Source organism: Victivallaceae bacterium (assembly GCA_036659455.1).
Classification (GTDB): domain Bacteria; phylum Chlamydiota; class Chlamydiia; order Chlamydiales; family Chlamydiaceae; genus JAVXCN01.
The window spans coordinates 57,672-173,014 of sequence record JAVXCN010000002.1 but is presented as its reverse complement, the minus strand read 5'-3'; the positions used below and the strand labels follow the sequence as shown (position 1 = coordinate 173,014).

The 115,343-nt window shown below is 36.9% G+C and carries 104 protein-coding genes, 7 tRNA genes and 1 pseudogene (2 of these 112 cut by a window edge); 51 read left to right on the top strand and 61 right to left on the bottom strand.

Going from position 1 to position 115,343, the window contains the following annotated elements:
• From nusG to infA, 6 genes are all read right to left on the bottom strand, one after another.
• On the bottom strand, positions 1-139 hold the 5' end (the start) of the coding sequence (nusG, locus tag RSA43_04825) for a transcription termination/antitermination protein NusG (protein ID MEG2496594.1). Its footprint begins 398 nt before the window's first position; the window shows 139 of its 537 coding nt (coding positions 1-139); it begins with the start codon at positions 137-139; the stop codon falls past the left edge of the window.
• Positions 140-143: 4 nt separating this feature from the next.
• Positions 144-401, bottom strand: a complete 258-nt coding sequence (gene secE, locus RSA43_04820) for a preprotein translocase subunit SecE (GenBank protein ID MEG2496593.1) — start codon at positions 399-401, stop codon at positions 144-146.
• Between the two features lie 26 nt (positions 402-427).
• Positions 428-501 (bottom strand) — tRNA-Trp (locus RSA43_04815).
• A gap of 42 nt (positions 502-543) precedes the next feature.
• Positions 544-1,725, bottom strand: a complete 1,182-nt coding sequence (gene tuf, locus RSA43_04810) for an elongation factor Tu (GenBank protein MEG2496592.1) — start codon at positions 1,723-1,725, stop codon at positions 544-546.
• A gap of 56 nt (positions 1,726-1,781) precedes the next feature.
• Positions 1,782-1,853: transfer RNA gene (locus tag RSA43_04805), tRNA-Thr, on the bottom strand.
• Between the two features lie 80 nt (positions 1,854-1,933).
• Positions 1,934-2,155 (bottom strand): translation initiation factor IF-1, encoded by a 222-nt coding sequence (gene infA, locus RSA43_04800; GenBank protein MEG2496591.1) that lies wholly within the window; start codon positions 2,153-2,155, stop codon positions 1,934-1,936.
• A gap of 302 nt (positions 2,156-2,457) precedes the next feature.
• Between infA and RSA43_04795 the strand changes: the two genes are divergently transcribed.
• The 13 genes from RSA43_04795 (at position 2,458) to RSA43_04735 (ending at position 17,340) form a co-directional block, all read left to right on the top strand.
• Positions 2,458-3,330 carry a hypothetical protein gene (locus RSA43_04795; protein MEG2496590.1) on the top strand — a complete coding sequence of 291 codons (873 nt, stop codon included), beginning with the start codon at positions 2,458-2,460 and terminating at the stop codon, positions 3,328-3,330.
• A 27-nt stretch (positions 3,331-3,357) separates the two neighbouring features.
• On the top strand, positions 3,358-3,798 hold the full coding sequence (locus tag RSA43_04790; GenBank protein MEG2496589.1) for a SufE family protein: 441 nt from the start codon (positions 3,358-3,360) through the stop codon (positions 3,796-3,798).
• Between the two features lie 112 nt (positions 3,799-3,910).
• Positions 3,911-3,983: transfer RNA gene (locus tag RSA43_04785), tRNA-Ile, on the top strand.
• A gap of 610 nt (positions 3,984-4,593) precedes the next feature.
• A complete protein-coding gene (locus RSA43_04780) occupies positions 4,594-6,663 on the top strand; it encodes an MAC/perforin domain-containing protein (GenBank protein MEG2496588.1) in 2,070 nt (689 codons plus the stop codon).
• Between the two features lie 78 nt (positions 6,664-6,741).
• A complete protein-coding gene (gene aroA / locus RSA43_04775; GenBank protein ID MEG2496587.1) occupies positions 6,742-8,046 on the top strand; it encodes a 3-phosphoshikimate 1-carboxyvinyltransferase in 1,305 nt (434 codons plus the stop codon).
• Entirely contained in the window at positions 8,030-8,593 is a 564-nt protein-coding gene (locus RSA43_04770; GenBank protein MEG2496586.1) for a shikimate kinase, read from the top strand. The genes aroA and RSA43_04770 overlap by 17 nt, the downstream gene beginning before the upstream one ends.
• A 5-nt stretch (positions 8,594-8,598) precedes the next feature.
• Positions 8,599-9,690: a chorismate synthase gene (gene aroC / locus RSA43_04765; GenBank protein ID MEG2496585.1), complete on the top strand. Its 1,092-nt coding sequence runs from the start codon at positions 8,599-8,601 to the stop codon at positions 9,688-9,690.
• Between the two features lie 2 nt (positions 9,691-9,692).
• Entirely contained in the window at positions 9,693-10,850 is a 1,158-nt protein-coding gene (locus RSA43_04760; protein ID MEG2496584.1) for a 3-dehydroquinate synthase family protein, read from the top strand.
• A complete protein-coding gene (locus RSA43_04755) occupies positions 10,795-12,240 on the top strand; it encodes a type I 3-dehydroquinate dehydratase (GenBank protein ID MEG2496583.1) in 1,446 nt (481 codons plus the stop codon). Before RSA43_04760 ends, RSA43_04755 begins: the two co-directional genes overlap by 56 nt.
• 283 nt (positions 12,241-12,523) lie before the next feature.
• The gene (locus RSA43_04750) at positions 12,524-13,969 is read left to right on the top strand and encodes a carbohydrate porin (protein MEG2496582.1); all 1,446 of its coding nucleotides are present in this window, start codon (positions 12,524-12,526) and stop codon (positions 13,967-13,969) included.
• A gap of 16 nt (positions 13,970-13,985) precedes the next feature.
• Entirely contained in the window at positions 13,986-14,570 is a 585-nt protein-coding gene (locus tag RSA43_04745; GenBank protein ID MEG2496581.1) for a pyruvoyl-dependent arginine decarboxylase, read from the top strand.
• A 22-nt stretch (positions 14,571-14,592) separates the two neighbouring features.
• Positions 14,593-16,167 (top strand): amino acid permease, encoded by a 1,575-nt coding sequence (locus RSA43_04740; protein ID MEG2496580.1) that lies wholly within the window; start codon positions 14,593-14,595, stop codon positions 16,165-16,167.
• A gap of 114 nt (positions 16,168-16,281) precedes the next feature.
• The gene (locus RSA43_04735; GenBank protein ID MEG2496579.1) at positions 16,282-17,340 is read left to right on the top strand and encodes an FAD-dependent oxidoreductase; all 1,059 of its coding nucleotides are present in this window, start codon (positions 16,282-16,284) and stop codon (positions 17,338-17,340) included.
• On the opposite strand, the gene RSA43_04730 is transcribed toward RSA43_04735, so the two are convergent.
• The 3 genes from RSA43_04730 to RSA43_04720 form a co-directional block, all read right to left on the bottom strand.
• A complete protein-coding gene (locus RSA43_04730) occupies positions 17,294-18,118 on the bottom strand; it encodes a hypothetical protein (protein ID MEG2496578.1) in 825 nt (274 codons plus the stop codon). The genes RSA43_04735 and RSA43_04730 overlap by 47 nt on opposite strands.
• Before the next feature lie 16 nt (positions 18,119-18,134).
• A complete protein-coding gene (locus RSA43_04725; protein ID MEG2496577.1) occupies positions 18,135-19,124 on the bottom strand; it encodes a malate dehydrogenase in 990 nt (329 codons plus the stop codon).
• Positions 19,125-19,490: 366 nt separating this feature from the next.
• Entirely contained in the window at positions 19,491-21,083 is a 1,593-nt protein-coding gene (locus RSA43_04720) for a glucose-6-phosphate isomerase (GenBank protein ID MEG2496576.1), read from the bottom strand.
• A gap of 70 nt (positions 21,084-21,153) precedes the next feature.
• Here RSA43_04720 and RSA43_04715 point away from each other — a divergent pair, with 70 nt between their 5' ends.
• Positions 21,154-22,029, top strand: a complete 876-nt coding sequence (locus RSA43_04715; protein MEG2496575.1) for a site-specific tyrosine recombinase — start codon at positions 21,154-21,156, stop codon at positions 22,027-22,029.
• Here RSA43_04715 and RSA43_04710 read toward each other — a convergent pair.
• Complete coding sequence (locus RSA43_04710; protein MEG2496574.1) at positions 22,026-22,310, bottom strand: hypothetical protein; 285 nt, start codon at positions 22,308-22,310, stop codon at positions 22,026-22,028. The two genes, RSA43_04715 and RSA43_04710, sit on opposite strands and share 4 nt — an antisense overlap.
• Before the next feature lie 230 nt (positions 22,311-22,540).
• A tRNA-Leu gene (locus RSA43_04705) sits at positions 22,541-22,622 on the bottom strand.
• Between the two features lie 204 nt (positions 22,623-22,826).
• Here RSA43_04705 and RSA43_04700 point away from each other — a divergent pair.
• The 4 genes from RSA43_04700 (at position 22,827) to RSA43_04685 (ending at position 27,921) form a co-directional block, all read left to right on the top strand.
• Positions 22,827-24,194 carry a hypothetical protein gene (locus RSA43_04700; protein ID MEG2496573.1) on the top strand — a complete coding sequence of 456 codons (1,368 nt, stop codon included), beginning with the start codon at positions 22,827-22,829 and terminating at the stop codon, positions 24,192-24,194.
• A gap of 10 nt (positions 24,195-24,204) precedes the next feature.
• Entirely contained in the window at positions 24,205-24,738 is a 534-nt protein-coding gene (locus RSA43_04695) for a SycD/LcrH family type III secretion system chaperone (GenBank protein ID MEG2496572.1), read from the top strand.
• 3 nt (positions 24,739-24,741) lie between these two features.
• Positions 24,742-26,340 carry a hypothetical protein gene (locus RSA43_04690; protein MEG2496571.1) on the top strand — a complete coding sequence of 533 codons (1,599 nt, stop codon included), beginning with the start codon at positions 24,742-24,744 and terminating at the stop codon, positions 26,338-26,340.
• Positions 26,341-26,442: 102 nt separating this feature from the next.
• Complete coding sequence (locus tag RSA43_04685; GenBank protein ID MEG2496570.1) at positions 26,443-27,921, top strand: hypothetical protein; 1,479 nt, start codon at positions 26,443-26,445, stop codon at positions 27,919-27,921.
• On the opposite strand, the gene RSA43_04680 is transcribed toward RSA43_04685, so the two are convergent.
• From RSA43_04680 to RSA43_04665, 4 genes are all read right to left on the bottom strand, one after another.
• Entirely contained in the window at positions 27,907-28,530 is a 624-nt protein-coding gene (locus RSA43_04680; GenBank protein ID MEG2496569.1) for a hypothetical protein, read from the bottom strand. The two genes, RSA43_04685 and RSA43_04680, sit on opposite strands and share 15 nt — an antisense overlap.
• 78 nt (positions 28,531-28,608) lie before the next feature.
• Positions 28,609-29,535 carry a 4-hydroxy-3-methylbut-2-enyl diphosphate reductase gene (gene ispH, locus RSA43_04675; protein ID MEG2496568.1) on the bottom strand — a complete coding sequence of 309 codons (927 nt, stop codon included), beginning with the start codon at positions 29,533-29,535 and terminating at the stop codon, positions 28,609-28,611.
• 110 nt (positions 29,536-29,645) lie between these two features.
• Positions 29,646-31,469: a protease-like activity factor CPAF gene (locus RSA43_04670; protein MEG2496567.1), complete on the bottom strand. Its 1,824-nt coding sequence runs from the start codon at positions 31,467-31,469 to the stop codon at positions 29,646-29,648.
• Between the two features lie 64 nt (positions 31,470-31,533).
• Positions 31,534-32,871, bottom strand: a complete 1,338-nt coding sequence (locus tag RSA43_04665) for an NhaD family Na+:H+ antiporter (GenBank protein ID MEG2496566.1) — start codon at positions 32,869-32,871, stop codon at positions 31,534-31,536.
• A gap of 195 nt (positions 32,872-33,066) precedes the next feature.
• Here RSA43_04665 and RSA43_04660 point away from each other — a divergent pair, with 195 nt between their 5' ends.
• Positions 33,067-34,770 carry a SulP family inorganic anion transporter gene (locus RSA43_04660; GenBank protein MEG2496565.1) on the top strand — a complete coding sequence of 568 codons (1,704 nt, stop codon included), beginning with the start codon at positions 33,067-33,069 and terminating at the stop codon, positions 34,768-34,770.
• On the opposite strand, the gene fumC is transcribed toward RSA43_04660, so the two are convergent.
• Complete coding sequence (gene fumC / locus RSA43_04655; GenBank protein ID MEG2496564.1) at positions 34,767-36,155, bottom strand: class II fumarate hydratase; 1,389 nt, start codon at positions 36,153-36,155, stop codon at positions 34,767-34,769. The genes RSA43_04660 and fumC overlap by 4 nt on opposite strands.
• An 89-nt stretch (positions 36,156-36,244) precedes the next feature.
• Here fumC and RSA43_04650 point away from each other — a divergent pair, with 89 nt between their 5' ends.
• On the top strand, positions 36,245-38,014 hold the full coding sequence (locus RSA43_04650; protein ID MEG2496563.1) for an ABC transporter substrate-binding protein: 1,770 nt from the start codon (positions 36,245-36,247) through the stop codon (positions 38,012-38,014).
• Here RSA43_04650 and RSA43_04645 read toward each other — a convergent pair whose 3' ends face one another.
• Entirely contained in the window at positions 38,015-38,665 is a 651-nt protein-coding gene (locus RSA43_04645) for a nucleoside monophosphate kinase (GenBank protein ID MEG2496562.1), read from the bottom strand.
• 88 nt (positions 38,666-38,753) lie between these two features.
• On the opposite strand from RSA43_04645, the gene RSA43_04640 reads away from it, so the two are divergent.
• From RSA43_04640 to RSA43_04630, 3 genes are read left to right on the top strand one after another with little or no spacing between them, the layout of a single operon-like run.
• The gene (locus RSA43_04640) at positions 38,754-39,362 is read left to right on the top strand and encodes a MarC family protein (GenBank protein ID MEG2496561.1); all 609 of its coding nucleotides are present in this window, start codon (positions 38,754-38,756) and stop codon (positions 39,360-39,362) included.
• Between the two features lie 2 nt (positions 39,363-39,364).
• Positions 39,365-40,000: a MarC family protein gene (locus RSA43_04635; GenBank protein MEG2496560.1), complete on the top strand. Its 636-nt coding sequence runs from the start codon at positions 39,365-39,367 to the stop codon at positions 39,998-40,000.
• A 13-nt stretch (positions 40,001-40,013) separates the two neighbouring features.
• Positions 40,014-40,895 (top strand): methionyl aminopeptidase, encoded by an 882-nt coding sequence (locus RSA43_04630; protein MEG2496559.1) that lies wholly within the window; start codon positions 40,014-40,016, stop codon positions 40,893-40,895.
• Here the strand turns inward: RSA43_04630 and RSA43_04625 are convergent.
• Together RSA43_04625 and RSA43_04620 are read right to left on the bottom strand one after the other, a co-directional pair.
• A complete protein-coding gene (locus tag RSA43_04625) occupies positions 40,852-42,060 on the bottom strand; it encodes a hypothetical protein (GenBank protein ID MEG2496558.1) in 1,209 nt (402 codons plus the stop codon). The genes RSA43_04630 and RSA43_04625 overlap by 44 nt on opposite strands.
• Before the next feature lie 82 nt (positions 42,061-42,142).
• Positions 42,143-42,376, bottom strand: coding sequence for a hypothetical protein (locus tag RSA43_04620; protein ID MEG2496557.1), 234 nt, complete (start codon positions 42,374-42,376; stop codon positions 42,143-42,145).
• A 310-nt stretch (positions 42,377-42,686) separates the two neighbouring features.
• Here RSA43_04620 and RSA43_04615 point away from each other — a divergent pair, with 310 nt between their 5' ends.
• From RSA43_04615 to RSA43_04600, 4 genes are all read left to right on the top strand, one after another.
• Positions 42,687-43,190 carry a DUF720 domain-containing protein gene (locus RSA43_04615; protein ID MEG2496556.1) on the top strand — a complete coding sequence of 168 codons (504 nt, stop codon included), beginning with the start codon at positions 42,687-42,689 and terminating at the stop codon, positions 43,188-43,190.
• An 8-nt stretch (positions 43,191-43,198) separates the two neighbouring features.
• A complete protein-coding gene (locus RSA43_04610) occupies positions 43,199-43,717 on the top strand; it encodes a DUF720 domain-containing protein (GenBank protein ID MEG2496555.1) in 519 nt (172 codons plus the stop codon).
• Between the two features lie 7 nt (positions 43,718-43,724).
• A complete protein-coding gene (locus tag RSA43_04605; GenBank protein ID MEG2496554.1) occupies positions 43,725-44,249 on the top strand; it encodes a DUF720 domain-containing protein in 525 nt (174 codons plus the stop codon).
• Between the two features lie 79 nt (positions 44,250-44,328).
• Positions 44,329-45,009 (top strand): hypothetical protein, encoded by a 681-nt coding sequence (locus RSA43_04600; GenBank protein MEG2496553.1) that lies wholly within the window; start codon positions 44,329-44,331, stop codon positions 45,007-45,009.
• Here RSA43_04600 and RSA43_04595 read toward each other — a convergent pair.
• Together RSA43_04595 and RSA43_04590 are read right to left on the bottom strand one after the other, a co-directional pair.
• Positions 44,985-45,260, bottom strand: a complete 276-nt coding sequence (locus tag RSA43_04595) for a hypothetical protein (protein MEG2496552.1) — start codon at positions 45,258-45,260, stop codon at positions 44,985-44,987. The two genes, RSA43_04600 and RSA43_04595, sit on opposite strands and share 25 nt — an antisense overlap.
• Positions 45,253-45,726 carry a nucleoside deaminase gene (locus RSA43_04590; protein MEG2496551.1) on the bottom strand — a complete coding sequence of 158 codons (474 nt, stop codon included), beginning with the start codon at positions 45,724-45,726 and terminating at the stop codon, positions 45,253-45,255. Before RSA43_04590 ends, RSA43_04595 begins: the two co-directional genes overlap by 8 nt.
• A 621-nt stretch (positions 45,727-46,347) precedes the next feature.
• Here RSA43_04590 and rpsO point away from each other — a divergent pair.
• Both rpsO and pnp read left to right on the top strand, forming a co-directional pair.
• Positions 46,348-46,617, top strand: coding sequence for a 30S ribosomal protein S15 (gene rpsO, locus RSA43_04585; protein ID MEG2496550.1), 270 nt, complete (start codon positions 46,348-46,350; stop codon positions 46,615-46,617).
• 110 nt (positions 46,618-46,727) lie between these two features.
• A complete protein-coding gene (pnp, locus tag RSA43_04580; protein ID MEG2496549.1) occupies positions 46,728-48,839 on the top strand; it encodes a polyribonucleotide nucleotidyltransferase in 2,112 nt (703 codons plus the stop codon).
• Between the two features lie 157 nt (positions 48,840-48,996).
• Here pnp and ftsH read toward each other — a convergent pair whose 3' ends face one another.
• Both ftsH and tilS read right to left on the bottom strand, forming a co-directional pair.
• On the bottom strand, positions 48,997-51,732 hold the full coding sequence (ftsH, locus tag RSA43_04575) for an ATP-dependent zinc metalloprotease FtsH (protein ID MEG2496548.1): 2,736 nt from the start codon (positions 51,730-51,732) through the stop codon (positions 48,997-48,999).
• 200 nt (positions 51,733-51,932) lie between these two features.
• On the bottom strand, positions 51,933-52,898 hold the full coding sequence (gene tilS / locus RSA43_04570; GenBank protein MEG2496547.1) for a tRNA lysidine(34) synthetase TilS: 966 nt from the start codon (positions 52,896-52,898) through the stop codon (positions 51,933-51,935).
• Between the two features lie 80 nt (positions 52,899-52,978).
• Between tilS and RSA43_04565 the strand changes: the two genes are divergently transcribed.
• Both RSA43_04565 and RSA43_04560 read left to right on the top strand, forming a co-directional pair.
• Complete coding sequence (locus RSA43_04565) at positions 52,979-54,067, top strand: LptF/LptG family permease (GenBank protein ID MEG2496546.1); 1,089 nt, start codon at positions 52,979-52,981, stop codon at positions 54,065-54,067.
• A complete protein-coding gene (locus RSA43_04560) occupies positions 54,064-55,152 on the top strand; it encodes an LptF/LptG family permease (GenBank protein MEG2496545.1) in 1,089 nt (362 codons plus the stop codon). Before RSA43_04565 ends, RSA43_04560 begins: the two co-directional genes overlap by 4 nt.
• Here RSA43_04560 and RSA43_04555 read toward each other — a convergent pair.
• The 6 genes from RSA43_04555 to infC form a co-directional block, all read right to left on the bottom strand.
• The gene (locus RSA43_04555; protein ID MEG2496544.1) at positions 55,142-57,133 is read right to left on the bottom strand and encodes a hypothetical protein; all 1,992 of its coding nucleotides are present in this window, start codon (positions 57,131-57,133) and stop codon (positions 55,142-55,144) included. The genes RSA43_04560 and RSA43_04555 overlap by 11 nt on opposite strands.
• 134 nt (positions 57,134-57,267) lie before the next feature.
• A complete protein-coding gene (gene vsr, locus RSA43_04550; GenBank protein MEG2496543.1) occupies positions 57,268-57,690 on the bottom strand; it encodes a DNA mismatch endonuclease Vsr in 423 nt (140 codons plus the stop codon).
• 29 nt (positions 57,691-57,719) lie between these two features.
• Positions 57,720-57,806, bottom strand: a tRNA-Ser gene (locus RSA43_04545).
• A 68-nt stretch (positions 57,807-57,874) separates the two neighbouring features.
• A complete protein-coding gene (pheS, locus tag RSA43_04540; protein MEG2496542.1) occupies positions 57,875-58,903 on the bottom strand; it encodes a phenylalanine--tRNA ligase subunit alpha in 1,029 nt (342 codons plus the stop codon).
• A 9-nt stretch (positions 58,904-58,912) separates the two neighbouring features.
• On the bottom strand, positions 58,913-59,284 hold the full coding sequence (gene rplT / locus RSA43_04535) for a 50S ribosomal protein L20 (protein MEG2496541.1): 372 nt from the start codon (positions 59,282-59,284) through the stop codon (positions 58,913-58,915).
• 188 nt (positions 59,285-59,472) lie between these two features.
• The gene (infC, locus tag RSA43_04530) at positions 59,473-60,036 is read right to left on the bottom strand and encodes a translation initiation factor IF-3 (protein MEG2496540.1); all 564 of its coding nucleotides are present in this window, start codon (positions 60,034-60,036) and stop codon (positions 59,473-59,475) included.
• 341 nt (positions 60,037-60,377) lie between these two features.
• Between infC and RSA43_04525 the strand changes: the two genes are divergently transcribed.
• Positions 60,378-60,836, top strand: coding sequence for a transcription antitermination protein NusB (locus tag RSA43_04525; protein ID MEG2496539.1), 459 nt, complete (start codon positions 60,378-60,380; stop codon positions 60,834-60,836).
• Positions 60,837-60,887: 51 nt separating this feature from the next.
• On the top strand, positions 60,888-61,820 hold the full coding sequence (gene murB, locus RSA43_04520; protein ID MEG2496538.1) for a UDP-N-acetylmuramate dehydrogenase: 933 nt from the start codon (positions 60,888-60,890) through the stop codon (positions 61,818-61,820).
• On the opposite strand, the gene RSA43_04515 is transcribed toward murB, so the two are convergent.
• Complete coding sequence (locus RSA43_04515) at positions 61,804-62,370, bottom strand: class I SAM-dependent methyltransferase (protein ID MEG2496537.1); 567 nt, start codon at positions 62,368-62,370, stop codon at positions 61,804-61,806. The two genes, murB and RSA43_04515, sit on opposite strands and share 17 nt — an antisense overlap.
• Before the next feature lie 90 nt (positions 62,371-62,460).
• Here RSA43_04515 and RSA43_04510 point away from each other — a divergent pair.
• Positions 62,461-62,534 (top strand) — tRNA-Val (locus RSA43_04510).
• Here RSA43_04510 and RSA43_04505 read toward each other — a convergent pair.
• From RSA43_04505 to RSA43_04495, 3 genes are all read right to left on the bottom strand, one after another.
• Complete coding sequence (locus tag RSA43_04505; protein MEG2496536.1) at positions 62,525-63,205, bottom strand: tRNA (guanine(46)-N(7))-methyltransferase TrmB; 681 nt, start codon at positions 63,203-63,205, stop codon at positions 62,525-62,527. The genes RSA43_04510 and RSA43_04505 overlap by 10 nt on opposite strands.
• Before the next feature lie 63 nt (positions 63,206-63,268).
• Positions 63,269-64,312, bottom strand: coding sequence for a ribonucleotide-diphosphate reductase subunit beta (locus RSA43_04500; GenBank protein MEG2496535.1), 1,044 nt, complete (start codon positions 64,310-64,312; stop codon positions 63,269-63,271).
• Positions 64,313-64,344: 32 nt separating this feature from the next.
• Entirely contained in the window at positions 64,345-67,485 is a 3,141-nt protein-coding gene (locus tag RSA43_04495; GenBank protein MEG2496534.1) for a ribonucleoside-diphosphate reductase subunit alpha, read from the bottom strand.
• A gap of 321 nt (positions 67,486-67,806) precedes the next feature.
• Between RSA43_04495 and RSA43_04490 the strand changes: the two genes are divergently transcribed.
• Positions 67,807-68,637 carry a phosphatidylcholine/phosphatidylserine synthase gene (locus RSA43_04490; GenBank protein ID MEG2496533.1) on the top strand — a complete coding sequence of 277 codons (831 nt, stop codon included), beginning with the start codon at positions 67,807-67,809 and terminating at the stop codon, positions 68,635-68,637.
• Position 68,638: 1 nt separating this feature from the next.
• Positions 68,639-69,856 (top strand): DNA recombination protein RmuC, encoded by a 1,218-nt coding sequence (locus RSA43_04485; protein ID MEG2496532.1) that lies wholly within the window; start codon positions 68,639-68,641, stop codon positions 69,854-69,856.
• Here RSA43_04485 and RSA43_04480 read toward each other — a convergent pair.
• The 5 genes from RSA43_04480 to RSA43_04460 form a co-directional block, all read right to left on the bottom strand.
• Positions 69,817-70,425 carry a hypothetical protein gene (locus tag RSA43_04480; protein MEG2496531.1) on the bottom strand — a complete coding sequence of 203 codons (609 nt, stop codon included), beginning with the start codon at positions 70,423-70,425 and terminating at the stop codon, positions 69,817-69,819. The genes RSA43_04485 and RSA43_04480 overlap by 40 nt on opposite strands.
• 416 nt (positions 70,426-70,841) lie before the next feature.
• Positions 70,842-71,168, bottom strand: a complete 327-nt coding sequence (locus RSA43_04475) for a hypothetical protein (protein ID MEG2496530.1) — start codon at positions 71,166-71,168, stop codon at positions 70,842-70,844.
• Positions 71,169-71,615: 447 nt separating this feature from the next.
• Entirely contained in the window at positions 71,616-72,779 is a 1,164-nt protein-coding gene (locus tag RSA43_04470; protein MEG2496529.1) for a hypothetical protein, read from the bottom strand.
• Between the two features lie 354 nt (positions 72,780-73,133).
• Entirely contained in the window at positions 73,134-73,307 is a 174-nt protein-coding gene (locus tag RSA43_04465; protein MEG2496528.1) for a hypothetical protein, read from the bottom strand.
• A 494-nt stretch (positions 73,308-73,801) separates the two neighbouring features.
• Positions 73,802-76,732, bottom strand: coding sequence for an insulinase family protein (locus tag RSA43_04460; protein MEG2496527.1), 2,931 nt, complete (start codon positions 76,730-76,732; stop codon positions 73,802-73,804).
• Between the two features lie 314 nt (positions 76,733-77,046).
• Between RSA43_04460 and RSA43_04455 the strand changes: the two genes are divergently transcribed.
• Entirely contained in the window at positions 77,047-78,414 is a 1,368-nt protein-coding gene (locus RSA43_04455) for a M20/M25/M40 family metallo-hydrolase (GenBank protein ID MEG2496526.1), read from the top strand.
• Here the strand turns inward: RSA43_04455 and RSA43_04450 are convergent.
• Positions 78,411-79,877, bottom strand: coding sequence for a DegQ family serine endoprotease (locus tag RSA43_04450; GenBank protein MEG2496525.1), 1,467 nt, complete (start codon positions 79,875-79,877; stop codon positions 78,411-78,413). The two genes, RSA43_04455 and RSA43_04450, sit on opposite strands and share 4 nt — an antisense overlap.
• 694 nt (positions 79,878-80,571) lie before the next feature.
• Between RSA43_04450 and ftsY the strand changes: the two genes are divergently transcribed.
• Complete coding sequence (gene ftsY / locus RSA43_04445) at positions 80,572-81,435, top strand: signal recognition particle-docking protein FtsY (GenBank protein ID MEG2496524.1); 864 nt, start codon at positions 80,572-80,574, stop codon at positions 81,433-81,435.
• Positions 81,436-81,446: 11 nt separating this feature from the next.
• Here ftsY and RSA43_04440 read toward each other — a convergent pair whose 3' ends face one another.
• The 4 genes from RSA43_04440 to glmM all read right to left on the bottom strand — a co-directional run bounded on the left by RSA43_04440 (position 81,447) and on the right by glmM (position 86,701).
• Positions 81,447-82,166: a Bax inhibitor-1/YccA family protein gene (locus RSA43_04440; GenBank protein ID MEG2496523.1), complete on the bottom strand. Its 720-nt coding sequence runs from the start codon at positions 82,164-82,166 to the stop codon at positions 81,447-81,449.
• A gap of 63 nt (positions 82,167-82,229) precedes the next feature.
• On the bottom strand, positions 82,230-83,429 hold the full coding sequence (locus RSA43_04435) for an aromatic amino acid transport family protein (protein ID MEG2496522.1): 1,200 nt from the start codon (positions 83,427-83,429) through the stop codon (positions 82,230-82,232).
• A 71-nt stretch (positions 83,430-83,500) separates the two neighbouring features.
• Positions 83,501-85,327, bottom strand: coding sequence for a glutamine--fructose-6-phosphate transaminase (isomerizing) (gene glmS, locus RSA43_04430; protein MEG2496521.1), 1,827 nt, complete (start codon positions 85,325-85,327; stop codon positions 83,501-83,503).
• 3 nt (positions 85,328-85,330) lie between these two features.
• A complete protein-coding gene (gene glmM / locus RSA43_04425; protein ID MEG2496520.1) occupies positions 85,331-86,701 on the bottom strand; it encodes a phosphoglucosamine mutase in 1,371 nt (456 codons plus the stop codon).
• Positions 86,702-86,762: 61 nt separating this feature from the next.
• Between glmM and RSA43_04420 the strand changes: the two genes are divergently transcribed.
• The 3 genes from RSA43_04420 (at position 86,763) to RSA43_04410 (ending at position 89,937) form a co-directional block, all read left to right on the top strand.
• Positions 86,763-86,942, top strand: coding sequence for a hypothetical protein (locus tag RSA43_04420; protein MEG2496519.1), 180 nt, complete (start codon positions 86,763-86,765; stop codon positions 86,940-86,942).
• Between the two features lie 68 nt (positions 86,943-87,010).
• Positions 87,011-88,222 (top strand): polynucleotide adenylyltransferase PcnB, encoded by a 1,212-nt coding sequence (gene pcnB, locus RSA43_04415; protein ID MEG2496518.1) that lies wholly within the window; start codon positions 87,011-87,013, stop codon positions 88,220-88,222.
• An 86-nt stretch (positions 88,223-88,308) separates the two neighbouring features.
• A complete protein-coding gene (locus RSA43_04410) occupies positions 88,309-89,937 on the top strand; it encodes a hypothetical protein (protein ID MEG2496517.1) in 1,629 nt (542 codons plus the stop codon).
• Here RSA43_04410 and RSA43_04405 read toward each other — a convergent pair.
• The gene (locus tag RSA43_04405) at positions 89,918-90,901 is read right to left on the bottom strand and encodes a hypothetical protein (GenBank protein ID MEG2496516.1); all 984 of its coding nucleotides are present in this window, start codon (positions 90,899-90,901) and stop codon (positions 89,918-89,920) included. The two genes, RSA43_04410 and RSA43_04405, sit on opposite strands and share 20 nt — an antisense overlap.
• 27 nt (positions 90,902-90,928) lie before the next feature.
• A complete protein-coding gene (rpmF, locus tag RSA43_04400) occupies positions 90,929-91,111 on the bottom strand; it encodes a 50S ribosomal protein L32 (GenBank protein ID MEG2496515.1) in 183 nt (60 codons plus the stop codon).
• Between the two features lie 376 nt (positions 91,112-91,487).
• On the opposite strand from rpmF, the gene RSA43_04395 reads away from it, so the two are divergent.
• Together RSA43_04395 and RSA43_04390 are read left to right on the top strand one after the other, a co-directional pair.
• Complete coding sequence (locus tag RSA43_04395; protein ID MEG2496514.1) at positions 91,488-93,026, top strand: Rne/Rng family ribonuclease; 1,539 nt, start codon at positions 91,488-91,490, stop codon at positions 93,024-93,026.
• 14 nt (positions 93,027-93,040) lie between these two features.
• On the top strand, positions 93,041-94,045 hold the full coding sequence (locus tag RSA43_04390; protein ID MEG2496513.1) for a 1-acyl-sn-glycerol-3-phosphate acyltransferase: 1,005 nt from the start codon (positions 93,041-93,043) through the stop codon (positions 94,043-94,045).
• Here the strand turns inward: RSA43_04390 and RSA43_04385 are convergent.
• Positions 94,031-95,377: a putative Na+/H+ antiporter gene (locus RSA43_04385; GenBank protein ID MEG2496512.1), complete on the bottom strand. Its 1,347-nt coding sequence runs from the start codon at positions 95,375-95,377 to the stop codon at positions 94,031-94,033. The two genes, RSA43_04390 and RSA43_04385, sit on opposite strands and share 15 nt — an antisense overlap.
• Positions 95,378-95,587: 210 nt before the next feature.
• Between RSA43_04385 and RSA43_04380 the strand changes: the two genes are divergently transcribed.
• Complete coding sequence (locus RSA43_04380; protein ID MEG2496511.1) at positions 95,588-95,857, top strand: hypothetical protein; 270 nt, start codon at positions 95,588-95,590, stop codon at positions 95,855-95,857.
• Here RSA43_04380 and ispE read toward each other — a convergent pair.
• From ispE to RSA43_04340, 8 genes are all read right to left on the bottom strand, one after another.
• Positions 95,844-96,707, bottom strand: coding sequence for a 4-(cytidine 5'-diphospho)-2-C-methyl-D-erythritol kinase (gene ispE / locus RSA43_04375; GenBank protein MEG2496510.1), 864 nt, complete (start codon positions 96,705-96,707; stop codon positions 95,844-95,846). The two genes, RSA43_04380 and ispE, sit on opposite strands and share 14 nt — an antisense overlap.
• Positions 96,708-96,723: 16 nt before the next feature.
• Positions 96,724-97,188: a 50S ribosomal protein L9 gene (gene rplI / locus RSA43_04370; GenBank protein MEG2496509.1), complete on the bottom strand. Its 465-nt coding sequence runs from the start codon at positions 97,186-97,188 to the stop codon at positions 96,724-96,726.
• A gap of 26 nt (positions 97,189-97,214) precedes the next feature.
• A complete protein-coding gene (gene rpsR / locus RSA43_04365) occupies positions 97,215-97,472 on the bottom strand; it encodes a 30S ribosomal protein S18 (GenBank protein MEG2496508.1) in 258 nt (85 codons plus the stop codon).
• A 30-nt stretch (positions 97,473-97,502) separates the two neighbouring features.
• On the bottom strand, positions 97,503-97,841 hold the full coding sequence (gene rpsF, locus RSA43_04360) for a 30S ribosomal protein S6 (protein MEG2496507.1): 339 nt from the start codon (positions 97,839-97,841) through the stop codon (positions 97,503-97,505).
• 84 nt (positions 97,842-97,925) lie between these two features.
• The gene (pth, locus tag RSA43_04355) at positions 97,926-98,480 is read right to left on the bottom strand and encodes an aminoacyl-tRNA hydrolase (protein MEG2496506.1); all 555 of its coding nucleotides are present in this window, start codon (positions 98,478-98,480) and stop codon (positions 97,926-97,928) included.
• Entirely contained in the window at positions 98,480-99,037 is a 558-nt protein-coding gene (locus tag RSA43_04350; GenBank protein MEG2496505.1) for a 50S ribosomal protein L25/general stress protein Ctc, read from the bottom strand. The genes pth and RSA43_04350 overlap by 1 nt, the downstream gene beginning before the upstream one ends.
• Before the next feature lie 515 nt (positions 99,038-99,552).
• Positions 99,553-99,705 (bottom strand): hypothetical protein, encoded by a 153-nt coding sequence (locus tag RSA43_04345; protein MEG2496504.1) that lies wholly within the window; start codon positions 99,703-99,705, stop codon positions 99,553-99,555.
• Positions 99,706-99,930: 225 nt separating this feature from the next.
• A tRNA-Gln gene (locus RSA43_04340) sits at positions 99,931-100,002 on the bottom strand.
• A 287-nt stretch (positions 100,003-100,289) separates the two neighbouring features.
• Between RSA43_04340 and RSA43_04335 the strand changes: the two genes are divergently transcribed.
• Positions 100,290-101,705, top strand: a complete 1,416-nt coding sequence (locus tag RSA43_04335) for a glycogen/starch synthase (protein MEG2496503.1) — start codon at positions 100,290-100,292, stop codon at positions 101,703-101,705.
• A 62-nt stretch (positions 101,706-101,767) separates the two neighbouring features.
• Here RSA43_04335 and RSA43_04330 read toward each other — a convergent pair whose 3' ends face one another.
• Positions 101,768-102,382, bottom strand: coding sequence for a CDP-alcohol phosphatidyltransferase family protein (locus RSA43_04330; protein MEG2496502.1), 615 nt, complete (start codon positions 102,380-102,382; stop codon positions 101,768-101,770).
• Between the two features lie 181 nt (positions 102,383-102,563).
• Here RSA43_04330 and RSA43_04325 point away from each other — a divergent pair.
• Positions 102,564-103,439, top strand: a pseudogene (locus tag RSA43_04325) (glycine--tRNA ligase subunit alpha).
• Positions 103,425-105,608: a glycine--tRNA ligase subunit beta gene (gene glyS / locus RSA43_04320; protein ID MEG2496501.1), complete on the top strand. Its 2,184-nt coding sequence runs from the start codon at positions 103,425-103,427 to the stop codon at positions 105,606-105,608. Before RSA43_04325 ends, glyS begins: the two are co-directional and overlap by 15 nt.
• A 587-nt stretch (positions 105,609-106,195) precedes the next feature.
• Here the strand turns inward: glyS and RSA43_04315 are convergent.
• The 3 genes from RSA43_04315 to dnaG form a co-directional block, all read right to left on the bottom strand.
• The gene (locus tag RSA43_04315; protein MEG2496500.1) at positions 106,196-106,786 is read right to left on the bottom strand and encodes a hypothetical protein; all 591 of its coding nucleotides are present in this window, start codon (positions 106,784-106,786) and stop codon (positions 106,196-106,198) included.
• Positions 106,787-106,869: 83 nt separating this feature from the next.
• A complete protein-coding gene (locus RSA43_04310; protein ID MEG2496499.1) occupies positions 106,870-107,220 on the bottom strand; it encodes a hypothetical protein in 351 nt (116 codons plus the stop codon).
• Positions 107,221-107,279: 59 nt separating this feature from the next.
• Positions 107,280-109,055 carry a DNA primase gene (gene dnaG / locus RSA43_04305; GenBank protein MEG2496498.1) on the bottom strand — a complete coding sequence of 592 codons (1,776 nt, stop codon included), beginning with the start codon at positions 109,053-109,055 and terminating at the stop codon, positions 107,280-107,282.
• Between the two features lie 216 nt (positions 109,056-109,271).
• On the opposite strand from dnaG, the gene mutS reads away from it, so the two are divergent.
• Together mutS and uvrC are read left to right on the top strand one after the other, a co-directional pair.
• Positions 109,272-111,764 (top strand): DNA mismatch repair protein MutS, encoded by a 2,493-nt coding sequence (gene mutS / locus RSA43_04300; GenBank protein ID MEG2496497.1) that lies wholly within the window; start codon positions 109,272-109,274, stop codon positions 111,762-111,764.
• A gap of 39 nt (positions 111,765-111,803) precedes the next feature.
• Positions 111,804-113,624, top strand: a complete 1,821-nt coding sequence (gene uvrC / locus RSA43_04295; protein ID MEG2496496.1) for an excinuclease ABC subunit UvrC — start codon at positions 111,804-111,806, stop codon at positions 113,622-113,624.
• On the opposite strand, the gene RSA43_04290 is transcribed toward uvrC, so the two are convergent.
• Positions 113,621-114,076, bottom strand: coding sequence for an Asp23/Gls24 family envelope stress response protein (locus RSA43_04290; GenBank protein MEG2496495.1), 456 nt, complete (start codon positions 114,074-114,076; stop codon positions 113,621-113,623). The genes uvrC and RSA43_04290 overlap by 4 nt on opposite strands.
• A 106-nt stretch (positions 114,077-114,182) precedes the next feature.
• Between RSA43_04290 and RSA43_04285 the strand changes: the two genes are divergently transcribed.
• Entirely contained in the window at positions 114,183-114,623 is a 441-nt protein-coding gene (locus RSA43_04285; protein MEG2496494.1) for a GYF domain-containing protein, read from the top strand.
• Positions 114,624-114,626: 3 nt separating this feature from the next.
• Here RSA43_04285 and rpsN read toward each other — a convergent pair whose 3' ends face one another.
• Positions 114,627-114,932, bottom strand: coding sequence for a 30S ribosomal protein S14 (gene rpsN, locus RSA43_04280; protein MEG2496493.1), 306 nt, complete (start codon positions 114,930-114,932; stop codon positions 114,627-114,629).
• 14 nt (positions 114,933-114,946) lie between these two features.
• Positions 114,947-115,084, bottom strand: coding sequence for a 50S ribosomal protein L36 (gene rpmJ, locus RSA43_04275; protein ID MEG2496492.1), 138 nt, complete (start codon positions 115,082-115,084; stop codon positions 114,947-114,949).
• A 210-nt stretch (positions 115,085-115,294) separates the two neighbouring features.
• Here rpmJ and rpmH point away from each other — a divergent pair, with 210 nt between their 5' ends.
• Positions 115,295-115,343, top strand: partial view of a 50S ribosomal protein L34 gene (rpmH, locus tag RSA43_04270; protein ID MEG2496491.1) — the 5' portion only. 89 nt of this gene lie beyond the right edge of the window; only the first 49 of its 138 coding nucleotides appear in the window; its start codon is at positions 115,295-115,297; its stop codon lies beyond the right edge, outside the window.

Below are 115,343 nucleotides of genomic sequence, written 5' to 3'. Positions count from 1 at the left end.
CCTCCATAACATTCTCTATAGGCAAAACGACTTCTTCTAGTAAATCGGACATTCCAGAAGATTCTTTAAAATCCTCCAAGACTTTCTTAACTTTTTTTTCTTGAGCCGTAAAAACCTGAACAACATACCATTTAAACATACAACTAACCAAAGATAAATCCCATTACGGCTTCCAATCCAACCAAAAGCTTACGAATAATTAAATCTATTGAATAAATCAACACACCGAAAGTCAAAACACTCAATAAAACCACCTTGACATAACTCTGCAAATCCTTTTTGCTCGTCCAATCTATTCTCTTAATCTCGTCCCAAAAACCACCGTAAAAATCGGAAAACTTTTTCCAACGATTTAACTTAGATTTTACACTCTCTTTTTCCCGCTTATGAACTTGAACCATAACACAAAAAACTAAAAATTATATATCGGGTGCGAAGGGAATCGAACCCCCGACCGGCGGCTTTGGAGGCCACTGCTCTACCAAACTAAGCTACACACCCTAAAACAGAAAAGTTTTGTTCTTTTCTGTTTTTAAGGAAATACTATAAAATCTGAGAAACGGTTCCAGCACCTATCGTCCTTCCGCCTTCTCGAATAGCGAATCTCATTCCCTCCTCAAGAGCAACAGGACAAATCAACTCGACAGACAACTCAACATTATCGCCAGGCATTACCATTTCATTTCCTTCAGGCAGAGTAACAACCCCAGTAACATCTGTCGTCCTAAAGAAAAATTGAGGCCTATATCCAGTAAAGAAAGGCTTATGACGACCTCCCTCTTCTTTTTTCAAAATATACACTGCAGACTTAAATTTAGAGTGCGGCTTAACACTGTTAGGAACACAAACAACCATTCCTCTTTCAACATCATTTTTACCGACACCTCTTAAGAGCAAACCGACATTTTCCCCCGCTTGCCCTTCAGACAACTCCTTGCGAAACATCTCAATACCCGTAACAATAGTATCTCGAGTATCTTTTAATCCAACAATCTGAACTTTATCAGAAACCTTAACGACCCCTCTTTCAATACGCCCTGTAACAACGGTACCTCTTCCGGAAATCGAAAATACGTCCTCAACAGGCATCAAGAAAGGCTTATCTATCTCCCTTTGCGGAGTGGGCACGTTGTCGTCAACGGCTTGCATCAATTCACGAATCTTAGCCACATAATCGACATCTCCTTCCAGAGCCTTCAAAGCCGAACCACGAATAATAGGACAACCTTTATAACCCTTTTCTTCTAAAAGCTCGTTCAGCTCCAACTCCACCAAATCAATCAATTCGGCATCTTCTTTGGAAATCATATCAACTTTATTTAAAAATACGACGATATAAGGAACACCCACTTGTCGCGCCAAAAGAATATGCTCTTTCGTTTGCGGCATAGCCCCATCAGTAGCCGACACGACTAAAATAGCCCCATCCATCTGCGCAGCACCAGTAATCATATTTTTAACGTAATCTGCGTGACCCGGACAGTCTACGTGAGCATAATGTCGACTGGATGTTTCATATTCAACGTGAGAAGCAGTGATGGTAATTCCGCGCGCCTTTTCCTCCGGTGTATTATCAATGGAATTATAATCACGAAAATCAGCCAAACCATCACCCGCAAGAGCTTTAGTAATAGCGGCCGTTAAAGTCGTTTTACCGTGGTCAACGTGTCCAATTGTTCCTATGTTGACATGCGGTTTATTTCGTTGAAAAGTTTCTTTTGACATTTCAAGAATCCTCTTTTATTAAGTGTACAATCTGCTATATTCGTGGCTTATCCGGTTGCCTAGAATAGGAGTTGAACCTACGACCTTTTGCTTACCATGCAAATGCTCTACCACTGAGCTATCCAGGCTAGTCAAACAATCCGGGGAGCTAAAAAAAACGCCTAGTCTATGCTACCCGTTCAAAATAAGCAACAGAGAAATAATAACTCTATCTGTGTCTATATACGACACGAGCTTTTGTTAAATCATAGGTAGACATTTCCACCGTGACCCGATCTCCAACCAAAAGCCTAATGTTACTCATTCTCATTTTACCGCAAAGATGAGCGGTTACGACCATACCGTTCTCCAAAATCACCCGAAAACTCATGTTCGGAAGAAGCTCTTCCACTTTTCCATCAAGAACGATAGTATCTTCTTTTTTTGCCATAATCTCCTGCATCCAATATATTCACCGAACATCTGCTTATTCGAAACGATTCGCTTACTTATTCATGTTCATAAAAAACTTGAAATAAAACTTTCGAAAATCCAATCCGGATTTCCACAACAGAATTACAAAGAATACTTAACTGGAATCTTTTTAGAAAGCAAAAAATTAATTTTATTAAAAAATAAAAAACAAAACACCATATTTATAAAAAATAAAAAAATAGATAAAATAGTTTGTTTTTTTTATATTAAATATAAATGTATAACATATCTCAATCCAATTCTTACTCCACTTTTTTTATGGCGTCCTCTCAAGAAGACGACGAGCCCCCTATCCAGAACGTTGAAACTCAAGTTACGACAATCGCACTCCCGCTTTCAAAAAGAATTTTAAATCAGACTAAATTAGTAGCCGTAAGAATCGGTTTGTTTTTAAGGGATAATTGGAAAAAAATCGTCCTTTATCTCCTAACTTGGCTGATAATCATCGGTTGTTACGGCGCTCTGTGCGGATTCGAATGCGTTGCTCTTCCTTTCACTATTTGGATGAGTATCGGTTTCGGATTAGGATTTATTTTCGGTATTATTACGGCTACATTGCTTGATCCTAAAAACAAATGGAACGGAAAAAATAGTCTTTGGGATCTCATGAACCTGGGGTTACTTCAACTGGATCCGAACGGAACCAGGCAGGTACTGTTAGCTGTGGTTATAACTGCAATTTCCACATCTTTAGTTGTTTTTCCTCAAGTTCTGGGTGCATTTTTAGGATTTTGTGCAGGTAACCAACTCGGCGTTAAAATGTGCTATGGCATAAAGCTTGGTACCAAAGATCAGCTTCTCTCCCCAAAAAAATCGAAAGAAATCAAGGAATATGAAGAAGCGCGCACTACACACTCTTTAATCAAAGAAAATTTAATTCTAAAAAAACACAACCTAGAACTCCAACATCGAATGGACCTTCTTGAAGCCCGTTTTTCAAATATGGAAAGAAATCAGACAACGGATTCGACCGAAGAAGAACCTAATGTAACAATAGAGACAAACTCAAGAACAACAGGACCCATTACCCATTATTCCGAAAGGATATTAGAATTGAATAACAGAATAAAACGATGCAATGTTATCATCAGTGGACTTAGCGCCTACTTAAATAATGTTTCCGATTCTTAAAATTACGGTTAAATTAGGTCTAATTTCATGGATTTCAGTAGTTGTATCGACAAACAAACGGATCTATGCCGTATATTTTCAAAATCTTCTTCTCAAGACGAGATTTATAAAACTCTGATTTCATTAAAAAATCGACTGCCCTCTTTCGAAAAAAATAAAGCCTGTGACAATAACTTGGTGCGGGGTTGTCAAAGTAATCTTTGGATATATTCAAAAATGGAAAATGGTAAAGTCTTTTTTTTCTCAAAAGCGGACGCTCTTATATCAGCCGGAATTTCCGCTCTATTCGTTTTGTCTTATTCCGATGAATTGCCTGAAACCATTTTAGGTTGTCCTCCGATGTTTTTTGATAAACTGAATTTGAATAATCTTTTATCACCCGGCCGATCTAACGGTGCCTTGTCCCTACATCTCAGAATGAAACAACTCGTTCTTCCTTATTTGTCTTCTTCCAAAAATATTTATTGATAACAAACGAAAAGAGAACAAAAAATTTATATTTTTGAGAAAGATTTATAGAAGAATTTCTTGAAGTATGGCTCTAATTTCCGGTAGAATCCATAGCCCTCGGTGTCTTTTAGGGGCAGTAGCTCAGAGGTTAGAGCTGCGGACTCATAATCCGTTGGTCGCGGGTTCAATTCCTGCCTGCCCCATTTTTAAGACTCTGATTTCATAAAACAGCTCGCAATGCCTGCCCGTTCCAATCAAAAAAAACCTAGGTTCAATTAAGATAATGAATGAAAATATTCTTTTTGAATATTCCGGTTGATATTCTCAAATACCTTAACACCAATAAATACTTTAGCTTTATAGTAAAAATTCTAAACTTAATCGAATTCCTAAATTTAAAAATAATAAAATGAAACAAAAAAGCCATATCAAATTAAGCGTTTCATTACTGAAGGCAAGGTATAACCTACACGATATTGTTCCGTTCCGAACAATTTAAACCGAAAAAAAACTATGTTCGGCATATTAATGTTTAAGTCTCTTTTCCACTAAAAAACCATTCCGTCTTGCTTTCCTGTGTATTTTGGTACAACAAGACCTATCAATTCAGATATAACTCACTAATCACTAGTTGGATAGAAAAAATCCGGAATCAAACTGCGAATAAAGTTAGACGATCAACAAAAATGATTTAATAATTTTTAACTATAACAATTGAAAAAAAAACATATTCTAAGATACCATCCAAACTCGAAATCCCGCTCATATCATTCTTCGGGTGCTTTTATTCAATCATTTTCTTAGGAGAATTACATGCACTTGTTATCTGAATCTTTCCAAGTAAACAAAATTAAGGTTTTTGATCAGACAATTTACGATTCTTTGGCGACAGAAAAAACCGCTTCTCATAAAGAAAATGAGAAGATATTCAGCAGCTTCATTTCAAATTTACAGGTAGAAGATTTTTCTATTCAGGTGAGTATACCTACATGTTCTAATATAGAAGCTTCAGATCAATTGCCAAACATTCTTTCTCCAGAAGATTATCAGCTGATATGTTCCTGCGAAGATGATCTGGGCTACCATTATCAGGTTCTTGAACCCGTTTTTCTTACTCCCGTAGCCTATTGTATCGTTCAGAAGAGCTTAATAAGCTCATCCTTAGATCTTGATTTAATCGATGAATTAAAAACGTGTTTAATAAACAGCAGTCAAGACGGTTGCGTTTATCAAATTACGACTCCTATGCTGATGTCAGGAGAAAATAATGCCTCTAATGCCTCTTATGAGCTTATCAAAAACGTAGGTTTCTTGGGTAAGGCTCTAAATATAGTGACGTTGGATCCCATTAATTTGGTGAGTTCACTTTCCTCTATTAATGCCTTGGATTATTCATTTACGGAAGAAACGGCTATCCTCAGCTCCGACGCAAGGTATGGCATTCCTCCGGGAACCAAATTAGAACCTCGATTTACTTCGAGCGTAAACATAGATTCTTCGATTTTTGAAGAAAAAACTTCTTTTTCCAATACGTTCTCCGCAACGGTTTCGATCAACATTCCTCTCCCTCTTATCTCTTCTGCTGTTAAGGGAACTGGGGCCGTTGCAGTTGCATGTAACTCAGCTCCTAATGGGGAGGAAGCGGCGACTGAAAAAGCTGCTACAGCCTCCGCATTTTCAGCTAGTTATAGTTACGAATTCATCCAAGAAAGGACTCGAGAATCCAAAAACGTCGTTACTCATACTACCGCTACTCGTTCTCTTTATGTTTTGAAACAGGATATTTCCTATGATCCGAAATTAATCCGGCTTGACAACGAGTTTCGTTACTGGATAGAGCAAAAATTAGATCCTTCGAATCCAGCAAACTTGGAACAATTTATCAAAATGGTAGGCACTCATTACATCACCTCTGTAATGTATGGAGGAATAGGGTTTCAAGTCCTAACAATCAGTGCTGAAACCGTGACGGAATTAAAAGAGAAAAAAATTTCCATATCAGCTGCTGCCGCTGATGCTTTGTTGAGTTCTACTGCAAGTTCCGATTCAACAAACACTTACTTTTCGTTTGAATCAAAAATGTCAGCTAAAACAGCGTTTCTCGGAGGAACCGTTCTTCCGGAAATAGGCCCAAATCACCAACTCTTGTTCAAAGATTGGGCTGAAAGCGTTCCTCAAGAACCTGTTCCATTACAAGTTAAAGTTGCCTTGTTAACCGATTTATTAACGCCAGCTGCATTCCCTAATATGGATGTTGATAAATTAAACAATTTAAAGTCAGCCCTATTAAATGCCATTAAGGAATATTTAAAAGCACATATTCCTGCAAAAATTCCTGAGAAAAAAATTTTCACTGCATCGTATTATTACGGTGCTGCTAATAATAGCTTCATTTTGGAGGCCGCTTATGCTCCGCTAAGAGTCAGTGCGCCTTATCAAGCAGATTGGTCGCTTATCTCCTATGACTTTCCTACTTTAAGAGAGATCTCAGGCTCTTCCCCGTTTACACTCTTTTTCTCTTTAAACGGTCGAGACGTCTCACAAAAAATTGTTCATAATGGTTCTTATTATTTGGGTTCCTATATTAGCCATCAACCAAGTTATGGTATTTACTCAGACCAGGACGATTGTTTGTCATTTTTTGGAGGTTGGCCTCAAGCTTATTTAGGTACTCTTAATGACAGTAGGTCACTTTGGACAGTTGAAAAATTAAATACGACTCAAGATTTGTTTGTCCGAGATGGAGATCAAATTCGTCTTAAACACGTTTATTCTGCAAAATATTTGGCAACAACAGCTATGAGAGACGGCTTACAGACTTTGACTAGAACTACTGATCCGAAAGATGCCGTCTTTACGATTAAAGATGCATCGGATGTATGATAGTAGGCTAAAGGCATTTGCCTATACTTTTTAAAAAAAACTTGAGTTTTTCCGAAATAAGGAGGAAACTCAAGTTTTTTGTTTACTATACACCTTATGAAATATAAGACTCGACAATCATCTCTAAAGGGCGTGATTGTTATTCCTCCGTCTAAATCTCAAACGATGCGCGCTATACTTCTCGGCTCTTTGTCTTCAGATATCACTTATATTCGTAATTATCTGATATCACCAGATACGCAGGTCATGATTGACACTTGTCGAGGTTGGGGTGCTGATATAACCCCAGACGGCTTGAATTTAAAAATTCAAGGTCGCATAATTCATGATTTTAATCCTTTAAAAATTATCAATGTCGGCAATTCCGGTCTGGTCTTAAGATTCTGTTCAACCATTGCTGCTTTTTCCAAAGAAAAAACTTTAGTAACAGGTGATCGTTCAATTAAAACAAATCGACCGATGGGCGCTGTCATATCCGGTTTAACGCAACTAGGAGTCAAAGTTAAATCTCTTGAAACGAAAGGTTTTGCTCCTATAGATATTACGGGACCCATTATTCCAAATGAAATTACCATTGATGGCTTGGATTCTCAACCGGTGTCATCATTTATCATTGCTTCCTGCTTCGCTCAAAGAGCCATAACCATTAATGTAAAAAAACCCGAAGAGAAACCTTGGATAGCCCTCACATTATCATGGCTTGATTTTCTAAAGTTATCCTATTACGCCAATGAGGAATTTACTCAATTCATAATTCCCGGAAATCAAAAACACAAAGGATTTGAATATTCGATTCCGGGAGATCTGAGTTCTCTTTCGTTTCCTCTGGCCGGTGCAATTATTACTCACTCCGAACTGACCATAAAAAACATCGACTTAACGGATTTACAACAAGATAAGAAAATCATTGATGTGTTTAGACTTATGGGAGCCATTATTCACTACGATGAAAAAAAACGCACTTTAACTATATTACCTTGTACATCCCTTAAAGGAGTAATCGTAGACATCAATGACTTGATTGATACTATTTCGATCCTTGCCGTAGTGGCATGTTTTGCGGAAACTCCTACTCATATAAAAAATGCCGCGAATGCTCGAAATAAAGAATGCGATCGTATTCATGCAACGGCTGTAGAACTAAAAAAAATGAATGCCGATATTGAAGAAACCGAAGACGGATTAATCATTAACCCGTCTCAACTTCAAGGGACTTTCGTAAATTCTCATGGCGATCATCGACTGGCAATGGCTTTAACCATTGCCGGATTAGGGACTTATAAAGAAACTGAAATCAATAACGTCGAATGTATAAATAAAAGCTTTCCCAATTTTTTTGAAAGTGTCATAAAAATAGGAGCGAATATTGAACAATCGTTCTAATACAAGTTTTATTCTCATTGGTCCCTCAAAATCAGGTAAAACAACTCTCGGAAAAATCTTGGCTCGTGCACTTCACCTGGAATGGATTGATACTGATCTTAACGTAAAAAAATTATACAACTGTCTTACAGACCGTTCTTTTCTTATAAAAAACATTTATTCTCGAGAGGGAGACGAAAAATTTCGATCTTTAGAAACTTTGGTTATACGTGAACTTAGAAAACAAAACAGCGTTATTTCTCTGGGAGGAGGTTCTTTAAATAATAAAGAAAACGTCAAACATCTAAAAAAACTAGGAAAATTTATTTATCTAAAACCTTCTTTTGAAGTTCTTTGGGAACGAGTACGTTTGGATTATATTCCAGGATATCTATCAAATACTGTTTCCAATTCCATTCGTATCGATTTCAAACGTCAATTTTTTAATATTCTCCGTCGACGAGTTCCCCTTTATGAGAAATTGGCGGATATAACAATCGCAACCGATTGTTTATCTCCCAAAGAGATTATTAAGGCCCTCAAACATCAAATCATGCATGGTGAGTGACAGCTATGACAAGTAATACTTTCGGCCGTCTTTTTCGAGTCACTACTTGGGGAGAATCTCATGGTAAAGCAATCGGTGTCGTTATTGACGGTTGTCCTTCGGGGATTAAAATTGACGAAAAAGATATTTATTCTGCGCTGCAAAAAAGAGCTCCCGGAAAAAATCGTTTAACATCCTCTAGACAAGAGTCGGATTATCCTGAAATCCTTTCAGGTGTTTTTGAAGGAAAAACCACCGGAACTCCTATTTCCATAATTATAAAAAATCAAGACGTCATTGAAGACCGTTACTCAGCCTTAAAAGATGTTTTAAGACCCGGACACGCTAATTACTCCTACTTAAAAAAATACGGTATCTTCGATCATAGAGGCGGAGGAAGAGCTTCCGGAAGAGAAACGGCATGTCGTGTGGCTGCAGGAGCCATTGCCGATAAAATATTAAAACGATATTCCATTAAGATAGTCGCTTATCTGCAACAAGTCGGGGACTGTATTTGCCCTCCGACAGAGGAAGATATAACCTCTTTAAAAACAAAAATCTCCGACAGTTCTATCTTCTGTCCGGATAACCATACGGCACGACAAATCACTGAAACCTTAGAAAACATAAAAACAAACGGAGATTCCATAGGAGGAATCGTTACATTTAAAACAAGTCCTCTCCCCTACGGATTGGGTTCCCCTATTTATGAAAAATTAGAAGCCGTTTTGGCAAGCGGTCTTATGAGCATACCCGGAAGCAAAGGATTTGAAATCGGTTCTGGGTTCTTATCTGCTCGTATGAAAGGCTCCGAACATAATGATCTTTTTTTATTAAATAACGGTCGTATCATTACCGCAACAAATCATGCCGGAGGTGTGCTCGGGGGTATATCTTTCGGAATGCCGCTTACGGGAAATGTTGTTTTCAAACCGACCTCAAGTATTGGGCTTGAACAAACCACTCTCACAACAGACAGTAAACCAACCGTATTGAAAATATCTTCCTTATCAAAACACGATCCCTGTATTGCCGTGCGAGCAGTACCTGTAGTGGAAGCTATGGTCTCGCTTGTATTGGTTGATGCTCTATTAATAAATAAGTCTATTCAAAGATAAAAATGAGTTATTCTCCTCTGAGAATGCATTACCATCCGAAGTTTGGACAAGATAAAGTCGAAGTTTTATCCGGAAGAGCTTCTCTTTATTCTCAAAAGGTACTGTCTGCAATCAAATCTTTAGGAAATCATTTTATCATTATAACGGATGATAATGTTAGGCGATTCATAGGTAACGATTTTCAGAAATACTTGCGCTCACATAATCTACAAGCGAAATTATTCTCTTTCATTCCAGGAGAAAAAAACAAAACCGAGAAAACCTTAAAACGAATTATCCATTTTATGCATCGAGAAAGTATGAACTCTGATTCTTGCGTTATTGCTCTAGGAGGAGGTATTACAACCGATTTAGGCGGATTTGCAGCTTCAATATTTTGTCGAGGAGTCACTTTAATTAATATCCCTACTTCATTGATAGGAATGACGGATGCCGCTATCGGAGGAAAAACAGGAATCAACGTATTAGGTACAAAAAATCTGATCGGACAAATTTACCATCCCCGATTGATAATTATAGATCCCATCCTACTGAACTCTTCATCGGAAAGACAATTTATTGAAGGTTATTCCGAAATATTGAAATATGCCATAACTCTAGATGCCTCTCTATTTCGTTACTTGGAATCCGAAAATCCACCTTTTGATATCGATCAGATTGAATTTCTTATTTATCGATCTTGCCTTAGGAAGATCGATATCCTGAAAGCCGCAAAAAAACAAGCCGTAAAAAGAGATATTTTGAATTTCGGTCATACTATAGCGCACGCCTTGGAAACCCTTACCAACCATGCCTTGTCTCATGGTCAAGCAGTTAAAATCGGATTAATTACGGAAAGTTTTATTTCTTTGAGATCAAATTATCTCTCAGAGGTGCATTTTCAAAGGATTCATCAATTAATTTTAAAATACGGAATAATGAAAATACCAAATGATTTTTCAAAATCAAACTTTTTAAAAACAATAAAAAAAGATAAAAAATCTCTAAAAAACATTCCTAGATTTGTTATCTTGAACAAAATAGGAAGTTGTTTTCAAGATTTAAATAATTGTTGTTTTGTTATAAAAGAGCCTATTATTGACGAAGCTTATTATTTCTTAAAACATGCTCTGTATCTCAACACGGAATATCGATTTCTCAAAAATTCTAAGAATCGCTAAACAAAATTTATCAAAAGCTCAACTGATAGAAGTCGGATATAAATCCGTTACGGAAGAGATTTTCCCTCAGTTAAAGCAATTCGTAAAACAATCACCTCTTCCTTTGATTTTAAAACCTTTATCAGAGACAACCAAAGATGATTACATCAAAACCCTTTTGTCAATGGCACAAGTCAATTCCGAATATATTGATTTAGAAGTAGGAAACTTTTTATCAAAACAAGAATCTTTAGAATTAGCTGTACAAATTAAGCGTTTGCATCCCCGACTCAAAATCATTTTCTCCTATCATGATTTCAATAACTTCTCGTCAAATTTAGATACTCTTTATAAAAGTCTTCTTCATCCGGCTATTCATTTCTATAAAATAGCCGTTCATGTATCTACTTCAATTGAAGCTCTTCGAATTTTAAATTACTCAAAAGACAAAAAAGATCTTATTACAATTGGCTTGGGAGAATCGGGACATATCACCAGAATATTGGGTCGTGTTATAAATAATCCCATTACTTATTGTTGCTTAGATGAAAGCTTGCCGATAGCGCCTGGACAATTATCCTTAAACCGTCTTCTTAAGACTTATCATTTCAATACAACATCGGATCAAACCTCGGTCTATTGTTTAATCGGAAATCCAGTGAATCGAAGCGTCAGTCACATCACTCATAATGAATTTTTCCGAAAAAAAAACATCGATGCCGTTTACGTAAAATTAAATATTTCAAAACAAGAACTACCCTTGTTCCTTCAGGAAGCGGTTAAACTCCCATTCAAAGGAATCAGCATAACTACACCCTTAAAAATAGAACTTATGCGCTTTATTCCTTCGGAAAACCATCATTCGTTAAATACTTTAAAGTTCGAAAACAACAGATTCTATGCAACTAATACGGACGGTATCGGAGTTCTAAAATCTTTGCAAAAAGCGATCTCAACTGAAAATAAAAGTGTTGCAGTGATCGGAGGTAGTGGAGGTTCCGGATTAGCCGTTATTAAAAAATTATTGGAAAATCAAGCAATCATTACCGTAATCGGTAGAAAGAAACCTCCGATCAATCATTTTTTATCATCATTCGATTTTCAATATTTCCAAAAGATACCGTTGTGCCGACCTTATGATATTTTAATTAACTGCACTCCCATTGATTTTTCAGTGCCCAATAATATGTTGAAACCGACATCAATAGTATTGGATTTAAAAACCATCCCTAAAACAACGTTATTTCTAAAAAATGCCGTTAAAGCAAATTGCAAGATCATTTACGGTACTTCCGTTTTCACTAACCAAGCTATCGAACAATTCAAGTTTTGGCAGTTACCAATCAGAAAGTTTGAAGCGCAATTCGAACAAATCGTTCAGAACGCAGTCTCATCAAGAAAAATGACATAACGATATTACCGTTTGTCAAAAAATCGGATATTTTCAATTTTTCAATAAAACATCCTTCCATTGGGAATATCTTCAAAAGATTGATACAAAAATAAAATAGCAGCCATGTCGGATTTTATGTTAAGAAAAATAAAATAAGATTTAGATCCAATTAGATAACAAACTTCAATCTACAAATATAGACATATATAAATAAACTTATTATAGACTCCCATTTTTTTTTTTTTGAAAAAAATTAAATTTTTTCTTAACTTGCGAATATCTTAATTGGAGTGACTTTTCTATGAGAGACCGACTCAAGTCGATTTGTAAATTGACTACGCGTACTATAAGTTTAGTTTCCGCAATCCCTATTATTATGGGAGCAATTCAACAAGAGGATTCGGCAGAATCTCAAAATATTCAAGAAACATCATACTCATCGATAGATACAAAAGTAACTCCCCATAAAGAATTACATCCGGAACACAAGCTGTATAAAAAGATCAAACATTCGAATAGAAGAATGAAGGATGGCGATGCATTGCCGGAAGCACCTTTGGAAACAAGAGTAGTAGATCCTATATCTCCTTATAACCCTCAATCCCATAACTGTTCTCCTCAAAAAAATTGCTGTAATTATTTCTCTTCAAGGAACCCGAAAAATTGTTCTTATTCATTATTTAAAAAGAAAATTCAAAATTGCACGAATACGGAATACTCTCTGGATATTTCCATCCTGCCTCAATACGCGCATTCCAACATCGGCCCTAAGAAAGTCGCTTGGCAGACTATGTACAATCCTTCCGTTAATTGGGAACTTTTTAATAACAAAGAACAAGGTGCGGGTTCTATCCAATTCAGCTATATTCTCGTTCGTTATTGGGGAAATGAGGCTCTCACTTTAGGAAATAGAATCGGCATAGCCGGAGGCATTAACGATTTTACTTCCAACACTTCCAACTTCAACCAATTAACTTATACTCAAGTGTTTCCTAATGACAAGTTCAGTGCCGTCGTAGGACAATATAGTCTATATGCCATTGACGGAACGACTTACGATAACGATCAACAGACAGGATTTATAAGTTATGCCCTTAGTCAAAACGGCAGTGCTACATATTCCTTAGGGAGTTTAGGAGCTTATGGTCAAATCAATTTAACGCCTCAATTGATGGTGCAAGCAGGATTTCAAGACGCTTTCAATATCAATGGTGTTAATATCGACTTCCTGAATCTTTCGAAAAATAAATACAACACGTTCTTCTACACTCAATGGAATCCGTCTAATAGGTGTGGACCAGGACAATATTCCTTCTTAGTTTATAACACCAGAGCTGTTCCTCAACAAAAAGCTAAAACGACCGGATGGTCATTTAACTTCAGTCAAAATGTCAGCAAGAAAGTTAGCTGGTTCGGACGAGCCAATGGTGCCAGCGGCAACGCGTTACCTATTAAACGGTCTTTCGTTTTAGGAGTAGCCGCAGACAATCCTTGTAACAGAAACAATCAAGATCTCATCGGACTTGCCATGGCAGTCAATGCCGTAAGTCCTAAAGGATCGGGAATTGTCAATCCAGCAACTACTCCGATCAGATCTCAGGAAACAGTGATAGAAACTTTTTGTACTATCGGATTCGGCCCCTATATTTCCTTATCCCCCGATTTTCAATTTTATATTCATCCTGCCAGAGAACCTAAGAGAAATACTGCCGTATGTTACGGCTTAAGAACGAATATAACCCTATAAAATGAGGAAATAATCCATGACACAAGGTACTAGATTTCCAACGTTAGCTTTTTTCACAGGGGGAGTAGGAGAAGCCGAAGACGGGATCCCCCCACAACCTTTTGAAACTTTTTGTTATGACAGCGCGCTTCTGCAAGCCAAAATAGAAAATTTCAATATCGTTCCTTATACTTCCGTGCTACCTAAAGAATTATTCGACAACATCGTCCCTATAGATAAATGCCTGAGTTCGTTCAAACACGGAGCCGTTTTGGAAACGATCATTGCGCAAACCGGAGCCAATCGATCCGAACATAAAGCCATTGCAACCGGAATAGGCATTTGTTGGGGAAAAGATAAGAACGAAAATTTAATCGGCGGTTGGGCGGCAGAATATATAGAATATTTTTCTACTCAAATCACTGATGATATTGCTCAAGCTCATGCTCATATGTGGCTAAAAAAATCTCTTCAACATGAATTGGACATTAGAGGGGTGAAGCAACATAGTGAATTTCAATTTTTCCATAACTATTTGAATATTAAACAAACGTTCGGATTTTGCCTAACCGCACTCGGATTTCTTAATTTTGAGTATGCCGAACCTGTCATAATTAAATAACTGTAAATAGCGGGACATAACAATGACGGAACAACAAACAAATAAAAATATTCCCGTTAAAAAACTGGGTGTTATCGGTTTGGCAGGTATTGTCATAAGCTCGATGGTAGGGGGAGGAATTTTTAGTCTTCCTCAAAACATGGCTTCAACGGCATATGCAGGCAGTGTTTTACTGGCCTGGTTATTAACGGGAATCGGATTTTATTTTATAGCCAATACGTTTCGTACCTTATCCGAATTAAGACCCGATTTAAAAACGGGAATCTATATGTATGCCCGGGAAGGATTCGGTCCCTTTGTCGGATTTTTAATCGGTTGGGGTTATTGGCTTTGCCAAATTTGCGGTAATGTAGGTTATGCCGTCATTACAATGGATGCATTAAATTATTTTTTCCCACCTTATTTTTCAGGTGGGAATACCATACCAGCAATTATCGGCGGTTCGATTTTGATTTGGTTTTTCAACTTTCTCGTATTGAGAGGCGTGAGACAAGCTTCTTTCGTTAACATAGTCGGTACCATTTGTAAATTACTTCCCCTGATTATTTTCATTGCAATTATGGGAGTAGTTTTTAGGTTCTCCCAATTCGGAACGGAATTTTGGGGACCGAAAATACCTTCTGCTTTGAAAGGAGTCGGCATACAAATTAAAAGTACGATGTTAGTAACGTTATGGTCATTTATAGGCATCGAAGGCGCAGTCGTTCTTTCGGGAAGAGCCAAATCTCAAAATGCTGTCGGTAAAGCCACTATCCTCGGTTTCTTAGGATGTTGGATTATGTATCTTCTTTTGTCCATCCTACCTTTCGGCAGCTTGAGTCAAGCCGATTTAAGTAAAATTCCTAATCCGTCAACTGCCGGAGTTTTGAGTCAAATAACGGGAAATTGGGGGGCCGATTTAATGAACGTCGGCTTATTAATTGCCATATTAACCAGTTGGTTGGCATGGACAATGGTTACGGCAGAAATTCCTTTTGCCGCGGCGCAAAACGGCACTTTCCCTAAAATATTTACGAAGCAAAACAAACACTTATCACCTAGTGTTTCTTTATATATAACTAGTGCTCTTATGCAATTGGGAATGCTTTTAGTCTATTTCGCTTCAAACGCTTGGAATACGATGTTGAGCATTACCGGTGTTATGGTTCTTCCCGCTTATTTTACCAGTGCCGCCTTTTTGTATAAATGCAGTAAACAAGACTCGGAAACAAACAAAAACAAAAAATTAAAATGGAGCCTCTTTACTGGGATTTTAGGATCGCTATATGCTTTATGGTTAATTTATGCGGCAGGCATACATTATCTTCTAATGGCATGTATTTTCCTTACAGTTGGCATACCGATATACGTATGGACCAGAAAAAATTCGAAAAACACCTCATCCATATCGACAGAATCGACAGATATGACAAATACTCAACCACCGGTTACTAAAGTGCCTTTATTCGGTGTTTGGGGAATTTTGGGAACCATTGTTTTGACTCTAACCAGCCTCGCTACGATAACATTAGTTGTGTTTCCGCATATCGAAACTAAACTATCTCATCTTTCACAAACCTTTATTAAAAATATTTCAAAAGATCTTAAGAAATTTTAAGTTGAATAATTCCGTGAATCCCTAAAAATAAGAATTCACGGAAGTTTTCACTCCTTGACTTATTTAAGTTTCTTTTATATTTTGCCTTAAATCTAAAATAACTTTTGTCCCCTCATGAAAATTGCTGTTCTCGGTTCAGGCTATTCCGGATTAGCCGTCTCTTGGTTTCTCCTTGCTTTGACTCAAGGTAAGGCCACTATCGATATCTTTGATCCGGTTCCTCTTGGAGGCGGTGCATCCGGTCTGTCTTCGGGTTTATTACACACTTTTCCGGGATATCGTGCCCTAAAACCCAAATTGGCCGATCGCTGTCTTGAAGCTACTCACAGTTTAATTACTGCGGCCAGCAAATCCATTAAACAACCTATCGTTATATCAAAGGGCATTTTAAGACCTGCATTTGAAACGGAACAAATCAACTTATTCCAAACCAGAGCTTCCGAATATCCCGGTGAGCTAGAATGGTGGGATCGTACTAAATGTGAGACTAAAGTCATAGGATTAACGCTACCTGAAGAAGGTGGAGGCCTGTTCATTCCCGGAGGGTTGACTCTAGATAATGATGCCTATTTAGACGGACTTTGGAATGCATGTGCTTCTATGGGCACGCAATTATACGATGAATTAATCGAAAATTTAGATGACATTAAGGATTTTTATGATCAGATAATCATTACGGCTGGAGCTAATTGTGATCTGATTCCGTCAATGAAAAATATTCCGACTACAAAAAACAAAGGTCAAATCCTTGAGGTCAAGTGGCCGGAAGAATTACCAAAATTGCCTTTCAGTATCAATTCAAGAAAATACATGGTTGCCGGAACCCGAGAAAACAACATCTGTATCTTAGGTTCGACATTCGAGCATAATCAAATCGAAAACGAACCCGATCCTGAAGTCGCGAAACAAGAAATTCTAGAAAAACTTTTACCTATTTTCCCTGCTTTATCGGAAGCGGAGATTTTGAATTGCTATTCCGGATTTCGCTGTTCAAGTCCAACCAAAAAACCTCTTATCGGGAAAACACCCGAAGGCTACTGGTTCTTATTAGGTTTGGGTTCTAAAGGTCTTCTCTATCACGCACTATGCGGAGAAATGCTGGCTCAATCCATCTTAGCCAATACTCTCAGTTATGTTGATCTTGAACTTCTCTATTCAGCTCCTCAGAATTAAATTCATAAGAAAAATTAAAAAAGAAGGAAATTGAGGGTGTCAATAAAAGAGACACAGGCGCTACAAGGATCAGTACTTGGATAAACCCTTCCCAAGAATCATTGGGAGCCAGAAAATACAGATCCGACATAAAGTTTAATGAGCTCCTAATAAATTTAAACGAAACAAATAAAGGCGCAAAGGCAATTAAGAAACCGATGGCCTTCATAAATAAATTCTTTTTTGTCATCTTCAATAAATCGAAATAATCAATACCGTTTTTTAAAGAAAAAATCGGAACAAAAAGAAATAAAGAAACGAAAGATCCCCAGAATAAACATTGTACGACGGCTGCACTTATAAACGGAAGAAATGTCAATGCGACATGAAAAACCCTACCTAAAACAGGAAGCATCGATAGGAAGACACTCATCATAACTAAAATGACCATAAACGCGAATATGAGAAAAAAAGGAACGGAGATCATCAAAGAATTCCAAAGCTTTTTCCATTGTTTCGATAATACTTTCAGCAAGGTTTCCTTTTCTAAAGAATCTTCCAAAGCCAATAAATTAGTCACTATAATACCGACGGCGAAAACAAAGCTAAATGATAAGAAAAAACTTCCGGTGCTCATCACTTGTATCGTAAAACCTACGTGCGATCGATTGAGAAAACTGAGAAGCGATAAAAATACGATACCGAATCCGCATAAACCGAAAAAAATTAAAAAAAATCTAGATTTATTAAAAACACGCTTCAACGCTCTATAAGACATTTCCGAAAGCGACATATCCATAATCTTCTCCTCTAAATTAAGATAATAACGATTGTATTGCGATTCTTTCTTCAAGTAACTCTTCTTGCGACAGCATGATCCCACTTTCAATAAAATCATCCCAAACTATATCTTTTAAAATCTCATATCCACCGTTTCCGGTAGCTCGACAAGGAAATCCGAAGATCAATCCTTGAGATATTCCATAAAAGTTACCGTCGGAACAAACGCCGGAAGTAAACCATTCGCCTGCTTGAGGCACAAATAATGATTTCGCCGCTGCGCCCAAAGCTCTGGAAGCAGAACCTGCCGAGGATTTACCTCTAGCCTCTATAACAGACGCTCCTCTTTTTTGAACGGTTGGAACCATGACATTTTCCATCCAATCGCGATCACCTATCAACTGACTAGCGGAGAGACAATCTTTCCCGATGACGACTTGAGTGAAATCCGGAACCTGTCTAGCAGAATGATTACCCCAAACGATACATTGTTTAACATCATCAACAGGCACACCGACTTTATGCGCCAACATCGACTGCATTCTATTCTGATCCAAACGCATCATAGAATGAAAATTAGCCCGCTTAAGGTCAGGCGCGTGTTCCATTGCAATTAAACAATTGGTATTAGCAGGATTGCCCACTACAAATATCTTTGCATCGGGATTGGCACAACGATTCAAAGCAGCTCCCTGCGCTTTGAAAATTTTTCCGTTTGCCAATAAAAGGTCCGATCTTTCCATACCGGGCCCTCTAGGAAGAGCTCCAATCAAAAAAGCCACATTGATCTCGTCAAAAGCATCTTCTAAAGAAGTATAGTAACTAATCTTGGAAAGCAAGGGAAAGGCACAATCATCCAACTCCATCTTAATACCTGAAAGCCCCTTCTCCGTCCCAGGAATATCATAGACTCTAAGATCGATTAAATAAGAGTCACCGAAAACCTCTCCAATACCCAAAGAAAACAAAAAATTATATGCAATCTGTCCGGTTCCACCCGTTACGACGACTTTCAATGTTTCCAAAACGACCTCCTATCCGCTATCCACGGAACAACGATTATACAAATATAAGGAAACCGGAAACGAAATAACAAAAGTACACACGTCCCCTCAATACCCTAAAACGATAGGGTTAAAGAATCTTAGCAAAGATGAAAAATTAAGACTATCAACAAATCTTAACTAAAAAGACAAAGAATAAAAAAGAATCGTCCGATTTATCCAGAGACGAGAATTAGGACCCTTAAACATATGATGTCCTTTCCTCTTCTCTAAAATTCCGTAAACATCGAGAAAGCAAGAACCCAAAAACATACCTAAGGGACTCCAAATCAAATATAAGGGACCCATTATATCGGAATCTTAAAATATTTTTCAATATGAACGATCTTAGAATTTTTTAAGATCGGATAACCGTTTGATCAAAGCATCCGCCTCAGGAAAAACACCTTTTTGAATTCTTCCTGACATAATGTCTAATACCCGGCTTGCCAATACCTTACCCAGCTGAACCCCTTCTTGGTCAAACGAGTTGATTCCCCAACAAAATCCCTGAAAAATTATTTTATTCTCATAGAGAGCCAATAGATATCCCATAACGTAAGGATCCAAACGATCGAATAAAAGTAACGAATTCGGCCTATTACCCGGAAAATTTTTATTGGGATCATCGTCGATCTGCCCTTTTGCAAGAGCGATTGACTGAGCAAATAAATTGGCTATTAATTTTTGGTGCGATGTCGTTCCTTCGATGACAATATCCATGTCGCTCTGTTTCCGTTTGAATCCGATAAATTCAATAGAAACAATATCTGTCCCCTGATGAAGGAATTGATAAAACGAATGCTGTCCGTTAGTTCCGGGTTCTCCCCAAACTACAGGTGCCGTCGAAAAACCGAGAATTTGTCCTTTTCGATTAACTCGTTTACCGTTAGATTCCATATCACATTGTTGTAAATGTGCCGGAAATTGAAAAAGAGGTTCTGCATAAGGTAAAACGGCTAAAGTCGGTAATCCCAAAAAATTACGATTCCAAATTCCGATCATAGCCATTAATAAAGGAATATTTTTCCTGAAATCTGTTATCAAAGCCATCTTATCTACATAGGCGGCTCCTTCTAAAAATTTCCTGAAATTTTCATAACCAAGAGCAAATGACAAAACAACACCTCCAACCATGGAAGTAACCGAATAACGACCTCCTACATAATCCCACATATAAAAAACTTCAAGATAGTTAGAGGAATCATCCATCGGACTCTTTTCTTGAGTAACCGCTACAAAATGTTCCTTCGGATCAAGACCTCGTTTCTTAAACTCCTCAGCTATCAATTTTTCATTAACAGCAGTTTCCTGAGTTATCCCGGATTTTGATACTACTATAACTAAAGTCGTTTTCAGGTTGACGGTTTTTAAAATTGAATCCGCCGCATCGGGATCTATGTTGGAAAGAAAGAAAGCCTTATATCCAGGAATCGCAAAGGCTTCCAAAGCACAGTACACCGCCTTAGGCCCTAATTCCGAGCCTCCTATACCGATTTGTAAAACGGTATTGAAACGCTTTTCCTTATGAATACGATTGATAAAAGATTCGAGCTTATGACATTCTTTCGCAAATCGCTTCTCTTCTTCGGATAGATTTTCGGAAACGGAAACGTTTACCCAACTCCTTGCCGCGGTATGTAAAACCTTTCTGTTTTCACCGGACAAACCTCCCTCCATAAAGTTCATCACGCTACCTTTTTGCATTAATTCCATTTTTTCAATAACTCGACTCTCAATAGATAAGTCGAATAAGGCATCCAAAACCAATTGATCTAAGCGCTCCATTGCATAAATGTATGAACAAACATTATCATTCGCAGAGAAAAATTCCATACGTTCCTCAGATAAAGCACCTTCTGCCGTCAGATCATAGGGATGCTCAGATAATTCTTTTAATTTCCTTACGGAATCATAATTCGAAAAAGATTCGACGGACATACTTAAAGCTCCTCAAAAACAAAAATTCAATTCCATGAGACATTGATCATTCTCAAAGAAAAATGATATTATGCGTTTTATGATAGATCATATTTTATCTCAATTCCTAAGCTATTTGACTATAGATCGAGGCGTTTCCGCAAATACGATCTCCGCTTATATGAGTGATGTGAAAAAATATCTAGGTTGGTACAACGAAATACCAAATTTTTCAAGTGCCCGAACGACTTTCTTATTGTATATCGAGTCTTTACATGCTGAAAAATTTGCTGACACTTCCGTCGCCAGACATCTTATTTCTCTCAAGATATTTTTCTTTTACCTTAAATCCAATCGTCTTATCTCCGAAAATGAAATACCGAACTTCGAGCATCCTAAAATTTGGATAAAATTACCTTCAATCCTGACTCGTACGGAAGTTGACCGACTCCTTAACTATCCTGAAGAAAATTCCTTTATCGAACTGAGAGATAAAACCGTTATTAATCTCCTATACTCAACCGGAATTAGGGTGTCTGAGCTTTGCAATCTAAAATTAGCAGATGTTAACGATTCTTTCATTCGTGTTACAGGAAAAGGAACCAAAACAAGAGTCGTTCCTATCGGAACAAAAGCCTTATTATTAATTGATAAATACTTAGTAACATATCGAGATCTTTTTCAAACAGATGTTCTGTTTTTATCTTCTCGAGGGAAACCGCTCGATCGAATCACGGTTTGGAAAAGAATTAAAGTATATGCTCGATCTTGCGGATTACTTAAAACGATATCCCCTCACACCCTAAGGCATGCTTTCGCTACTCACTTGCTTGATAACGGTGCCGATTTAAGAATTATTCAAGAATTGCTCGGTCATTCGAACATTGCCACTACAGACATATATACCCATGTCTCTAAAAATACTATGATCGAAAAATTTAACCGCTTTCATCCACGTAATCATTAATCACATTTATAAAAAACGGTTCCGTCCTCTATATAAGTATAACAACGTGTTTTCCCGTTATTTGCGGTCTGAGGATAATAATATTCATTACCGAACTCATAGAAACTATAAGGAGGTCGTTCCGTTTCTCTTTTATTTTGATCAAGCGTACACTCCTTCTCTTTCTCCGTAGAAGAATCGTCAACGGGAGAAACGACTGCAGAAAAAATCCCTTCCGATTCAGTCGAATTTACGGATAGGAGCTTAGTATTCGGAGTTTCCGATGAAATTTCTCTATTCAAACTAATATCATCCTTGTGATCCGAGATTTTTCTCTCTAAGCACATTTCTTTAGATTCGATAGAGAAACCCAAACCGATAACTAACATTGCTCCAAGAAAAAAAATTTTCATAAAAACAAAATAAAAAAAATAAAAAACCTATCTCCATTTTAAACCGAAAAACAAAAAATTGGCATGCTTATATCAGAAAAATTATTTAAAGAATTATTGATAAAAAACTTAAAAAGAAGTGCCCGAGATAGGAGTTGAACCTACATGCCGCAAAGCACTGGATCCTAAATCCAGCGTGTCTACCTATTCCACCACTCGGGCAAGGGAGTCGAGTATCCCAGATGATATTATATTTGTAAATCAATGAATCATTTAAAAACTAAACATAAATTTTGCTTTAGGTTGCATGAAAATAGTGTTTTAGATAAGTTTGCGTTGTTTTAACCCTTTTGCTCCCGACAACTTAGAACTATGACTAATGGCGACAACATCTCTTATAATTCTGCATCATCCACAGTTTCAGGTATGATCAAATCCGAAGGTGCAGTCTCTTTAGAAGGAAGTGTCACGAACACAGGCGTCATGAAAACAATTCTCGGAGAGGTGATGGTCTCCTTAGAACCTGAAATAGTAAATCTCGACATACAGAATGTAGTCATGGAATGCATTTATTCCGTTTCACAGGCTCCCCCCCCCTTTACTAGTTCTCAACAATTATTCTTTGAGTCAAAATCTCTCGTATTTCTCAGACCTGAAGACATTAGCCTGGAAATTGAATTACAAACATTGTCCAAAGAAATAGACATGCTTCCTTTACATTCGGAATCATCATCAACTGTTTCGGTAATGAAACCTAATGTCTCTCCTTCAGAAGTTCCGATTAACGATATGAGATTTTCAACCGATAATCGCAAGGATTACAACCAAACTTCTTCATCCCAAACGCCTTCGAAATTCCATTCAAGTTTGGATTCCTTGACACAACAAATATCTGCAGCTCCGATATCTCATGTCAATAAGACGGCTGGGCTACAAGAAAAGCCTGTGAGAGAACAGCAAAAATCGAATAACATGTCGCTCTCTTTAAAAGCGGACAATGAAGAAAAAACTTTCGAAAGTTCGAAATCGGATCTTAACAGAGACTGTTCAAAAGATGAGCACAATAATCGTGAAGGAAAAAATTCTCAGGATGACGATTCTCAAGATCAGGAATCTCAAAACCGAGATGAAATCAATAAGAAAGACTCTGCAAGAGTTACTTCCGAGAAAGAAAAAGTATCATCCCCAAACCATCATCTTACAATTAATGATTTTCAATATCTAAGAACCGTTAAACCCATGGAGACGAGTCAACAAACTCTTGTAAAGAAAATGTCTTCTCCTCTAAAACTTTTTTCCGATATGGAAAGGAATAAATTTCTTCCTACACAGCCAAAAAAAACTGAAGAGGACGAAAACGTATTTATCAAATATATGAGGCTTATGGCTAAAATTTTAGGTCAAGCCGAAGCCGAAGCTCATGAGTTATATCTAAAAATTAAAAAACGCACCGATAATGTTGATATCCTCACCTTATTAACTTCAAAAATTAACTCTGAAAAAGGAGATATTGATTGGAAAAATGATGAGGAAATGAAGCTGTTGATAGAAAAAGCTCGAGAGCTCGGTGTGGATATCCCTGCAAATAAGTATACCTGGAACGAAGACGAAAAAAAACTTCTTAAGGAAAATATTCAAATGCGCAAAGACAGTTTGGAGAAAATTACGCAATTGGAAAGGACCGATATGCAGCGTTATCTTCAAGAAGCCTCTCAATGCCATCAGGGTAGATCCAACATTTTGAAATTATTAAAAGAAGTCATAGATACTTTCATATATAATATCAGGCCATAGAGAATCATTTATGCAAGCTTTGAATCAACTCTTAGAAAAAATTGCGAAACAAAAAAAAACGAGCTACCCTTTCCCTGATGATCTTGAAAGATACATGCAAGATTTCGTTCCCTCTGAACTGATGAAAGAAGAAACTTTTCAAAAAGTTTTTAAAATAACTACTGAAGAACTTGAAAGAGTTTATAAAGAAGGTTATGGGTTCTATTTAAATGAAAATTACTCCCAAAGTATAACGATTTTTCGTTGGTTAGTCTTTTTCAATCCCTACGTTTCAAAATTTTGGATAGCTTTGGGATCTTCTCTTCACATGAGTAAGGAATATGAAAAGGCTTTGCATGCCTACGGGATTACGGCAATACTTCGTACTCAAGATCCCTCTCCTCATTATTATGCTTATGCCTGTTACAGCTTGTTAGAAGAAAGGGAAGAAGCAGAAAAAGCACTTGAGATTGCTTGGGAAAAATCTCAAAGCCCTATTTATGAAAAAATTCGAAGTCAAATTTTGAAAATAAAAAAACAGCAAGCTATCTGTTCAGAGGTCTGATTTATGACATCATGGCTATCTGAGCGTTATGAAACATTGAATTCGACATATTCTTTTTGCAATTATAGTGACGGTTTCATACCTAATTTACCTGAATCGCAGGCTAATGCGATAACTAAAACTAAATGTCAACAAATCACGGCAAAGTTATTTTCAAGATTCAATTCACAAAATGAATCTTACTATGAAAAACAATTTGCTGAGTCACGATCTTTTTATCATTGTTCCGATACAAGAGAAAAATACATATTATTCGGTTCGTCACAAAAAGCAATGCCTTATAATAAGACAGGAGAGCGATCACGTCCTATCCCTCTAAATCATCTCCTTTTTAAATCCGTCACGAAGACTCCAGAAAAAAATCTCGAACCTTCGCGTCCCATGTTTCCTATGACAGATGCTTCGAAAAATATTATTCAAAACACTAAAAACTCTCCTCAATCAAATATTCCGGAAACATTAATCCGCACTTCTTCGGAAAGAATGCATCTTTCTCAACTTCGGGAGGTCCGGCTCAAAACGGAACCCGCTAAATCCTATGGCTTGGGTAGCATTACAAAATTTCCGGAACTTTTAGAAAATCGTCTAAGCTCTTTTATTTTTGACAAACCTTCTTCTTCGGGAGAAGATCAGGGAGATCAAAGAGATCAGGGAGATCAAAGAGAAAGTTCCGAGCAGCGGGAAAAAGAAGATGAATTATCCCAAATAATGGGTATGAAGACAAAGAAAACACCGTTTTCTTTCATGTATGCAAAAACACAAGCACCGGATGCAACATCGACGGATATTATCATTTCACCTTCTGCAATCAGGCCGATTTTACCTCTACCGAACACAGGTATATTTGCTTTATATTATATATTAACAAAACAAGGTATCTTGTCCGATTTTTCGGCTTATTCGACTTATAAGAACGAGATGGATTTCAATCAAAAAGAAATCGATGCCACCTATAGTCAAAGAATTGAGCAAATGCGAGAAGCAATTGAAAAAGAAACGACGGTCAAACGATGGGGAGTATTAGGTAAGTTTTTGTCTTGGATGGCTTCATTTTTAGGTAGTATTTCCGGATTGATTTTAATTTTTTCGGGAGTCGGTGCAATTATGGGAGCGGGACTCTTAGCTGCAGGACTTTTTAGCTTAGTGAATTCCCTTATAGAATGGACTGGCGGATGGAATTATATAGCTAAACTTTTACCTGGTAATAATGTAGCTAAAAAGCGTGCCGTGATTTCTTGGATGAAAATCGGTATCAGCGCTATTTGTCTGGTTTTATCTTTGATTACTTGTTTTGCCACTGGAGGCATCTCTCAAGCTATCCGAGCGGCACAAGCCATTCCTCAAACCATCATAACAATCTTAATGAGCGGATTCGGGGCAGCTATCATCGGAGAAGCCGTTTCGTCATTCCGTTTGTTCAATTCCGTGAGTGAAATAAAAAAAACAGAAAGACATTTGGAACTACTCTATCATACAAGGGATGATCTAAGCGAAAAAGCCCAGTCCGACGTAGACTCTATTGAACAGCTTTTCGATAGTTTTTCGACAGCGCTTGATCTTGAAAGAGAAATAGCTCGAACCGATGATATTTTTTATCATTGATACCGAACTACTCATAATTCATAAAAAAAAGATTGCGTTTGAGATAAAAAAAATCTCGAGCCTATAATCTTCATCTCAATTTCTTAAAATATAGGTATTTATATGAGTATATCGTCAATAGCCCCCACATTACAGCCAAATGAAGCTTTCATACAAAATCAAGAAGGGGTAAATGAAGGAGAAAACTCTTCGGAGTCTGAAACAATAATTGCTTCGTCTTCCACAAACAACGGCATTTTATTAGCAAATTCCTCTAAAGCAAGTTCTATTTCATTACCTGCGATTGTGAGCTCGAATATCGATTCTGTGCGTTTGAATCAACTAACATTCAATCAACAAATGCTCAGCATTTCTAATGCTCGCGGTTTTTTAAGAAGTCAATCTTTTACTTTCGGAGAAAAGCATTCAACCCCTCAACATAAAAGTGCAATGAGTTCGTCTCAAAATGCTTCGGAGCAATCTTTAATAACAAGCTCAACGGCCAATCAGGCGTCGGTTTCTCAAAATAAATCACTACTCGAGTGTCATACATGCGTTTCAAGAAATCAAGTCGATGTTTCTAGAGACCTGACGTTTACGGTAAGCTTCCCCATCGTTCGCTCTCAATCCGAAAATTGCTTATCGGTAACCGGTCAATTACTACACGTTCCAGTATATCGCTCAACTTCTTTAAGAGATCTTAAACCACTACGATCTCAACAAGAAGTTGAATACAAAGAAGAAACCACGTCGACAACTAAAACTAAAGGAGTAAGAGGACCACTTATTACCAAATCTGAAATCGAGCAAGAAAAACTCCAATCGGATCATGAATCCCTAGAAACGCAACATGAAAGTTCCGGTGAGAAAGAAGGTCGTGAACAACATGAGGGTTCTTCTTCCGAAGAAGATGACTCACTTAACTGTGCCGATATCGACAAGACTTCAGAGACTGGCAAGACTCAAAAAAAACCGATTACTTTGGGAAAAGTCGTACGAGATTTTGTCATCTTTTCTTTCGCGGAATCTATTTTATCTCAGATTTTGAAGCTACGTGTGTCTCATCTGGATGTTTTACGAATATTCATAGAAGTTATGAAGATCTGTATCAAAAGCAGAGGTATTGAGCAAAATTCCAGATTAGAGCAACGGTTACTTCAACTCACACATATGGGAAAGGTAGTCGATAGCTTTAAAGCTCAGGGTCACACTCTCTTGATTTCCGGTATCGTAGCAGGAGTTATGGCTGTCGTTTCCGGAGCAGCTCCAATTATCGGAAATATAAAAGGAGAGTCAATTCTCAATAAGTTGGGAATGGTTTTTTCCGGTTTAAAAAATATGGAATCCGAAAAATTCTTTGAAAATACAAGTAAAATCACTTTAGCTATTTCAGATATGAGCAAAGCCACTGGACAAGTTCAAACCGCTTTTTCGGAAAGTCATCGTAGTTATGACGAGCACCTAAAAGAATCTTACAAAGTAGATGCGGATGAACGAACTCGTAATATCGAAGACATTAAAGACAATTGGAAAAATTTGGAACAATTTATCTATCAATCTCTACAGATGTACCACGATACTACGAGATCATTGTATCAATAACGGACATTCGTAATCGGATTCTTTTACATTCTTAAAAAAAACGGTTCTTCCCCAAGGGAGGCGTCCGTAAAGGATTTTCGTACATCGAAATCCTTCTTCTAAAAAGTCCGTAATAGGATAGGAGGCCGTAATAACTACGGCCCCCTTATTTAGAAATTTTAATTTTTCAGCGGTAGCTCTGATTATTTCAGATGAATACGAAGTGCCGTAAAAATAAATAAAGGTAGCTTCTTTAGGATAATCAATCGTAAAATCACTTCTGATAAATGAGAGTCGGGAAGCAAAAAACAGTCTTTGAACCTTAGAAGTGAAAAGTACAAAACGCTCCATACGTTCCATGCCTATGACTTTTTTACACTTTACGAAATAATAAACCCAGAAAGAAACACGACCTAATCCCGAACCGAGATCACAAAAAACATCCTCTGACGTCAGTCCGAATGTTTCGAATAACCGTTTCAATAAAATAAGAGGTGTTTCTCCATAAACATTTCCGGAATCCGGATTCGAAGATGATTCCCTAGCCCGTTTAACTTCCTTGTAAGGATTAAAAAAACAGCTACGTATAAAAATAATCAAATCAATAAGTGCAAAGACAGGATGTCTCAAATAAAAAAAAAACAATTGATACAGAAGTCAAAAAAGGAAAACCAACTTCTTACAAAAATTTTAACCAAAATAACATCCTTAACAAAGGCATAATTCCTTCGGCAGTTCAAAAACAACATCTTCTTCAACATAAGTGATGTACTCGATTTCAGAGATCCCTAAATCTTTTAATACGGTAATACAGGATTGAACCACATACTCAGGAGTTGAAGCTCCCGCAGTTAGTCCTATATTCGAATAATTTTGAATAAGATCCATAGAAATTTCGGAAGAATCGCCTATTAAGATCGCAGGAATTCCTCTACGAATAGCTACCTCACACAGTCTATTTGAATTAGAACTTTTTTTATCTCCAATAACCAATACCAAATCTACACGATCTAAAATAGCTCTTAAAGCTCTTTGTCTATTGACTGTAGCATAACAAACGGATGAAGTAGGAAGCGTTTGAAGAGTAGGATATTTTTTCAATAAAGCATCCGAAATAAGTTTTACGTCATCTAAACTTAAAGTCGTTTGTGTAACACAAAAAACTGGTTCATTAAAGTTAGGCAATGTCTCTACATCTTCAATATTTTCAACAACGATAACATTTTCCGGAGCTTCTCCTCTTATACCGATAATTTCCGTATGATTTCTATGTCCGATTAAGATAATTTGAAAACCTTTTTTAGAAAAACGTTTAACCGCCGAATGAATTTTAGTAACTAAACCACAAGTAGCATCAACTTCCTGTAGGCCTCTTTTTCGAGCTTGCTGACGAATTTCCGGCGACACTCCATGAGCTGAGTAAATTACTCGCTCACCACAAGGAACGATATCCAAATCTTCTATAAAAAGAACTCCTTTATCTTGTAAAGATTTTACAACATGCTCGTTATGAACGATCTCATGTTTAACATAAATGGGAGGCCCCCATTTAAGCAAAGCAGTCTCAACAATATTAATAGCCCGAACAACTCCGGCACAAAAGCCTCTGGGATTTGTTAGAAATAATTTCTTCATAAAAACAAACGCTGATTTTTAAAATTAATAACCAACCAAAAAGGATTATCCAACAATAGCAGATAATCCTTCTTTAGGGCTTCTATTATCAATTATTTATTCAATAAGCTTTATTGAATAACAAAGTGCGGATCTGGATCCGAAGCATTCATTCCTGAATTATGCTCTTGAATCCAAGATAAAGATAAATTTTCAACATTTTGCACATAATCTTTATAATCCCCGCTTTTCAGATCGAAATTCGTCAAATTCAAGATCACATCAGGTGTTACTCCCACATTCTCTATATAAGAGCCATCCTTTCTAAGAGCCATAGATCCCGTCAATGAACAAGAATTAATCCCGCTTCTGTTAGGGAATTCTACTTGATAGACAAATCCACCAGCCCCTGCCGTAACTTGTCCAATAAGAAGAGAACGATCGTTATCCTTCATAATTGCAGGCATAAGATCCCCGCAAGAATAGCACTCTTCATTAATTAACATAATAATCGGTTTAGTATACCTGTAGTAAGGATTCGGATAAACTTTATCAAATCCAAGCAAGGGCAAAGGATTAGTGAAAGAATATCTACCGAATTCCCATTCTCGAATAATTTTTTGAGAAAAATCTTTAATAGCGCGTGCCGAACGAATATCGGTGACAAGCCCCTCTATATGCTCTCCAAGCACTGCTTGCGCTTGATAATCCGTTGCCACATCTTTCAATGTTTCTAACCAATTAACACTCGATTCTACTTCTTCTTGAGTAATCGTCATATGATGTAACGGGAGCCTTACCGGTTGATCAATCAACATCGAAATTAATCCGTACATATAGAATACGCTGCCACCAGGATTATTTTGTTGATCGATAATTAACCCATCAGTATGCGCTTGCATGAAAGAAACTATCTTTCCGAATAATTCCCATGGCTCATCCACCGCATCTTGCATTTCTTCCCAACTATAGGTAGGTATTCGAATAAAACCGAGGTTCTTCGATATACCAGCTGAATCGACTACTTTGCAAATATAGGCACGGAAAGGTCCTGTCGCTTGTTCCCATAAAACGGAATGACCGAAATAAGGTAAAAAGCCTAACTTAGCTCCTAAGCCGTGTTCTCTAAAAGAAGATTCCCAATGTTTCCTGAATTGCCAAAAGAAGGGCATCATATCCGTTCTAAGCGATTGACTTACTGATTGAGTCTTTTTCTGATCATGTTTAAAAATAGAGCGAACTGCGTAAGGAGTAGGAATATGCGTATGAATATTGAGAAGATCTTTCACTTGTTCCGGAGTATAGTGCCAAGATACGACAACATTTTTTAAAGACCCATCCGATTTCCTTAACAATAAAGAGGAACAACCAGAAGGAACATATGAGGCCCCACCAGCTTTTGACACAAAAGTCAGACTTCGAACTGCATTAGAGAGATCGGTCAATCCTCCTTTTCCTTTCATCTTATAAGCAATAACACTTCTAATCGGAACTCCGTCAAATTCAATAATCTCATCTCCGATACTCAATCCATTGATATTGGATAAAGCATCAACAACAAATACGCTCCCATTTACGGTTCGCTTTAAAACCAGGGGTAAATAAGAACGCTCGGTAGCGAAAAAATGAATACCCGCATGATAATCTTGAAGGGATTCAAAATATTTGAACATGCCTTCTTGTATATGGGAAACTTTGAGATAATAATGCCAAGATAACCTGTCCCGAAAATTTTGCAATTCCTTTTCTGCACTCCACCCAAAAATTTTTTCTTTCCATGAGATAGGCGCATACTTTGTATTCACCAAATGATTGATGAAATCAAGATCTTGAAGCCCATTGAATAAAATACTTTGAGAGTTGTCGCAAACTCCATATTTTTTATTTTCTCCACAAATCCCATTAAAATTAGAGACAAGTAAACAAAAGGCTAAACTAACAAATAATTTTTTCATAACACTCCTTCAAAGCAAGCAAAACGGAGAGCATGTTAATAAATAATCGAAAAAAAAGTAAATACTATAAACCCAAAACACCGTTAAGAACGAAATAAGTGACTAAACCTCCGAAATATCCCAAGATAGCTACCAAGGAAATTTTTTTAAAATACCACAAAAAGTCAACTTTCTCTATCCCCATGTAAGCTACGCCAGCAGCTGAACCTATGACTAAAATACTTCCTCCGGTCCCCGCAGCATAAGCAATCAGTTTCCATAACGTATGATCCGTGGGTAAATCGTACATTCCTATAGTAGCGGCTACCAAAGGTACATTGTCTAAAATGCTCGAAACCAATCCTATGACAACGGCAACGTAATTCCTACTAGGAAGCAATCGATCCAAAAATTCCGAAAAAGAAAATAGTATTTTTCCGTATGTTAAAGCATTGACAGCCATTAAGATTCCGATAAAAAACGTAATCGAAGATATATCTATTTTCGTTAAAATATAAGGGACTCTTAAATGGGAACGACTTTCTCCATGAGGGTGATGTAACCAATCACTAGCTAACCACACAAGCCCCAATCCTAACAAACCTCCCATAAAAGGAGGCAAACCCACACAAGTTTTCCAAACCGGAACCATCAACAAGGAACCTATTCCTAAAATGAGTATTACGTAGGCTCCGGGTTGAGGATCCGATTTACTGACATTGTCATGCATTGCAATATGCCGTTTTTTCAGAAATAGTTGAGCCACTAATCCGGAAACTAGGGCACATATGGCACTTGGAAAAAAAAGAGATTTGATAATACCCCAAGAAGACACTTTGTTGTTAATCCAAAGCATCGTCGTCGTAACGTCACCTAAAGGAGTCCAAGCACCTCCGGCATTCACTGCAATCACACAAACCGCACCTAATATCCAACGATCTTCTCTATTTTTTACTAAGCGTTTGAGTATCGAAACGATAATAATAATCGAAGTCAAATTATCCAATGCGGCCGACATAAAGAAAGATATACCGATTAATAACCAAAGTAAACTATAACCCGAACTAAATCGAAAACAACGAACAAGAAGTTCAAATCCTTTGTGAGCGTCTATGAGCTCTATAATAGCCATAGCGGCAAAAAGAAAAAATATGACCTGAGCCGTATCTGCTAATTCCAAAGCCATTTCTCCGGAAGAACCGTGACCGAGATGGAAAAAACAAAACAACCACATCATTCCACCCATAATGAGAGCCACCGCCGACTTATTAATTTTTAAAAAGCCTTCGAAAACAATACCCATATAACCGATAAGAAACAAAGAAGCCAATTCCAACAACAACATACGCTCTACCACATCTTCATAAATTAAGATCACGCCACCAATATACTTCAATTGTTTAAAAGAATGGGAATGATACACCGTGACCCGGACAAGGAAATTATGCACCTAAGTTCTTTAATAAGTCAGAAAAAAATCTAAAAATTAAACAAAAAATCAAATATTTTGTTTCTGACATTCCATTAATCAAAATACTTTAAAAAACTATTCCGTATTAATTAATGACCGTGTAAAAATTTTACTCATTGAGACAACTCCGCCTCGAAAAAAAAAATTATGAAATATACCTGGTCGTTAAAACATTTCATTCCAAGAATTTTCTTTTGTTTAAAAGAAGGTTACTCTCTTAAATCTCTTAAAAAAGATTTAATAGCCGGCATTACTACCGGAGTAATAGCTTATCCTACAGCCATTGCCATAGCAATTGGTGTCGGACTTCCTCCGCAGCAGGGATTATATGCAGCTATTATCGGAGGTTTCATTGCTTCAGCGCTTGGAGGAAGCACATTATTGATATCCGGGCCCACCAGTACTTTTATTATCGCTCTTTATTCCGTTCTGGCTAAACACGGATTTGACGGCCTTATTCTGGTTACCGTGCTTTCCGGGTGTTTACTCATCGGATTTGCTCTAATCGGACTGGGTAATTTCATTAAGTATATGCCTTATCCGGTCGTGACCGGTCTCACTACAGGGATCGCCGTTATCATTTTTTCGGCGCAAATTAAAGATTTTTTGGGATTAAGAATGGGAGACAATCTTCCCGTAGAATTTTTGTCTAGATGGAAAGCTTATTGGGATTATTTATGGACCTGGGATCCCAAGACTTTAGCAGCCGGTTTGCTAACTCTCCTTATTATTATTTATTTCAAAAAATATAAGCCAGGCTATCCGGGCGTGATGATCGCTTTAGTAGTGGTTAGCGTCGGAGCTACTTTATTTAATATTGACATTCCTACTATCGGAAGTCGATACGGAGCACCACCTTCATCTTTTCCGCTGCCTTCGTTACCGCATTTCGGTTTAACAAAAATTCTTGCTCTTATGCCGGATGCTCTTACAATCGCAGTCTTGGCTGGTATAGAAACCTTATTATCTGCGGTTGTCGCAGACGGCATGACCGGAGAAAGACACCAATCCAATTGTCAATTAATGGCTCAAGGATTGGCTAATATAGGAAGCGCGTTCTTCCAAGGAATACCCGTCACCGGTTCCCTTTCCAGAACGGCAACAAACATCAAATCCGGAGGATTAACTCCTCTTGCAGGAATGATTCATTCTCTATTCCTTTTTGTAGTACTGTTTCTTTTATGTCCTTTAACGGTGAAAATTCCTCTGGCATGTTTGTCGGCGGTGCTAATCATGATTGCTTGGAGCATGAGCGAAATTCATCATTTCGTACATCTTTTCACTGCTCCGAAACAAGATGTCCTGGTTCTGATTGCCGTATTTACTCTTACGGTATTGACCAATATTACTTCGGCCGTACAAATAGGAATGATGCTGGCAGCCTTTTTATTTATGAAACAAATGAGTGATCTTTCAGACGTTGTTTCAACCGCAAATTATTTCGACGATACTAAAACCTCTTCAAAAGAAGATTCGGAAATTTTAATGAAACAAGATATTCCGGACGACACCGAAGTTTATGAAATTAACGGTCCTTTTTTCTTCGGAGTTGCCGACCGATTAAAAAATTTGCTCAATGACATAGAAAAACCTCCTAAAGTTTTTATTCTAAGAATGAGTCGAGTTCCAACTATAGACGCTTCAGCTATGCACGCACTTGAGGAATTCTATCTGGAATGCGAAAAACAAAACACCGTGCTTCTGCTTTCGGGAGTCAAAAAAACTCCTTTAAATGATTTAAAAGGATACCACCTGGACGAGCTTATCGGAGAAGACCATATCTTCTCTAATTTGAAAGATGCTCTCGATTTCGCTAAGGCTCTAGTAAGGCTGGAACAAAAATCTCTTTAAAGATTACCCACCATGCTTTTCGGATCCGTTAATGCATCGAAGTCTTCTTCGGAAAGAAAACCTAAAATCAAACAAGCTTCTTTTAAGGTCAGATCATCATGAAAAGCTTTTAAAGCAATTTTCGAACAATTGTCGTAACCTATCTTAGGAGACAAAGCCGTGACTAACATGAGAGAAGAGTTGACATATTCATTAAGCCGTTTTTCATTGGCTTTTAAACTGAAGACAAAATTTGCAGCAAAAGAAGTCATTGCATCCGATAACAGAGTAATCGATTGCAGACAGTTATGAGCTATCACGGGCTTAAACACATTAAGTTCAAAATTTCCTCTAGAACCGCCCATAATCACAGCTTGGTTATTCCCCATCACTTGAGCACATACCATATTCACTGCTTCACATTGTGTAGGATTGATTTTTCCAGGCATAATCGAAGATCCGGGCTCATTTTCCGGAAAAATGAGTTCATGAAATCCACAACGGGGTCCCGATCCCAAAAAAGCCAAATCCGTAGCTATTTTTGTTAACGAACAACTTAAAGTAACTAATGCACTATGAAAGAATACTAAGGCATCGTGACACGAAAGAGCGGAAAAATAATTGGACGCACGAACAAACGGTTCATTAGTTTCTTTAGATAAATAATATAGAATTTTTTCTATAAAACCTTTAGGCACATTTATTCCTGTTCCTACTGCAGTAGCTCCTATAGCCAACTCATATAAACCGGTTAAACAAAACCCTATACGTTCTAAATTCTTTTCTATTTGATCAACGTATCCTGAAAATTCCTGTCCCAAAGTCATGGGAACGGCATCCATCAAATGGGTACGTCCGATTTTGATTAAAAATTTGAAATCGAGACTTTTATTTTTCAAAGCATTTTTTAATTTCTCAATAGCAGGGATCAATAACTTTTTCGTCTCCAATACCACGGCAATGTGCATAGCAGTCGGATAAACATCATTCGATGATTGCGATAAATTAACGTGATCATTGGGGTGTACTGGGGTTTTGCTCCCTAAAATGCCTCCATGACGTTTAATGGCGAGATTAGAGATAACTTCATTCATATTCATGTTCGATTGAGTACCGCTTCCCGTCTGCCATACTTTTAAAGGAAAATGTTCTTTAAATTGGCCTGACAATACGTCATCCGTTGCCGATACAATCATATCAGTGATGCGTTCCGAAATTAATCCTAAATCTCGGTTAGCCAAAGCTGCACATTTTTTAATCAAAGCCAAAGCATGAATAATGGGCTCCGGCATAACTTCGTGTCCCCAAGAAAAAAAATTCATGGAACGAGCAGTTTGAGCTCCATAATAAGCTTCTTCGGGAACGAACACTTCTCCCAAACTATCTTTTTCTTTGCGCAGCCCCATAAAGCACCCCTCTAAGAACAAATCAAATTACTTTGTAATATTTATTACGTAAAGTTACAATCATTTCTCATTTTAAAGGTAGTTTTTTTGTGAATAGAAGATTATCTATTTTAGGTTTGTTTTTTTTAGTCGCTCTATTGTTTTTATGGGAATGGAGCTCTAGAACCAATCCTGCTTTAGCCCTAATGTTCCCGCCTCCTTCAAAAATCTGTGAATCCATTAAACAGTCTCATTCGATTTTTTTCCATGAGGCTCTCGTAACGATTAAGGGTATGATCGGAGGATTTTTGGTTGCTCTCGGATTGGCGTTTTCTTTTGCCATAGTCATGGACAGATTCAAAGAATCAAAATCTTTTTTTCAACCTATATTCGTAGCTTTTCAATGTTTGCCTTTATTTACGCTGGCGCCTTTAATCGTCCTTTGGTTCGGTTGGGGAGTTCAAGCAGTCATTATTCCTAATGCATTAATGATTTTTTTTCCTCTTACGTTAACCATATGTCAAGGATTGAAATCAGCTCCGAACGAGCTTGAGGAATTTTTTAACGTTCACAAAGCCACTTACAATCAAACTCTAATTAAATTGAGATTGCCTTTCGCCATACCTCATATTTTCTCGGGATTGAAAATTGCCGCCGCCGGCGCAGGTTTTGGAGCTATAGCCAGTGAATGGGTAGCCGGCACTTCCGGATTGGGCATTTTAATTCTTGAAACAAGAAGAAATTACGATTTGGAAATGACTTTTGGAGCCTTATTTACTTTAAGTGTTCTAACCATCTCTTTTTATTCATTAATTTTGTATTTGGAAAAGGTATTTTTTCGTGCTTTCAGAATTACGAAATCGGAAAAAATAAACTCAAACAGAAAATCCCATCCGAAATGTGTTCTAACTGGATTGACACTAACTCTAGTGCTTGTGGGGATTTGGATCTGTGTAAAACAAAATAAAAGCGAAAAAATATCAAAAGTCGGTTTACGGAAAACGGAACTGTTATTGGATTGGTTGCCTAACGTTAATCATATTCCTTTATATGTAGGGAAAGAAAAAAAATTTTTTGAAAATCGAAATATAGATCTCTCGATAAGAAAGTGTATCGATGGCGGGAATACTCTCTCTCATCTGCTGTTTCAAAAAGCCGATCTAATCATACAAAGCACAACGGGAACGGTTAAAGCGTATCTTAAAGGAAGTCCGGTACAAATTATCGGACAGCTTATAGAACTTCCTTTAAGCGGGTTAATCTATCGAAAATCCGACGTTAAGATAAACGATATATCCGAACTGAACGGAAAAATTTTCGGTTTATACTTTAATAGCCAAGATCCCAGCGTTTTTTTAAATAATCTTAAAAAACACGGTGTTGTTCCTAAACAGGTTAAAAATGTCAGTGCGGATTTAATATCTCCGATGGTATTAAAAAAAATCGATGTCTTATACGGTGCCTTTTGGAATATCGAAGGCATCAAATTAGAATCTCTCGGATTAAAATTAAAAATTTTCTCTCCCAGTTCTTACGGAATCCCCGATGCTCCTCAAATGATTATCGTAGCCAAACAAAAAACCGTTTTTTCAGAAAAACACTTTGTTTCTTCTTTTCGCAAAGCTCTCAATGAATCCATCAATTTTTGCATCCATAACCCCGAAGAATCTCTGCAAATTTTTTTTAAATACGCACCTCAAAACAAAAAGATCCAGAAAAACATGGCCCTTCAATGGGATAAGACACTCCCTTTGCTGGCAAAAACACAAGATAAAATCGACGACCGAATGCTATTTGAAATAAGTGATTGGTTAACAAAAAACAATTCCTTGAAAGGATTTTCGAATGAACGTTCTCAAATCGATTTGGAATCTTTTTAATTATCCGTATTTTTGACCCGGATTAGCCAAGACATGTGCTAATTTCACCATAACATCTCGAAGCACTTCGATAGGCTTTTGATCGGCTTTTACTCTAGAAATAAGGTGTGAAGGGTAAAAACTAAGAAGGCCGGTGATCTCTCTGTGATAATTGTCGAGTCGTCTCTTCAAAACATCTATATTCATGTCCTCAACTATTCCTCGATCATGAATCAATTTTCGAGTCCTTGTCAGAAGTTCCTGTTCATCACGAACTTCCAATACAATGATATGTCTGACTAAAAGATAATTTTCCAATAATTCAGCTTGCTTAACGGTCCTTGGTAATCCATCGAGTACAAGATCCTGCCTATCCGGAGAAAAGCGACCTGTAGCAATCAGTCCTTGTACATAATATTTCCAAATAGTAACAACGTCGTCATCGGGAATTAAAAGTCCCGCAAAAGCATATTTATGAAAAAATTGTCGAATTAAAGATTCAGTGGGATATGAACGAAAAATTTCTCCTAAAGACAAATGCACTTGACTTCCGGCATTATTTAAAAAATTGCCAAGCATATTCTTGCCCGAACCAGGAGGACCGAAAAGTAAAATCGACGAAAATTTTTCCGTGTATTTCTTAACTGCATCTAAAATTATTTTATCGACCATAAGCGTATTCTAAACAAAACCGAAAAAAAAACCATGTTTTCATAATTTAATATTGTAAAAAATGTTGAAAATCATGGAAACTCTTCTCATGTCTTCTTTTGACTTGCATTCAGTTTTTATTTTGGTCTTTACGGCAGATGCTTTAACGAATGGGCAGATTATTCATCGTTGTTTATTGAAGAGTGAAAAATCTTCACGTTTTTTCATGTTAAGCTTGATTGCTTCGTTGTTAGGGATGTTTGTGCTTTATTTCATAGCCCTAGGAGCTCTTTACGTATTACAAACGCCCTCTTCAGCTTTAAAGTTTACTTCTGGCGTCGTGATTCTTATTTCCGGACTCAGATCAGCTTTTAATAAAACCGATCTAAAGGATTGGGAAACTAAGTTAGGGCAGGATAGCAAACCGTTTGGATTTTTCGCTCCGGTTGCCATGCCCACAATTGTCGGTCCTTCTTGGTTTGCTGCGGCCTTGCTTTTAATCATTCCCCCATATTCAACTATCCGTAATTTACAAAATATTCTTTGTGCTTGGTTTGTTCTAGGTGTTAGTCTTATTTTAATGCATCTCGTCTTTAAAAAATTTATGACCGATAAATTTTTTAAAGGATTTCAAGCAGTCATTGGTTTGGTTATCACGATAATCGGCGTTCAAATTATTCTTGACGGATTGCAACTGGCTCTAATACCTTCTTATTGATTATGAAAGTTTTGCTCAATCTAAGTTTATTGTTTTATGTTCTTTTTAACGCGCTCGGTTCTATTCCTGCTTTCGTTACTTTATTAAAAAATTTCTCTCTAAAAAGACAGTCGGAAATTATTATTCGAGAGATGATCTTTGCACTACTTGCAATTCTCGTTTTTATTATTATCGGTGAACAGTTTTTTGATTTGTTTAACATAAAATTCTACGGATTTCAATTAGGTGGGGGATTGCTTCTTTTTTTGGTGGCTTTGAAAATGGTTTTCGTTAGCCCTCTTTCGACTGAACTTTCCGAAAAAACCAAGACAAGTTCCAATAAAGAACCAATCTTCTTTCCCCTTGCTTTTCCTATTATAACGGGTCCGGCCGTTTTGACGAATTTATTAGTCTATATGCAAAGCGGTGCACATCCTAAATTCATCATTTTAACAGCTATTTTGATTGCTTGGATGGGCTCGCTATTCACGCTTTTATTATCCGGACCTATTTATAAAGCTATGGGGAAAAACGGATTATATGCTTTAGAGAGAATATTCGGTCTGTTGTTGTTACTGATGGGAGGAAATCTGATTATCAAAGGGTTTTTTTCAGCCTTTAATTTAACCCATTGTTTGAAACAACTGGGTCTTTCTTAGTTCGGTATCATCTATGATAAAAAAAAATGATCCCTGTTGGTGTTTGAGCGGAAAAAAATGGAAAAATTGTCACTATCCTTTCTTGCATGATCTTTCATCCGAAGAACAGATCAAACGAGAATATGCTTCCAAGTATGATATTTTAATTAAGAGCAAAACGGAAATCTCTAAAATTCGAACGGCTTGCAGAGTTACCGCAAAAATCTTAAATAAGATTTGCAACTACGCTAAAGCTGGCATCACAACCGATGAACTGAATGACCTTTCAATTGATTTACATAAACAGTTCAATGCCATCCCAGCTCCTTTAGGCTATGGAACCCCTCCTTTTCCTAAAACTATTTGCACATCATTGAACGAAGTTATTTGTCACGGAATACCGAATAATGTTCCCTTAAAATCCGGAGATATTTTGAATATCGACGTCTCTTGTATCGTAGATGGTTATTACGGTGACTGCAGTAAAATGGTCTTAATCGACACCGTTTCACAAGAAAAACAAGATGTCTGCTCGGCTTCTCTTGAAGCTTTGGAAGAAGCTATTAAGATCTTAAAACCCGGATTGCCGTTATATGAAATCGGCAATATTATCGAAAATGTCGCGGCACGTTATGGATTTACGGTAGTCGATCAATTTGTCGGACATGGTGTCGGAATCAGATTTCATGAAGGACCTCAGGTATTCCATCATCACAATCAAAGCAATATTCCTTTAGTTCCAGGCATGACATTCACTATAGAACCCATGATCAACGTCGGTGTTAATAAAGGTTCCATTGATCCGTCCAATCAATGGGAAGCCAGAACTTTAGACGGAAAGCCGAGCGCTCAGTGGGAACATACGGTTCTTATTACATATTCCGGCTATGAGATACTAACTCTTCCAGAAGAATAATTTCTTTTTCGAGTTCTGAGATTACATCTAGTAAGTTTCCGATTATATGTAGATCATCCGGCTCACTTTCCAAAAAAAGCTCCTCTTTTATTTTAAGAGCATTTAGCTTGTCTTTTACATTAAAAAGCTCTTGTCGAGATGTAAACAAATGTCTATCCTTATCCTTAAATTGCTCTCTTAATTGCAGATATCGTCTTTTGTACTCGTTATTCATGTCTCGATAAACGATTGATAAGTCCTGAGATTCACATATTTGTTCCGATATATTAGTTCTATCGCCGACGGTTTCAAGAATTTCCGTTATCGGTCTTTGATTTAAAGTAGTAATTTCCTGCTCTAATAACATGATTTTTTCTTGAAGCTGACGATTATCTTTACTAATACTATCCTTTATTTCATTGATCTCCGTATATTGATCGAGTAACTGCATTTTTTGTTCTTCTAAACAAGCCGATTGCATTTGAAGATCGCTTATCTTTTTAAGTAGAGAATTTTTATCCTCAATACAGGTGGAAGACGATTGATATTCGTCCTTCAATTCAATAAATCTATGATGAAGAACTTGATAATCGTTCAACCAAGCCGAACGATTCTTAATCAAAAATTGTCTTTCGGATTCAATAAAGGAGAACTGATGATTGATCTCTACTAGAGACATCTCCTTAAGCTCTAAAAGAGCCGTTAAATCTTTTATCTTTTTTTCCGATTGCTCTTTTAGCAATAATAAGTCCCTTGATAAGGTCTTACTTGACTCCACTTCCTGTGCTATCACACCCAGTCGTTCGTCATAAATTTTTCGTTCACCCTCTCTGATATCTTGTACATCCAACAAGCCCAAGAATAATAAAATATAATTGATATGTAACACAAGAAAGGCCCCTTGCATCCATAAAATATCATGCAAATTATCAAATGTAAATAACAGGCACGTACTGAGAGCTATAACTATTCCGCATGAAAGAATAACGCCCCAGAAAGAAAATAAAAAAACAAAGAAAAACCCTGAGATATATAAACAGCTATATAGAGCCGGAGATATGCCGGAATATTCAGAAATCTGCAACAAAGCTAATAAATGCAAAATTAAGGAAAAACAAATCCCTTTCAAATCGATAAAAGGACGAATGTTATTTCTTAAAGAAATTACTAACCCTAAATGGGACAACCTCTTTTGAACAAATATACTCTTAAAACTAACGAACCTTAAATATCCATTCCTCATAAAAGACAGCATCACTATTTCCTTTTTAAGAAAAATCCGTCATTTTCCAAACTAATTCCCTATCATCTTGTTCAAGATTCTTTTGAGCCGATTCCAGTAAGTAACTTATCAACATCGGATCACCTTGATACGTCATATTCACTTGTAATTTTCCCTTCTCTTCTCCGCAGGTAATAAGCACGTAACCATTTAAATTATCATCAGCGTCTTCGTATATCACAAGCCGTTCCCAAATAAATTCGATCTTCGAAAATACCAAATATCTCCGAAAATTGATGTGTTTAAATAAAAATCATACAACACTCACTATATTGCACATAAAATGAGATTTTCGTTTTTCTTCATGACCGTTCACTATCGTCATCGGCACCATATTATTATCTTTGATGTTTTCACTAAATGTTATTTACACATATTCCTGAGAATACACTTCAACCTTTTGATTCTCAATTTTTTCATCCATTAAATAAGAATTCTTATTTGAAAAAATTAATCATTATAAAAAAAACTATTTCGATTATTTAATTTTTTTTGTCAAAATTAAATAAAAATATAAAAGGTTTTTTTCTGTGTTTGTTCAATTCAATAATAAAAAAGAAAAAAATAGTAATATCATATCAAGTTCCATAGTAGTAGTTCCGGGAGCAGGAGGATCGAATGAGGCATCCAAAAAATTCGGAACGGCACTTTATACGATTTTCACATTACTCTTAGATGCTATTTCAACAAGACAACAGACGGTACTCGTTCAATCTAAACAATTAAATGCCAATACAAACATTCAGCAAGAGCTTAACGATCAAATAAGTCAAATTAAGTACGGAGTCGTGAATTCAGGGGCTACCGAAGCCGAAATTACTCAAACTCAAAATGCTAATCAAAATTATTCCGCACAACGTTCGACCATACAAGATGCTCTTATTACCACACGTCAAAACGGTCAGATAATCTTAACGAACGCGTCAACCAATATTAATCTTATACAACAACTAGCTTCCCAAGACTCGGCTTTTCTTAAAACCATGTCGACAATAGGTAGCTTGGCTAACCAAATCAATCAACCTCCGGGATAATACTAATTATGTACTTACCAACCACCAAAACGGAAAAATCGCAATACGGGTTTAATGCGGCTGTTTCAGGAACATCTTCGCAGAATATTATGGAAAGATTCCTGGATTCAAAAAATCCCTTAATTTCGACAGTATATTATGTTTATCAATCGATACTCACGGCACAAGAAAATTTATCGATTATCGCACAGGAACTCCAAAACAATGCCTCTTCTCAAACTTATTTGAATAACCAAGAAGCACTGTATCAGTATGTAACGATTCCGAAAAACAAACTTTACAAAGCCGACGGGACTACTCCCGAAGATCTGAAACCCTCATATCTACAAGATATTCAAGCTACCAACCAAGCTGTTGGAGCTTCCAGACAGGCTATCCAGAACCAAATTTCCAGTCTGAACAACGGAGCACAAGTTATTTCAAGTAACCTGAATACGAATAACAACATTATCCAGCAATCGCTACAAGTCGGACAAGCTCTTATACAAACCTTTTCACAAATCGTAAGCTTAATTTCCAATATCTAGGGAAAACATGGAACCAATACTAAAATCTGCCATAGTGGTACCTTCAGACAGAACGACAATAGAACTTAACCCGGTTCAATTATATCCGGGAACAACGAATAATATGACGGGACTGTACCTTTGCATCATGTATCTCATGGACCTGTCTAAGTCGACAAACAATGTCACGCAGACAATAATGGCTTTACTTCAAGATAACACCAAACAACAGCAACGTCTTAATAATGAATTAATGGCCACGGAACTATTACGAGTCCCCAAATTATATAAAGAAAAACAAGGCGATGACGAGCCTTATAAAAATAGCGGCGAAATTCAAGGATTTCAAACCAAAAACCAACAAATCAGTTCCTTAAGACAATTTTTGCAAGGAAAACTGGGAAGTGCTCAACAAAGAGCTCAAATTAATCAAAAATCCGTTAATGCAACCGTTAGTGAAGCAATGCAAATCATGCAAACAGCGGATGGTTTATTGAAAACATTAGGAGAATTGAGTTATAAAGCTAACTTAACATCCGCCCCTAAAAATTGAGTTAGCTAGCAATTAAATTCCTTTAAAAATAAAATTGTTATATAATAATCCAACTGGTTATTTAAGATATTAAGGAATAATGAGAATTATTTTCCCTAATAGAACGAGTGCTAATCCGTTAGTGACGAAAATATTGAAGCAAATTCCTTTGGGTGTATTTGTCTTTTCCATCCTTTCGCCGATAATGAATTTTGTTTTTGCACGGTTTGGTTGGCATTTTCTGTCCTACCGTTTCGGTTTATCCCTAGAAGGGATTGCATCGAAACATTATTGGCAATTCTTTACTTATTCGTTTGTAAATTCCACAAGTTCAGTGTTTTCTCAAGGGCTTTTAATTAAAGCCACGCTGATGTATTTCGTTCAACAAACAATGCTTAATCTTTTTATTAAGAAGATAGGAAATATAAAATTCATCCTCTTTTGGTTCATGCAAATTCTATCCGTAGCTTTGTTTTCATTGTTCTTGATGTATTCTAAATCTCTGGGAAACACCGTATACGGAATCTTACCCTTCTCAATAGGGTTAACGACGGTCGGTATATTCCTCGATCCTCAAAAAAAAATAGGATTACCTCCTTTGCCCATTTATTTTTCCGTTAAATGGATCGCTCTTATCATTGTAGGATTCGTATTTTCGGTTCTAATTTCACAAAATCAATTAATAACCGTTTTCAATTCCATTATATCTATTGGAGTCGCGGTTCTTTTCTGTCGAATGGAACGTATACCTAATCCTTATATATCCGAACTTTCTTTTTGAAGTTGCTCGTATTCTAAGTCTTTAAAAAAGGCGAAAACAGCAGCGCGAGCCTCTCCTAACCCCGAAAGAACTCCCTCTTCAAATTTAAAAAAAATATTACTTTCTAAATCTTCAAGATCCATCGGTTGAAGCACGTCTTCGATCGTAATATTCGGGATGATATTTTTGGCTAACAAGAGCAACTTAGAAGACTGTCGTTCAAACATTTCATTTAAAAGAAAAAATAATTTCAATTTGAAAATCTCATCCATCTTGCTCCATTCTCTTATTTTTAAAAAATTTCTGTAATAAATTTTTGGATTCAAAACTACAAACCCCGGATGTCACTTCAACCGTATGAAAAGGATGTTTTAAGGAAAATAAATTTGTCCAACTCCCACAGGCTCCTAAACGGATATCCGGAGCTCCCCAGACAATCCGTTTGATCCGAGCCGCCAAAATCGCACCCGCGCACATCGGACACGGCTCTAATGTACAATACATAACGGTATCCAAAAGTCGCCAATCTTGAAGCGCTGTTGCTGCACTTCCTATACATAAAATTTCGGCGTGAGCGGTCGAATCCATTAAGGATTCAACTCGATTATGCCCCCGAGCAATAACTTTTCGGTTTTTCGTGATTATGCACCCGACCGGAACTTCATCCGCAAAAAATGCCTTTTCCGCTTCTTCCAAAGCAAGTCTCATAAATCTGATATCATTAGACATATCATCCATATTTTAACCGATTTTAATTATCAGTTTTGCAATGAAATTTCTTATGCAAACCAGCAATTTGTTTTTTAAAAAGACGGGAGCAATAAAATATTTCCGGCGTATCCCAGATAATTTTTTTTTCATGATTATGCAACCTTATAAATTCTTTGAATTCCTCAAATATTCGTATCGCCACTTCAGGAGAAATCTGCGAAGCATAATAGAGGACTCTTGTTCTGAAAAACGACAAAATTTAATTTTGAAAATGTCGAACTTATTTTTTCTAAATGATTTCGTAAGTCTTTCAATCGATTTTCAAAAAAATCATAGACATCCGTATATTTGATTAACCATCTGTTCGCCATGAACTTAACATTAATAAAAGATATGTAACCGACTGTCTAATCTAAATACTCATTTTTTAAATCGCTCTTTATATCACTCACAACAATCGGAAAACAAGATGCGAGATCTTTACAGACAATTATTATATGACATTTCAAGCATCTTTCGGGTCTTTAAAAAGGCAATTTATAACAAGAAACCGTTATAAGCATCCAGCATGAAAATTTTTATCCGTTACAAGGGTTGTACTTTAACAGCAAGCTGTATATAATCGCCGTAAAAACGAGGAGAATCCCAATGTCTTTGGATAAGGGCACGAAAGAGGAAATTACGAAAAAATTTCAACTTCACGAAAAAGATACTGGTTCTGCGGATGTTCAGATCGCGATTTTGACTGAGCATATAGCTGAGTTAAAGGAGCACTTGAAACGAGCACCTAAGGATCATAGTTCTCGTTTGTCATTATTGAAATTCGTGGGACAAAGAAGAAAACTCTTAGAATACTTAAATTCAACGGACACTGAGAGATATAAGAATTTGATCAAAAGACTCAATCTCCGCAAATAATTTTTTCAATAATACGTTACTGTATTCTTTATTCTTTTCAGGGATAGCTTTGGTTTTTTACGTTGAGGTTGTCCTTGGGTTTTTAATTTTTCCTAAGGAGATTTTTTTAGATGAAAGCAACTGTCTTAAGTGTTCCTGTGAGCGATAGCCTCAGTATTCATTTTGAAACCGGTAAAATAGGCAGGCAAGCAAACGGGGCAGTCCTAGTAAGAATGGGTGACACGGTTGTTTTCTCTTCAGCTTGCTATTCTCGGGAAATGGTCCTTGACGTGGATTTTTTACCTTTACGGGTTGATTACCAAGAAAAATTTTCTTCCGCAGGTAAGACTCTAGGTGGGTTTATCAAGCGAGAAGGTCGTCCGTCAGAGAAAGAGATTTTGGGTTCCAGACTTATCGATCGTTCCTTACGTCCTAACATGCTAGATGGTTATTATCAAGACACACAGATTTTGTCTTACGTATGGTCTTACGATGGATTACATTTACCGGATCCTTTAGCTATATGCGCTGCATCTGCCGCGCTTGCGATATCGGACATTCCGATGTCAAAACCGGTTGCCGGAGTAAGAGTAGGATTAATAGACGGACGTTTTGTCGTCAATCCTTCGGCCGAAGAAATGACGGTATCTCGTTTGGATTTAATTTTATCGGGCAGCGAAGATGCAATTTTAATGATTGAAGGGCATTGTGATTTTCTTTCCGAAGAAGAACTGCTGACGGCAATTGAAACCGGTCATACGGTAATAAAAAAGATTTGTCAAGCTATAAGCAAATGGCAAAAAGAGATCGGTAAGCCTAAAAATATGTCGGTTATTCGCGTGCTTCCGCAGATCGTTTTAGAGACTGTCAAATCTTTAAGTTCCGAGAGAATTAAAGAAGTCTTACGAATTAAAGACAGATTCATTTCAATGACTAAGCTCGAAGAGATTGAAAAAGATCTATTGAAAGAATTAGTCTCGGTCGATAATGAAGGTGATAATGAGAATCCTTTTTCAGTTTCTAACATCAAATTGGCTTATAAAAAAGCCAGATCAAAATTAATGCGAGAAACAATTAAAGAAACCGGTTTACGTCTTGATGGACGTGGTTTGGAAGACATTCGTCACATATATATTGAAACAGGTCTTTTACCTCGAACTCACGGAAGTTGTTTATTTACGCGCGGAGAGACTCAAACCTTAGCTGTGTGTACTTTAGGCGGCGAGAGCATGGGACAACGTTTTGAAGATTTGAATGGCGAAGGTACACATAAATTTTATTTACAATACTCTTTCCCTCCTTTTTCCGTAGGAGAAGTAGGAAGAATAGGTGCTCCCGGAAGACGGGAGATAGGTCATGGTAAGTTGGCGCAAAAAGCACTCCAACATGTCTTACCTGATTTTTTGAAATTCCCTTATGCAATTAGGTTAGAATCCAATATCACGGAATCCAACGGCTCTTCTTCGATGGCCTCGGTTTGTGGAGGTTGTCTGGCACTAATGGACGCCGGTGTTCCGATTAAAGAACCGGTATCCGGAATTGCAATGGGCTTAGTATTAGATCCTGACTCCGCGATTATCCTTTCCGATATTTCAGGTACGGAAGATCATCTTGGAGATATGGATTTTAAGGTAGCAGGAAGTGAAAACGGTATTACATCTTTCCAGATGGATATCAAGGTCGAAGGGATTACCCATAAGATCATGGAACAAGCGCTACAACAGGCTAAAAGAGGTCGTCTGTTTATTTTAGAACAAATGAATTCTGTTCTTGATAAACCTAAAGAAGTTTCTTCGTACGCTCCTCGTATTGAAACCATGCAGGTCAAACCGAATAAAATAGCGGTTATTATTGGCCCCGGTGGTAAGCAAATACGCCAAATTATAGAAGAAACGGGAGTTCAGATTGATATTAATGATTCTGGACTTGTAAGTATTGCATCAACTAATGAGGAATCTATGCGTAAAGCAAAAACAATTATCGAAGGATTAATCGGAGAACCGGAAGTAGGTAAAATTTATAAAGGGAAAGTGACTTCCGTTGTCAATTTTGGAGCGTTTATTGAAATTTTTCCTGGCAAAGAAGGTCTTTGTCACATCTCCGAACTCTCTCCTAAAAGAGTAGAGAACGTATCCGATGTAGTCAGAGAAGGCGATGTCATAGAAGTTAAATTACTGAGTATTAATGAAAAAGGACAACTAAAATTAAGCCGTAAAGCTGTTTTAGCTGCACAGTCCGAGTAATTGTCAGTAAATTTTTACATCGTAAAGCCCCGAATTTCTTCGGGGCTTTTTTATTGTCGAAATCTTCTGATGGTAACGATCGGCAGCTGTTACGTATGGAGAAGGAGCGTCTAGCCCCGAAGAATCAAGCAAATTCTTTCCGCCGTTACGTGCAAGACTATGTTACTTTCAGTCCGAAATCACCAGAAACAATTTCGTTAGGAGGAGGAGGCGGTAAATCTTCCGTTTTCTTGAAAAGCATATTCTCTTCTTTCATTCGTGCTTTCTTCTTTTCTGAATCCCAAGAATTATTCATAATTTCTTTAACATCGGTTGCATTAAGAGTTTCAAATTCCAAAAGCAATTTGGTCATAAGCTCAAGCTTATCTTTATGATTTTTGACAATATCCAAGGCCTTTCCGTAAGCGTTGTCCAAGATTCTTTTGACTTCGGCATCAATAATTTTAGCAGTTTCTTGGGAATAGTTTTTTTCCGAAGATGAACCGTAAACACTTTCAGTAGATTCATCATAAGCAACGGTTCCTAAAGATTCGCTCATCCCCCATTCACAAACCATGCTACGTACCAAACGTGTTGCCTGAACGATATCTTGCTGTGCACCACTGGAAATATCACCTAAAAATACTTCTTCGGCCGCTCTTCCTCCCATCAATACAGCTAGTTGATCAAATAATTCCTTCTTCCAATAACTAAGCTTGTTTTTTTCAGGTAAAAAGTGAGTCGCGCCTAAGGATAATCCTCTAGGAATAATCGTAACTTTATCCACGGGATCGGCATATTCAACAACTAAGCCCACAATAGCATGCCCGGATTCATGATAAGCAGTGGTAGATTTCTCTTTTTCATCCATTTCCAAACTTCTTCTTTCTTTACCGTAAAGCACTTTATCTCTCGACTCAGCGACTTCGGCTGCTGTAACTGCCGATCTATCTTTTCTGGCCGCAAGCAAGGCGGCTTCATTCAATAAATTCTCTAAATCAGCTCCGGAAGCTCCCGGTGTACTCCTGGCAATAGCATACAAATCTACTGTAGGATCCAATTTAATTTTAGTTGCATGAACTTTTAAAATTTCAAAACGACCCTTAATATCCGGAAGTCCGATAACGACTCTGCGATCAAATCGACCAGGTCTGAGCAATGCCTTATCCAAAACGTCCGGACGGTTAGTAGCAGCCATTAAAATGACCCCTTCATTCGTATCGAACCCATCCATTTCCACTAGTAGCTGATTAAGGGTTTGTTCCCGTTCATCATGTCCGCCTCCTATACCAGCCCCCCTATGTCTTCCGACTGCATCAATTTCGTCTATGAATATGATACAAGGTGCATTTTTTTTGGCTTGTTCGAACATATCTCGAATTCTGCTGGCTCCGACTCCAACGAACATTTCAACGAAACTGGAACCGGCGATAGAGAAAAACGGTCTATCCGCTTCACCCGAAACGGCTTTAGCAATAAGAGTTTTCCCGGTTCCGGGAGGACCTATTAACAACACCCCTTTAGGAATTCTTCCTCCTAAAACGGTAAATTTAGTCGGATTTTTCAAAAAATCCACTATCTCAATAAGTTCTTCCTTAGCCTCTTCTATCCCCGCAACATCTTGGAAAGTAACTTTATTCTGTCCCATTTGGAGTAATTTTGCAGGAGACTTTCCGAAATTCATTGCGGATCCCCCCATACCCTTCATTTGTCTTGAAAAGATGAAATAAAGAAATAGGACAACCAATGCTATAGGTAATACGGTAAAAATATAATTTGCGTAATGAGGTGGCGGTTCATGACTTTTGAACGTTTTCTCCAAAACAAGATTTCTAGGTTGATCCGGCGCCTTGAAACTCAAAGATCTATTATGCTCAAAATTATACCATTCATCCTTCGCGCCAGTAAACCAGTGATTGAAAACCTCAGGATCTTGTTTCTCTAAACCTTTCGAAGACATCTCCTGATTATTGAAATACCATACGGCTTGATTGACATCGGCGCGAGATTTATCGAGGGATAGTTCATTTTTAGCTAGAGTTTCGGCAACTTCGTTAAATTTAAGAAGTTCTTCTTTATATCGTCGCACAGAACGCAGAATATTGAATCTTCCCCCTATACCCGATTCTTCTAAAGATTCCGAAATAACGGAAAGGCGATTTATAACTTCACCTACAATAGTCTGGACCTTCCTATCGGACACATCCAACCCCGATACTTCCTCCATCTGTTGACTTAATAATCGGAGTTCATTTTTAACCGTTTCAGAACCAATTCCCAAAACAGGAGAACGATACTTGGAAATGAGAACGGATAAATTAGATAAAAATTCTCTCTTCTTGGGAATGGTTCCTTTTATTCCGGATTCAAACAACTGTTCATATTCGAAAGATAAGGATTTCAAATTAATAGGTTGCGATTCAACTTTCTCTTTAACTATCAATAAACCGTATTCACCGGTTCCTAAATCCGCTTGATCGACTACAGCATATCCGGAATCGGGAATAGGATGCCCGGAAATAGATGAAAACCATACCACCGACTCAGTTACACTACCTTTCAATTCCTTTAATTGCTTTTCTAAATCGCTCCGTTCACTCTGAAGGTCATGGCGTTCGGACAATAATTCAAGATATCTGTATCTTGCAAGACTCTCCTGAGATTCCTTATCTTTAAAACGACCACTGAAAGTCACTAGGTTATCATTCAAAGAAACTTTCCGGCTTTCTTCCGGAATGACCAATTTTAAATTGACAAGATGCTCAAGTTGATGACTGAAACCGATTTTGGCTCTTTTATCGTGTATAAAATTCTGAATAACAACGATCCCTAAAACAACTCCGAAGAGAAGAAAAAAAAATGTGAACGGAAAATTTTTTTTTGGATCGGTTTTAAATTTTTTATCCTGCATCATAAATAGAAACTAAATTAATTGAAAAACCCAATAATTAATAATAATAACTTAAAAATATTATTTTAATAAAAAAATTAAGTCACGACTATTAAGAATAACGATATCAAGAACGGCTCATCATATACTACACTTTTTTAGAGAGCAACTAAATATCGGTAACAAAATCGCTTATTAATTTTCGATTCGACATTACATCAATTTTACAAATCAATACGCAAAACACCTTTATCGATAAGCGCCTTTTTATTCCCAATTCTAAATACTTTATGACTGCTTTTTTTAAGCAACAGTTGTACAAGAGCCTCAAGAGTATACGCAGAAGGAGTCAAATGAATTCGAGATAAAAAGAATTTTAAAATAAATTTCCATAAAAACAAAGATCTCGGCGGATCAAAACTCAAGTCTAAAGAAATGCTTTTTTCATCCTCCTGAATTCTATCGGTATATCTTTGCGATTCTGCCATTAAAAATTCAAATAATTCCGAAGAAGAGATCGAGAGTCTTTCAAGAGAAGAAGTTATGTTTTTTCCGAATGATTTCTCCAGAATGGGAATGAATTCCAAACGCATCCTAGCTCTTAAAAAATGAGTGTCTGCGTTTGTGGAATCCGTAAAATAAGCAATATTTTCCGCATTCAAACGATCTGCGATATATTGTTTACGCAGATGCAATAAAGGTCTCATTATCAAAAGACCGTCAATTCGAGCAATAGGAAGTAAACCTCTTAAATTCCACAAGGAAGCTCCTTCAAAAACTCTTTTTATAACCGTCTCGCTTTGATCATCCGCATGGTGGGCAATAAATACACCTTCCAATCCTTCTTTTTCACATAGATTCTTAAAAAACCGATATCTGAAATCTCTAGCTATGTTTTCCGAATTTCCTTTATCGAAAATATCGTGAGATATTCTAATCGTCTTAAAGAGAACTTCTTCTTTTTTACATAACTCTTTCAAATATACAACTTCCTCAACACTTTCCGGGCGTAGTCCGTGATCAACATAAGATGCCGTAAAATCAATTTCAAAGGCTTTCAAAACATAAAATAAAAATGTAGAGTCAGCGCCTCCCGATAACCCCAATAAAAACTTGGATTTACGATTGATTTCCGAGAAAAAAAATTTTAACTTACCGTCTTTGAGTATATCGTCTTTTATATAATCCATATCGGTCAGCACCTTTGTGTTGCGAGAAAAGCAAATCTTTTAGATGCTTTCTCGTTACTGTAATCTTATCGGGCACACTTATGCCTCTTCTTTGGAAAAGGTTAATTACTTGTTATTTAAAAACGACTTTTTTTTGTTCGTTAGGACTGACGTTAATATTTATTATAGCATCATTGCAAGAAATGGCCGCTTTTATTGCAAGAGACGTTCCTATACGATCCATCTGTAAGCTAACGGCTTATCAGATTCCCTATCTTCTCCCCTGGATTATACCGATTGCATGTTTTATTTCAGGATTTCAATTATTCAAATCCTTATCGAATAATAACCAAATAACGTTATTAAGAACATCCGGAGCTTCAGACTTCAGTATGATTTTTCCTGTAATAGCCTGTTCGACAATAATCGGTCTTTGTAATTTTTATACATGCTCGGAATTGGCTTCGATTTGTCGATTCAAATCTTGTCAGGAAATTGCGAATATTGCAGTGTCGTCTCCTTCTTTTCTTTTACAAACCATACAAAAATCCGAAGACGGTAAAGTATTTATTTCTTCCGAAAGTTTATCGAAAAATCATTTTAAAAATGTTCTTCTTGCCTTTCGCCAAAATACTGAAATGGTCGACCTTTGTTTAATCAAAGATGCTTCAATCGATACCATGAATGACAATTTCCTTGCTAATGGAGTGACGTTATTTTCAAACCTCCCTCAAAATCTCGGAAAAAATGACTCCTCCCATATTTTAATAGAAAATATGGAAGAAATAACTGTCCCGAAAATTATTTCGACTCTTTTACACAATAAATCGCAATCCGATACCAGAACCGATTATATGCCGTTTAAGGAATTGATTCATAAAATGTCATCCCATACGGATTCTTTATATAAATCTTTTATACTGGAGACCATAAGACGGATTTCCGTAGGAATTCTTTGCATATCTTTTACGTTTGTAGGTATCGTATTAGGCATGGAGAAACCAAGATTCAAAAAACGCAGTAAAATCTTTTATATACCACCTATTCTCACTCTATTGCTTCTGATCTTGGGGAAAAACAACACTACTAACATAATGGGCGGAATATTCTTTTTTGTCCTACCTCAACTTGCTCTTTGGATGGTTTTCCCATACTTATTGCTGAAAGAAAAAAAAGGTATCTGCCGATGAAACTTTGGACTCGTTATCTTTTGCTTAGATTCTGGTCTATCTTTACCTTACTTTTTTTGGGAACCGTTTTATTTTATGCTTCCGTCCATTTTTCTTTGCATGCAGTCAGAAACGGAGGACCGAAGAATTGCTCTCCGCTGACCGTGGTCTTATACTATTTATCTGAAGTTATGCTAAAAAATGAATTCATACTGTCCCAGCTCGTTTCCGTTTCGGTTGTAATCGTATTATCTTCCATGCAATCCAAACGAGAAATATTACTTCTAAGAGCTTCAGGTCTTTCCTTAAGACGAATTCTGTCTCCTTTAATAATTTCAGGATTTATCGTTATCAGTTTTCTTTATTGCCATTTCGAATGGATTTTTCCCGTATGCAAACACAACGTATCGGAGCTTAACCCTTTTGCTTCCGATAAAAAAAAAAATAAGCTTCCCGTATTTTACTTAAAAGATCAGTCCGTGCTTCTTTGCTCATCTTTAGAAGCCGAATCTATGATATTAAAAGAAGTTTTTTGGATTAAGACATTTGATAAAATTTACAAAATCCAGGAGATTCAATTCACATCGGAACACCCACCGTTAGGAAAAGAAATTTTATACTTTAAAAGAAATTCCGAAGATAAAATATGCCTGGATACAAGCTATGAAACAAAATACCTGCCGGAACTGGAGTTCGGAAATCTTGAAAATCCTTTTTCAAAGACTTTTGTATCAAAAAATCGAAATAAACTTTCCGAAATTTTTAAAAGTATCGTTTGGAAGGAAGCGTTCTACGGAACGAAAATAAATATTTCCCCACGACTTGCGGACTTAATCACACAATTTTACTACAAATTATTCTCCCCTTTAATTTGCTTGGCAGCGGTCATTATTCCTGCAAGTTTTTGTCTACGTTTCAATCGTCTTCAAACTTACTCGAAAGCGTATCTTTTTTCTCTACTAATCCTAAATCTGTTTTTTTTGTGCTTCAATGCACTATGTATCCTATCTAAACACAACATCATTCCTGCTTTACAAAGCACTTTGGTTCCGATAACTTTACTTCTCGTCTTTACTTTAGGTAAATTCGTTAAGATCAATCGATAATTTTCCACTCACCGAGATCCGCATCGAACAATTTTCCTAAAACCGCCATATAATCCTTGTGTTTTCTTAAAGAGTTCATAACTTTCACCGTTATATCAAAAGAATCGGAGCGCATCAATCGATCTCTAAGTGTCATGGTCGACGCCATTAAACGACAAAATACCGTCTTCAAATATTCACTATCCTTAGACAAGCAGATGACCGGATCCAATAAGTTTTCTAAACAAAAACAAAAAGCCGATGTCCTATCCAAACCGTCCTTTGAAAGAGCAAGTAAACATTGCGGTCGATAAATATCGATTATTTTGACAGCAATGTTTAAGTTCATCAATTCTAACAATAAAAGTTTGTCATTTCTGAATAATGCTCTCTTTCTACTAAAAAAAACGTCTTTTAAAGACAACAAAAGGTCATGTAAAAATTCGCGATCCAAAAAAACGGTCGCAGCTATCATTCTATATTGAGATCGCTCATTAAATGAGATATTGTGCTTCAAAACGGATAAAAATTCATCTAGATCTTCTACAATTCCTCTTTCACTTTCAAGTGATCTAAGCACCTCTTCCGGCTCAGGAATCGTTAAAAAGACTACTTCTTCAGAAGAGGTTCTAAGAAAAAAATCTTCTAAAAGAGCACACCTGGCCTTATCTTTTTTGGATAAGCGATTCTGAAGATTAATCACGAATAGTTTTTCCTCCGTTTCCTTTAAAGAATCCATAAAATAAGAGAATTCTTCCACCAAATCGGCATAAGCAATCGATTTTTGCACAGTCGGACACGGAGCACTCATAATTTTCAAAGAATAGTCCTTATTTTTAACAATTTGCAGAAAAGAAGGAAAAAAACCTAAAACATGAGGATCAAAATCGATAGACTCATCCTTAGAAATAATATCCAAAGCCTTAAATACGGGACCTGAAGGATACTTTGATAATTCCTTAGTAAGATTATCATAAAACAATAAAAACAGATTAGGTGCCTTAAGATATTTATCTTCCGATAATTTTTGAGAAACGGAATCAGTTAAAAAAGGTATTAAATATTTTATGGTTTCAGTGAAGGAAATTTCGAGAGAAAAGAAGGCACGACAAAGATTTTTACTTAATTTCCGATAAATATCTAAATGCGAATGATTTTCGTGTAACGGAAAATCTTTGATAATTTTCAAAGCATTTCTTAAAAAATAAAAAAAATCTCTAAAATATTCCAAATTAGTTTTTGAAGACTTTTTGGACGGACATGTATTATCACTACCAGCCATCATTAAAGCCATAATAGCATTATGTAAAGCAACGGCAATTTTATCGGAAAAATTGGCAAGGGCAAACTTATAAAAAAGTTTTAAGTCTTCTTGAACCGAAGTTAATATTTGCCTGGCTGCCCTGTATTTCTCTAATCCACTCCATAGTATCGTTTTTATAAAAGGATTTTGAGCATCACAATTTTCGTGGAGTCGACCATACTTCGACAGAATTTGTACAAGAGCCTCAGTATAGAATTTCTTTCCATCGGTATCTCTCAAATAGAACAGTTCATAAGAACCGTCTTTTTTAATTTCGATGAGATTATTTAAACATGTTTTATCATTACAAGAATCAAAATCAACTTCTTGTTTTTTATCGATATTCTCTCTTTCCGAAAAATCGGACATGCGACTATCTGGATAAAAACAAGAAGTCCTCAACGCTCGATATTCGGATAAACATGATAATTCATTATAAAAATCACTAGATTCAATCGAAGATAAACATTTATTGACTTCATCAAAAATCAAATGAAAACCGGAATTAGCTTTCGATTGTTCTCGATCCGAAATATAATTCGCTAAAACTGATAAGGATTCTTTTGCAAGGCCGGAAACATTTCGAATCTCTGGATGATGATTATCTTTTTTTGGTGAAGATTGAAATAAACCGCATAACGATTTTAAATTTTTCAAACTTTTCTCTACCGCACCCAAATTGAAACATTCGTCTTGCATAAGAATCCTATCGTGTCATTATTCGAATTAAAAATCGAAGATACTAAAAACATTAGTAAAATTATTTTAAAGTAACATTAAAAAATAAATTAATCAAATATAAATTAAAAAAATAATTATATTTTTAATAAAAATTAAGTTTTTTTTAACCAAAGTACAATTTCATTAACGAATAAAGAAGAAACAGGAGTTTTTTTATTTTTTAAAGAACAGGTCCAAATAATCTTAACTCTCCAACCTAAAAGGGATAACAATCGAATATTAACATGATCTCGTTCAACATTCCTTTTTAACTTTTGTTCCCAAAAATCAGTATTTGACGAGGGTAAACGACCATATTTACAATCATGAGAATGCCAGAAGCAACCGTGAATAAATATAACGGATTTATATTTCGGAAAAACAAGATCAGGTTTTCCGGGCAATGTTTTATCGTGCAAACGATAACGAAGTCCTAAATGAAACAAAGACTTTCTAACAGATACTTCAGGGGTCGTATCCTTATGTCCAATCGCAGACATAACACGACTTCTGGTAGTCTTATCTAATCTATCCATGAAAAAATAAAAGTCCGAAAAGACAAATTCGGAAGAGGAGGGATTCGAACCCCCGGTTGACGTAAACCAACTCCTGTTTTCAAGACAGGTGCATTAAACCGCTCTGCCACTCTTCCACTATCTATAATTACCTCTTAAACAGAAAGGTGAGCGAAAGATACATTTAATAGAGAAATTTTTTCCATTAAAATTGATCAAGAAATCTAATATCGTTTTCAAAAAACAAACGAATATCCGATATTTCGTGTCTCAACATAGCCAATCTTTCTACTCCCATACCGATGGCGTATCCAGAATAAATTTCTGAATCGATGCCCCCGTTTTTCAACACTTTCGGATGAATCATGCCAGCTCCCGCAACTTCCAACCAACCGGTCTCTTTACACAAAGAACAACCTTGAGCTCGACATTTAATACATTCGATGTCCACTTCTATTCCCGGCTCCACAAAAGGAAAATAGCTATGCCGAAACCTTAAATTGATTCGGGAATCACCGAAAAATCTTCTAAAAAAACCTTCCAAAAGATTAGTCAAACGAGATAAACCGACATCTCTATCAATATGGAATACTTCCACTTGATGAAATGCTACGTGAGAGCGAGCCGATATATCCTCATTACGAAAACACAATCCCGGCGCTACTATACTTAAAGGCAATTCGGATTCTTTCATTGACCTTACTTGAACGTTCGAAGTATGCGTTCTCAGCAAATAGTTCTCTTTGACATAGAACGTGTCATGCATAAGTCTGGCGGGGTGATCGGGAGGAAAATTCAATAAAGAAAAATTATTATCTTCCGTTTCAATATTAGGCCCTTCTTTTACGAGAAAACCCTTCCGTACGAACAAATCGGTAATTTCTTCGAGAACGTTTTTCAAGATATGACCCTTTCCTTTAAAAACAGAAGTTCCAGGCAAGGAAATATCCACTTTTTCGGATTCGAGTTTAAGACTCTCTCCACCTAGAATCAATTGACTGTTCTTATTGGCAAGTTCACTCTCAATGAATTGCTTAAAATCATTAACGGATTTACCGAAAGAAGGCCTCTCGTTAAGAGGAAGGTTTCTTAAAATTTCAGAAATTTTTTTAAAAAAACCCTTTCTCCCAAGATACTTAATTTTGATGAGCTCCAGATCTTCAATAGATTTCACCAATGGAAATTCGTTCAAGAAATCCCGTTTGGCACGCTGAAGTTCCTTATCACAATCCATTAACTTTTCCTAAGCCACTAACGCCTCTTGCAAGCCTTGTTTAACTTGTTCGGCAAGAACGGAAAAACTTTCGGGAGAATGAATAGCCATCTCCGATAGCATCTTTCGATTCAGTTCCGAACCAATCAATTTAAGACCGCTCATGAAACGACTATAAGACAAACCGTGTATTTTAGATGCTATTCCCAAGCGCATAATCCAAAGTTTACGAAAATCACCTTTTCTTGCTTTTCTATGTGCATAGTTAAAGGCCATAGCACGTCTGACTGCAGACGTAGTCTGTCGGATGTGCCCTTTTCTGTCTCCCCAAAAACCTTTAGCTTGTTTCAATATTCTTTTACGACGACCGCGCGAAGCAACCGCACCCGTAGCTCTAACCATAAAAATAAACTCCCGACTATACCATCATCATACGTTTATACATTTTGACCTGAGAATCATCCATGATCGGACTTCCCGATAATCTTCTCTTAGTCAAAGAGCTCTTCTTAGTGAGTTTATGCCTTTTTCCTTGACAAGACCTCTTAAGCTGCCCACTACCGGTTAACGCAAAACGGGATCTAGCAGCCTTATTGCTCTTCATTTTTGGCATCAGACTTTTCCTGCTTTTTTTTAATTTTAATAATTCCTGGGGCCAAAATACAAATTAAGGAGCGTCCCAGTAACTTGGGTTCCGCCTCAACAGAACCTAAATCCTCCAAGGATTCACTCATACGTGATACGACTTTATGACCGTGCTCGGGATAAGCCATTTCCCTCCCACGGAATGTACAAGTGATTTTTACTTTATTTCCTTTTTCCAAAAAATGTTTGGCCTGTTTGAGTTTAGTCAAAAAATCATGCTCATCAATATTGGGTTTCAATTTAACTTCCTTAACCCTAATTTGATGTTGAGCTTTCTTATTATCCTTTTCTCTCTTAGTAGCATCGTAACGATACTTTCCGTAATCCATAATCTTACAAACAGGCGGTTCTACATTAGGTGCTATCTCAACCAAATCCAAACCGGCTTCCTTGGCAATATCAGTAGCCTCCCTGATACCGACAACCCCAACCTGTTCTCCATCTGCATTAATCAAACGAACTTTTTGTGCTCTAATTTGCTTGTTCGTTCTTAAACCGACGCCAGCCATTCTAACCTATGTTCTCAAGTCCTGAATCCAAAAAAATAAACCTCTTCGTGCAAAAAAATCCGATAGCACTAGGGCCAAACCAAAACAGAGCATCTTATACGTTCCGACATTTGCAAATCAAGTGAATACTCTAAAGCAGAAAACAATCGATTCTTAAAATCGATTTAGGAAACAAATACACAACGTCAATGTCAATGATATATTTTTTGGAGTTTTTAGATTCAATTTAATTCTTGAAAATTAAATTTTTAAAAAAGCAAATATTAAATTAAAATAAACTTTACCTATCACCTAAAAAATTCTTTCTGTAATCTATTTTCTTAGTACTATTCGGAAAATTTATGAAAAAAAAACGTGCGAGTTTTTCAGGTGATTTCCCTAAAAAAAAACTCCGAGAAATTATCATACAGATGCTCTATTCGATTGATGCCGGAAATTCCGACATCTCTCTCATAAAGCTAGTAGGAGACGAACTTGAAATTGCCAAAAGACATGTTTCTTCGGCCTACGCGGAAGCTCTTGTCATTTATAATGATAAAGATCGTTTGGACAAGATTTTGATATCCGCTTCCGAAAATTGTCCTTTCGGACAAGTTACACGTTTAGAAAAAAATGTCATGCGTCTAATCATTTTTGAATTTCTGGCTTTAAATGAAGACCCTTCTCAAAAAAATCTGTTGATTACGGAAGCTATTCGTCTCGTCAAAAAATTCAGTACTTCCGAAGCTTCAAAATTTATAAATGCCGTTTTGGATTGCGTGTTCTATCCCGAAAAACATTCTTCTCAAAACGAAACTTAAAATCATGACCACGCCTCTTTTATAACCGGGAATCCCAATTTTTGAAAACTTATGAACCATACACTGTCTTCAATCATTCATAAGTTTCCTCTTCCAACCCTCAATAACGTTCCCTTAAAACGATTTTCTACATTCGGAATCGGCGGTCCTGCCAGACACTTGAGCATCCTCTCTTCTCGCAAAGACACCCGGTTAGCCCTTTCATTCGTACACCGATATAATATTCCTTTCTTAATTCTAGGACACGGCTCCAACTGTTTATTCAGTGATAAGGGTTTTGAAGGCATTATTTTACTAAATAAATTAAAAACAATATCTTATGATTCCCAAAAACATCTTTTAACCGTCGAAAGCGGTTATCCTTTTACTGCCTTAAGTAAATATTGCGAATCAAAAAATCTTAATAATTTAGAATTTGCTTATGGTATTCCGGGAACCGTGGGAGGGGCTATTTTTATGAATGCCGGAACCGGTGCTTACAACGTAGCTTCCGTTTTGGTTTCAGCTACGTTTCTCGATAAATCCGGTAAAGAAATAACGTTATCGAAAGATGAACTTTTATTCGATTACCGAAAATCGTTTTTTCAAAAACATAGAAATTACTTTATTTTATCCGGCGTCTTTTCGGTTGCTCCTGTGGTCGAAACAACCTGTCAATCAACCGCACCCGTGTCTTTAAATAAACAAAGATTCTTAACCCAACCGTATCGAGAAAAATCTTTAGGCTGTATTTTTCGCAATCCTTCCGGTTCCAAAAGTGCCGGTCAATTAATCGATGAATGCGGATGCAAGGGATTGACTAAAGGAGATGCCTATGTATCTTCTTTACATGCCAATTTCATTATTAATAAAGGACAGGCACGAACCGAAGACGTGCTTGACCTTATTCAATACATTAAAACTATCGTTCTTGAAAAAACCGGAACCATGCTTGAAGAAGAAGTGATGATTATTTCTTCAACCGATCCTAATGTCGAGACATAATAAAAGTTTCCGGAGGATTATTCCGATTGACGATTCGGTAATTAAATACCGTCCACTTCTTTGAATCCAATTCCGCAACAAACTCCCGCACCACTTGCAATTCCGATAAACCTTCTTGATGACCGGGATAACAAGTTACTATAATATGCCCATTCGGATTAAGAATAAACACAGCATTACGTAAACTCATAATCGTTATATCCGCAATTGTAGTACAGGATCGATCTCCCCCCGGCAAATAACCTAGATTGTAAATTACCAAATCAGCTTCCGTTTCCAAAAATACGTCATGTGAACAGTGCTGAAATATAATCGTATGCATCTCCTCTTGAGTTAAATGTGTCGATAAAAGATTTCTACTCTTGTTCAATGCCGCTTCTTGAATATCATATAATGACAATTGACCCTGTCCCCGAAGCAATTTAGCTATACATAAAGCATCTTTACCGTTTCCGCAAGTAGCATCTATGATCTTATCTCCGGGTTCTATCACCAAAGATAAAAAGTTATGCACCCATGAAACTATTCCGAAGTAAGACAAACGACTCATAATATTCCCTCAAACGGTAAATAACAAGTAATCACCATAATTCTGCTGACTTAAAAAAGGTAAATCCCTTAACATTGAGACTCTTGATAAGGGGTATTAGCTCAGTTGGTTAGAGCGCCACGTTGACATCGTGGAGGTCAGCTGTTCAAGTCAGCTATATCCCATTACTAAAGACGGATCGATATATTGCTTTTCCCTTGCCTCTCCATAAGCTCTCGAACCATGAAATCCCATGAGCTTCTTTGTCAATGATCACATAATAGGGCGATTCCGATTCCGAGATTAATGTCTCTCTAATTATACTGATGGACTGCTTTAAAAACGGTTCGTCATCCGTTACCACTATCAAATCTCCTTTCTTTTTTAATACTCTCCGTACCTCAAGCATAAAACCTTTTGTAATCAATCGGTGCTTAGCGTGTCTTGTTTTAGGCCATGGATCAGGGAAATGGATAAAGACTTTTTCCATTGATTGATCGATAAGATAATTGGAAAAGAAAGTATTTGCTTCACCGTAAACCACCAGTAGATTTGCTATCTTGCAGTTCATATACTTGGAAAAAATCTTCCTTACACGATCAAATCTTTTCTCGACCGCTATCCAATTACAATCAGGATTTTTCAAGGCTTGTGCGATGACCCAGTCTCCGTTACCAGAGCAAATTTCACAATAAACGGGGTTATCGTTGCCGAATATAGACTCATGCGAAAAATCAGGCAAACGATATTCCGAATGAGCAAAATAAAAGTTAGGGACGGAGAAAAGACCCTTGGAAAGAAGGGGTTTTCTTTCATCCCATTGATAAGGCATTTTAAGGTTGTGAGGTCTCATCATTACCCAAGATAATTAAGAACGAGTGTATTCCGAAAAACCCTAAAAAACAATAGCCTAAAAAGATTACCAATTCAAACTTCCGGCAGTCTGATACTCGGTAACTCTGGTTTCAAAAAAGTTCTTTTCCTTATTGAGATCGATGGTCTCGCTCATCCAAGGGAAAGGATTTCTGGATCCATAGATGGGGTTCAATCCGATCCTCTCTAAACGACGATCTGAGATATGTTGAACATAATCGATGAACATCGATGACTTAAGTCCCAAGATTCCTCGGGGCAAGCAATCTTCAGCATAGGCAATTTCCAACTTAACGGCTTCTCTAACGAGTTCAACGATTTCATCCTGTAATTCCTGGGACCAAACGTCCGGATTTTCTTCCTTAATCCCATTAATAAGATCAATTCCGAAATTCAAATGAATAGTTTCATCTCGCAAAATATACTGATATTGCTCTCCTATTCCTGTCATTTTATTTTGACGATGGAATGATAAAATCATAACAAAACCACTATAGAAAAAAATGCCTTCCATAATCACGTAATAGCCGACTAAATTTTTAATGAACTTACGTATATTTTCCACGGAATCGGTAGAAAAATCGGATTTTAATACGTCTTCAGTCAATTTCATTTGAAAATCGTCTTTAGCTTTGATACTCACCTTTTCATTGTAAGCATTAAAAACTTCTCCCTCATCCAATCCTAAGGACTCGCAAATATACAAGAAAGTGTGAGTATGAACGGCTTCCTCAAAAGCTTGTCTCAATAAATACTGTCTCGCTTCAGGATTCGTTACGTGTTTGAAAATAGCCAAGACAATATTGTTTCCGACTAAACTTTCAGCCGTACTGAAAAAACCTAAATTCAATAAAATAACACGTCTTTCATCTTCGGAAATATTGTTGGATTTCCATACCTCAATGTCTTTCGCCATAGATACTTCCGTAGGCAACCAGTTATTAGCACATCCATTGGTATAATGTTCCCAAGCCCATTTATATCTAATCGGCACAAGCTGATTGACATCTACCGTGTTGCAATTGATCAAACGTTTTTCCGTAACACATACTCTTTTACTTTTACCTTCGATTATTACTCCGTTACTCATCTTCTCACTCTCCTTATAAATATCATGATTAACTATTGGCAGGATTCACAAGCTTCTTCCAGACTGCAAACGAACGGACCTTCCGTAACTCGTTTGACGACAATTTCATTGGAAGCCGATTTATTTTTCATCCATCTCGGCTGGATCCCTCTTTTATTAATATCCGTAGAAGACTTTTCTATCGAAGTAGCACCTAAAGCTCTCAAATAATAAGTCGATTTCAATCCCTTTTGCCAAGCTAACAAATACATATAAGCCAACTTATTTCCGTCAGGCTGAGCTAAATATAAATTCAAAGATTGAGCCATATCTATCCATTTTTGCCTACGAGCTCCGCATTCGATGATCCATTCAGGATCAATTTCAAATGCAGTTAAAAATAATTTTTTCACGTCTAAAGGAACTCTTTCTATTTCCATCAAAGACCCATCGAAATATTTTAAATCATCTACCATTTCCTCATCCCACAAACCGATCGATTTCAATTTATCAATTAAAAACGTATTCGGAATCGTAAAATCTCCCGATAAATTCGATTTGACGAACAAATGTTTGTAAGTCGGCTCTATGGATTGAGTAACACCGACGATATTTGAGATAGTTGCCGTGGGTGCTATGGCTAAAACATTGCTGTTTCGCATGCCGTGTTGTTTAACGGATTCACGAACGACTTCCCAATCCTTTCGATACGACATATCGATATCAATGTGCTCTTCTCCCCGTTCACGTCTTAATAATTCCAAAGTATCCAGAGGCAATAATCCTTTTGACCACTTCGATCCTTCATAAGTCGCATAAGTGCCTCTTGCCGCCGCCAATTCGGAAGATGCCAGAATGGCATAGTATGATACCATTTCCATACTTTGATCAGCAAATTCGACAGCAGCCTGTTCCGCATAGCTAATGTTAAGCTTATATAAAGCATCCTGGAATCCCATAATACCGAGACCGACCGCCCTATGTCTGGAGTTCGCCGTATATGCTTCGTCTATCGGATAAAAATTCGTATCAATAACGTTATCCAAAATTCTTACGGCCGTTCTAATGGTTTGAGCCAATAAAGCTTCATTGATGACTCCATCCTGAATATGTGCCGGAAGGTTGATTGACCCAAGATTACATACTGCAGTTTCTTCTTTCGAAGTATTTAACATAATTTCCGTACAAAGATTTGAGCAATGAATAACTCCGACATGATCTTGAGGCGAACGAATATTTGAAGGATCTTTGAACGTAAGCCAAGGATGACCCGTTTCATAAACCATACTTAACATCTTACGCCATAAAGCAGTAGCTTCTATACGTTTAAATAAGGTTATTCTACCTTCATCGGCTTCTTTCTCATAAAACTCGTACAACCTTTCAAATTCTTTACCGTAAGCCGAATGTAATCCGGGAACATCATTAGGACTGAATAAAGTCCATTGTCCATTTTTCAGTAAACGCTTGAAAAAAAGATCCGGTATCCAATTAGCGGTATTAATATCATGTGTTCTACGACGGTCGTCTCCAGTATTCTTTCTCAACTCCATAAAGTCTTCACTATCCAAGTGCCAGATCTCTAAATAAACACACATAGCGCCTTTTCGTTTTCCGCCTTGGTTAACAGCAATTGCAGTGTCATTACCCACTTTGATAAAAGGAATGACCCCCTGACTTCTACCGTTTGTCCCTTTAATAATAGAGCCGGTTGCTCTCACGTTTGTCCAATCGTTACCTATCCCTCCAGCCCATTTCGACAACATGGCATTATCGGAAATGACTTTATAAATATTTTTCAAATCATCTTCTATCGTAGATAAATAACAGGAACTCAGTTGAGAATGAGACGTTCCCGAATTAAATAAAGTAGGAGTGGCAGACATATATAAAAACGAAGACATGACGTTATAAAATTCAATAACCCGGATATTTTTTTCACTACCCTCGTTGAGCGATAAACCCATAGCCACTCTCATCCACAAAATTTGAGGAGTCTCCATACGCTTATCCAAATTCTGAATAAAATAACGGTCATATAAAGTTTGAATACCGATATAAGAAAACTGTTTATCTCTGTCTAATCTCAAGGCATTGCTCAAAAACTCCAGATCAAAATCCAAAAGAGCGGGCGACAATCGACCGATAGCAACTCCCTCATGAATATAATTTTTAAAATATTCTTTATGTTTGATCTCCAATTCCAGATTATCTATGTCAAACCCTAATACTTCTCGATAAAGAACACTCATCAAAAGATCTGCAGCAACATAACCGTAATCCGGTTCTTTTTCTACATTTGCCCTGGCTGCCATTATATAGGCCGCATCCAATTCGGATTCTTTCATGCCTTCATAACAATTCATGAAAGCCATTTCAGCCAACAATTCAGGGTTAACCGTGTCCGGAAATCTTTTCGATATGAAAGACAATTTTGTCACGAGATCCGACTTTGAAATTCTATAAGTATCACCGAAAGCTGTCATAATTCCATAGTCTTCAATCTCTTTATCATTTTTTAAGGAAACATCTTGTTTTTTCCTTTCTTGGGCTCGATCTTGTCTATACAAAATGTAATTTTTAGCCACGTCATAATAACCGGAGACCATGAGAATCTGTTCTACGAGATCTTGAACGGTTTCAACATCAATACTATTCTTTTCCAACTCGGAATCGACAATAGTTTGAATAATACGATGAGTTAAATCATTAACGGTTTCAATAACTTCGGTCGAGTTGGTTTCTTTTAAATCAAGAGTCGCCCGAAAAGCTTTTTCGATAGCGGAAGAAATTTTAATCGGATTGAAACGAACGGAACTTCCGTCTCTTCTCCGAATTTTCAAAAGACTCCAAGAAGTTCTTTCCATAGATTTGTGCTTGCAATTATAACCCAAATAATTTTGAGCCACATCGGACATACCCATATTATGTAATTGATATCCCACTATATCTTGAACTCTTTCAACCGTAACGGTATCTCCTTGAGCGATATCGGATAAAAGTTCCTTAACTACGTTTTGCGTAACTTGAGAAACGGTATTCTCTAAATTTTCGGGTAATTCATCTTTCGAAGAAATACTTTTGGCATCTCTTACAGCCGCTTCAAGAGCACGAGAAATACTATCCCTCCGAAACGGTACGAACATTCCGTTTCTTTTAACAATCGAACACTTGCTTTCTTCGACATTCAACATAACCTCGCTCCCGCTTTTTCATTCACCGTTTTCGTCCGTGTTTTGCATACGCAAAATACTCGTTGTCTTCTAACTTTTTTAAGTCAATTTTTTTAAATTCCCAATATCTTGTGATACATTTAATACATATATACCATATATAGTATTGATACATTTTATCTTCAATCGAAAAAACGATTGCTCTCCGTGAAAAAAAAGGGTTCGGAGAGATTTAAAAAATCCCATCAAATAGTATTTTCTTTAATAAAAATTAGTTCCCGGAAGCTTGTTGATTTTCTCTTTATCGGCTATGTTATAGGAAATACGAAAATCGAAAAGATCATGACAACTAAGAGTCGTTTACACATTAAAACACGCGGAAAAAGAGTTTATTTAGCTCCGAATGTTATTACGGCTTTTGCTCTATGTTGCGGATTATTCATCATCTTTAAAAGCATGTTAAAAGAACCTAATCGAGACTTATGTCATGTTCTAAGAGGACTGTCCATTCTTCTTTTGATAGCGATGGTCGCCGATTTTGCAGACGGAGCCGTAGCGCGGATCATGAAAGCAGAGAGTGCTTTCGGCGGTCAGTTTGATTCCTTATCCGATTCCATAACTTTCGGAGTTGCACCTTCTTTAATTACGATCAAAAGTTTATCGGATTTTCAATTCGCCCGTCCTTTCAATTCGTTGTTGTTGATCTCCGCTATGATATATTCCCTATGTGGTGTCTTAAGGCTGGTTCGCTATAATATAAGATCCCTAAAATGCGATGCCGGAGATTCTTCCGAAAAATCGGGATATTTTACCGGTCTCCCTATTCCGGCCGCAGGCTCAGCGGTTGTTTCGGCAACTTTACTTTTATCTTCCAATTATGGAGAATACCTATCTCCGAAAATAAAACTGTTCTCTCTTTGTTCGATCTTAATCGTTATCGGAGGATTAATGGTTTCTCGGTGGAAATTTCCTAATTTAAAAAACCTGCATTTTAAGATCCGTTCTTTTTCTTTTGTTTTAATCTTGGGTATCATTGCCGGAATTTTTTTCTTAGGTATCATCGATTATTTTATCGAAATGTTTTTTTTAGTTTCTTGGTCATATATAGGAGTTGTATTTCCCGCTTTCCTACTTTTTCGCTCAAACATCGATACTTCATCTCCTGAGGATTAGAATGACAACATCATCTTTGCTCTCATATATTTGCGCCATGTGCTTGGGAGGCGTTATTGTTTTTCTATGGCATTATTTTAAAATCATAAGCATTAAATCCAGATATGCACTACTACTACAACAGGCAGAAATGCAAGCGGATAATGAAAAATTAACCGATAAGTTTAGTAAAGAATTAAAAGATACTTCCGAAGCCATCATAAATCGTTTCTACGAAAAAACCGAAAATCATTTTCAAATAAAAACGGAAGCCATTGATAAGTTAATGAATCCCGTACAAAAAATTTTATCCGATTTTCAGAAAGATATTCTTAACTTTCGAACCGTCCAAGCAGAAGAACACGGTTCTTTGAAAAGTCAAATCACAAGATTATTGGAGGCGGAACAAAAACTGGAACAAGAAACTCGTAACTTAACAGATATCATAAAATGTCCAGGTACTCGAGGTCTATGGGGTGAAATGCAGTTGAAACGAGTCCTTGAATTGTCAGGAATGCTGAAACACTGTGATTTCAACCTACAAGAACAAGTTCAGAGTACGAAAGCAAGACCGGATGTCATTATTAAACTACCGGACGATAAAATCATCATAGTCGATGCAAAATCTCCTCTATCCGAATCTTATTTCTCGGAAAGCATCGATAAATCGGACCTTATAATAAAAATACGCGACCACATCAAATGTCTGAAACAAAAAGCCTATTGGGAAAATCAATACTCTCCCGAGTTCGTTATTCTTTTTTTACCTGGAGAAAGTTTATTCAACGATGCCATTAAAGAAGATCCTTCTTTGATTGATTTCGGACACCGGTGCAATGTCTTTTTGACTAGTCCGGTTACTCTTTTGGCTATGCTAAAAACCATTTCATTTGCTTGGAAACAAGAAAATATGCATAAACAAATAGAAAAAATCGGAGATTGGGGTAAAACGCTTTATTCAAGATTAATTACTATGTTCGATCACTTCAACAAAGTAGGACATAGTTTAAATACCGCCGTAAACGCGTATAACGATACTCTCAGTAGTTTGGAAAAAAGAGTCATGGTTACGGCTAGAGAATTCGATAAGTTCGATGTAAAGGACGACACTAAAAAGCTGGGTGATCCGAAATATGTAGAAGTATTATCCCGCACAACCGACTTTAGGAAAACCAAAGAATCGGAGGAAAAAAACGCCGATTACTGTTCACCGTTGCAATCTAACAAATCGGAAGATTGAAACCGATCTTCCAAAGCACGATAACAAGCTACTAAATGCTCAACCCCCCTCAAAGCCCTATGCGGTTTCATTTCTTCTTCCAAACCCAAAAATTTTGCAATATTATCCTTTGCCAACATGTTTAAAGAACATTGATCACGACAAATGATTTTTTTAAATATCCAAAACATCGATGCCAAATCCAACCAATGATAAGGCCATCCGTTTTGATGTTGTGTTTCGGTTGAAATCAATTGGGAAAAAAACATTCTGTCCAAAGCAGGGTTCTGACAAATAAAAGCCGCATTTTCCTTAGAAATTCCATAACAATCAAAAACGTCTTTGATTTCGGTTGCTACTTGACTCTCCGTTTTTCCGCGTTCGTTAACATACTCTTCCGTTAAACCGTTGATGAACAAGCTATCTTGATTTCTTTGCTGCCAAATGGTTTGCTCATGCTTGATTAAAGAAGAATAAGTACAAATAATCCGGTCAGAACAAGTATTAAGAATCTGAAAAGATATTTCCAATATTCTATGTATATGACAGTCAAGACCTCCCGTTTCAGAGTCCAAAAAAATCAGTAACATCTCATTCCTCTTCCGAATAAAAACACGTTATATTTTGTTATTCGGTTTTTTATCAAAAACAAATTTAAGAAAAGAATGATTTTCCAAAATAATAACAATCACTTCCCGGAAGAAGAAAAACACTTAAACAATCCAAACAGGATTACCTTAGACAAACCTCAAAATATCTTTTGCTATTCGGTCATTTAATATTTTTTTTCTTCCTTGCTTTATATAATTTTCTAATCCAAGCATGTATGGAAGTTTTTCTTCATTGAATTCGCTTTTAGTCCTGCCGGCGCTTAAATCACGAAGCACAAAGCGTGCTGGAAGTAGCTTTATTGTGGCCTCCAGCCGCTATTATAAGCCTTCTATTGAAAGATAGCTAAATGATCCACCTGTAATTAGGTGAAGCGTTTCTAACCTCTCTTCTTCCTCTAATCTTTTGATTTGTTTTTGGGAAGAAGGCGTATTTTTAATTGATTTCCACCCGAATATTCTTTGTTCTCTTCTTTATCATTGAAGTCTATGTAACTACTTCCATACCACCAAGTTCTTCCACTATATTGTACTTGAGTAGGCATCCCAAGGACTTCTCCAAGGGTGATGTATTTATTTCCAGAGTTGTCTCTGATAGTTTCGGCATTGGTTATGCTTGATGAAAATAGAGCAAAAACAACTATTCTAAACATGCTAATCCTCTTTTCTACGCTTAAAGATATTAAAAAAAGAGCCTCGATAACTACAAACGCGATAACTGCCAAAATGAATCCGCCCAGCTTTTTAAAAAGAATAGCGCATCCTCCAGCCTTAACAATTTTTCCACCCTCTACTACTCTGTTACGTCGAAAATAGTTACATAGTTACTATGTTCGTCGTAGCTGCTATTCCATAGCTGGGGATGTTATCTCCTTTTTTATAGTCTTGATATGTCGGAAGAAGATGAAGATTTGTTAAATGAAATTTTTATAAAGCGACTGAGAAATCATAACAAAACAGATAAATCATCGCTGATTTGTGAAGGAATACGTCTGCTGTATGCAAAAGAAGTTAAGAATTTTGATGATCAAGAATAGAAAAAAGAACGTGGAGTAAGACTGTAATACAGTAGTGAAGTATTTTTGAATTACATAAGCGGAAAAACCTTTTCCGCCTATTAACCCTCTTTATATAGAAACCAGCTCTTGATCTTCTATTTCTGCTTCAAATTTTTAGTTAGAAAATTTAAAAAAATTGGTGTAAGCGATCAATTCTTTTGGATGAACATAGAAGTTTTCTTCAAAGAATTTTTTTCCTAATTCATCTCTGTTAGATTCATCGGCAGTCCTCTCTTCTTTTGAAGAATACTTCTGTTTTGGAATAGGAATATCGCAGTATTCTTTAAACGAGCTTTCATCAAGAAGAAGCATTTTTATTATGGCTAACCTTGACAACTCCATTAAATCGAAAAGATCCTTCGATTCTTCGTTATTGACAGAGGTTATATTGGAACCGTCAGACGTTATGGCATCTGGTTCTTTAAGAAAACCATGTAGACTGGGTCCTCTGTGACGTTGCCAAATGGATGCTATGCGAGATTTGATTTCTTCTTCTGATAGGGAATTTTTCAAAAACTTGCTCGGCAAGTCTTTAAGAAACAGGCTTAATCTGGTTGATGCCTTTAGTTCATGCTTGTGCGTTGGATTTCCAGTAAAAGCATCAATCAGAGGAAAGAGTTTCGAAAAACAAGTGCTTGCATAGGTTAATTGCTCCCAAAGAGTAGCTTCAAAGAAGGCTTGTAAAACATAACACGGGCGAGCCGCTGTCTTCCTTGAAGCGAAGATCTCTACGAAGCGCGCAAAATACACACCAGCTCGTTTGAAGTCTTCTTCATTGTATTGCAGCCAATTTTCTCCATTGGCATGGCTGTAGAAATTGGCATGGCTGTAGAAACCGTCAAGAGAAATATTAGATCTTTTCAAAATCCTGCTAGGTGTTTTACCAAGAAAACCTATTTTCTTATTACCATAAGAAAAGCTTCCTGAGATGTTTATATAAAGAGGTTTAGTTAAATATAACGCTGACACCATAAACCAAAAATAGCGACTTCTTAAGTTAGCGGGAACTAATGAGTCTATTTTGATGCAAGCATTAACAAGGCCCCCTCCTAAGCCAAAGCCTGGATAAACTACGTCAGCTAAGGCTATGTTTTCTCGTTCGGGTGAGCCATATCCTGCGGCCTGTTCTAACGCATGCAGTGGTGTTAAAACTAATGAAATCCCTGGGGCTAATTTTATAGGAAGTCGATCAAAAAGAAGGCAGTCCATTTTCAAGCATAAAAAAAGAAAGTATGTATCACCTTCACAAAAATCAAATTGGTCATCTCTAAACATCATTGAAACTCTTTTAAGACTATGTGTTATCGTATTATAGTATTACTGTATTACAGACTAAAACAGCTAAATTCATCCACTTCTGTATTACACATACTGTTCTGTCTATAACTGATAAAATTTGCAAATTTTCAGATCTCTTTCTTCAATGTATTGTGCTACTTTACTTCTTGGTAAGCTCTTAGTATAGAGAGCATGCTTTAAATTTCCCCCAATTTGAGCCTCTGCTGTACCCCAAACTTTTAAAAATTTTTTCCTATTATGGGCTAAGTTTTCAAAATCGTCCGTTGATAATTTCCTAAAAGATGACTAGTGATAATCTGTGCCCCATAAACCATTTCGATTGTGTCTTTTGGGTCAATTCCCCTCATCAAGCTCTTCATTTGAAACAGAATATTCGCTTAAAAATGAATCTTGCGTTGTGTAGATTGCCCTAGCAGCTTCGATAATTAGTAACTTTACTGACTGTTCATTTGCAGAAAAAGCCCATATCAAAGGTACAAGATTTTTCGGAATTGTGATCTCTTTCATAGGGGGTATACCTTTTTTTAAGGGAACGCCATGCCATCTAACTTTAACAAACAGCTAATCCGTTATGATTGACCTTTACCTCCCAATCTTTTTGCCAGTTTTTCCTTTTGAATTGGCGTGTTTTCGTAGTTATTTTTGATTCTTAAAAAGAAAAAGGTAAATCGTTGCCTTAAGTGAATTTGGTTTGGATTTCCATTGGAACTTATTGAAAAAGGTTAGCGGTTAACAAGTTTTTAAAAGAGACGCTTCGCCTTAAGCGAAAAGCGGCTCTCATCTCATGAGATCTCTTAAAGATCTCATAGAATCTCCCGACAGATTTTCTCGAGAAAAACACTGCAATGTATAACGGTAAATATTCCCTTTGATTCGTTACTCACACTCAGCCTTCAGGTGAAAAACCCACTTCATTCCCCCAGTAATATTTGGCTGTTTTGAGACTCCCAAAAGAATTCCAAAATTAAGCATTGCCTGTATAATAATCCGTTTCACATCACTTAAAGAAGTGAAGCCGATAATTTCATGTTCCCGTCAAACTCTTCAGCATTTTTCCTAAGCATTTCTTCTCCGGCAAAAGAAACGAATATCGCTCTGTCCAAAATTTCAAAAAGATACTTACGAGCTACGGATTTAATATCTTCCACCGTTACATTCAATAGAGCCTTACGAAATTTCTGACGAACATCTACCGTTTTGCCGTTTCTGAGTCTGAAATAACTTACGATAGCTCTTCCTCCAGGTGGGACCGGTGTATCCAAATCTTGTATTACACCTAAAATACCTTCTTTTAAATCTAGTTCACTGAATTTTCCTTCCATTAAAATTTCAATAGCTTCAAGAAAAACTCGATAGGAGTTAAAAATTTCAGGATCCCGATAACTATAAAAATAAAAAACTCCCTTAGCCAAATTATTAGATACACCGGAACCGTAAGCCCCGCCTTGTTCTCTAATTTTAGTATGCAGAACTACATTGTCCAACATTTCTGCGAGAACACAAAGAGTCGAAGCATCGGGATGACTATAAGAAAGTTCTTGAAGAGGAAAAGCTAAAGCATTAAAAGCAGCTCGCGACGGTATAAAGAGTCCTTCATGAGAACCGGATTTCAAAGGAATAGAGGTATTCCATGCCTGTTTGTCCTTATTGCATACTGAAAAAATTCCGTAAAAATCATCCTTAGCCAATAGATCCACGGTTTCTCGATTACAGCTTAAAACTAAGTCGGGTTGTGCCAATCCTAGACATCTGTTCTTTAAATCACTCAATTTGAAAATAATTTCATCGATCTTCGATTCGAAATTCATACATAAACTACGAATCATTTCGACGTAAGGCAATCCTGAAAGAGCGTAAGACACAGCGGCTACGGAAGACAGGGAAGAAGTCGCTAAATTAACGGCATAACCCATAGGGCTATTTCTAACGCTATTAGTCAAAGATTCCTCATGTTGAAGCAATAACTCCTTGATACGATACTTATCGGTCCAATCCGTTGATTCGATTAAATCTTGAAACACTTGAAACAATTTGTCTTTTTTAGCTGCCAATACTTTCCCTCGAATACTTAACGAAGGTCGTATCAAACCGAATGTAACCGCATGAAAAGAAAAATCATAAACAATATCAATGCCTCCAGTATGTTCCAAAAGGAATTCCAACTGTTGTTTATAGTTCCTACCTCCACTACCCATCTGTGGTAAAAGATAGATCAGTAGACGTAACCAAGGAAGCTCTTCAAGACTCACATGAGGCAAATCCGATACGAAATCGACGAACACTAGATCATTCGTAAAACATTCATGAACCAACAAATTGCCTGAAGAATTTTTTTCTACGGATAAAGAGAACTCCTTACCTGAAACAGGGATCTTTTCCAGCGAAATGCCAGGTAAAATAAAAGGATCGTCTTTTTCGTTCCTGAATTTTTCCAGCTCGGCATTTTCTTGAATTACTCTTTCAAAATTTTGATCTTCAAATGTTTCGGCTATCTTTTCCAAAAGAATCCTTTCTTCTTCGTTTTCCTTTGAAATCAGATCAGGGTCGGGTTCCATCAAGATACACGCGAAATGTTTGTTATCTATCAAGTATTTATTGATCAATTCGGCAAGATAATCCGAGGCTGCCAATTTATTTCTCAAATTGGCAAATAAACTATGTATTTTCAAGCCATCCGATGGATTTCCTCCGTGTTGTTTCAATAAACCGGCTCGAAAAAACAACGATAATCCGTAAGGCATAGAGTATCCGGAAATTTCTTTCCTAGAAAGTTCCAGTTGATGAATGGCACCTTCTATCAAATGCGCAGGAATGCCGTTTTTAACTGTTTCATGTAAAGAGCGAAATATTAAATCTTCCAAAGGCTGACGTGCATCAGAAGAACAGCCCTTACAAACAACCGTAAACGGGATTTCCCTAATTTCGCCTTCTATAGCAGAATCCGCCTGTTTACACAAACCCGACCTCAATAATTCACTCTTTAAAAGAGCAGCGTCGGATCCCATAAGAACAAGATCTATCACATACAATCCCAATAAGTCCAACTGATCCAAAATAGAACAAGTAAGCCATGTGATACCGAATAAAGATTTATCTTCGTCTTTAGAGTCCGTAGGGTAGAACAAATGTTTTCGACAAGGTTCCTTAAATCGTTTTTGAAGAGGCACCGGTAGAGGCTTATCTGCTTTTTCCGCTCCCCTAAGAATTTTTTCTTCCAAAAAATCAAGATGACTTTCCGGTTTTATATTACCATAAAAATAGAAAAATGCCCTCCCCGGAGAATAATATTTCTCATGAAAATCTCTTACGGTGTCTCGATTCAATTTAACGATATCTTTGGGTTCTCCTCCTGAATTTACTCCGTACGTTACGTCAGGGAATATGGCAGTATTTAAAGCTTCGGATAACCTAGCTTCTCCGCTCATAAGGGCTCCCTTCATTTCGTTAAAAACCACTCCGTTGAATTTCAAAAGTTTCTTTTCCCGATTGACGACTTCCAACCGCCACCCTTCTTGAAGAAAAGAATTCTTACTCAACAAAGGATGAAATACCGAATCGATATAAACGCTAAATAGGTTATAAAAATCTTCGGCAATCTGGGACGCAGCGGGATAACACGTAAAATCGGGACCCGTAAAGGCGTTCATAAAAGTATTTAAACTACGTCTGGTCATCGAAAAAAAAGGATCTTTTACGGGATAAGCGACGGAACCGCAAAGAACCGTATGTTCCAAAATATGAGCTACTCCATCAGATTTAGAAGGACATGTCTGAAATGAAATATTAAAAAGATTTTCGTCATCATCATGAATAATCATCATGATGGAAGCTCCCGTGCTTTTATGTTCCATTTCCAAAAGAGTACTCTTGATTTCGGGAATTTCTTCACAAGAAGTAACGAAAAAATTGCGATAAACATCTCCGGATTTCATAAACAGTGTCTCTAAAGCTTCACTAAAAGTTCCAGAAAGATAAACTAAAACTAAGTTTTTGACAATTTGTAAAGAAACGGACTCAAAATCATTAAGAAAAACGAATAACTATTAAGACGAAAATTAAATCATAATCAGCAGTATTTAAGATTCAATCTATTGATAATAAGTAACACTTATTCAATTACTAAGACACCCGTCCTCAATTTCTCTAGATTTATTCTCTTGTATTTCTTAAACTCGCGAGTAGTTCTTTGACTGTTTTATAAGCCAAGAACCGTTAGTTATTCTGAATTTATAAAATACTCCGCTTTATGAATTATCAAGACATCTTCGACGAAGAAAAATCCGTTTTTCTGGATGATTTTTTTACCTTTTTGAAATTTCGTACCATATCTTCGAATTATCCTAAAACTTCCGAAGAGATGTTTGCTTGTGTCGATTTTATCCAAACTTATTTGGAAGGCGTTTTTTCGACAGAATTATGGGAAACCGAGGAGCATCCACCAGTCTTATTTGCTTATAATACCGAAGCGGGTCCGGATAAAAAAACCTTACTCCTGTACATGCATTATGACGTTCAGCCTATAGAACCTTTGGATGAGTGGAAGTCCGAACCTTTCGATCCTGAACTTCGCGACGGTTATGTCTACTCTCGAGGAGCTTCAGACAATAAAGGACAATGTTTTTATACCCTTTTTGCTTGCAAAGAATTTTTTAAAAAGCATGGAAAATTTCCGATTAACATAAAGATCATTATTGACGGAGAAGAAGAAATAGGAAGCCCTGGGTTAGGCAAACTATTGGAAAAAAAAGAAGAATCGATTAGAGCTGATGAATTGTTCATTGTGGATGGAGGTTTCAATTCTGAAGAAGCCCCGAGAATCAGCTTGGGTGCACGAGGATTAGTCAATATAATCGTCAACGTGACCGAAAGCAATAGTGATTTACACTCTGGAAGTCTGGGAGGTGCTGCTTATAATCCCAACCGAGCTCTCATTAAAATGCTTGCTTCTCTTCATGATGAAAATAATCGCGTTTGCGTGAAAGGATTTTACGATGATGTCATTCCTCTCTCAAAACAAGAAATGACTCTATTATGCATGGATAACCAGGAGGAAAGCTGTTTCTCTGCTTTCGGTTTTCACCCTTCTGGGATGGAAAAAAATTATTCCGTTTACGAGGCGATATTTTTAAGACCGACTTTGGAAATCTGCGGAATAGGAGGCGGATATACAGGTCCCGGCTTTAAAACCGTTATTCCGAAAATGGCAACCGCTTATCTTTCCTGTCGCCTAGTCCCTAATCAAGTTCCCGAAAGGATAGGTAAGGCAGTAATTAACCACTTGTTGAAAGTGCTTCCGAAAGGTTTGAAAATGACAAGTGAGATTCGTGACGGTGCTTCTCTAGGTTGGCACAATACCGAAAATATTTCCGCAATTACTCAGAAACTATCCGGTATATACGAAAAACTTTTCGGAGCCCCCTGTAAGTATACACTTATGGGAGGAAGTATTCCGATTGCTTTGGATCTTGCCGCAAGTTCCAAAGCCAGACCGGTTATCTGCGGAGTATCTTTCAATCAAGACAATATCCACGCACCTAACGAAAAATTCAGCTTAAGCCAATTGCGTCGGGGATTTTTGAGCATTTGTATGTTACTCGAATCTGAAGTCGATTAATCCTCTAGAGTAAGTGCAACGAATCGGACTACGTCTTCCTGACCTAACATTAAGAGGATTTTTTTGTCTTTTGCATCTTTGATGGCATTTTCGAGGTCTTCCAATGAAATGACTTTTTTACGATTAACCGCCAAAATCAATTGACCTGCTTTCACTCCGGCCAACGCCGCTTGACTATCCGGTTCTACTGCAGCTACGTATAAGCCTTTTTGTACATTAAAACCGAACTGATGAGCCAATTCAGGCGTTAAAACTTGAACTTTAACACCGATCTTCTCTAAAGGAGCGATAATTTCATCTCCGGGAGCAGAAATAATCGTAACCGGTACATCAATAATCTTACCTTCTCGATATATTTTTAAAACAATACGAGATTTAGGCGACATTAAGGCAATCGCATTTCTGAAAGAACTTAAACTTTCGATTTCTTTCCCATTGCAGGCAATAATAATATCTTCTTGTCTAATACCGGCTTTATCGGCAGGCGATCCCTTCACGACATCAGTTACCAAAACTCCTTTTATTTTGTCCAATTTGTAAAAATCGGCCAGATCGGCATCTATCGGCTGTAAGGTTACCCCTAAAAAACCTCTCGTAACTTGACCATCTTTGATAAGCTGATCCATAACACGACTTACCATTAAACTCGGAATTGCAAAACCTATTCCTAAATAACCGCCTGTTCCACTGAATATAGCCGTATTAATCCCGATAACCTGCCCGTTGATGTTCAGAAGCGGTCCTCCGGAATTACCCGGATTAATAGCCGCATCGGTCTGAATAAAATCTTCAAAATCAGCTATATGCAATTGATTCCTGCCCTTGGCACTTATGACTCCGACCGTCACAGTAGCTTGTAAACCGAAAGGATTTCCTATAGCTATGGCCCAATCACCTACCTCTATTTTATCGGAATTGCCGAAAGTAAGATAAGGCAGATCCAAAGCTTCTATCTTAATAACTGCCAAATCCGTTTTAGGATCCAAACCTATAATTGAAGCCGGATATTTTCTGCCGTCGTGTAAAGTTACGTTAATTTTACCGGAATTATCTACCACATGATTATTAGTCATAATATAGCCGTTTGAAGTAACGATAAAACCCGTGCCTCTAACAGCTTCTCTTGGAGAAGGTCTCTCTTGAGGAGACTGAAGTCCGAAAAAACGATTGAAAAATTCATCATTAAAATAATCGAAAGGATTTTCATAAGACCCTTTATGTCGGGATGGACCGTTTCTCAACCCATAATCGTTTTTAGACTGAGGAAAACTTTCAATACAAACTACAGCGGGAGTGGCTTGTTTGGCTATCCTGGAAAATCCTCCGGAAATTTCTTTCAATAAGTTTTCCTGGGATGACTCGACTTGTTTGGCCGCCAGCAAATGATTCGAAGAAGAAATAACTTGCATTCCTAAAAAGATAAATAAGAAAAATACTAAGATCCTGGAATCGGATTTGTTCATAATAAGTCTCCCGAAATTCAAATCTCTAATAAATAACACCGACCTGAAACGTTCCGATCGGAAAACGACAATAACAATTACACACTCTTAAAAGAGCGAACCAATTGCACTGAAGAAATATATTTAAATTTAAAAAACATTTCTTACAAGTAGTTTTCTTAAAACAAAAACGGCAGACAAATATTTTTTTCAATATTCAATGAATAAACATCTGAAAGCTGTTCTTAAACTTATTCAAATCTGTTACCGATTGAATCCGGGCTCATTTTAACTTCAAGAACGGATAATTGATCTTATGAGAAGCAATTCGAATTTTTCCGATGGTATGGTTGAATAGTATTCCTTATCAAGGGCCCCTTCCGATATCAATAATGATAAAAGAACGGCCGCAGGTTCAGTAATTATAAAATTCCTTAATTAATCAAAACGTAACAAACTCTAATAATTCGGATCCGGAATGACAAATCTTAATTCCTCCGGCATAAACTTAAACTTGACTACTCTCAAAAAATTTCAAACTTATCCAAAACCGGAACAGTTTGATCAAGCAAAGCGACAATATTAAAAATATGTATTTCGATGTCATAAGACTTCAAGATTTTCTTTACCTGCATTCAGGCATATTCATATGACTTCCTATTTTTTTCGTCATCTTTTATACTCCCGCCTCCCTTAACTAAATTTTCCTGGCTCCATGTTCAATTTTTTCAGAGTCAAATTAAAAAATATTTTCGGAAAAAAGATTGATGACTCTTTCCTTGATAGAGCCGAACAATTGCTTTATGAAGCCGATTTCGGTTCCGGTTTGGTTGAGTTAATCATCGAGCATTTACGTCATAAAACCAGAAAAATCGATACCGAAGACAAACTCTTTAGAGAACTCGCAGAGTTTCTTTTCGGAATTATAAGAACACAAGACGACTCCCCTTTAATCGAAAATCCCGAGATCTATCTCATGCTGGGAAGCAACGGATCCGGTAAAACAACAACGATAGCTAAACTTGCCAACCGTTTTCTTAAAAAAAATCTTAGCGTACTTTTTGTCGGAGCCGATACTTTTAGGGCCGCAGCTACCGAACAGTTGGAATTTTGGTCAAAAAAATTGAATTGTCCGATAATTAAAGGTGCCATAGGAGGAGATCCGGCCGCTGTAGCATGCGACGGTATCAAAACCGCTTTAGTCAAGCGCTATGACGTCGTTTTGATTGATACTTCAGGTAGGTTGCATTCAAACTATGATCTCATGCAAGAATTGAATAAAATAATTAGGGTTTGCACGAAATCTTTAGAAGGTCGTCCCTTTAAAACACTCCTAACGATTGACGCCTCGTTAGGCAACAACGCTACCGAACAAGCCCGATTCTTTCATGAAGCTCACCCACTCACAGGTCTGGTGCTCACAAAAACGGACGGTTCCTCAAAAGGAGGGACCGTCTTCAATATTTATCACACCTTAAAAATTCCGACTCTTTATATAGGCAACGGTGAAGAAATAAGTGATCTACAAACTTTTCACCCGGAAACTTTCATTAATAAATTACTCATATCTACGCCTTAATCGCTTGAGATTTATTTATTTTTGCTTGAAGACGCAAAAATCTGAAGCAGATACCAAAATATCATTATTACATTGATATACATTCTCAATGCCATTACCAAGGCTAATTTGTATGATAACGAAGAATTTATATCCGCTTGTAAACTCATGCGTTTAATCGTCTGAGCATCATAAGCCGATAATCCGACAAACATCACAAGTCCCAAATAACATATCAAAAGATAAAACATAGGAAGCACAACGAATAACGAAACTATAAAATAAATGATTGATAGTCCGATCAAAGCAAATAAACCGAGAGAGAAAATACGACCCAGTCCAGTCATATCGCTATGCGTAAAAGTTCCGTAAAGCGCGGCTATAGCAAAAATACCGGCAGCACTTAAAAAGGCTGCCCAAACGACACCTCCCCCATAAGTAGCTGCATAGCCGGGAATAACCGTCCCAAAAAACAATCCTTCCAAAACGGAATACGCGATAAATAATCCCATCACTCCTTGAACCGACAGGGTATTTATCTTACGACTAATCCATAAGGAAACTCCCAAAGTACCTAAACACCACAACCACCAGTAAGGATATAATGTCTTATAAAAACCAGTGTAACTTAACAAACCGGTGATTCCTGCCGTAACGGATAACCCTAAAGTCATCCAGCCATAAACTCTGGACGCAAAAGTCCCCGAAACCAAACCATCTTTATTTAAATTATTATGACTATACAACTTCATAAATAAATTCCTTTTTTCGAATTTAAAAAAACATACTGTTGTATGCAAATTAAAAATAATAAATTATTTAAAACCGATAATAAACAAATCGAACATTACAATCACTAAAAGTATAAGTAACATGAAATTGCCTCCAGGCAGTACTTTTTGCTTACCTAGAGAACATCGCTTGCCCCTACCTAACCAAACCATAAGAATAGGAAAAATTCCCGTTAATAAGGCGGCTCCTGTTCCGGCGCCGTAATGAAGACATTTCAATACCAGATCAGGATAAATGATCGATAAACTTAAGGGAATACCGAAAATCAATATAAGCAGCTGTAATTTCTTACATTTTTTATCCCATTTTAACTCATCGGCCAGAAAATCGATAAATCCAACGGATACTCCGATAAATGAAGAAGTCAAAGCAAAAAAAGCAAAACACTCACCCGCTACGTAAAAAGCGGGGGAACTCAGCGATAACTTTAAGGCCATTGCAGCAGTATGTCCCGATTCCAATGAATGATGCAATAAATCCAGAGGGACGACTCCTAAAACCAAAAGATTCCAAATAATATAACAACCTAAAGGAACGGTAACTCCTAAAATAATCGCCTTTTTAACTTGTTTAATACTACGATCCAAGTAATAGAACAAAGAAGGAATCACAAGTTGGTAGCCAAAAGAAAGAAAAAGTACGGGAAATCCTCTCAAAGAAGATTCCCATGAACAATGCTTTAATAAATCAAAGCGAATATCCGTAAAGCCTAAAACACAAAATAATAGAAAAGACAAAATCAACCCGACGACTAAAATACGATTAAATCGATCGGCTACTTTAATTCCGGAAGAGACGAAGAAAAACATTAAACCGAAGAACAACAAAGGCCCTATAAAACGATAACCGGTCCCATCGAAAGATGCTGAAGAAATCGCATTTCCGAAAACACGGAATAACAAATTTCCGCCCTCACAAAAGTAAGCAACTAAAATTGCATATAAAAATAAAATATAGACGCTGGTGAATAAAATTTTTCCAACGGAACCCATAGATAATTTCGTAAGAGAGGCAAAGTTTGCTCCTGCTTTTTCTTTATCCCAGTTTGTAACCTCCAGAACACAATAACCACTGAAAACGGCAAAAAAACAGGAAACGAGATACCAGATTATACTAGGAAAAAAACCACCATCGGCAACAAGCAAAGGAACGGCTAAAACTCCAGCTCCGATAGCCGTTCCAGCCACGAGCATCGTAGCTCCGAATATCTTACTTTTTAACATAATCAAACCTTCAAAAACTATTGCATCGTTTGTACGAAACAATATCGATAAATTAAAAAAAATGAATCCAACTATTCAACAGTGACGGATTTGGCCAAGTTTCTGGGACAATCTATATCCGTACCTCTGTCGAGAGCTATATTATAAGCCAATAACTGACCGACAACGGAATATAAAATGACATTACAAACCGACCTATTTTCAGGAATGCAAATCGCGTCCTCAGCACAGGAATGACTATCCTTTTGAGAAGAGAACAATACAATCTTAGCTCCTCGAGATCCCGTTTCCATGAGATTACTGACAGTCTTTTCACGAACTTTCGAATCTCCGCAAAAGGCAAATACGGGAGTACCTTTACTGATCAAAGCAATCGGGCCGTGCTTCATTTCTCCCGCCGGATAAGCATTAGCATTAACGTAAGCTATTTCTTTCAATTTAAGCGCACTTTCAAGAGCGACGGGATACATCAAACGACGACCAAGCAAGAAGAAATGATCATATAGAACATATTTTTTGGCAACGAGTTCCAGTCGATGATCCGTAACGATGGCATGGCACTGTTCCGGTAAACGCAATAAATCGATCAACCATTCAGTGAGTTCATCGGAATTCAAAATTTCTTTAATAACTGCCAATTTAAGACCGAATAATATCAATAAAAGCACCTGCGCCGTAAATGCTTTGGTAGAAGCAACTCCTATCTCCGGACCTGCTTCAAGAAATAAACAGGAATCTACTTCCATAGCCAAAGAGGACGTTTCCACATTACAAAGACCCAGGATATAAAATACATTAAGTTTACGAAGATATCTTAATACGGCTAATGTGTCTGCAGTCTCACCGGATTGACTGATGAGAATTACGAAATCTTCTTCAGATACATACGGCTCTCTGTATAAAAATTCCGAAGACGTTTCAACAAGAACAGTGACTTTGACCAACATTTCATAAAAATAGGAAGCTGCCAAACCGGCATGATAGGACGAACCGCAAGCAATAATTCGAATACGTTTTATTTTATCAAGAGGGACATCACATAAAAAATTATGTGACAATACCGGTTCCTCAGATCCTTTTTTCAAAACATGTTTATTTAAAATATGTTCTAAAACATCCGGCTGTTCAAAAATTTCCTTTAACATATAATGACGAAAAGTACCCTTACAAAGATCCTTATCATTCGTTCGAATTTCTCTTATTTCTTTGTCCATCGGTTCAAAGAATTCGTTGTAAACAAAAACCTTACCGGATTTGATAACGGCTATTTCGGAAAAACGCAAAACGAACATTTGTTCCGTATATTTAGCGAAAGCCTTTAAATCGGACGCAACAAAAACCTCACTGTCACCGATACCTATTACTAGGGGGCTTTCCTTCGCGATACAAATCAACTCATCCGGATGATCTTTATGCATGACCGCGAAAGCAAAACTTCCTTTTAACATCCCGCAAGCTTGCCTCATAGCTTCCAAAAAATTTCCTTTATAGAAAAAACCTATGAGCTGTGCAATAGACTCCGAGTCCGTATCGGATCGAAAAATAACATCTCGCTCAGTTAACCATTGTTTTATCTCGCAATAATTTTCAATAATCCCGTTATGCACTACGGCACACCGGAAACAATCATCGAACTGGGGATGAGCATTGATTTGCGTCGGAACACCGTGAGTTGCCCAACGGGTATGAGCTATAGCAATATGGCTCTTCCAATCTTTCTCAGACATGGACTTCTGAAGATTGATTACCTTCCCCACCTCCTTACAATAGACCAATTCGCTGTTGTGGATCGTCGCAATACCGGAAGAATCATACCCTCGATATTCCAAACGTTCGAGTCCCTCCAAAACTACCGAGACCGCTTCTCTTTTTCCTGAATAAGCAAAAATTCCGCACATAAACTACACTACCGACGCCGTTTCCATACCGATTTCATCAACAATAACATCCGCTATCGTTTGAGCCCACAAATCAGTCTCTTTTTTCTTTTGAGCTTCTATCATAATTCTGCATAAATTTTCAGTTCCCGAATAACGAACCAAAACCCGACCATGTTTACCCAATGTTTTTTCAACATCCTTGATGACTTCAGAAACTTTCGGTAAATCCTGAAAAGGAGTTTTCTGGCGAACAGATACGTTCAGTAAAGTTTGAGGAGTTTTACAAACATTCGCCGTTAGATCGGATAACGTAGAATCGCTTTCAGTCATAATTCTTAAAACTTGTAAAGCGGATACTATTCCATCACCCGTAGTATTATAGTCCAAAAAAATCAAATGCCCGCTCTGTTCTCCTCCCAGAAAAGCCTCATTTTGAAGCATTTCCTGAAGAACGTGCCGATCTCCTACCTGAGAAGTGATAACCTTAACGCCCTGTTGCTTCAAAAACTGCAGCACTCCGAAATTCGTCATTACCGTAACAACAACCTTATTATTTTTCAAAAGACCCTTTTTCTTTAAATCCTGTGCACAAATAGCTAAAATGGTATCTCCATCAACAATGTGTCCTTTTTCATCAACCATTACGATTCTATCGCCGTCACCGTCAAGGGCTATCCCGACATGAGCACCGTTTTCTATTACCCCTTTTTGAATAACCGAAGGATGTAAGGAACCGCAATTCTCATTGATATTCGTACCGTTCGGCTTCTCGCCCACAACATGTACTTCAGCATCCAATTCTTCCAAAACCGAGGGAGCTACTTTATAAGCCGCTCCGTTGGCGCAATCTAAAAAAATTCTAAGACCTTTTAAATTTCTGCCTTTGCAAAAAGTAGCTTTTACATGTTCGATATATCGCCCCGAAGCATCGGTAACCCGTTTATTTTTACCTATTTCAGCATCTTTAGGAAAGTCGTCAAAATTATTCTCATGAACAATTGTTTCAATCAGTCGTTCCATGGAATCCGAAATTTTAAATCCCTCAGAAGAAAAAATCTTTATACCGTTATCATAAAACGGATTATGTGAAGCGGAAATCACTATCCCTGCATCCGCACGATAAGCTCGAGTAATAAAAGCTACTCCAGGAGTAGGAATAGGGCCCAAAACCAACGTTTCCGCCCCCATGGAATTGAGTCCCGCAATCAAAGCATTTTCGAACATATATCCCGATAATCTGGTATCTTTACCAACCACGATCCTACGACGACCATGACCGCTATGCAAAACGGAAGCTACGGCTTTTCCCAACAACAAAGCAATTTCAACGAGCATAGGAAATCGATTGACTCTTCCCCGTACTCCATCAGTACCGAATAAAACCTTATTAATGTTGACCTAAAGACATTTAAAAATTTACCTCAAAACCCAGATGAAAAACACCGGAATCATTGTGACCGAAAGTACGGAGATGTTAGCACAAAATTTATTTAGAGAGAATAAACACTTATTAACAATCCTCATAGCACTCCATGCATCAAAATACGATAAAAATCGGGAACTCATACTTAAAGAATCTCAATTCAAGAAATTACAAAATCCTGTAGAACGTAAAAGAAACTATGCAGTATAATTCCCAAGGGACGAACAAAGTTTTGTAACCTCGACGATCCGATCTTCCGTCACAACCGTCCGTATTTAATGCAGCCTACTATTTATCGTGCCGATCATCATAATTTAGATCTTTCCGTTATTGACCCGAACGCCTTGTTCGTCATTAAAATATTGAAAAGAGCCGGTTATCGAGCTTACTTGGTCGGTGGTTGTATACGGGATATGCTGCTTAACGAGCATCCGAAAGATTTCGATATATCCACTTCCGCCAAGCCCGAAGAAATTAAAGCCTGTTTTAAAAGTTGCATACTTGTCGGTCGTAGGTTTAGATTGGCACATGTTCGTTTCGGAAATTCTTTCATAGAAGTGTCTACTTTTCGATCCGGAGATCCTACTGAAGAAGAACTCATAATCAAAGATAATTTATGGGGCACTCCGGAAGAAGACGTTTTACGTCGTGATTTCACTATCAACGGTTTATTTTATGATCCTCAGGAAAATGTCATAATCGATTATACTGGAGGTGTAAGAGATCTGAAAAAACAGTTTCTTAGAACGATTGGGAATCCTTTTCTTAGATTTAAGCAAGATCCCGTGAGAATGATTCGACTTCTTAAAATACTTTCACGTTACGATTTTGTTGTAGATGAGACAACGAAAGAAGCACTGTTTGCTTGTAAAGACGAACTCTTAAAAAGCTCAAAGGCACGTGTTTTTGAAGAAATCATAAAAGTTTTGATATCTTCATCTTCGAATAAATTTTTCAAACTGTTAAAAACCAGCGAATTTTTATCCTTACTCTTTTCAAAACTGGATTGCGCCTTCAAAACGGAGTCTTTCGTTGAAAAAACGACTTTAAACTTTCTAAAAGCTTTAGACTCTTTCGACCTTCAAGACAAGAATAACATCGACAGAGGCTTCTTAATTGCAACATTAGTTTGTCCGATTATAGACTTCGATCTTCGTCTCAAAAAAAAGACGAATAAAAAAATCACCAACGGTTTTATTCTCGAAACCATTAGAGAACAGCTGACTGAATTTTTCGTTAATTCATTTACCGGATGTTCCAAGAAAAATTTCATAACCGCCTTACTTATTTTGCAAACTCAGTATAAAATGACCCCTCTAAATCCAAAACATAATAAAATGAATCCGAAACTAGTGAGGCACCCTTATTTCAGGTCCGCTTTGAAGCTTTTGTATATTCGAAAAACGGTTAACCCTAAATTGGAAAAAAAATATATCGCATGGTCTGAGATGTATGATGAAAATCAATCAAAAGAATCGGAGTTGATTTAATTTACGATATGTTGTTCGTTTCCGAATCGTTAAATTTTTTTTCGGTCTTTAATTTCCTATCGATAAATTGTTTTTTTACAGTCTTTTTGTTTCAAGCCATCGTTTCTTATTTAAGGATCGAATCTCGGCTTTTGGGTGCTTTAGGTTTGTTTGCCTTTTGTTTTCTATCTTCGATAATCCTTTCAGAATTTTGCGTGCATCAAACGGTTATTTCGATATTTTTCAGTTTATTTATTTTTTCGGCTTTAAGAAATTTCGATTCCACTAAAAGCAGCTATTTAAAAAATTCTCTTGTCTCCATTGCACTATTTTCGTTTTTATACGGAAATACCGTGATTTCGACGAATATGTCCTTATTGAAGAATGGCCTTCTCACATGCTTAAGAGATAAAATCGAACTGACTGTTGTCTTTTCGGGCTTTACGATACTTATTTTTGCTCTATTAAAAAGAGGACTTTTCATAAAAAAGAGACCGTTGTTACCTAAAAGAAAGAATAAATTAATCTTCATCTCAGCCGGTGAGCACAGCGGAGATATTTTAGGAGCCGATTTGATCCTTTCCTTATCTAATTCCGATCCTGCCCTACGATTTATGGGAATCGGCGGTCCATTGATGAGACAATATTCTCATTTCGAATGCATCTTACCGATGGAAAATTTTCAATATCTTGGGTTTAAAGCCGTTTTATTTTCTCTTTTTAAGATATTTAAACAGTATCGCTTCATAAAAAAAACACTATTGAACAGACTTCCGGATATTGCCGTATTCATAGATTTACCGGATATGCATCTGCGATTGGAAAAAACACTAAAAAAAAATCTGTTTCCCGGAAAAATCGTTCATTATGTCTGTCCCAGTATCTGGGCATGGAGATCAAGTAGAAAAAAAACTCTGGAAGACAATCTGGATCTACTTTTAACGATACTCCCCTTCGAAAAAGATCTTTTTACATCCGAAAACAGTCGTTTAAAGGTCAAATTCGTCGGGCATCCCTTATTGACTCTTATTGAGAATCACCGTTTCGACTTATACTGGAAAAAGCAATTTGATATTCCGGAAAACCGACCTTTTATAGCCTTTTTTCCGGGAAGCCGTCTAAAAGATGTCGAAAAAAACTTCATTTTACAACTTCAGGCGTTTAAACAATCCTGTTACCAAGATACCCACAATATAATCGTTTCTTATACTGAAGAATCAATTAAACATATGCTTGAAAAAACTATTCGTTTTTTCAATATTCAATGTTATTTCGTACCCTCATGCTTCAGATACGAAATGATGAAAGAAGCAGAGCTTATTACCGCAAAATGCGGAACAATCGTTCTCGAATGCGCTTTGATCGGCACGCCCACTCTGATTACATGCTTAATCGGAAAGATCGATTCTCTAGTTGCAAGATATGTTTTCGGGATGGGTTCGAGTCACTATGGCTTGCCGAACCTAATTTTAGACGAGATTGTTTTTCCTGAATTTATAGGTAATGATACCAACTTACTGTCCACTCAAATCTCTGAATATATGAATTTTTTTAGTCAATCCGGTGCAGCCGAAAACTTAAAAATCAAATGTCGTGAAATAAAACATAAACTGAAAACAAATAGTCTTTCTTTAATTGATAAAGAAGTACTTGCATTATTTCCCAATGAAGAGCGTTTGAAAACATTTCTTGATTTCGATGTAGCCGTTATACCATTCAAATCAATTCCAGATTAGCAATAACGGATTCGCAAACCCGGTTAGAAGTCCTTTCAATAAGACCTGAAATCCCTTTAAAAAGAGCTTTATTTTGTGATTGTCCGTGCCCTTTAACAACTAATTTTGAAAGACCGCACAATACGGATCCCGGATAAACGCTTCCTTCCAAATCATTTTTAATAAAACAATTATGCGAATTGTCCACATATAATTCCGATAAAAAGTCAAAAACTCCCTCAGCAGTTTTTAAGAAAATATTTCCGGCAAATCCATCGGTTACCACGACTTGTACTTTTCCTTTAAAGACATCTTGACTTTCAAGATTACCGAAAAAACGATCTCCGAAATTTGTCTGCAATAAACGAAAAGTGTTTCGATGATTTTCAGTCCCTTTACCTTCTTCCGTACCTATATTTAAAAGTCCCACGGAAATGTTTTTATCATTATTTTTCAAATAACGGTAATAGGCAAGCCCTATTTTTCCGAAATCCAGGAGATTTTCGGGTTTCACCGAAACATTGGCACCAACGTCCAATACTACTATATTCCCCGTCAATGTCGGAAGTTCAACTAAAAGAGCAGGTCTGGAAATCGAGGAAATCAAAGGAATACGAGAACAAGCCAAAGAAACCAATGCTGCCGTATTCCCAGTAGAAAACAAAGAGTCCAGCTTACCTTCTTTCAGAAATTCGACACCGATTGCCATTGAAGAAGTTTTTTTACGTAGAGCCGTAAAAACGGAATCCTTCATGCCCACGACATCTTCGGCAACAATAAAAAATAAAGAGCTCGAAATTCGACCGGGCAAAGCCGCTACGAAAGGATCCAGAAAAGACAAAAAATCGGGGGTAAGTATCGGACAAAAAATAAACCTGTCCGATACCTCATCTTGACGAGATACGATAACATCGATAAGTGCTTGCCAAACACTTAGAGGTGAATGCTCACCCCCCATTAGATCAATACCTATACGATATATCATAGAAAATAAAACCGGTCTCAACTAGTCTCAGTTGGCTACCGCTTTCCTAGTTGATTTACCATCATAAAAACCACATGAAGCACATACCCTATGAGGTAAAAAGGCATGATTACAATTACTGCAAACAACGACTATTTTTGCCTTTTTGGCATGATGACTTCTTCGAATATTTTTTCTTGCATTACTCAAACGATTACGTGGAACTGCCATTTTAAACCTATCCTTAAAATAAGACTCTTCGAAAATCCTCGGGCCAATTGAAAACATCTAACGTCCAAGGGGAAATCATAAAACATTTATGAATTTAGTGAAATAGAGACAATCTGAAAATGTTAAGAAACATATAAATTATATATTGCAAAAACAAGCAATTATTAAACAAAAACTCAGTAAATATAATGAAAATTAAAAATAAACTCTTGAAAATCAAAATCGAAATAAGCAGCTCAATCAACTATTTCCCTGGAATTTTTGCCTTCTTTTGCCGTATAATCGGAACTTCGAGAAGTCCGGAACTCTGACATTATTGACCGAAAACGATCGGTGCGAAGCGACTACACAACTCCCGGGCTTGAAGGATTGTAACATGGAGAACGATATTCTACTCAACGTAGAATCAAAAGAGATTCGCTGTGCACAACTTAGAAACGGAATTTTATCTGATTTGATTATCGAAAGAAAGAAGATCAGGCAGTTAAAAGGTAATATCTATAGAGGCACGGTTACTAATATTTTAAAAAACATTCAATCGGCTTTCGTCAATATAGATGAAGGAGAAAACGGATTTATTCATATCTCGGACATTCTCGAGAATACAAAAAAATTCGAAGATCTTTTTGACTTGGATTTCGAACCGACCGTTTCTAAAAAGAAAGAAAAACAAGAGAAAGAGACTCACATAGATGATCTCTTAAAACTGGATAGTCCCGTTCTGGTACAGGTGGTCAAAGAACCCATCGGAAGCAAAGGAGCTCGTTTAACTTCAAATATCTCCATTCCCGGTAGATACTTGGTATTGTTGCCGAATTCTCCTCATAGAGGCGTATCTAGAAAAATAGAAGATCCCCATACAAAAGAACGCCTAAAACAGCTAATTAGGGCTTTTGAAATGCCTCAGGATATGGGATTGATTTGCAGAACGGCCAGTATGTTTACTTCAAGGGATGAACTTATTGAAGAAGCTCATGAGCTGTTGAATACCTGGTCTAAAATCATCGAAAGATTCAGCGCTACGAATTCTCCTGCTCTTTTGTATGAAGAATCGGATTTGCTGAAACGCGCCGTAGTTACTTGCGTCGATAAGAAATACAATCGTCTTTTGATTGACGATTATCCTGTTTTTCAAAAATGTAAGAAAATTCTTAAAAGATATGCAAGTGATGCGCCTTTAAAAATCGAGTACTATAGAGATTCCACTCCGATATTTGAGCGATTCAATATTGAGAAAGAAATAGAAAAAGCCATTCGTAGAAAGATCTGGCTTCCGGGAGGAGGTTATCTATTTTTCGATAAAACGGAAGCTATGCATACCATCGACGTGAACTCCGGAAGAAGCACCAAAACCGAAAGCAATGTGGAAGAAACATTGGTTCAAATCAACTTGGAGGCTTCTGAAGAAATAGCCCGACAATTACGTCTTAGAAATATAGGCGGTCTCGTCATCATTGACTTTATCGATATGAAATCCCGTAAGAATCAACGTAGAGTCTTAGAACGTTTTAAGGATTGTATGAAAACCGATTCAGCAAAATGCACTATATTGAGCATGAGCGAGTTCGGTTTAGTCGAAATGACGAGACAACGTAACCGTGAATCAATTGTACAAACGTTATTCACCAATTGCCCTTATTGTTGCGGAAATGCTTTGATCAAGACTCATGAGACGGTAATGATTGAAATCGAACGTAACTTAAAAAAAGTCATCAAATATCACAAACAGATGAACTTGGAATTAATTATCCATCCGGAACTTGAAGACTATATGAAGATTGACGACGATATCGAGACTCTTATTAAAATAGCCAAGCAACTTAAGGCATCTTTGAAAATTCGATCTTCTGACTTGCTACACCTTAACCAATACCAATTTATTTCTCTTTCGACAGGGGAAATTATTAATTTGTAAATTTTCGCATCTCTATGGATTTTGAAAATCTAATTAAAACATCGTTCTTGACGAATAAAATTTCTCAAGTCACTTATAACATGTTATGGGAGCTCTATAGATCTTATGTAACAGCTACTAAGAATACCTTCACACCACTCGACGAAGTCGAAAAGATCTTTCGGACGTATCTTAAATTAGTAGAACAGGATTACCAAACCCCGTTTTCTTTTGAACTGTTTCATAAGAAAGTCTTATCTCCTTTCAATCATAGGACGTTCGGACTTGACTTCTTAAGACCGATTGTTCTCTCATCAACTATTCTCCATGCAGAGGTTGTCCAAGATGCAGTCGAACGTCTGAGACAAGGAGAGAACGTCATATTCCTAGCTAACCATCAAACGGAATTCGATCCTCATCTTATAACGCTTGCATTATCGAATGCCAGCTTTCCCCATTTTACGGATGACATGATTTTTGTTGCCGGTGATCGCGTTATCAAAGATCCCTTAGCGAGACCTTTTAGTATGGGGTATGATTTATTGTGCATACATTCCAAGAGACATATAGAACATCCTCCCGAAGAAAAAGAAAAGAGGTTAAGGCATAATCAAAAAGCCCTACAAACTTTCAAAAGCTTATTAAAAAAAGGTTCCCAATGTATTTATGTAGCTCCTTCCGGAGGACGTGATAGAAGGAACGAACAAGAGATTATTGAGATAGCTCCCTTCGATGAAGGCAGTATAGAAGTTTTCAGACTACTGGCAAAAAGTTCGGGAAAGACTATGTCGTTTTATCCTTTGGCTTTAAAAACTTTTGATATCCTTCCTCCTCCTCCTGTAATTAAGCACTCTCTGGGAGAATCTCGGAATATATGTCGAACCGATATTTTTTTAGCTTTCGGAAAAAACATAAACATAGAAGACATACCCGGAATAGAAAAAAACCATCAAAGAAAAATACGCCGCGATTTGTTATTTAATAGCGTTCTTGAACTTTACCAGGAAATTTTATATTTCGAACAATCAAAATCGACATGATGAAAAACCGGGAACTCCTTTTAAAATCCAATAAATTAGTATCGCAGTAAGGCTTGGCGGTAAGGCATAGAGAAATAATTTAATAAATGACATTCTATTGAAAAATTCTCTTAATTGGATGTATCCCAATAGATTCGGTGAATTCGATAATAGGGTTAGTCCTCCGGCAGAAGTAATACCCGTAAAAACTAAATAATGATAACAATCACCGGATTTTTTAACATTCACAGCTAAATAGCTCACAAAGGTGTTGTCTAAAAACGAAGATAAAACAAACGATAAGACTACGGTTCCGATATTGGAAAGTCGATTCATAATCAAAGAAATCCACCACTCCTGTAAATCTCCTAAAATTAAAACACCGACATAAAACAAACCGATAAAAGCCGTTTTTTGCAAATGCAAAGGATTTTGATAAAAAAGAGTGACTTTATGAAAGATCAGGAAAACAACAAATAAGGCAGCCAAAGTAACGGTTTGAGATTTGACATAAATAACCACAACTATAAAAACTATATGCACCAATACAAGCCAAAAGGGAAGTACCGTTTTTTTTTCGAGACGACTTGCAGTCTGTTCGGGAAATTTTTGAAATTCCTTTCTAAAGATCAAAAAATACGTTGTTGTAGAAATGATAATAGCAATTAACGCCTTCCAAGAAAAATTTTCAAAGATAAAACTTGGTTTCCATTTTAGAGTCGGTTGAACCAAAAACAAAGATCTCGATGACATTGGAGTTAAGATGCCTCCTATGGAAATATTAGAAAATAATAAACCCATAGTGGCATATCTAAAGGATCGAGATGGCATTAAATTATAAATTTTTTTAGACAGCATAGTTGCCGCTATAATCATAGCTCCTGTTTCTTTCACTAAACAGGACATAAAAGGAGCACCGATTAATAAAGTCCACCACCACGCTCTAGGCGTACTTTTTCCTAATCCGGCAATGAACGTTAAAACTCTATCTGCAAAGAAAATTATCGGTTTGGAATTCACTAAAATAACCATCATAATAACATAGAGCGGGAATGAATAGTTTCTGGCTTCGAAATAAGCAAATGTTAATTTGGGGCCTTCCAAGAAAAAAAATAAGCAAAATAAAACTATAGGCCAGAAGAAAAATACAAGTTCCACTCTACTCAGAGTCGATAATATTTCACTAATCATGTAATATTTTTTTGATGCTTCAGGATAAATCAATTGCTTATTTTTAAATTGCTGTGAAATGAAAAATAACTTCGGAGTTAGAAAAGTGTGTACAATGGCTAGGGCAAATATAATAGCCGAACCGATAAATAGAGATTGAGAATACTGCGGTAATAGCAACAATCACTCCGGATAAAATCAAAAAATATTGTTAATCGGGTTTTATAAGAAAAAAACAATATTGTCACAACAAATCAAGAATCGATTTCACATATCTTATTTAAAAATAAACTCCTTAAAATCAAGTAGTTTATAAAAATTAGACACAAATCGTTTGTAAAAAAAAAAATATTACTATAAGTATTATTTTGAATTGCAAATGAGGAAGATAGAATGCACCTTGATACTCGAAATTTAGAAAAAAACACGGAAAATCATAAAGTCAATTCTACCGCCGGAAAAATTAGTACGTTTTCTCTTAGAACAATAGAACTTTGCGAAAAAGTCCTGCCGAATTCCGCAAATTTTCATAAAGAACAGTTAATTGAATACACAGCCAAAAAATTCGCTCTTTCTTCATTACAAGATAACGAAGAAAAAGCGTCCTGCAACAAGGTATCAAAATTAACGGAAAAGCTTCATCAATTAATTAAACAAAAATAGCCTCTTCGTGAGGAACACAAAACCATTGAGAAGGAGTCTTCTTTCTTAAGATAGGTTCTGCAAGAACAAAATCGAGAGAAAGTGTCATTAATTCTTGGGAGACTCTTTCTTCATAATCAGTAAAAATAACAAAGGTCGATCCAGAGCCCGTCATAAAAATCAGTTCCGAAAAGTCCCCTAAAGACTTCATAAGCGTCCGTTTTAAATCACGAAGAAAAGGAAAGTAAGAAAAGACGGTTGATTCAAGATCATTATGACCAAGAAGAAGTTTCTCTTCGTATCGAATACAATTAAACACAAATTTTTTGTAAATTTCCTTAGTAAGAGTACCTGGTCCTGGAGGAAAAACTAAAAAAATCTTTTTATTACCTAAGAGATCATCTTTAAAATCATTTACGGATAAATTTTGCCCTCCTTTACACATCGCCCGTCCGGAAGAAAAGAAAAAAGGAATATCTGCTCCCAGTTCTGAAGACCATGACTTCAATTCCTCATCGGAAAAACCAGTCTCACAGAGTTGGTTTAATCCGAAAAGCACTGTAGCAGCATTACTACTACCTCCGCCTAAACCAGCACCTATAGGTACATTTTTTTGTAAAAAAATAGAAAATTTATTTGAAATTCCAGATTTAGATCTAAATAAATCTCGGGCAAGAATTGCTAAATTATCGCTGCCGGATATGTCTTCTCTCGAAGATATAAAAACATCCCTATCGGAGTCGGAGATTACAAGATAATCTCCGAAATCTAATGCTTGCATTAGAGTATTCAGATAATGATAACCGTCAGGAAGGACGGAAAGAACTCGTAAAAATAAATTGACCTTGCAAGGCGAAAATAAAGATAACACAACGAACTATTCGTTTTTAATCCCTAGCTGCTTCAGAAAAAATATCTACGATAAGATGAGCTATAACACCTTCTTTCAATCTCAAGGGAATCAATTTTCTTCCTAATTCTTTTAAAGCATAGTGTGAAGACGGAAAACTCTTTCTTTCCAAATGGAGACCCTTCTCCGTAGCCGACTGAATCAAATCGGTAACCGTGACGGAACCGTACATTCTTTGTTCAGGGTCTACTTTCACAAAGAACTCAAACACCATCTCCGCTAACTTGGAAGACAAAGATTCGGATTCAAGCTTATCGAAAGCAGCTCTTTCCAAGCGCTGCTTTCTCAATAGTTCTTGCATTTTCAGAGTTCTTCCGGTAGCACGAAAGGCTTTTTTCTGTGGTAGTAAAAAATTTCTTACATAACCGGGACGCGCGAAAACAAGATCACCACTTCTTCCCAAACCTTCGATATCTTCCAATAAAAGCAACTGTTGCTTCATTTTTCAAAACCCCTTAAAAATAATTCCTAATCTTCACCAACAAATGGAAGCAATCCAATATACCGTGCTCTTTTTACAGCCAGCGTCAACTGTCTTTGGAAATGAGAAGATACTCCAGTGATTCTTCTAGGTAAAATCTTACCTCTCTCCGTTATGAAGCGTTTAAGCGTCTCTACATCCTTATAATCGATAGCCTTCCATCCTGCCGTTACAAACGGACATTTTTTATTAAAACGCTTACGTCTGTTACCGTCTCCGCTGAATCCCCCGCTAGGCCTATTCATTCGTTATCAATCCCCAAATTAACACATTATTTATTCCGCTAAAGTAGCGAATTCTATTACTTCCTGGACTTTATCAGTCTTTAACGTCATAAACCGTAGCAAATCCTCATTAAGATGATACTCTTTCCACAACTCACTAATCGCCTGAGAAGCAACGGAAAAATAAACCAAATAATAATATCCTTCACGAGCTCCACGAATTTCATATGCCAGTTTCTTTCTACCCTGATCATGAATCTTTAAAACTTCACCGCTGTAGTTAATAATGCCTGAAGTAACTTTATCCAAAGCTTTACAACGAGCTTCTTCGCTTAAGGTAACACTAAAAACGTACATTCCTTCATAAAGCTGTTTTTCATCTTTTCCCATCTATCTCTCCTAAAACAGAGACCTATTTTATTGACTATCTAATACTAGGTCTACTAAAACTTGATTTTTCTTATAGAAGCCTCTTCAGACCTTATGTAAAAGCCATTCTTTAACCAAAATGATTGCTTCTTCAAAAATCATAGGTAAAGCACCTTGTTCTTCAAAGGAAAATCTACCCAACACAAAATCAGTTAATCCTTTGGAATCATCCAAAGGTCGACCTATTCCCATTTTTAAAACCCAAGAATTCCGAAAATCCAACACTTGATTAACGCTTCTTAATCCGTTATGACCACCCGCTCCAATACCTTGCTTTAAACTTAGCTTACCGAATGGCTTATCCACATTATCCACTGCTATCATAATCCGGTCAGACTCAAGGTTAAAACGATTCCTAAGAATTCCCAATGAATTACCCGAGAGGTTAACAAAAGTCAGAGGCTTAGCAATCAACAAATCTTTGTCTTCGAAAGATACTTTAGCCAAGTAACTTTTTAAAGCCGTTTTCCTTACAAAAATTCCACCTAAACAATCAACCACATAATCAACGAAAGCAAACCCCAAATTATGTCTCGTTTGCGCAAACGAAAGGCCCGGATTACCGATACCGACCAAAAGACATAAATCTTTCTCTGCCATTATCTACGTGTCACGGTCACGACAACTTCTTTTAAGGAGGTTATCGGCTTCATTGTGAGAGGTAACACCATATCGCACAGCTTTTTAGTTTGAGCCATTCCCAAATTTTTTACGTCCACTTCAAGATAAGGAACGATATGATCGGGAAGACAAATAACTTTGAGCGCGTATACAATCTGTCTCAAAACACCACCCAATTTCACACCCAAACAGTCCATAACATTTACGCATTTTATAGGAATATTCAATGTAATCGGGATGTTGTCGACTAATTCTTCAAAATCAATATGGATTACATCATAAGTCGTAATATCATATTGAATATCCTTTATGATGGTTTTTAAAACCTTACTTCCGTAAGCCAACACAAAGATTGTCGAAGATAAAGTCCCAGGCTCCATAGAACTTAGAAATTTTTTAAAAACAGAACCGTCTACGACAATATTAGCCCCAGCTTGACCACAGAAATAAATAACCGCAGGAATATCCCCCTTCTGACGAATCATCTTCAAAAAAGATTTCTTACCAACCGAACGATCCGTAACTGTAAGCTCCATGATCCCTATTACTCCAAAACAACTTTTCTCGAATCTAACAACATCTATAAAAATATCCGCCAAGGGCCGATGAAAAAGATCAACCGCAAATAAAGGACGGAAGCAATATGAACTCGCCCAAACAAAACAAAAATGGAAAGTCCAGCGACAAAGCTACCACTTTAAGTAAGAAAAAGTCAATGAAAGAAGAGTCGATCGGACGATCGGACGAAATAAAACATTATTTTTAAGAAAAAAATCGTAAAAACGACTTTTTTTCCCATGAATACGACGAGTTATTTCATCGAATGGTGACACCATAGAAACGAATTTTGATTTATTCTCTTTAAGATTTCATAAAAAACCATATCCGGCTTTTAAATTTTTTTTTCATAATCAAGAACTATCTTTCGGAAAGCTAACCGCATCAAAAAACCTTACATCCATACGATAATGATGTCGTGGATCCTGACCAGTCGGATCATCCATTAAAATTACCTCTTTTATTAAGGTGTTCATCATAACTCTTCGGGAATTCAATCGATATCTATCCATGATTGCGACTCCATCACAAAAATTCCGTTGATTCGGGAAGTATTTAACAAATCGATTATTAATTGAACCGTAATAAAAATTTGAGATTTGTCTTTACGATCCGGACCCAGACAATCAAAGTGAGGAATTGTCATAAAAATAATCCGAACGAAAACACTTCTGACAACATCGGCCAAAATAAATTAATTCCATCCGACCAGTAATTGAGTAAAGAATCAAAGATTTATAAATCAATCCACAGTTAAGGGAAAAGATGCATTGAATATCGCCTAAAGAACACACGGATATTCGAACAAGAAATCCAAGATAAGAATCCGCGAAAAAAACGATAAATTCATAACCGAATTTTTCAAAAACATCTGGGGTGGAAGGATTCGAACCTCCGATACACGGTACCAAAAACCGCTGCCTTACCGCTTGGCTACACCCCAAAGTCAAGAAAAATCCTACTATTCTTGAGAATTTTACTACAAGTAATTAGCTCAAAAACATTCAATTCTCCTTAAAAATAATAAGGGATGTAAAAATCGCCTCCTATATTCCGAAAAAGATTTCAATTTAAAGCACTCTTGTTATCGTCTTAAGTTTTCTTTCATAAAAATAACTTGTGATCCTAATAACTCTTAGGAATTAAAGAAAGATAATCATAAAAATTAATTTATGAAAAGTATGGAACGTGTTAACTATAACGCTTGGATATCATAACATTCGGACACGCATGAAAATCACTCACGTTTGCTCTGAATTATCTCCTTTAGCATGCACAGGAGGTCTCGGCGAAGCAGTTGCAGGTCTTACTAAATCTCTGGCAAGACAAGGTTATTCAATTGAAGTCATTCTCCCTCATTACCGTTTATTAAATTTAAATTCCTCTCACTTAATAACCGATCGTCAACTGAATTTTGTTTTCAGATCGAATATCGGAGGAATAGAAACGGATATCGAAGTCAAAAAATTCATCTATCATAACGATATCAAACTTACCCTGTTAAAATTTCCCGAGAATCTCCCCGTATTCGATCGAGATCGAATATATGGGTACGATGACGATGTCGAAAGATTTTTAATATTTTCTTCGGCAACTAAAGAATATTTGATTCAATCCGGTCTACCAGATATCGTTCATCTACACGATTGGCATACGGCTTCTTTGGCAGCTTTTCTTAAGGAAATGAACTGTAAGACCATTTTTACCATACATAATTTCAACTATACCGGTCCCTGCGACACTAAAATTTTAAAACGATTCGGAATATACAATACCTCAGATTGCAACTTTCAAGATAATAACTCTTCAATCTCGCTGTTAAACACGGGGCTTGTCTGTGCAGACAGAATTACGACCGTATCACCTACTTATGCCAAAGATATTCTATCGACGATCAAAGAATCGAATCTTATAAAAGTTTCGGATAAAAATATTCTCGGTATAACGAACGGAATAGATTTTGAGTATTGGAATCCTCAAACGGATCCTTTCATTAAAACCAGATACTCATTGAAATGCTTAAACATTGAAGATAATTTTTTCAAAGCCAAACAAACCAACCGAGAACAGTTATCGAAAAAACTAGGACTTACATCTTCCTCAAAACCTCTTTTCGGGATCGTAACACGCCTTACCGAACAAAAAGGCTTATCGTTTATAAAAGAAGCTCTCTTCAAAACTCTTGAATACGGTTGTCAAATGGTCCTTATGGGGTCTTGTTCCGATTCCGAAACGGAGAACATCTTTCGAGATTTAAAACAAAAATTGGAGACAACGGGACAAATATCTATTGAGTTGTCTTATGACATAGCACTTTCTCATTTAATCTATGCGGCTTCCGACATCTTTCTGATGCCTTCTTTATTTGAACCTTGCGGGTTGGCTCAATTAATCGCCATGCGTTACGGCACGGTTCCTATCGTTAATAAAACCGGAGGATTGATCGATACGGTAGAGGCGGATGTGAATGGTTTCATATTTGAGCACTCCCACGGAGACTTCATAAACTCTCTGAAAAAAGCCGTTCATTTGAGGACGACTCACCCTGATTCCTGGAAACGATTGGTTCGAGAAGGAATGTCTCGAGGCTCCGATTGGAAAATTCCGGCTCAACAATACTCCAAGCTTTACGGTACTTTAATGTAAATCGTTGAAGAACGTTTTCAAGAACATAATTACAAAAACTTCGAAGATTGCCAAAAAAGAAATTATCGAGATCCCTTTCCGGAATTCCTTGGTTCTTTTAACAAGAGAAACAGATAACTTTTGTTAGCCCATAAATATTCGATTCCGGAAAAAACAGAGTAAACGGCAACCAAAGACACCCCTATCGTACTTATTTTCATCAAAGTTTCCGAAGAAAATTTTCCTAAAGAATACGGAATCATTGCAAGAATGATTAGAACGGAAATAGTCCCTTGAAGAATTGCCTTCAGTTTTCCAGTAGTCCTGGCAGCAAGAACAAATCCTCTTAAAGCACAAACCGTCCTTAAAGTACTTGTAACGGAATCTCTCGCTAAAAAAATAAAAATAAGCAATATCGGCAAATTGACCGGAGGTTGGGTGAACGTGATGAAAACAGAAATTCGATAAACGGAATCTACTACGGGATCCAAAATTTTCCCCAGATCAGTAACTTGAGAAAATTTCCTAGCAAAAAATCCATCAAAAACGTCGGATAATTCAGTGAGGATAATTAAGCTCAAAAGAATATAAGGTTGAACAATTCCACTAATTCCAAACCAATAAGACTTCAAATATATAATCATGAATAAAGGAGTGATGAAAATTCGAAGAAAGGTCAAATAATTAGGAAGACCCATACTATACCGCACGAAAATGGTTAATCAGGACAAATTATTATGATAAACGAATTTAAAATCTCATTAAAATTTTAAATTCCGTTCCACTGAAGATATGCTGAAGTCCTCAGTTGATCATATAACGAATTCCTTTTAATATTCTAAATATTAAGTTTGAATCAAATAAAAAATTGGAGTTCTTATGCAAACCTTGCAGGACATGATTCTCATTCTATTCAATTTTTGGCAAAAGCAGGATTGCATCATACACCAAGGTTATGATTTAGAAGTAGGGGCAGGTACTTTCAATCCGGCTACGTTTTTAAGATCTCTCGGACCCGAACCCTATCGCGCGGCTTACGTTGAACCTTCCAGACGACCTCAAGACGGAAGATATGGCATTCATCCGAATCGATTGCAGAATTACCATCAATTTCAAGTCCTCCTAAAACCCGTTCCGAAAAATTTTCAGGATCTTTTTCTCGAGTCCCTTCAATACATCGGTCTTGATTTGAAGGAACATGACATTCGTTTCGTACACGATGATTGGGAAAATCCAACTATAGGAGCCAGTGGGCTGGGATGGGAGGTCTGGTTAAATGGTATGGAGATCACGCAATTAACCTATTTTCAAACTGTAGGCAGTCAGTTGCTATCCGTGATTAGCGGAGAAATCACTTACGGTCTGGAAAGAATCGCTATGTATCTACAAAAAAAAGAATCCGTCTTCGATATCATGTGGACTAATGAATTAACTTACGGAGATCTCGTCAGATCATCAGAATTTGAATGGAGTCAATATAATTTTGAAAAAGCAGACGTAGATATGTGGTTACGACTTTTCCGAGACTTTTCTAAAGAAGCCGTTACTCTTCTCGATGCAAATCTTCCGCTACCTGCTTATGATTTCGTTATAAAAGCTTCCCATGCCTTTAATATTTTAGACGCCAGAGGAATTATTTCAATTACCGAACGCACCGGATATATCTCTCGCATTCGTCAATTAGCAAAAGAAGTTGCCGAGAAGTATATAATAAGCAGAAAAGACAAAGGCTTTCCTCTGATGAAAAATCATGAGAATGTAAATTCAAGTCAGACGGATAGGACCCCTCATGTCCGTCTTAACGAAATCTGCGACTTAAAAACAAAAGACGACTTTCTTCTCGAAATAGGTTCTGAAGAATTACCGGCAAGTTTCGTTCCCAAAGGCATGTCTTCATTAAAAATACTTATTGAAAAAATGCTACACGAAGAATGTTTCGAGTTCGAACAGGTACGAGTTTTCGGAAGTCCCCGAAGAATTTCATGTTTAATCTCACAATTGGCAAATCGAAGTCAACCTCGAACAACGGTTAAGAAGGGTCCTTTGTTGTCTCACATTTTCGAAGAGAACGGTACTGTAACAATATCCGGAAAAAAATTCTTTAAATCCATAGATATGCAGCTGTCTTCTGCGGAAGAGATCCTGCACCATTCGAATCTAAAAGTTCAAGATATCAAAGGCGTTAAATATTTATTCGTACATTCGCAGAATATTTGTCGATCCATACAAGAAGTTTTTCTGAAGCAAATACCTGAAATCATCAAAAACATGACTTTCCCTAAAAAAATGCGGTGGGATGAATCAGGTTTCGAATATGCCAGACCAATTCGTTGGATGGTAGCCCTTTACGGTAAAGAAGTCATACCGATAGCGGTTCCGAAAATAACAGCTTCCAATATCTCTAAGGGACATCGACAATTACACCCTCATGAATGTATCATTTCGTCCGCCTCTACTTATCTAAAAGAACTGGAGCGGTCTTTTGTAATTGCAGACCAAAACACTCGTCATCAAATGATTTCGGACGAATTAGATACAATCCGGTTAAATGAAGGCTTATGCAGTGAATTTAAAGACAGATTAATTAACGAAACTACATATCTTTCGGAATATCCTTTCGTTATGTTAGGTTCTTTTCCGGAAGATTTTACATCATTACCTAAAGAATTATTAGTAGCGGAAATGGTAGAGCATCAAAAGTATTTTCCTCTATCCGATCATACTGGTAAGCTCACGAATCGATTCGCCGTCGTGATCGATAATCACCCAGGATCGGTAATCATTCAAGGTAACGAACGCGCGTTAAGACCGCGATTAACCGACGGAAGTTTCTTATTTAAACAAGATCTAGGTGTCCCCTTAGAAAAATTCCTTGAGAAATTATGCTTTGTAAGATTTATGGATAATTTCGGATCTTTAATGGACAAAACGGAAAGAATTAAAGAAAATGCAAAGAACCTGTTTCAATATTGTCCCATTTGTAATAAAACCGAGTTGGTAGAAGCTGCAAGCCTTTGTAAAAGAGATCTTGTTTCTGCGGTTGTCAATGAATTTCCTGAATTGCAGGGAATCATGGGCTCTTATTATGCCCTTGCTTCAGGATTCTCTTATCGTGTTGCATTAGCCGTTAAGGAACATTTATCCCACATTCATCCGGGAGATCCTATATCGCAAACTGGGGCCCTTTTAAGTATTGCCGATAGAATCGATAATATTATTGCCTGCTTTTCAAATAATCTTAAACCCTCCTCTTCAAACGATCCTTATGCTTTACGTCGTCAGGCTTTAGAAATTCTTACATTAATCTTAGAAAGGAAATTGGATTTTAACTTTTCGGTCTTTCTTGGCTTTTGCATCGACAGATTTTTCAAACATTTTAACGATCAATTGCCGACTGAGGTAATTCATAATCCTGCTTCACTACAAACGGAAATTTTGAGTTTTATAAATGTCAGATTTCGAACGATATTACAAAATCTCGGATATAAAGACGAAATCTCATCTATTGTTTCGAGATTAAAAGAGTTCAATTATTATCAATGTCTTGACACATTCGTAGAATTAAGAACCATTAAAAATACGCAGCCCTTATCTTTTGCACAAATTGCCAAGGTATATAAAAGGGTCAAAAAACTCCTCCTTAAAGACATAAAAATTGAAAACGGTACGGAGGCGGATTACACTTGTATGTCTGTTGCAGAAAAGGAGCAATTAAACATTATCGATAAAGATATATTTTTCAACGACTCAATAACGCTTAATGAAAAATTTGATCGTCTTGCAGTGCTATCTCAAAAATTAGATAAATTCCTGAATGAATTCAAGATTTTCGATAACAATATCGATTGTGAAATCGCGAGACTCAGAATTTTACATAAATGCCTCAAGTGTTTCGAAAACATATGCGATTTTGACTGTTTTTGATTTAAAAAACATATCTTGCTTTAGGACAGCCGATTAAAACGTACTTTAATTATGGACTTTCATCATAGTAATAGTTATTAATCGATTAAATTCTTATCCGATATTCTTTTTCGAACATCACGATATAGCTGTAATTTTTAAAATGTATTTAAGAGTTGACAAACGTTCAAGAGCCTTTGAAGAGCATTGTCCGATATCTACAATAAGAAATTAGTGGTTATAAAAAATCTTCGATAATCCCTGCATGATGATATCATCATCTATAAAAAGATTTTTGTTTTTATCTTATAAAGATTAGCCCGTGTATTCCGAATATACAATACGATTCAAACAAACAGTAAGGCTTTCGAAAGCTAAAACCTTATCTCCTCTGAATGCAAAAGAAACGATCGATAGAAAAAAACAAGCAACAAATGTTTTTCTGAAAAATGGCAATTAGAGAGTGATTAAAAAAAAGACAGATGAATCCGAGTATCGCAATGATTGCATAACAGAAAATTTAAAGACGTATGAAATTCAAATCGTTTTTGATTCAAGAAATGCATCTCGTTCTAAAAATTAGAACGAGATCTCTCAAAACAGTTTGACTATAAGTTTTGTTCAACAAACTGCTCAGCGTGATGCTCAACGTGTTGAAAATACTCACCGGTCGCCAGAGCCTCTCCCAGGCAAATAAGTTCTTCGGAAGACATACCCCTAATATTGCCCAATTCCAGGATAAATCCGGGAGGCCCGAAAGGTATGATTAAAATGAGAGGCAATTCATATTCACCACCGAAATCTTTCTGTAAACATTTATATAAATAATGCTCTGAGCCATATTCTTCTGAAGACACCACCATACAATCATTCTCTTCCAAGAATTTCCTCAACGGTTGACAAACATCGATAAGACGTTGGAGAGCGCCATCTGCCGAATCGATACCTGCAATAAAAAATTTTCCTTCTTCAAGAGCAGTCCGGAATTTCTCTTCAAAAACGCTCTCCGCGGAGATTTCCTCCTCTTCATCACAGACCTTCTTCTCTTCGTCTTGCAACTGCTGAACGTCAATGTGTTCCGCATGCACAATACGATTCCATGGAGCATTACGACTTTCAAAAGCCAAAACCTTACCTCCTGTGAATCCGAAAGAAACGGCCAATAGAAGGACAAACAAACAACAGATGTTTTTTTTCATTGTTGCAAACCCTTTTTTTTAAAAAAAAGGCATTCTAAGAAAGGAAATAAAAAAAAGATAGATAAATCGGAAAATAAAAACGACTAGGCAAGTTCTTTTTCGTGAATCTCCCATTGAATATCGGATAAAAATTCACGATCACTTACTTCACATAACGAACATCCGCAAAAACCCATCCCACAAGAAGTAATAGGCGCTTGATATTTTTCTTCCTCTATCAAACCGATAACGGACAGACCTAATCCGGATACTACAGGAAAAATTTTAGATTTTAATAATAAGGGTTTCTTTACGGAATAAACGATCGTACTTTGGGCTAGGGTTCCGATAAAATTTTCTTTGAGAGATTCGGTTGGAACCGTACAGAAAATTTTACAAAAAGACGAAATCGATAAAATTATAAATAATAAATATAAATTGAAATTGAATTTCATAAAAACACAAATAACAAAAAGAAAATTATATACTATACAATATAATTAACAAACAAAAATTATTTTGTTTCTTCAACTGAAGATATTAAACGAACATTAGGTCGCGCTTTCTGTATAGAATCAAACTCTGCCAATAGCTCCCAAACACCGGCTTCGGTCGAGTTGTTGATCCGTGCTTGAATAATCTGTTTATCCGATAACCACGTTCTTTCTAAAAGTCGCTGCAAACTTTCCAAAAACCCTTCTTCTGCTTTTTCTATCCTAATTTTGCGGCCGAAAATAATATCGATTAAGGTAATATCCTTAACAACTTCATTGATTTTAAAAGGACTCGAAAAATCGTGATTTCGATAAGCCGACAAGCAATAACGAAATAGTGATTGACAATCAGGGATCAGAAAACTCTCTTCGGTAAGATAATTTTCGACTGTAGCAATAAAAGCAGGGTTGCTTTGTCCAAAACGAATCAACCATCGTAAGACATCCGTTTCAAGAATTTTATTGGGATCAACATTCATTTTCTTGTTACGAGTTTGAGGCACCTGTAAAAAGGTCGATCTCTGAGGAGGTAATCCGAATTTTGTTACAACATCCTCCGGCAACTGCATAATCGATGCCAGTTTTTTTAAACTTTCATGAACTACAACGGGATTTTTCCAGCTATGAATTTGTTTCGAAAGACTGTCCACCAAATCTGCTTTTTCTATAGGAGATCTTAAATTTTTTTCGGCAGCAATAGAAAAAATCAAAAAAGAAAGATAGTCTTGCGCTTTATCCAAAAGTAAAAGTAAGGATTCCATACTATTTTTTCTAAGAAAGATATCCGGATCCTGTTTCTCGGGTAAGGAACAGACATAAACGTCCATACCGCAAATTTGAAATAAATCACCGATTTTTATGGCTGCTTTTTTGCCCGGCTCGTCTCCGTCGAAGAGAAGGAAAACTTTTTTAATACCTAATTTTTCCAATTCTTTGACATGCATTTCTCCGAAAGCGGTTCCTAAAGCGGAAACCGTCAAATTCAAACCTGCTTCTATAAGTTGAAGGCAATCGATTTGCCCTTCAACAATCAAAGCACGTTTTTCTTTCGACATTCTTCTTCTGGAAAAATTCAAGCCATATAATACCGAGGATTTTTTAAAAAGCGGTGTCTCTGGGGTATTTACGTATTTTCCTCCGTAAGTACTCTCTTTGTACTTTCTTGTAGAGAAGCCTATCGTTCTGTTCATGATATCGAACACAGGGAAGGTGATTCTGTCTTCAAATAAAAAAGAACACTTCTCTCCAACAAAAAATCCGGCTTCTTTTAAATCATTAAAAGCAACGTTCCTTTCTTCCATCATTGTAATAAATAAATTTTCATTCGGAGCATATCCGATTCCGAACCGATGAAAGGTGTCTACGGTAAATCCTCTATTATAAAGATATTGTAAGGCTTCTTCAGCCTTAGGCAATTTAAAAAAACAATATTTGAAAACAGTATTGGCTTCGTTATAAATGCTTCGTAATAAAGCTTTAGAGCCATCCGATTTTTCTCCGAAATTTTCCGTCTCAAGAAAAACTTCAAATTTTTTACTCAAACAAGAAACCGCTTCCGAAAAAGAATAATTCAAATAGTTCATTAAAAATGATACGGCGTCTCCATGTACGCCACAACCGAAACAATGATAATGACCCTGAGAAGCATTGACAATGAAAGAAGGAGTATTCTCAGAATGAAAAGGACAGGATGCCTTATACGTGGCTCCCCTTTTTTTAAGGACAATGTGTTCTGAAATGACTTCCACGATATTTATTTTTTGTCGCAGCCGATCTAAACTTTCTTGAGTATACATTAGTTAAAAACCGATCATTACCGGGACCAATCTAAAGAATTTTTTCCTAAAGATAAAGTTTATTCTCCCCTAAGGACAGTAAACGCACTTCAAAATTTTTTCTTCGATAAAACTATCTTACATAAAGTAGAAACTTAAACCTTTATAGCATTATAATAGGTAAGATCAAAGAGACCCCAGTAACTTTGCTTTTGCTATGACGGATAACAGGCTAACATGACAATCTCTTCTCTTAATAAAAAAATGACTCCCATGATGGAGCAGTGGACCCAATGTAAACAAAAATCGGGTGAGGCCATTCTATTATTTCGTCTCGGAGATTTTTATGAAGCATTCTATGAAGATGCAGAAATCATGGCTACCGCTTTAGAACTAACGCTAACGCATAGACAAGGCATTCCGATGAGTGGTGTTCCTCATCATGCAGTCGACGGTTATATAGATCGTCTTATCGATAAAGGATTCAAGGTAGCCGTTGCCGAACAATTAGGCTCTTTGAATGATGAGACGAAACAACCTATAAAAAGAGACATCGTGCGTTTTATCACTCCGGGTACTCTGCTTTCTTCAAGTCTTCTTACCGAAAAAACGCATAATTACATAATTTCTTTAACACAGTTAGGTCAGATTTTCGGTTTAGCTGCTTTGGATATTTCCACAGGTTTACTGGAAATATCCGAATGTAACGATATTAAGGATCTGATAAATGAACTTTATAGCCTTCAACCATCCGAAATCTTGGTTTCACAAAAATTTTCGAAGAAACGAGCGGATGTTCTACAGGAAATAAATAAAATTACTACTCCGGCTATTTCAATTTATAAAGATTGGCATTTCGAACACGAAGTAGCCTATAAATTTTTAATCGATCACTTTAAAACTTCGAATCTGGAAGGTTTCGGAATCAAAGAGTTAATAGGAGGCATAAATGCTGCAGGCGGTTTGCTTTCTTATATTCGCAACGAATTATTTCTACCGATTGATCACATTACTTCCGTAGTTAAAAAAGATCAAAAAGACTTTTTGATCATAGATCGCATATCTTATATCAACTTGGAATTAACACAATCTTCGAATAACGGCAAAGGAGGACTATCTCTTCTTGAGGTCATAGATAAAACGTTAACACCTATGGGTGGCCGATTTTTAAAAATGAGTCTTAACAAACCCTTGTTATCCGTTACAAAAATCATCCGACGGCAAGAAGCCGTATCCTTTTTTTATCATCTCAACGAAACAAGATATGCTGTTGGCAAGACATTAAAATCAATCCGCGATATCGAACGATTAATTAATAAAATCATTACCGGTTATGCCTCTCCCAAAGACGTTCTTGCACTCGGTTCGTCATTGGAAAACGTCGTTTCTCTGTATCGAATTTTCAATCACTCACAACTCCCTCTCGTTATTGAAAAGCATATTCGTCATAACCGGGAGATTGAAGAATTAGCACGATTGATTTTTGAGTCAATCGTAGATCACCCTCCCCTGAAAACCTGTGAAGGAGGTATTTTCAAAACGGATTATAACGAGGAACTAAAACGGTTAAGGTATGATGTAGCTCATAGGGAAGAATGGATTCTCAATTACCAAGAAACTCTTAGAAAACAGACAGGAAGTAAAAAACTGAAAATCCATTTTAATAATGTTCTCGGTTATTACATCGAAATCTCCGGTTCTCAGAAATATAACTTACCGGAAACTTTCATTCGAAAACAAACGCGTCTCAATGCGGAACGTTTCATTTCACATGAATTGAAGGATTTTGAATCTTATATGCTCACGGCTCGGGAACAATCTTTTGCTCTGGAAGAAAACCTATTTAAGGACTTTCGAAATAAAATTGCTGCCGATAAAGAGATTATTCTGAAAATCGCCCATTCAGTAGCTCGAATCGATTTTTTCCATTGTTTAGCTACAGTTGCCAAGCAAAACAATTACACTAAGCCCATCATTAACGCAACTTCGGTATTAAAAATTAACAACGGCAGACATCCTGTTATTGAAAAAACTCAACCCAGCGGACAATTCATTGCTAACGATTGCGATTTAAATAATGAAATAAACCAATTCATGCTTATTACCGGACCTAATATGGCTGGTAAATCTACCTATATAAGACAAAATGCACTCATTGTTCTACTAGCTCAAATGGGTTCGTTCGTACCTGCCGATCATGCTGAAATAGGAATTGTAGATAAAATTTTCACTAGGATTGGGGCTGCCGATAATCTATCACGAGGTATGTCCACGTTTATGGTTGAAATGACGGAAACGGCTAATATTTTAAATAATGCCACCGATCGTTCTTTGATAATTCTCGATGAGATAGGAAGAGGAACCGGAACCTATGACGGTCTGGCAATCGCTCAAGCCGTAATAGAATTTTTAATGGAGACGAAAGGTAAACAAGCCAAAACTCTTTTTGCTACCCATTATCGGGAATTAATTCATCTTGAAAAAATGTTTCCGAAATTTCTTAATTACCATGCCGAGGTTAGCGAATCCGGAAGCGGTCCCATTTTTCTTCATAAAATCTTAAAAGGATGTGCAGCAAAAAGTTACGGTATCCATATTGCTAAATTAGCAGGATTTCCTTTCGAAGTAATAAGCAGAGCGCAAGAATTACTCAACAGTTGGGAACAAGAAAAAGAAATTGCTCACAAAACAATTAAAAATACTGATTCTCGACAACTTACTCTGTTTTGAGTAAATATAAACCTTGTGTAAGGTTTATCTGTGACACATATGTTTCTTGATTGGAAATCATATCCGACTAATCCCGGCGTATATTTAATGAAAGACGCTAGCGGATCTATTATTTACATAGGGAAAGCTAAAAACTTACGGCTCAGATTAAAATCATATCTCAAGAATATGTCGGATATTCGAGAACAAATTCCCTTTCTCATGAAACGTGTAGCTAACATTGAGACCATAACCGTTTCCAATGAAACGGAAGCTTTGTTGCTGGAAAATAATTTAATCAAAAAACATCGACCGAGATATAACATACTCCTAAAAGATGACAAAACTTTTTACAGCCTTATCATTGATTTAAATAATCCCTGGCCTAAAATCAACTTAATCCGCACCAAAACCCTCCCATTGAACAAACAAAACGTACTGATTTTCGGGCCTTTTCCGAATTCAGAATCCTGTAAGACACTTTTATCGGTAATCCAAGAACTGTTTCCTTTAAGAACCTGTTCCGATAGAGAACTTCTATCCAGACGTCATCCTTGCCTATTATACGATATGAATAAGTGTTTGGGTCCTTGTTGCGGGTTATGCACTAAAGAGGAATACGATATTTTGGTTAAGGGGGTAATTTTATTCCTTAAAAGAGGAGCCGTATCTACTTTAAATCTTCTCAAAAAAGAAATTGTACAAGCTTCTCAAAATCTCGAATTCGAAAAGGCAGACAAACTATATAAAACCGTACGATTGCTTAAAACGGCGTTAATGACACAAAAAGTCGAAAAAACACAACTCTTTGATATTGATGTTATAGGTTTTTTTAGAAAAGAATTACAGGTTATAGTCACCGTGCTTACCATAAGAAAAGGGAAACTTATCAATGCCGTACATCACATTTCTCAAGAGAATATCGAAGACACTGCATCTCTAATTGCTTCTTTTTTGATACAAAATTATGAAGGAATACAGCAATTACCACATAAAATTCTTGTACCCGTCAAAATCCCAAACATAGTTTCCGAATGTCTGAAAACGAATATTCAATGTCCTCTACATGGAGAAGGACATAAATTAATTGCCATGGCATCTATTAATGCCGAAGATCATTTTAATAAAATTCTTCAACTAAAAGTAACCATTAAAGACGATTTATCATTACTATGCTCTCAGCTACGCTTGAATCATTTTCCGAAAAGAATCGAATGCTACGACGGCTCTCATCTCCATGGTAAGGATGCCGTAAGCACATTCGTGACCTTCATCAACGGAGAGTCTTCTCCGGAAAATTATCGAACCTTTATTGCCAAACAAGAACATAAAGGCAATGATTACAGTTTACTCAAAGAAATTATAAAAAGACGCTTCGGTAACTTTACTTTAAACACAATATTCCCCGATTTAATTATTATAGACGGAGGAAAAAACCATTTACAACTAGTCATTGAGACACTTGAAGAGCTGAATATCCATAACATCGACGTTATTGCCATAGCCAAAGAGTCCGGGAAACACGACAAGGGATTAAGAAGAGAAAAAATCCATACCCGAAAAAGTTCGACTCCGATTATCTTGCCGTTCAATTCACCGGTTCTTTTACTAATACAAAAGATAAGAGATGAAGCACACCGATTCACTATTAGTTTCCATAGAAAACGGCGTAGTAAAAGCCTTCTTGGAGACAAAATATCCATATCCGGAATAGGCCCCAAAAAACAAAAAGCTCTCCTAGATAAATTCAAAAACTGGTCAACAGTTTTTACATCAAACTATACTGACTTAAAAGAAGTGAAAGAATTATCCGAAAAAGATATTCGCAATATCCTTGCTCATACCAAGAGTCATACATTTCGGGAAAAAGATCTCATCTAAATCTCTTCGGCTTCCTCTTTAACAAAGAGAACTTCCTCTTCTTCCTCACTTTCATTCTTTTCGTCTTTTTGAGCCAGACTGAGACCTTTAACTATTACATGAACCGTAGCCACGTGAAGTCCAGTATATTGCGATACTTCTTCAACTATTTTACCCTGAATTTCTTCGGTTTTTTCCGGTATTGCTATTCCATAATCAACATTAACCTCAACCTTGACTTTCACTAAGTGATTCTTAGAATCTTGTTCAACATAAATCCCCTTGACTCTTTCGACATCTCTTCCGAACAAAGTATCCATCAACGTGCCTCCGATCAAAGAGACTCCTTCTATTTTGGCTAAGCAGTGTAAAATGATGATTTGTATAACTTTCGTTTCAATATCGCGACTAAATACAGTTTCAGGAAATTCTAACTCCTTAGCATCCAATTTTAAATTCGACTTATCGTCCATGGCTCCTCCGCTTTTCATTTTTCTAGAAAGAAATTAAATAGTAGGTGAATAATAACTTTATATCATACTTGAAAAAAAAATCGTTACTTTCCTTTAGGAGAATTCCATGTACTTTTTTATGTTACCGATACAAATTCTTCTAGGCATAATCAGCGCCTACATAGCCTTCAAAAAACAGCGAAACCCTTTTGGTTGGTTTTTCGTCGGATTTTTGTTTGGGCTAATCGGCATTGTTATCGCAATGATATTGCCCCCTTCCGATATAAGCGGCAACTACTCAAACCCAAACAATTCCCAAAAATTAGAAATTCTGTCCGAAGAAGTTAAAGATAAGGCCGAAAACACAATTACACCACCCATCTTTGAAACTTCGGATTGGTTTTACTTAAACGAAAACAAGAAAGCCATAGGCCCATTTAACGAAGAAAACCTTATCAAAACCTTACTCACAAAAGAAAACAGAAAAGAAATCTGGATCTGGAAAAAAGGAATGACCGATTGGCAAAAAACCACCAGTATTGCGTCAATTAACAACCGTTTGAATTAAATCTTACCAGCTAGCCTTGACAACTCCAGGTATTTCTCCCATAGAGGCCATTTGTCTAAAACAAATTCTGGATACACGGAATTTTCGCAAGAACCCTCGAGGTCTTCCGGTTATCTGACAACGATTATGCAAACGAATGGGAGCGGTATCCCTTTTCATCTTATTCAAAGCAATACGAGCTTTCTCTCTTTCTTCTTCTGTTACGGTCAAACTTTTAACGATTTCCCTCAGAGCGGATCTTTTGTCTCGACCAAGCTGAACCAAATATTCTCGTTTTTTCTGTTTTGCTATAGAAGATTTCTTAGCCATTAATACCTACGCTTTTATTTTTTCCGAGCAGGACCAGTCTGTCTTTGTTTACGGTTAGGATCCTTTTTATTAATGATATAAAGACGACCTTTACGACGAACCAATTTATCGCCTTTAGAAGGATCGGCCTTAATAGATGAACTTACTTTCATAACGATATTCCCGCTAAACTAAGATTAAGGTTATCTTCGAGGGGAATTTTTTTCAATGTTGTTATTAAGAATAAACCTTAGTTTTGCCTAAACGATACGAGAATTAAAAAATTCCGTACATCTCACTAAAGTATTTCTCTTGTAAATATTTAAAGATTATGTTAGATTCGCTCGTCCAGTGTTAATACCATCAAAAAGGATTCATTCGTCGTGAAACGAACGTATCAACCCAGTAAGCGAAAACGTCGCTCTTCCGTAG

Bases quoted from the DNA above. Each gene is read 5' to 3' on its own strand.
- RSA43_04485 (MEG2496532.1), top strand. From the start codon at position 68,639: ATGACAACATCATCTTTGCTCTCATATATTTGCGCCATGTGCTTGGGA.
- RSA43_04645 (MEG2496562.1), bottom strand. From the start codon at position 38,665: ATGGTCGATAAAATAATTTTAGATGCAGTTAAGAAATACACGGAAAAA.
- RSA43_04525 (MEG2496539.1), top strand. From the start codon at position 60,378: ATGAAAAAAAAACGTGCGAGTTTTTCAGGTGATTTCCCTAAAAAAAAA.
- RSA43_04790 (MEG2496589.1), top strand. From the start codon at position 3,358: ATGGATTTCAGTAGTTGTATCGACAAACAAACGGATCTATGCCGTATA.
- pth (MEG2496506.1), bottom strand. From the start codon at position 98,480: ATGGCAGAGAAAGATTTATGTCTTTTGGTCGGTATCGGTAATCCGGGC.
- rpsO (MEG2496550.1), top strand. From the start codon at position 46,348: ATGTCTTTGGATAAGGGCACGAAAGAGGAAATTACGAAAAAATTTCAA.
- RSA43_04590 (MEG2496551.1), bottom strand. From the start codon at position 45,726: ATGGATGATATGTCTAATGATATCAGATTTATGAGACTTGCTTTGGAA.
- RSA43_04455 (MEG2496526.1), top strand. From the start codon at position 77,047: ATGAATTATCAAGACATCTTCGACGAAGAAAAATCCGTTTTTCTGGAT.
- tuf (MEG2496592.1), bottom strand. From the start codon at position 1,725: ATGTCAAAAGAAACTTTTCAACGAAATAAACCGCATGTCAACATAGGA.
- rpsF (MEG2496507.1), bottom strand. From the start codon at position 97,841: ATGGGAAAAGATGAAAAACAGCTTTATGAAGGAATGTACGTTTTTAGT.
- murB (MEG2496538.1), top strand. From the start codon at position 60,888: ATGAACCATACACTGTCTTCAATCATTCATAAGTTTCCTCTTCCAACC.
- RSA43_04515 (MEG2496537.1), bottom strand. From the start codon at position 62,370: ATGAGTCGTTTGTCTTACTTCGGAATAGTTTCATGGGTGCATAACTTT.
- RSA43_04480 (MEG2496531.1), bottom strand. From the start codon at position 70,425: ATGTTACTGATTTTTTTGGACTCTGAAACGGGAGGTCTTGACTGTCAT.
- aroC (MEG2496585.1), top strand. From the start codon at position 8,599: ATGACAAGTAATACTTTCGGCCGTCTTTTTCGAGTCACTACTTGGGGA.
- RSA43_04670 (MEG2496567.1), bottom strand. From the start codon at position 31,469: ATGAAAAAATTATTTGTTAGTTTAGCCTTTTGTTTACTTGTCTCTAAT.
- rpsN (MEG2496493.1), bottom strand. From the start codon at position 114,932: ATGGCTAAGAAATCTTCTATAGCAAAACAGAAAAAACGAGAATATTTG.
- RSA43_04395 (MEG2496514.1), top strand. From the start codon at position 91,488: ATGGAGAACGATATTCTACTCAACGTAGAATCAAAAGAGATTCGCTGT.
- RSA43_04720 (MEG2496576.1), bottom strand. From the start codon at position 21,083: ATGTCCGTCGAATCTTTTTCGAATTATGATTCCGTAAGGAAATTAAAA.
- RSA43_04640 (MEG2496561.1), top strand. From the start codon at position 38,754: ATGTCTTCTTTTGACTTGCATTCAGTTTTTATTTTGGTCTTTACGGCA.
- RSA43_04440 (MEG2496523.1), bottom strand. From the start codon at position 82,166: ATGAAGTTGTATAGTCATAATAATTTAAATAAAGATGGTTTGGTTTCG.
- RSA43_04695 (MEG2496572.1), top strand. From the start codon at position 24,205: ATGCAAGCTTTGAATCAACTCTTAGAAAAAATTGCGAAACAAAAAAAA.
- RSA43_04460 (MEG2496527.1), bottom strand. From the start codon at position 76,732: ATGAAATCCGGAGATGTTTATCGCAATTTTTTCGTTACTTCTTGTGAA.
- RSA43_04740 (MEG2496580.1), top strand. From the start codon at position 14,593: ATGACGGAACAACAAACAAATAAAAATATTCCCGTTAAAAAACTGGGT.
- RSA43_04315 (MEG2496500.1), bottom strand. From the start codon at position 106,786: ATGAAAAAAAACATCTGTTGTTTGTTTGTCCTTCTATTGGCCGTTTCT.
- mutS (MEG2496497.1), top strand. From the start codon at position 109,272: ATGACAATCTCTTCTCTTAATAAAAAAATGACTCCCATGATGGAGCAG.
- RSA43_04470 (MEG2496529.1), bottom strand. From the start codon at position 72,779: ATGATGTTTAGAGATGACCAATTTGATTTTTGTGAAGGTGATACATAC.
- RSA43_04450 (MEG2496525.1), bottom strand. From the start codon at position 79,877: ATGAACAAATCCGATTCCAGGATCTTAGTATTTTTCTTATTTATCTTT.
- RSA43_04390 (MEG2496513.1), top strand. From the start codon at position 93,041: ATGGATTTTGAAAATCTAATTAAAACATCGTTCTTGACGAATAAAATT.
- RSA43_04745 (MEG2496581.1), top strand. From the start codon at position 13,986: ATGACACAAGGTACTAGATTTCCAACGTTAGCTTTTTTCACAGGGGGA.
- RSA43_04335 (MEG2496503.1), top strand. From the start codon at position 100,290: ATGAAAATCACTCACGTTTGCTCTGAATTATCTCCTTTAGCATGCACA.
- RSA43_04605 (MEG2496554.1), top strand. From the start codon at position 43,725: ATGGAACCAATACTAAAATCTGCCATAGTGGTACCTTCAGACAGAACG.
- RSA43_04555 (MEG2496544.1), bottom strand. From the start codon at position 57,133: ATGCAAGACGAATGTTTCAATTTGGGTGCGGTAGAGAAAAGTTTGAAA.
- RSA43_04690 (MEG2496571.1), top strand. From the start codon at position 24,742: ATGACATCATGGCTATCTGAGCGTTATGAAACATTGAATTCGACATAT.
- RSA43_04700 (MEG2496573.1), top strand. From the start codon at position 22,827: ATGATCAAATCCGAAGGTGCAGTCTCTTTAGAAGGAAGTGTCACGAAC.
- RSA43_04760 (MEG2496584.1), top strand. From the start codon at position 9,693: ATGAGTTATTCTCCTCTGAGAATGCATTACCATCCGAAGTTTGGACAA.
- RSA43_04595 (MEG2496552.1), bottom strand. From the start codon at position 45,260: ATGGATGAGATTTTCAAATTGAAATTATTTTTTCTTTTAAATGAAATG.
- RSA43_04660 (MEG2496565.1), top strand. From the start codon at position 33,067: ATGAAATATACCTGGTCGTTAAAACATTTCATTCCAAGAATTTTCTTT.
- RSA43_04795 (MEG2496590.1), top strand. From the start codon at position 2,458: ATGGCGTCCTCTCAAGAAGACGACGAGCCCCCTATCCAGAACGTTGAA.
- RSA43_04755 (MEG2496583.1), top strand. From the start codon at position 10,795: ATGCTCTGTATCTCAACACGGAATATCGATTTCTCAAAAATTCTAAGA.
- rpsR (MEG2496508.1), bottom strand. From the start codon at position 97,472: ATGAATAGGCCTAGCGGGGGATTCAGCGGAGACGGTAACAGACGTAAG.
- RSA43_04730 (MEG2496578.1), bottom strand. From the start codon at position 18,118: ATGGATATGTCGCTTTCGGAAATGTCTTATAGAGCGTTGAAGCGTGTT.
- ftsH (MEG2496548.1), bottom strand. From the start codon at position 51,732: ATGATGCAGGATAAAAAATTTAAAACCGATCCAAAAAAAAATTTTCCG.
- rpmJ (MEG2496492.1), bottom strand. From the start codon at position 115,084: ATGAAAGTAAGTTCATCTATTAAGGCCGATCCTTCTAAAGGCGATAAA.
- RSA43_04310 (MEG2496499.1), bottom strand. From the start codon at position 107,220: ATGAAATTCAATTTCAATTTATATTTATTATTTATAATTTTATCGATT.
- rplT (MEG2496541.1), bottom strand. From the start codon at position 59,284: ATGGTTAGAGCTACGGGTGCGGTTGCTTCGCGCGGTCGTCGTAAAAGA.
- RSA43_04465 (MEG2496528.1), bottom strand. From the start codon at position 73,307: ATGAAAGAGATCACAATTCCGAAAAATCTTGTACCTTTGATATGGGCT.
- tilS (MEG2496547.1), bottom strand. From the start codon at position 52,898: ATGGATTATATAAAAGACGATATACTCAAAGACGGTAAGTTAAAATTT.
- RSA43_04715 (MEG2496575.1), top strand. From the start codon at position 21,154: ATGCGTTTTATGATAGATCATATTTTATCTCAATTCCTAAGCTATTTG.
- RSA43_04505 (MEG2496536.1), bottom strand. From the start codon at position 63,205: ATGATGAGACCTCACAACCTTAAAATGCCTTATCAATGGGATGAAAGA.
- RSA43_04405 (MEG2496516.1), bottom strand. From the start codon at position 90,901: ATGATATATCGTATAGGTATTGATCTAATGGGGGGTGAGCATTCACCT.
- RSA43_04350 (MEG2496505.1), bottom strand. From the start codon at position 99,037: ATGGAGCTTACAGTTACGGATCGTTCGGTTGGTAAGAAATCTTTTTTG.
- pheS (MEG2496542.1), bottom strand. From the start codon at position 58,903: ATGGATTGTGATAAGGAACTTCAGCGTGCCAAACGGGATTTCTTGAAC.
- RSA43_04610 (MEG2496555.1), top strand. From the start codon at position 43,199: ATGTACTTACCAACCACCAAAACGGAAAAATCGCAATACGGGTTTAAT.
- RSA43_04560 (MEG2496545.1), top strand. From the start codon at position 54,064: ATGAAACTTTGGACTCGTTATCTTTTGCTTAGATTCTGGTCTATCTTT.
- fumC (MEG2496564.1), bottom strand. From the start codon at position 36,155: ATGGGGCTGCGCAAAGAAAAAGATAGTTTGGGAGAAGTGTTCGTTCCC.
- RSA43_04490 (MEG2496533.1), top strand. From the start codon at position 67,807: ATGACAACTAAGAGTCGTTTACACATTAAAACACGCGGAAAAAGAGTT.
- dnaG (MEG2496498.1), bottom strand. From the start codon at position 109,055: ATGTATACTCAAGAAAGTTTAGATCGGCTGCGACAAAAAATAAATATC.
- glyS (MEG2496501.1), top strand. From the start codon at position 103,425: ATGAAAAATCATGAGAATGTAAATTCAAGTCAGACGGATAGGACCCCT.
- RSA43_04500 (MEG2496535.1), bottom strand. From the start codon at position 64,312: ATGAGTAACGGAGTAATAATCGAAGGTAAAAGTAAAAGAGTATGTGTT.
- RSA43_04380 (MEG2496511.1), top strand. From the start codon at position 95,588: ATGCACCTTGATACTCGAAATTTAGAAAAAAACACGGAAAATCATAAA.
- RSA43_04285 (MEG2496494.1), top strand. From the start codon at position 114,183: ATGTACTTTTTTATGTTACCGATACAAATTCTTCTAGGCATAATCAGC.
- ispH (MEG2496568.1), bottom strand. From the start codon at position 29,535: ATGAAGAAATTATTTCTAACAAATCCCAGAGGCTTTTGTGCCGGAGTT.
- RSA43_04290 (MEG2496495.1), bottom strand. From the start codon at position 114,076: ATGGACGATAAGTCGAATTTAAAATTGGATGCTAAGGAGTTAGAATTT.
- RSA43_04600 (MEG2496553.1), top strand. From the start codon at position 44,329: ATGAGAATTATTTTCCCTAATAGAACGAGTGCTAATCCGTTAGTGACG.
- glmS (MEG2496521.1), bottom strand. From the start codon at position 85,327: ATGTGCGGAATTTTTGCTTATTCAGGAAAAAGAGAAGCGGTCTCGGTA.
- RSA43_04495 (MEG2496534.1), bottom strand. From the start codon at position 67,485: ATGTTGAATGTCGAAGAAAGCAAGTGTTCGATTGTTAAAAGAAACGGA.
- infC (MEG2496540.1), bottom strand. From the start codon at position 60,036: ATGGCTGGCGTCGGTTTAAGAACGAACAAGCAAATTAGAGCACAAAAA.
- vsr (MEG2496543.1), bottom strand. From the start codon at position 57,690: ATGGATAGATTAGATAAGACTACCAGAAGTCGTGTTATGTCTGCGATT.
- RSA43_04345 (MEG2496504.1), bottom strand. From the start codon at position 99,705: ATGACAATTCCTCACTTTGATTGTCTGGGTCCGGATCGTAAAGACAAA.
- RSA43_04435 (MEG2496522.1), bottom strand. From the start codon at position 83,429: ATGTTAAAAAGTAAGATATTCGGAGCTACGATGCTCGTGGCTGGAACG.
- RSA43_04685 (MEG2496570.1), top strand. From the start codon at position 26,443: ATGAGTATATCGTCAATAGCCCCCACATTACAGCCAAATGAAGCTTTC.
- RSA43_04630 (MEG2496559.1), top strand. From the start codon at position 40,014: ATGATAAAAAAAAATGATCCCTGTTGGTGTTTGAGCGGAAAAAAATGG.
- uvrC (MEG2496496.1), top strand. From the start codon at position 111,804: ATGTTTCTTGATTGGAAATCATATCCGACTAATCCCGGCGTATATTTA.
- RSA43_04330 (MEG2496502.1), bottom strand. From the start codon at position 102,382: ATGGGTCTTCCTAATTATTTGACCTTTCTTCGAATTTTCATCACTCCT.
- infA (MEG2496591.1), bottom strand. From the start codon at position 2,155: ATGGCAAAAAAAGAAGATACTATCGTTCTTGATGGAAAAGTGGAAGAG.
- secE (MEG2496593.1), bottom strand. From the start codon at position 401: ATGGTTCAAGTTCATAAGCGGGAAAAAGAGAGTGTAAAATCTAAGTTA.
- rplI (MEG2496509.1), bottom strand. From the start codon at position 97,188: ATGAAGCAACAGTTGCTTTTATTGGAAGATATCGAAGGTTTGGGAAGA.
- RSA43_04780 (MEG2496588.1), top strand. From the start codon at position 4,594: ATGCACTTGTTATCTGAATCTTTCCAAGTAAACAAAATTAAGGTTTTT.
- RSA43_04635 (MEG2496560.1), top strand. From the start codon at position 39,365: ATGAAAGTTTTGCTCAATCTAAGTTTATTGTTTTATGTTCTTTTTAAC.
- ftsY (MEG2496524.1), top strand. From the start codon at position 80,572: ATGTTCAATTTTTTCAGAGTCAAATTAAAAAATATTTTCGGAAAAAAG.
- RSA43_04565 (MEG2496546.1), top strand. From the start codon at position 52,979: ATGCCTCTTCTTTGGAAAAGGTTAATTACTTGTTATTTAAAAACGACT.
- rpmF (MEG2496515.1), bottom strand. From the start codon at position 91,111: ATGGCAGTTCCACGTAATCGTTTGAGTAATGCAAGAAAAAATATTCGA.
- RSA43_04750 (MEG2496582.1), top strand. From the start codon at position 12,524: ATGAGAGACCGACTCAAGTCGATTTGTAAATTGACTACGCGTACTATA.
- pnp (MEG2496549.1), top strand. From the start codon at position 46,728: ATGAAAGCAACTGTCTTAAGTGTTCCTGTGAGCGATAGCCTCAGTATT.
- pcnB (MEG2496518.1), top strand. From the start codon at position 87,011: ATGCAGCCTACTATTTATCGTGCCGATCATCATAATTTAGATCTTTCC.
- RSA43_04735 (MEG2496579.1), top strand. From the start codon at position 16,282: ATGAAAATTGCTGTTCTCGGTTCAGGCTATTCCGGATTAGCCGTCTCT.